Annotated in this window: 92 protein-coding genes, 4 tRNA genes and 1 pseudogene (2 of these 97 only partly in view); 46 read left to right on the top strand and 51 right to left on the bottom strand. The window is 61.3% G+C overall.

Annotated features, from left to right (window positions below):
- On the top strand, positions 1 to 1,403 hold the 3' portion of the coding sequence (locus tag BFQ03_RS19265) for an FGGY-family carbohydrate kinase (RefSeq protein WP_065943743.1). It extends 130 nt beyond the left edge of the window; the window shows 1,403 of its 1,533 coding nt (coding positions 131-1,533); the start codon falls outside the window, past its left edge; its stop codon occupies positions 1,401 to 1,403.
- 76 nt (positions 1,404 to 1,479) lie between these two features.
- On the top strand, positions 1,480 to 2,205 hold the full coding sequence (locus tag BFQ03_RS19260; protein ID WP_032863703.1) for an SDR family oxidoreductase: 726 nt from the start codon (positions 1,480 to 1,482) through the stop codon (positions 2,203 to 2,205).
- On the opposite strand, the gene BFQ03_RS19255 is transcribed toward BFQ03_RS19260, so the two are convergent.
- The 10 genes from BFQ03_RS19255 to BFQ03_RS19210 form a co-directional block, all read right to left on the bottom strand.
- Positions 2,202 to 3,206, bottom strand: a complete 1,005-nt coding sequence (locus BFQ03_RS19255; RefSeq protein ID WP_065943742.1) for a LacI family DNA-binding transcriptional regulator — start codon at positions 3,204 to 3,206, stop codon at positions 2,202 to 2,204. The two genes, BFQ03_RS19260 and BFQ03_RS19255, sit on opposite strands and share 4 nt — an antisense overlap.
- Before the next feature lie 50 nt (positions 3,207 to 3,256).
- Complete coding sequence (locus BFQ03_RS19250) at positions 3,257 to 4,120, bottom strand: LysR family transcriptional regulator (protein ID WP_032863701.1); 864 nt, start codon at positions 4,118 to 4,120, stop codon at positions 3,257 to 3,259.
- A 93-nt stretch (positions 4,121 to 4,213) separates the two neighbouring features.
- The gene (locus tag BFQ03_RS19245) at positions 4,214 to 5,617 is read right to left on the bottom strand and encodes an amidase (RefSeq protein ID WP_065943741.1); all 1,404 of its coding nucleotides are present in this window, start codon (positions 5,615 to 5,617) and stop codon (positions 4,214 to 4,216) included.
- Entirely contained in the window at positions 5,614 to 6,885 is a 1,272-nt protein-coding gene (locus BFQ03_RS19240) for a Zn-dependent hydrolase (RefSeq protein ID WP_065943740.1), read from the bottom strand. The genes BFQ03_RS19245 and BFQ03_RS19240 overlap by 4 nt, the downstream gene beginning before the upstream one ends.
- Positions 6,886 to 6,898: 13 nt before the next feature.
- Positions 6,899 to 7,594, bottom strand: coding sequence for an ABC transporter ATP-binding protein (locus tag BFQ03_RS19235; RefSeq protein ID WP_032863689.1), 696 nt, complete (start codon positions 7,592 to 7,594; stop codon positions 6,899 to 6,901).
- Entirely contained in the window at positions 7,594 to 8,343 is a 750-nt protein-coding gene (locus tag BFQ03_RS19230; RefSeq protein WP_032863687.1) for an ABC transporter ATP-binding protein, read from the bottom strand. Before BFQ03_RS19230 ends, BFQ03_RS19235 begins: the two co-directional genes overlap by 1 nt.
- Entirely contained in the window at positions 8,340 to 9,350 is a 1,011-nt protein-coding gene (locus tag BFQ03_RS19225) for a branched-chain amino acid ABC transporter permease (RefSeq protein WP_032863685.1), read from the bottom strand. Before BFQ03_RS19225 ends, BFQ03_RS19230 begins: the two co-directional genes overlap by 4 nt.
- A gap of 1 nt (position 9,351) precedes the next feature.
- Positions 9,352 to 10,212, bottom strand: coding sequence for a branched-chain amino acid ABC transporter permease (locus BFQ03_RS19220; protein WP_032863683.1), 861 nt, complete (start codon positions 10,210 to 10,212; stop codon positions 9,352 to 9,354).
- A gap of 67 nt (positions 10,213 to 10,279) precedes the next feature.
- Complete coding sequence (locus BFQ03_RS19215) at positions 10,280 to 11,482, bottom strand: ABC transporter substrate-binding protein (RefSeq protein WP_065943739.1); 1,203 nt, start codon at positions 11,480 to 11,482, stop codon at positions 10,280 to 10,282.
- Between the two features lie 218 nt (positions 11,483 to 11,700).
- Positions 11,701 to 12,468 carry a FadR/GntR family transcriptional regulator gene (locus tag BFQ03_RS19210; protein ID WP_029293293.1) on the bottom strand — a complete coding sequence of 256 codons (768 nt, stop codon included), beginning with the start codon at positions 12,466 to 12,468 and terminating at the stop codon, positions 11,701 to 11,703.
- Between the two features lie 215 nt (positions 12,469 to 12,683).
- On the opposite strand from BFQ03_RS19210, the gene BFQ03_RS19205 reads away from it, so the two are divergent.
- Entirely contained in the window at positions 12,684 to 13,589 is a 906-nt protein-coding gene (locus BFQ03_RS19205; RefSeq protein WP_032863678.1) for a LysR family transcriptional regulator, read from the top strand.
- Here the strand turns inward: BFQ03_RS19205 and BFQ03_RS19200 are convergent.
- The 5 genes from BFQ03_RS19200 to BFQ03_RS19180 form a co-directional block, all read right to left on the bottom strand.
- Positions 13,586 to 14,329, bottom strand: a complete 744-nt coding sequence (locus tag BFQ03_RS19200) for a hypothetical protein (protein ID WP_065943738.1) — start codon at positions 14,327 to 14,329, stop codon at positions 13,586 to 13,588. The genes BFQ03_RS19205 and BFQ03_RS19200 overlap by 4 nt on opposite strands.
- Before the next feature lie 138 nt (positions 14,330 to 14,467).
- Positions 14,468 to 15,814 carry an OprD family outer membrane porin gene (locus BFQ03_RS19195; protein WP_032863675.1) on the bottom strand — a complete coding sequence of 449 codons (1,347 nt, stop codon included), beginning with the start codon at positions 15,812 to 15,814 and terminating at the stop codon, positions 14,468 to 14,470.
- A gap of 135 nt (positions 15,815 to 15,949) precedes the next feature.
- Positions 15,950 to 17,293, bottom strand: coding sequence for a citrate-proton symporter (locus BFQ03_RS19190; protein WP_032863674.1), 1,344 nt, complete (start codon positions 17,291 to 17,293; stop codon positions 15,950 to 15,952).
- 95 nt (positions 17,294 to 17,388) lie between these two features.
- Positions 17,389 to 18,777: an amidase gene (locus tag BFQ03_RS19185; protein WP_032863673.1), complete on the bottom strand. Its 1,389-nt coding sequence runs from the start codon at positions 18,775 to 18,777 to the stop codon at positions 17,389 to 17,391.
- 270 nt (positions 18,778 to 19,047) lie between these two features.
- Positions 19,048 to 20,442, bottom strand: a complete 1,395-nt coding sequence (locus BFQ03_RS19180; RefSeq protein ID WP_032863671.1) for an aminotransferase-like domain-containing protein — start codon at positions 20,440 to 20,442, stop codon at positions 19,048 to 19,050.
- A 131-nt stretch (positions 20,443 to 20,573) separates the two neighbouring features.
- Between BFQ03_RS19180 and BFQ03_RS19175 the strand changes: the two genes are divergently transcribed.
- The 3 genes from BFQ03_RS19175 (at position 20,574) to BFQ03_RS19165 (ending at position 23,691) form a co-directional block, all read left to right on the top strand.
- Entirely contained in the window at positions 20,574 to 21,209 is a 636-nt protein-coding gene (locus tag BFQ03_RS19175) for a LysE family translocator (RefSeq protein WP_032863670.1), read from the top strand.
- Between the two features lie 117 nt (positions 21,210 to 21,326).
- Complete coding sequence (locus BFQ03_RS19170) at positions 21,327 to 22,385, top strand: diguanylate cyclase (RefSeq protein ID WP_065943737.1); 1,059 nt, start codon at positions 21,327 to 21,329, stop codon at positions 22,383 to 22,385.
- Positions 22,386 to 22,455: 70 nt separating this feature from the next.
- The gene (locus BFQ03_RS19165; RefSeq protein ID WP_065943736.1) at positions 22,456 to 23,691 is read left to right on the top strand and encodes a M20/M25/M40 family metallo-hydrolase; all 1,236 of its coding nucleotides are present in this window, start codon (positions 22,456 to 22,458) and stop codon (positions 23,689 to 23,691) included.
- A gap of 57 nt (positions 23,692 to 23,748) precedes the next feature.
- Here BFQ03_RS19165 and BFQ03_RS19160 read toward each other — a convergent pair whose 3' ends face one another.
- Both BFQ03_RS19160 and BFQ03_RS19155 read right to left on the bottom strand, forming a co-directional pair.
- Complete coding sequence (locus BFQ03_RS19160; RefSeq protein WP_065943856.1) at positions 23,749 to 26,823, bottom strand: efflux RND transporter permease subunit; 3,075 nt, start codon at positions 26,821 to 26,823, stop codon at positions 23,749 to 23,751.
- Positions 26,824 to 26,825: 2 nt separating this feature from the next.
- The gene (locus BFQ03_RS19155; protein WP_065943735.1) at positions 26,826 to 27,938 is read right to left on the bottom strand and encodes an efflux RND transporter periplasmic adaptor subunit; all 1,113 of its coding nucleotides are present in this window, start codon (positions 27,936 to 27,938) and stop codon (positions 26,826 to 26,828) included.
- Between the two features lie 337 nt (positions 27,939 to 28,275).
- Here BFQ03_RS19155 and BFQ03_RS19150 point away from each other — a divergent pair, with 337 nt between their 5' ends.
- The 3 genes from BFQ03_RS19150 (at position 28,276) to BFQ03_RS19135 (ending at position 31,840) form a co-directional block, all read left to right on the top strand.
- Positions 28,276 to 29,142: a pirin family protein gene (locus BFQ03_RS19150; RefSeq protein ID WP_065943734.1), complete on the top strand. Its 867-nt coding sequence runs from the start codon at positions 28,276 to 28,278 to the stop codon at positions 29,140 to 29,142.
- Between the two features lie 713 nt (positions 29,143 to 29,855).
- A complete protein-coding gene (locus BFQ03_RS19140; RefSeq protein ID WP_065943645.1) occupies positions 29,856 to 31,298 on the top strand; it encodes a mechanosensitive ion channel family protein in 1,443 nt (480 codons plus the stop codon).
- 104 nt (positions 31,299 to 31,402) lie between these two features.
- Positions 31,403 to 31,840, top strand: a complete 438-nt coding sequence (locus BFQ03_RS19135; protein ID WP_032860298.1) for a carboxymuconolactone decarboxylase family protein — start codon at positions 31,403 to 31,405, stop codon at positions 31,838 to 31,840.
- On the opposite strand, the gene BFQ03_RS19130 is transcribed toward BFQ03_RS19135, so the two are convergent.
- Positions 31,841 to 33,991 (bottom strand): TonB-dependent siderophore receptor, encoded by a 2,151-nt coding sequence (locus BFQ03_RS19130; RefSeq protein ID WP_065943646.1) that lies wholly within the window; start codon positions 33,989 to 33,991, stop codon positions 31,841 to 31,843. It lies immediately after the preceding gene.
- Between the two features lie 266 nt (positions 33,992 to 34,257).
- Here BFQ03_RS19130 and BFQ03_RS19125 point away from each other — a divergent pair, with 266 nt between their 5' ends.
- From BFQ03_RS19125 to BFQ03_RS19115, 3 genes are all read left to right on the top strand, one after another.
- On the top strand, positions 34,258 to 35,736 hold the full coding sequence (locus BFQ03_RS19125) for a DASS family sodium-coupled anion symporter (protein ID WP_065943647.1): 1,479 nt from the start codon (positions 34,258 to 34,260) through the stop codon (positions 35,734 to 35,736).
- A gap of 140 nt (positions 35,737 to 35,876) precedes the next feature.
- Positions 35,877 to 37,538, top strand: a complete 1,662-nt coding sequence (locus BFQ03_RS19120) for an MFS transporter (RefSeq protein ID WP_032860294.1) — start codon at positions 35,877 to 35,879, stop codon at positions 37,536 to 37,538.
- Positions 37,535 to 38,686 (top strand): HlyD family secretion protein, encoded by a 1,152-nt coding sequence (locus BFQ03_RS19115; RefSeq protein WP_032860293.1) that lies wholly within the window; start codon positions 37,535 to 37,537, stop codon positions 38,684 to 38,686. The genes BFQ03_RS19120 and BFQ03_RS19115 overlap by 4 nt, the downstream gene beginning before the upstream one ends.
- Positions 38,687 to 38,797: 111 nt before the next feature.
- Here the strand turns inward: BFQ03_RS19115 and copD are convergent, their stop codons facing one another.
- On the bottom strand, positions 38,798 to 39,646 hold the full coding sequence (gene copD, locus BFQ03_RS19110; protein WP_032860292.1) for a copper homeostasis membrane protein CopD: 849 nt from the start codon (positions 39,644 to 39,646) through the stop codon (positions 38,798 to 38,800).
- Between the two features lie 3 nt (positions 39,647 to 39,649).
- A complete protein-coding gene (copC, locus tag BFQ03_RS19105) occupies positions 39,650 to 40,015 on the bottom strand; it encodes a copper homeostasis periplasmic binding protein CopC (protein WP_032860291.1) in 366 nt (121 codons plus the stop codon).
- Between the two features lie 115 nt (positions 40,016 to 40,130).
- On the opposite strand from copC, the gene BFQ03_RS19100 reads away from it, so the two are divergent.
- Positions 40,131 to 40,751 (top strand): TetR/AcrR family transcriptional regulator, encoded by a 621-nt coding sequence (locus BFQ03_RS19100; protein ID WP_029298440.1) that lies wholly within the window; start codon positions 40,131 to 40,133, stop codon positions 40,749 to 40,751.
- A 104-nt stretch (positions 40,752 to 40,855) separates the two neighbouring features.
- On the opposite strand, the gene preA is transcribed toward BFQ03_RS19100, so the two are convergent.
- The 3 genes from preA to hydA all read right to left on the bottom strand — a co-directional run bounded on the left by preA (position 40,856) and on the right by hydA (position 45,084).
- Positions 40,856 to 42,130, bottom strand: coding sequence for an NAD-dependent dihydropyrimidine dehydrogenase subunit PreA (gene preA, locus BFQ03_RS19095; protein WP_032860290.1), 1,275 nt, complete (start codon positions 42,128 to 42,130; stop codon positions 40,856 to 40,858).
- On the bottom strand, positions 42,131 to 43,498 hold the full coding sequence (locus tag BFQ03_RS19090) for an NAD(P)-dependent oxidoreductase (protein WP_032860289.1): 1,368 nt from the start codon (positions 43,496 to 43,498) through the stop codon (positions 42,131 to 42,133). It lies immediately after the preceding gene.
- A gap of 146 nt (positions 43,499 to 43,644) precedes the next feature.
- Positions 43,645 to 45,084 (bottom strand): dihydropyrimidinase, encoded by a 1,440-nt coding sequence (gene hydA / locus BFQ03_RS19085; protein WP_065943648.1) that lies wholly within the window; start codon positions 45,082 to 45,084, stop codon positions 43,645 to 43,647.
- 598 nt (positions 45,085 to 45,682) lie between these two features.
- Between hydA and BFQ03_RS19080 the strand changes: the two genes are divergently transcribed.
- Positions 45,683 to 47,170: an NCS1 family nucleobase:cation symporter-1 gene (locus BFQ03_RS19080; protein WP_065943649.1), complete on the top strand. Its 1,488-nt coding sequence runs from the start codon at positions 45,683 to 45,685 to the stop codon at positions 47,168 to 47,170.
- A 67-nt stretch (positions 47,171 to 47,237) separates the two neighbouring features.
- Positions 47,238 to 48,518 (top strand): Zn-dependent hydrolase, encoded by a 1,281-nt coding sequence (locus tag BFQ03_RS19075; protein WP_065943650.1) that lies wholly within the window; start codon positions 47,238 to 47,240, stop codon positions 48,516 to 48,518.
- A 36-nt stretch (positions 48,519 to 48,554) separates the two neighbouring features.
- Here the strand turns inward: BFQ03_RS19075 and BFQ03_RS30295 are convergent, their stop codons facing one another.
- Positions 48,555 to 48,716 (bottom strand): hypothetical protein, encoded by a 162-nt coding sequence (locus tag BFQ03_RS30295; protein WP_167360818.1) that lies wholly within the window; start codon positions 48,714 to 48,716, stop codon positions 48,555 to 48,557.
- A gap of 212 nt (positions 48,717 to 48,928) precedes the next feature.
- On the opposite strand from BFQ03_RS30295, the gene BFQ03_RS19070 reads away from it, so the two are divergent.
- Positions 48,929 to 49,615, top strand: coding sequence for a peptidase C39 family protein (locus BFQ03_RS19070; RefSeq protein ID WP_032860314.1), 687 nt, complete (start codon positions 48,929 to 48,931; stop codon positions 49,613 to 49,615).
- 41 nt (positions 49,616 to 49,656) lie between these two features.
- On the opposite strand, the gene pbpG is transcribed toward BFQ03_RS19070, so the two are convergent.
- Both pbpG and folD read right to left on the bottom strand, forming a co-directional pair.
- The gene (gene pbpG, locus BFQ03_RS19065) at positions 49,657 to 50,580 is read right to left on the bottom strand and encodes a D-alanyl-D-alanine endopeptidase (protein WP_032860285.1); all 924 of its coding nucleotides are present in this window, start codon (positions 50,578 to 50,580) and stop codon (positions 49,657 to 49,659) included.
- A gap of 717 nt (positions 50,581 to 51,297) precedes the next feature.
- Positions 51,298 to 52,152 carry a bifunctional methylenetetrahydrofolate dehydrogenase/methenyltetrahydrofolate cyclohydrolase FolD gene (gene folD / locus BFQ03_RS19060; protein ID WP_032860284.1) on the bottom strand — a complete coding sequence of 285 codons (855 nt, stop codon included), beginning with the start codon at positions 52,150 to 52,152 and terminating at the stop codon, positions 51,298 to 51,300.
- 280 nt (positions 52,153 to 52,432) lie between these two features.
- Here folD and BFQ03_RS19055 point away from each other — a divergent pair.
- The 11 genes from BFQ03_RS19055 to BFQ03_RS19005 all read left to right on the top strand — a co-directional run bounded on the left by BFQ03_RS19055 (position 52,433) and on the right by BFQ03_RS19005 (position 64,683).
- Positions 52,433 to 52,509: transfer RNA gene (locus BFQ03_RS19055), tRNA-Arg, on the top strand.
- 32 nt (positions 52,510 to 52,541) lie between these two features.
- A tRNA-His gene (locus tag BFQ03_RS19050) sits at positions 52,542 to 52,617 on the top strand.
- A gap of 60 nt (positions 52,618 to 52,677) precedes the next feature.
- Positions 52,678 to 52,762: transfer RNA gene (locus tag BFQ03_RS19045), tRNA-Leu, on the top strand.
- A 76-nt stretch (positions 52,763 to 52,838) separates the two neighbouring features.
- A tRNA-His gene (locus BFQ03_RS19040) sits at positions 52,839 to 52,914 on the top strand.
- Between the two features lie 1,424 nt (positions 52,915 to 54,338).
- Complete coding sequence (gene ltrA, locus BFQ03_RS19035; RefSeq protein ID WP_065943651.1) at positions 54,339 to 56,042, top strand: group II intron reverse transcriptase/maturase; 1,704 nt, start codon at positions 54,339 to 54,341, stop codon at positions 56,040 to 56,042.
- 129 nt (positions 56,043 to 56,171) lie between these two features.
- Complete coding sequence (gene tig, locus BFQ03_RS19030) at positions 56,172 to 57,482, top strand: trigger factor (RefSeq protein WP_032860283.1); 1,311 nt, start codon at positions 56,172 to 56,174, stop codon at positions 57,480 to 57,482.
- 92 nt (positions 57,483 to 57,574) lie between these two features.
- Positions 57,575 to 58,210: an ATP-dependent Clp endopeptidase proteolytic subunit ClpP gene (clpP, locus tag BFQ03_RS19025; RefSeq protein ID WP_029298421.1), complete on the top strand. Its 636-nt coding sequence runs from the start codon at positions 57,575 to 57,577 to the stop codon at positions 58,208 to 58,210.
- A 112-nt stretch (positions 58,211 to 58,322) separates the two neighbouring features.
- The gene (clpX, locus tag BFQ03_RS19020; protein ID WP_032860281.1) at positions 58,323 to 59,606 is read left to right on the top strand and encodes an ATP-dependent Clp protease ATP-binding subunit ClpX; all 1,284 of its coding nucleotides are present in this window, start codon (positions 58,323 to 58,325) and stop codon (positions 59,604 to 59,606) included.
- Between the two features lie 160 nt (positions 59,607 to 59,766).
- Positions 59,767 to 62,163: an endopeptidase La gene (gene lon, locus BFQ03_RS19015; RefSeq protein ID WP_032860280.1), complete on the top strand. Its 2,397-nt coding sequence runs from the start codon at positions 59,767 to 59,769 to the stop codon at positions 62,161 to 62,163.
- 146 nt (positions 62,164 to 62,309) lie between these two features.
- Positions 62,310 to 62,582 (top strand): HU family DNA-binding protein, encoded by a 273-nt coding sequence (locus tag BFQ03_RS19010; protein WP_003174819.1) that lies wholly within the window; start codon positions 62,310 to 62,312, stop codon positions 62,580 to 62,582.
- A 229-nt stretch (positions 62,583 to 62,811) separates the two neighbouring features.
- Positions 62,812 to 64,683, top strand: coding sequence for a SurA N-terminal domain-containing protein (locus tag BFQ03_RS19005; protein WP_065943652.1), 1,872 nt, complete (start codon positions 62,812 to 62,814; stop codon positions 64,681 to 64,683).
- A 172-nt stretch (positions 64,684 to 64,855) separates the two neighbouring features.
- Here the strand turns inward: BFQ03_RS19005 and BFQ03_RS19000 are convergent, their stop codons facing one another.
- Positions 64,856 to 66,034: an MFS transporter gene (locus tag BFQ03_RS19000; RefSeq protein WP_032860278.1), complete on the bottom strand. Its 1,179-nt coding sequence runs from the start codon at positions 66,032 to 66,034 to the stop codon at positions 64,856 to 64,858.
- A 126-nt stretch (positions 66,035 to 66,160) separates the two neighbouring features.
- Between BFQ03_RS19000 and BFQ03_RS18995 the strand changes: the two genes are divergently transcribed.
- Positions 66,161 to 67,105, top strand: a complete 945-nt coding sequence (locus BFQ03_RS18995) for a LysR family transcriptional regulator (RefSeq protein WP_050593350.1) — start codon at positions 66,161 to 66,163, stop codon at positions 67,103 to 67,105.
- A gap of 44 nt (positions 67,106 to 67,149) precedes the next feature.
- The gene (locus BFQ03_RS18990; protein ID WP_032860277.1) at positions 67,150 to 67,947 is read left to right on the top strand and encodes a DUF2242 domain-containing protein; all 798 of its coding nucleotides are present in this window, start codon (positions 67,150 to 67,152) and stop codon (positions 67,945 to 67,947) included.
- On the opposite strand, the gene aceE is transcribed toward BFQ03_RS18990, so the two are convergent.
- Positions 67,948 to 70,608: a pyruvate dehydrogenase (acetyl-transferring), homodimeric type gene (gene aceE, locus BFQ03_RS18985; protein ID WP_065943653.1), complete on the bottom strand. Its 2,661-nt coding sequence runs from the start codon at positions 70,606 to 70,608 to the stop codon at positions 67,948 to 67,950.
- 154 nt (positions 70,609 to 70,762) lie between these two features.
- Between aceE and BFQ03_RS18980 the strand changes: the two genes are divergently transcribed.
- Positions 70,763 to 71,239 carry a MarR family winged helix-turn-helix transcriptional regulator gene (locus BFQ03_RS18980; RefSeq protein ID WP_029298408.1) on the top strand — a complete coding sequence of 159 codons (477 nt, stop codon included), beginning with the start codon at positions 70,763 to 70,765 and terminating at the stop codon, positions 71,237 to 71,239.
- Between the two features lie 18 nt (positions 71,240 to 71,257).
- Here the strand turns inward: BFQ03_RS18980 and BFQ03_RS18975 are convergent, their stop codons facing one another.
- The 3 genes from BFQ03_RS18975 to BFQ03_RS18965 form a co-directional block, all read right to left on the bottom strand.
- Complete coding sequence (locus BFQ03_RS18975; protein WP_065943654.1) at positions 71,258 to 72,310, bottom strand: transketolase-like TK C-terminal-containing protein; 1,053 nt, start codon at positions 72,308 to 72,310, stop codon at positions 71,258 to 71,260.
- Positions 72,311 to 72,610: 300 nt separating this feature from the next.
- Positions 72,611 to 73,651 carry an AraC family transcriptional regulator gene (locus BFQ03_RS18970; protein WP_065943655.1) on the bottom strand — a complete coding sequence of 347 codons (1,041 nt, stop codon included), beginning with the start codon at positions 73,649 to 73,651 and terminating at the stop codon, positions 72,611 to 72,613.
- Positions 73,652 to 73,655: 4 nt separating this feature from the next.
- Positions 73,656 to 74,786, bottom strand: coding sequence for a carbon-nitrogen hydrolase family protein (locus BFQ03_RS18965; protein ID WP_065943656.1), 1,131 nt, complete (start codon positions 74,784 to 74,786; stop codon positions 73,656 to 73,658).
- A 210-nt stretch (positions 74,787 to 74,996) separates the two neighbouring features.
- Between BFQ03_RS18965 and BFQ03_RS18960 the strand changes: the two genes are divergently transcribed.
- Both BFQ03_RS18960 and BFQ03_RS18955 read left to right on the top strand, forming a co-directional pair.
- Positions 74,997 to 77,036 (top strand): NADPH-dependent 2,4-dienoyl-CoA reductase, encoded by a 2,040-nt coding sequence (locus tag BFQ03_RS18960; protein ID WP_065943657.1) that lies wholly within the window; start codon positions 74,997 to 74,999, stop codon positions 77,034 to 77,036.
- A 57-nt stretch (positions 77,037 to 77,093) separates the two neighbouring features.
- Positions 77,094 to 77,984: a 1-aminocyclopropane-1-carboxylate deaminase/D-cysteine desulfhydrase gene (locus tag BFQ03_RS18955; protein ID WP_065943658.1), complete on the top strand. Its 891-nt coding sequence runs from the start codon at positions 77,094 to 77,096 to the stop codon at positions 77,982 to 77,984.
- On the opposite strand, the gene BFQ03_RS18950 is transcribed toward BFQ03_RS18955, so the two are convergent.
- The 3 genes from BFQ03_RS18950 to BFQ03_RS18940 form a co-directional block, all read right to left on the bottom strand.
- Positions 77,981 to 78,526 (bottom strand): cytochrome b, encoded by a 546-nt coding sequence (locus tag BFQ03_RS18950; protein WP_032860270.1) that lies wholly within the window; start codon positions 78,524 to 78,526, stop codon positions 77,981 to 77,983. The two genes, BFQ03_RS18955 and BFQ03_RS18950, sit on opposite strands and share 4 nt — an antisense overlap.
- 114 nt (positions 78,527 to 78,640) lie before the next feature.
- The gene (phnX, locus tag BFQ03_RS18945; protein WP_032860269.1) at positions 78,641 to 79,468 is read right to left on the bottom strand and encodes a phosphonoacetaldehyde hydrolase; all 828 of its coding nucleotides are present in this window, start codon (positions 79,466 to 79,468) and stop codon (positions 78,641 to 78,643) included.
- Between the two features lie 99 nt (positions 79,469 to 79,567).
- Positions 79,568 to 80,692: a 2-aminoethylphosphonate--pyruvate transaminase gene (locus BFQ03_RS18940; RefSeq protein WP_065943659.1), complete on the bottom strand. Its 1,125-nt coding sequence runs from the start codon at positions 80,690 to 80,692 to the stop codon at positions 79,568 to 79,570.
- A 112-nt stretch (positions 80,693 to 80,804) separates the two neighbouring features.
- Between BFQ03_RS18940 and BFQ03_RS18935 the strand changes: the two genes are divergently transcribed.
- Positions 80,805 to 81,665, top strand: a complete 861-nt coding sequence (locus tag BFQ03_RS18935; protein ID WP_065943660.1) for a LysR substrate-binding domain-containing protein — start codon at positions 80,805 to 80,807, stop codon at positions 81,663 to 81,665.
- 115 nt (positions 81,666 to 81,780) lie between these two features.
- Here the strand turns inward: BFQ03_RS18935 and BFQ03_RS18930 are convergent, their stop codons facing one another.
- Positions 81,781 to 82,656, bottom strand: coding sequence for a LysR substrate-binding domain-containing protein (locus BFQ03_RS18930; RefSeq protein ID WP_032860266.1), 876 nt, complete (start codon positions 82,654 to 82,656; stop codon positions 81,781 to 81,783).
- 266 nt (positions 82,657 to 82,922) lie between these two features.
- Between BFQ03_RS18930 and BFQ03_RS18925 the strand changes: the two genes are divergently transcribed.
- Together BFQ03_RS18925 and BFQ03_RS18920 are read left to right on the top strand one after the other, a co-directional pair.
- Positions 82,923 to 84,248 carry an MFS transporter gene (locus BFQ03_RS18925; protein ID WP_032860265.1) on the top strand — a complete coding sequence of 442 codons (1,326 nt, stop codon included), beginning with the start codon at positions 82,923 to 82,925 and terminating at the stop codon, positions 84,246 to 84,248.
- Positions 84,249 to 84,366: 118 nt separating this feature from the next.
- Positions 84,367 to 85,074, top strand: coding sequence for a YebC/PmpR family DNA-binding transcriptional regulator (locus BFQ03_RS18920; RefSeq protein WP_032860264.1), 708 nt, complete (start codon positions 84,367 to 84,369; stop codon positions 85,072 to 85,074).
- Between the two features lie 132 nt (positions 85,075 to 85,206).
- Here BFQ03_RS18920 and BFQ03_RS18915 read toward each other — a convergent pair whose 3' ends face one another.
- The 4 genes from BFQ03_RS18915 to BFQ03_RS18900 are packed head-to-tail and all read right to left on the bottom strand — an operon-like array spanning position 85,207 to position 88,920.
- On the bottom strand, positions 85,207 to 86,511 hold the full coding sequence (locus BFQ03_RS18915; protein ID WP_065943727.1) for a protein kinase: 1,305 nt from the start codon (positions 86,509 to 86,511) through the stop codon (positions 85,207 to 85,209).
- Positions 86,512 to 86,545: 34 nt separating this feature from the next.
- A complete protein-coding gene (gene zapE / locus BFQ03_RS18910; RefSeq protein ID WP_065943661.1) occupies positions 86,546 to 87,658 on the bottom strand; it encodes a cell division protein ZapE in 1,113 nt (370 codons plus the stop codon).
- A gap of 12 nt (positions 87,659 to 87,670) precedes the next feature.
- Entirely contained in the window at positions 87,671 to 88,417 is a 747-nt protein-coding gene (locus tag BFQ03_RS18905) for an anti-sigma factor family protein (RefSeq protein WP_065943662.1), read from the bottom strand.
- Entirely contained in the window at positions 88,414 to 88,920 is a 507-nt protein-coding gene (locus tag BFQ03_RS18900; protein ID WP_032860311.1) for an RNA polymerase sigma factor, read from the bottom strand. Before BFQ03_RS18900 ends, BFQ03_RS18905 begins: the two co-directional genes overlap by 4 nt.
- A 204-nt stretch (positions 88,921 to 89,124) precedes the next feature.
- Here BFQ03_RS18900 and BFQ03_RS18895 point away from each other — a divergent pair.
- The 4 genes and pseudogenes from BFQ03_RS18895 (at position 89,125) to BFQ03_RS29205 (ending at position 93,707) form a co-directional block, all read left to right on the top strand.
- Positions 89,125 to 90,715: pseudogene (locus BFQ03_RS18895) on the top strand (AMP-binding protein).
- A complete protein-coding gene (locus BFQ03_RS18890) occupies positions 90,712 to 91,989 on the top strand; it encodes a membrane protein (protein ID WP_032860261.1) in 1,278 nt (425 codons plus the stop codon). Before BFQ03_RS18895 ends, BFQ03_RS18890 begins: the two are co-directional and overlap by 4 nt.
- Before the next feature lie 102 nt (positions 91,990 to 92,091).
- Positions 92,092 to 93,174 carry a catalase family peroxidase gene (locus BFQ03_RS18885; RefSeq protein WP_065943663.1) on the top strand — a complete coding sequence of 361 codons (1,083 nt, stop codon included), beginning with the start codon at positions 92,092 to 92,094 and terminating at the stop codon, positions 93,172 to 93,174.
- On the top strand, positions 93,171 to 93,707 hold the full coding sequence (locus BFQ03_RS29205) for a cytochrome b (RefSeq protein ID WP_065943664.1): 537 nt from the start codon (positions 93,171 to 93,173) through the stop codon (positions 93,705 to 93,707). Before BFQ03_RS18885 ends, BFQ03_RS29205 begins: the two co-directional genes overlap by 4 nt.
- On the opposite strand, the gene BFQ03_RS18875 is transcribed toward BFQ03_RS29205, so the two are convergent.
- Positions 93,605 to 94,870, bottom strand: coding sequence for an MFS transporter (locus tag BFQ03_RS18875; protein ID WP_083204866.1), 1,266 nt, complete (start codon positions 94,868 to 94,870; stop codon positions 93,605 to 93,607). The genes BFQ03_RS29205 and BFQ03_RS18875 overlap by 103 nt on opposite strands.
- Before the next feature lie 96 nt (positions 94,871 to 94,966).
- Here BFQ03_RS18875 and BFQ03_RS18870 point away from each other — a divergent pair, with 96 nt between their 5' ends.
- Complete coding sequence (locus BFQ03_RS18870; protein WP_032860258.1) at positions 94,967 to 95,422, top strand: winged helix-turn-helix transcriptional regulator; 456 nt, start codon at positions 94,967 to 94,969, stop codon at positions 95,420 to 95,422.
- A 24-nt stretch (positions 95,423 to 95,446) separates the two neighbouring features.
- On the opposite strand, the gene BFQ03_RS18865 is transcribed toward BFQ03_RS18870, so the two are convergent.
- Positions 95,447 to 96,598, bottom strand: coding sequence for a M14 family metallopeptidase (locus BFQ03_RS18865; protein WP_032860257.1), 1,152 nt, complete (start codon positions 96,596 to 96,598; stop codon positions 95,447 to 95,449).
- A 478-nt stretch (positions 96,599 to 97,076) separates the two neighbouring features.
- Complete coding sequence (locus BFQ03_RS18860) at positions 97,077 to 97,421, bottom strand: DUF6124 family protein (protein WP_065943665.1); 345 nt, start codon at positions 97,419 to 97,421, stop codon at positions 97,077 to 97,079.
- Positions 97,422 to 97,550: 129 nt separating this feature from the next.
- On the opposite strand from BFQ03_RS18860, the gene BFQ03_RS18855 reads away from it, so the two are divergent.
- Positions 97,551 to 98,198, top strand: coding sequence for a LexA family protein (locus BFQ03_RS18855; protein WP_032860308.1), 648 nt, complete (start codon positions 97,551 to 97,553; stop codon positions 98,196 to 98,198).
- On the opposite strand, the gene BFQ03_RS18850 is transcribed toward BFQ03_RS18855, so the two are convergent.
- The 4 genes from BFQ03_RS18850 to BFQ03_RS18835 are packed head-to-tail and all read right to left on the bottom strand — an operon-like array spanning position 98,195 to position 103,747.
- The gene (locus tag BFQ03_RS18850) at positions 98,195 to 100,147 is read right to left on the bottom strand and encodes an acetyl/propionyl/methylcrotonyl-CoA carboxylase subunit alpha (protein WP_065943666.1); all 1,953 of its coding nucleotides are present in this window, start codon (positions 100,145 to 100,147) and stop codon (positions 98,195 to 98,197) included. The two genes, BFQ03_RS18855 and BFQ03_RS18850, sit on opposite strands and share 4 nt — an antisense overlap.
- Complete coding sequence (locus tag BFQ03_RS18845; RefSeq protein WP_032860254.1) at positions 100,144 to 100,950, bottom strand: gamma-carboxygeranoyl-CoA hydratase; 807 nt, start codon at positions 100,948 to 100,950, stop codon at positions 100,144 to 100,146. The genes BFQ03_RS18850 and BFQ03_RS18845 overlap by 4 nt, the downstream gene beginning before the upstream one ends.
- Before the next feature lie 14 nt (positions 100,951 to 100,964).
- The gene (locus BFQ03_RS18840) at positions 100,965 to 102,572 is read right to left on the bottom strand and encodes a carboxyl transferase domain-containing protein (RefSeq protein WP_032860253.1); all 1,608 of its coding nucleotides are present in this window, start codon (positions 102,570 to 102,572) and stop codon (positions 100,965 to 100,967) included.
- An 11-nt stretch (positions 102,573 to 102,583) separates the two neighbouring features.
- Entirely contained in the window at positions 102,584 to 103,747 is a 1,164-nt protein-coding gene (locus BFQ03_RS18835) for an isovaleryl-CoA dehydrogenase (protein ID WP_032860252.1), read from the bottom strand.
- A 171-nt stretch (positions 103,748 to 103,918) separates the two neighbouring features.
- Here BFQ03_RS18835 and BFQ03_RS18830 point away from each other — a divergent pair, with 171 nt between their 5' ends.
- Positions 103,919 to 105,601: an AMP-binding protein gene (locus BFQ03_RS18830; RefSeq protein ID WP_065943667.1), complete on the top strand. Its 1,683-nt coding sequence runs from the start codon at positions 103,919 to 103,921 to the stop codon at positions 105,599 to 105,601.
- 696 nt (positions 105,602 to 106,297) lie between these two features.
- Here the strand turns inward: BFQ03_RS18830 and BFQ03_RS18825 are convergent.
- The 3 genes from BFQ03_RS18825 to BFQ03_RS18815 all read right to left on the bottom strand — a co-directional run bounded on the left by BFQ03_RS18825 (position 106,298) and on the right by BFQ03_RS18815 (position 108,613).
- Positions 106,298 to 107,197 (bottom strand): hydroxymethylglutaryl-CoA lyase, encoded by a 900-nt coding sequence (locus tag BFQ03_RS18825; protein WP_065943668.1) that lies wholly within the window; start codon positions 107,195 to 107,197, stop codon positions 106,298 to 106,300.
- A gap of 14 nt (positions 107,198 to 107,211) precedes the next feature.
- Complete coding sequence (locus tag BFQ03_RS18820) at positions 107,212 to 107,613, bottom strand: MerR family transcriptional regulator (protein ID WP_029298346.1); 402 nt, start codon at positions 107,611 to 107,613, stop codon at positions 107,212 to 107,214.
- A gap of 70 nt (positions 107,614 to 107,683) precedes the next feature.
- Complete coding sequence (locus tag BFQ03_RS18815) at positions 107,684 to 108,613, bottom strand: LysR family transcriptional regulator (protein WP_032860249.1); 930 nt, start codon at positions 108,611 to 108,613, stop codon at positions 107,684 to 107,686.
- A gap of 151 nt (positions 108,614 to 108,764) precedes the next feature.
- On the opposite strand from BFQ03_RS18815, the gene BFQ03_RS18810 reads away from it, so the two are divergent.
- Positions 108,765 to 109,994, top strand: coding sequence for an acyl-CoA dehydrogenase (locus tag BFQ03_RS18810; RefSeq protein ID WP_065943669.1), 1,230 nt, complete (start codon positions 108,765 to 108,767; stop codon positions 109,992 to 109,994).
- A 96-nt stretch (positions 109,995 to 110,090) separates the two neighbouring features.
- On the opposite strand, the gene BFQ03_RS18805 is transcribed toward BFQ03_RS18810, so the two are convergent.
- Both BFQ03_RS18805 and xthA read right to left on the bottom strand, forming a co-directional pair.
- On the bottom strand, positions 110,091 to 111,431 hold the full coding sequence (locus BFQ03_RS18805; RefSeq protein ID WP_065943670.1) for a substrate-binding domain-containing protein: 1,341 nt from the start codon (positions 111,429 to 111,431) through the stop codon (positions 110,091 to 110,093).
- Between the two features lie 156 nt (positions 111,432 to 111,587).
- Positions 111,588 to 112,400: an exodeoxyribonuclease III gene (xthA, locus tag BFQ03_RS18800; RefSeq protein WP_032860246.1), complete on the bottom strand. Its 813-nt coding sequence runs from the start codon at positions 112,398 to 112,400 to the stop codon at positions 111,588 to 111,590.
- A 187-nt stretch (positions 112,401 to 112,587) separates the two neighbouring features.
- Here xthA and BFQ03_RS18795 point away from each other — a divergent pair, with 187 nt between their 5' ends.
- The 3 genes from BFQ03_RS18795 to BFQ03_RS18785 all read left to right on the top strand — a co-directional run.
- Complete coding sequence (locus tag BFQ03_RS18795) at positions 112,588 to 113,238, top strand: GNAT family N-acetyltransferase (RefSeq protein ID WP_032860245.1); 651 nt, start codon at positions 112,588 to 112,590, stop codon at positions 113,236 to 113,238.
- 64 nt (positions 113,239 to 113,302) lie between these two features.
- Positions 113,303 to 115,030, top strand: coding sequence for an autotransporter assembly complex protein TamA (locus BFQ03_RS18790; protein WP_032860244.1), 1,728 nt, complete (start codon positions 113,303 to 113,305; stop codon positions 115,028 to 115,030).
- Positions 115,030 to 115,343: the 5' portion of a translocation/assembly module TamB domain-containing protein gene (locus BFQ03_RS18785; RefSeq protein ID WP_083204867.1), read on the top strand. Its footprint extends 3,358 nt past the window's final position; only the first 314 of its 3,672 coding nucleotides appear in the window; its start codon is at positions 115,030 to 115,032; its stop codon lies beyond the right edge, outside the window. Before BFQ03_RS18790 ends, BFQ03_RS18785 begins: the two co-directional genes overlap by 1 nt.

The following is a 115,343-nucleotide window of genomic DNA, read 5'->3' as shown; positions in this document are numbered from 1 at the left end:
AACAGTGGCCGCAGGTCTGGCTGGATGCGGTCGAAAGTTGCGTCAACCAGTGCATGGCCAAGGCCGGTGTGCCCACGGATGCGGTCAAGGCGTTGTGTATCAGCAGCCTTTACGGCGGCTCGGGAATTGCCGTGAATGCCGCTATCAAGCCGCTGCATCCGTGCCTGATCTGGATGGATCGGCGTGCCGGCGAGCAGGTGGCCTGGGTGCGTGAGCATGTCGACCAGCAGCGCCTGTTCGAGGTTACCGGCAATTCGCTGGACAGCTACTACGGCTTTACCAAGATGCTCTGGCTCAAGCAGCACCAACCTGAGGTCTGGGCCAGCACACGCTATTTGCTACCGCCCAACAGTTATATCAACTACTGCCTGACCGGTGAGGTGGCGGTGGATCACAGCAGCGCGGGCAATATCGGTGGCGTCTACGATGTGGCCGCGCGGAGCTGGTCCGCCGAGATGCTGGCGGCGCTGGATATCCCGTTGGCGATGATGCCCGAGCGCTTGCTGTACTCCGGCGAAGTGGTGGGTGGCCTGCTGCCTGAATGGGCCCGGCGCCTGGGCTTGCCGGTGGGCATGCCGATCCTCGCCGGTGGTGTCGACGCGGCCATGGCCACCCTGGCGGCCGGTGTTACCCGGCCGGGCAACCACGTGGCGATGATCGGCACCAGCATGTGCTGGGGCTATCTCAACCAACAGGTCGATGCTCATCACGGTCTGGTGAGCATGCCCCATGTCTACAACGGCCAGCAGGACCTGTACATCTTTGGCGGGACGATTACCGCCGGGGCCTCGGTGAGCTGGTTTCGCGAGCAGTTCTGCCAGGCCGAGGAGCAGCAGGCCCGGGACACCGGCCAGGATAGCCTGTGGTTGCTGGAGCAGAGCGCGGCGAAGATTCCGGCCGGCAGTGAAGGGCTGCTGTTCCTGCCGTACCTGATGGGCGAACGCAGTCCGGTATGGGATGACCGTGCCAGTGGCAGTTTTGTCGGCCTGAACCTGTATCACAGCCGTATTCACCTGTATCGCGCGGTGTTGGAAGGAGTGACGTTTGCCCTGCGGCACAACATCGAGGCGGGCACGCAGGGCGCGCATTCACTGGACCCGCGGTTGATCGTGGTGGGCGGGGCGAGCCATTCGGATTTGTGGATGCAGATTATTGCGGATGTCACCCGCTACCCGGTGTACACGATTGTCCAGGAAGTGGAAGCAGCGCTGGGGGCGGCGTTGCTGGCTGCGCATACGGTGGGGTTGGTGAACACGGCGCAGATGGAAAAGGGCTGGGTACAACTGGAGCTGCGAGCTGAGCCCAAGGCTGAGCATGTGCAGGTCTATGACCGGGCGTTTGCCGACTACTTGCAGCTCTATCCCGCGCTGAAACCCGTCATGCACAGTTTGCAAAGCCACTAAGTGCACACGGACCAAAATGTGGGAGCAGGCAAGCCAGCTCCCACATTGATCTTCATTGTTTTTGGGATATTCATTCATGACCACCACCTTCGACTTCACCGACCAACGCATCCTCGTCACCGGCGCCACCAGTGGCATTGGCCGGGAAATCGCCGTGCAACTGATCGCCAGCGGGGCCCAGGTCTTCGCCATCGGCCGTGACGCCAACGCCCTCGCGCAATTGGGTTGCGAAACCCTGTGCCTGGATATCGCCAATAGCGCGGTCCTGGATTTGGCCCTCAAGGATTTGCCGGCCATGCACGGCCTGGTCAACTGCGCCGGTATCTCGCGCCTGGAACCAGCAGCGGCTATCAGCAGCGCGGCCTTCGATCAGGTGATGAACGTCAATGCGCGCGCCGCTGCGCAAGTGGCCAGTCGGGTCGCGGCGGCAATGATCGCAGCGCAGATTGCCGGCAGCATCGTCAACGTCTCCAGTCAGGCTTCACTGGTGGCGCTGGACGATCACCTCGGCTATTGCGCGTCCAAGGCTGCCCTGGATGCGATCACTCGCGTGCAATGTGCCGAATGGGGGCGCTTCGGGATCCGGGTCAACAGCGTCAACCCCACCGTGACCCTGACGCCTATGGCGCAACAGGCCTGGTCCGATCCGGCCAAGCGCGACCCGGCGCTGGCGGCGATACCCTTGGGACGCTTCGCCCAGCCGCACGAAGTGGCGTTGCCGGTGCTGTTTCTGTTGAGCGCGGCGGCGAGCATGATCAGCGGTGTCAGCCTGCCAATCGATGGTGGCTACACCAGCCGCTAGCCGTTCTCCAGAGTGCCGGCAATCACCACCTTGTCTCGGGGTTTGTACGGGTCTTGCAGGCGGTCGAGCAGCAGGCGCACCGCACTGCTGCCGGCCAGCGAAGCATCGTGGGCCACGCAGGCAATCGGCACGCCGAAGATATCGGCGAAGGGCAGGCGGTCGATGCCGCAGATGGTCAGGCTGTCGTGGGGGATGTTGTGCATGCGCAAGGCGCGCAAGGCGCCGAGGGTGATCAATTGGTTGAAACCCATGATCGCATCCGGTGCGGTGTGCGCGGCCAGGTAGTCGAGGGTGTGCAGGTAGGAGGGCATCAGGGTGTAGTCGCCGGCGCACACTTCGACGTGCACCTGGGGGTGGCTGACCAGCACTTCGCGCAGGCCCTTGAGGCGCTCCACGGTGATCCGTGAATGCTCGGGCCCGGTCAGCACCAACAAGCGCTTGAGCGCCGGGTTCTGGCGCAACAGGTACTGCGCTGCCTCGATTCCACTGTGGTAATTGTCCAGCACCACACGGCTGAACGGGCTGTCGTGGATCGTGCGATCGAGCAGCACTACCGGGGTCTTGCCATTGCCCAGGCGTTCCAGGTAATCGGGCTGGTAGTCGGGCTCGTCGGAGACCGGTGACAAGATAATCCCCGCCACACGGTAGCCCAGCAGCGTATCCACAGCCTTGCTTTCCAGCTCTTCAAGCTCGTCGGTGTCCACCAGCATGATGGTGTAGCCGTGCTTTTTTGCCTCGCGGGAAATCGCCTTGATCATCTCGCTGTAGAACGGGTTGTCCACCGAGGCGGTGATCACCCCGATGATCAGGCTTTCGCTGCGCTTGAGCCCACGGGCGAAGGTGTTGGGCACGTAGTCAAGCTCGCGCGCGACTTCGAGGATCCGCGCCAGGGTGGCGGGTTTGACCAGGTCAGGTTTGCTCAGCGCCCGGGACACCGTGATGGTGGTCATGCCGACCCGTTTGGCGATGTCGCTGATGGTGACGGATTTTTTCTTGTTCATCGACAGGGGAGACCAGGAGAAAACATCAGGAGGCTAACATGGGCACCGGTTCAAAGCACCGGATCCCAGCGCTGAGACCAATCGCTCTCGGCCTTGACGACTGCGCGCAGCAGCACCAGAGCCTGCTGCAGGATCGCCGAATCACGTTCGCGCGAGTACACCAGGTAGGTCGGGAAACTGAATTCCGGGGCCTTGGGCACGCGCTCCATCACACCGCTGGCGAGGTAGCTCTGCACCACCCGTGTGCGGAAATAGCCGCTGCCACCATTCTCCAGTATGTACTGCAGGGCCAGCGGCCCGAGGTTGAAATTCACGGCGGCGCGGGCCTTGTCGGGCAGGGCGGCGTCATGTTGCTGGCGAAAGCCCGGACCCCAGTCGATATACACATAGGGATCGGGGCGGGCGGCCAGGCGTACCAGGATCAGTTTTTCTTCCAGCACCTGCTCTACCTGCAGCCCCGGCCAGTACTGCGGCTGGAACACCAGCGCGGCGTCCAGCACGCCCAGCTCCAGCTGGCGCAACAGGTATTCACCGTCACGCACTTCGGTGCGCAGGGCATGGCTGGGGATGTGCTCGCGCAGGGCCTTGGCCCAACCGAGCATCAGCGGGTTGCACAGGCTGACTTCGCCGCCGATATGCAACACATTGCGATAGCCCTCGGGCAGCGGCAGGTCGCGGCGCGCGGCCTCCCAGGTCTGCACCAGTTGATTGGCATACACCACGAACGCCTCACCATCGGCGGTCAGCCGCGCCCCGGCGCGGTTGCGCACAAACAGCGTGCTGTCGAGCTGGCTTTCGAGCTTCTGCACCCGTGCGGTAATGGCGGTCTGGGTGACGTGCAGTTTCTCGGCGGCTGCGGCCAGGCTGCCGCAGCGGGTGATTTCCAGGAAGGTGCGTGCCAGTTCGATGTCCATGTCGGTCCCGAGGGTGAGTAGGACCGACATTGTAGTGTGACAATCGAAAATCGGTGTGTGAAATGCAAGCCAGTTCCCACATTGGGCTGGGTTTCAACCCAGGTCTTTTGGCGCCTGCAAGTGCTGGGTCGGGAATGCCTGGGCATAGGCCTGGCACACCCGCAGCACCTGCTCATCGGCAAACCGCGCGCCGACCACATGCAACCCCACCGGCAGCCCATTGGCCGCTAGCCCGCACGGTACCGAGGCCGCCGGTTGCTGGGTGAGGTTGAAGGGGTAGCTGAACGGCGTCCACTCCATCCATTCACCCAGACCGGAGCCCGGTGGCACGTTGTGCCCGGCGTCAAATGCGGTGATCGGCAACATCGGCGAGACCAGTATGTCGTAGTGCTCATGGAAGGCGGCCATGCGTGCCACCAGCGCTGCCCGTGCTTCCAGGGCCGCGTTGTAGTCGCCCAGGCTGAGGCGTTCGCCCAGTTGCGCGATACGCAGCAGGCCGGGGTCGAGCAGTGCGCACTGGGCGCCGGTCAGTTGCCCGGTCAGGCGTGCCGCGCCGGCACACCACAAGGTGTTGAACACCTCCAGCGGATCGCTGAAACCCGGGTCGATCTGTTCCACCTGTGCCCCCAGTTGCACCAGGCCGGCGACCGCTTGCGCGACCACTTTGGCCACCTGCGGATCGACCTTCACATAGCCAAAGTCCGGACTGTAGGCGATGCGTAATCCTTTCAGATCACTGCCCGGTGTGAGCCAGGGCGTGGTGCGTGGTGCGCCGATCAGGCCGTCCCTGGCATCCGGTTGCGCCACGGTTTGCAGCATCAGCACGGCATCTTCCACGGTGCGGGTCATCGGCCCCAGGTGCGAGAGGATGGTCATCGAACTGGCCGGCCATTGCGGTACATAACCGAAGGTCGGCTTGATCCCGAAGGTGCCGGTAAACGCGCAGGGAATGCGGATCGAGCCGCCCGCATCGCTGCCCTGGTGCAGCACGCCAAGGTTCAGCGCCGCCGCCGCGCCCGCGCCGCCGGACGAACCACCCGCCGTGGTGCGTGTGTCCCACGGGTTGCGGGTGATGCCGTACAGCGGGTTGTCGGTCACGCCTTTCCAGCCGAATTCCGGGGTGGTGGTCTTGCCCAGCAGCACCGCGCCGGCCTTGCGCATTAACGCCGAAAAAGGCGCGTCCACGTCCCACGGCCCGGCAGCGGATGAGGTGCGCGAGCCCTTGCGGGTGGGCATGCCGACGGTCAGGGTCAAGTCCTTGACCGAGGCCGGCACTCCGTCCAATGCACCGCAGGGTTGGCCCTTGAGCCAGCGCTGCTGCGAGGCCCGTGCTGCGCTCAAGGCACCCTCGGGGTCGACGTGGCAGTACGCGTTGACCACCGGGTTGTAGCGTTCGATGCGCAGCAACGTGTCCTCGGTCACTTCCACCGGCGACAGGCTTTTATCCCGGTAGCGTGCCAGCAGTTCCACGGCCGTCAGGTTGGCGATATCACTCATGCCGCGTGACCTCCCTGGGCTGCATTGACCATGGCCCGCAGCAATACCGCGCAGCCTGCCGCCAGATCGTCCGGTGCGGCGTTTTCGATTTCGTTGTGGCTGATGCCGCCTTCGCACGGCACAAAGATCATCCCGGCCGGGCCCAGTTCGGCGACAAAGATCGCGTCGTGCCCGGCGCCGCTGACAATGTCCATATGGCTCAGGCCCAGCACATTCGCGGCATCGCGCACGGCGTTGACGCAAGAAGGGTGAAAGTCCAGCGGCGGGAAGTCGGCGGTGGGCGTCAGTTCATAGCGCAGGCCATGCTGCTTGGCCGTTGCCTCGATCACCTCGCGCACTTCATCGACCATCGCTTGCAGCTTGTCGGCATGCAGATGGCGCAGGTCGATGGTCATCTGCACCTGGCCGGGAATCACGTTGCGTGAACCCGGGTGCAGGCTCAGGCAGCCGACGGTGCCGCAGGCATGAGGTTGTTGTTCATGGGCAATCCGGTTGACCGCGCTGACCACCTGCGCGGCGCCTACCAGGGCGTCCTTGCGCAGGCGCATCGGTGTCGGGCCGGCGTGGGCTTCGACGCCGGTGAAGGTCAGGTCGAACCACTTCTGGCCCAGGCAGCCCATGACCACGCCGAGGGTGATGGCCTGGTCTTCGAGCACCGGTCCCTGTTCGATATGCGCCTCGAAATAGGCGCCCACCGGATGCCCGAGCACTGCGCGCGGGCCGGCGTAGCCGATGCGTTGCAGTTCGGCGCCCACCGACAGGCCTTGCTCGTCCTGCTTGTCGAGGGTCTCCTGCAAGTCGAATTTGCCGGCAAACACCCCGGAACCCATCATGCACGGCGGGAAGCGCGAGCCTTCCTCGTTGGTCCACACCACCACTTCAATCGGTGCCTGGGTCTCGATCTGCAAGTCATTGAGGGTGCGGATCACTTCCAGGCCGGCCATCACCCCATAGCAGCCATCGAACTTGCCGCCCGTGGGCTGGGTGTCGATATGGCTGCCGGTCATCACCGGTGGCAGGTCAGGGTTACGTCCGGCGCGGCGCGCGAAGATATTGCCGATGGCATCCACGCTGACGCTGCAGCCGGCGGCCTCGCACCATTGCACGAACAGGTCGCGGGCCTGGCGATCCAGGTCGGTCAGGGCCAGGCGGCACACGCCGCCCTTGGCCGTGGCGCCGAGCTGGGCCAGGTCCATCAAGGATTGCCACAGACGGTCGCGGTTGATCAGCGGGGCGTTGCTCTTGAGCGGTTGCGTAAAACTATTCATTTGCAAACTCCGGTCAGGCACTCAGGGCCAGGTAGCGGTTCTTGATGGTCGGGTCGGCGCGAAAGGCCTCGGCGCTGCCTTCGTAGACCACGCGGCCCTGTTCGAGTACGTAGTGGCGGTCGGCGAGCTTGTCGCAGACCAGCAGGTTCTGCTCCACCAGCAGCACCGGCAGGCCGTCGTCCTTGATCTTGCGCAGGATCTTTACCAGTTCGTCGACGATCACCGGGGCCAGGCCTTCGGTGGGTTCGTCGAGGATCAACAGCTTGGGGTCGTTGAGCAGGGCGCGGGCGATGGCGAGCATCTGCTGCTCGCCACCGGACAACGCATGGCCGGCGTTTTTGCGCCGCTCCTTGAGACGCGGGAACATGGCGTACACGTCTTCCATCTGCCAGCGGCTGGTCTTGCGCACGGCGATGCGCAGATTTTCCTCGACCGTCAGCAGGCGGAAGATTCCGCGGTTCTCCGGCACCAGCGCCAGGCCCTGGCGCGCTATCTCAAAGATTTTCTGCCCCACCAGCGGCTGGCCGTTGAAGTGAATCTGCCCCTGGCGCGGGCAGATAATCCCCAGGATGCTGCGCAGGGTGGTGGTCTTGCCGGCGCCGTTACGGCCGAGCAGGGTCACCAGTTCGCCGGGGTTGACGGTCAGGGACACGCCCTCAAGGACGTGGCTCTTGTCGTAGTAGGAGTGAATATTGTCGACGGTCAGCATCAGGCGGCCTCTCCCAGGTAAGCAGTGCGCACGCGCTCGTCGGCGCGTACGAATTCCGGCGTGCCTTCCACCAGGATCTGCCCGTGGCTCATCACGGTGATGCGCTGGCTGATGGACATGACGATGCTCATGTTGTGCTCGATCAACAGCACGGTGTGGTCACGACCGAGGTCGCTGATCAGTTGGGTCATGATCGGGATATCGTCGATGCCCATCCCCGAGGTGGGCTCGTCGAGCATCAACAGCTTGGGTCTGGAGCAGATCGACATGCCCACCTCCAGCACCCGTTGCTGACCGTGGGACAGTTCGCCGGCCAGGGTGTCGGCGCGGGCGGTGAGTTGCAGGCGTTCCAGGACTTGGTCGGCCATCTCCAGGTGTTCGCGCTTACTGTCCACGCGGCGCCAGAAGTTCAGGGCGCGGACGCCGTCGCGGCCCTGTGCGGCCAGGCGCAGGTTCTCGCGCACGCTAAGGTTCTGGAACAGGCTGGTGAGCTGGAACGAACGGGCCATGCCCAGGCCCACGCGGCTGTGGGCCGGTTTGCGCATCAGGTTCTGGCCGTCGAAATGAATCGCGCCTGCAGTCGCTTGGCGCTCGCCGGTCAGGCAGTGAAACAGGCTGGTCTTGCCGGCACCGTTGGGGCCGATGATGGTATGGATGGTGCCGGCTTCGACCTTGAGGTTGACACCGTTGACCGCACGGAATGCACCGTAGGCCAGTTCCAGGTCTTTGGTTTCCAGCAGGATGCTCATAGCAGCTCCTCCTTGGTCACGGCGGTGGCCTTACGGCTGCCACGTACACGTTCGAACAGCGCCGACAGGCCGCCCCACAAACCGCCGCGCATAAAGATCACCACCAGGATCAGGATCACCCCCAGCAGCATCAGCCAGCGCGGCCACAGGTCGGAGAGAAAATCCCCCAGCAGCACAATGGACCCGGCCCCCAGCAACGAGCCGAACAGCGAGCCGGTGCCGCCGACGATGGTCATGATCAGGATGTTCTCCGACATCACCAGGTCGATATTGGACAGCGGCACAAAGTGCAGGAGCATGGCGTACAGCGCCCCGGCAATCCCGGTGACCGCGCCAGACAGTACAAACACGAGGATCTTGAAATGGCGGGTGTCGTAGCCGATGGCCGAGGCGCGGGTTTCGTTTTCGCGGATCGCCATCAGCGTGCTGCCGAACGGCGAGGCAATCACCCGGCGTGCGCCGATGAAGATCAACAGGAACAGCACCGCGACAAAACCGTAGAACACCCGGGCGTCGGCCAGTGACAGCAGTACGGTGTCACCAATACGGATTTCCGGGCGCGGCACGCTGAGCAGGCCGTTGTCGCCACCGGTCCAGTCGCTCAGGGTGTAGGCGATGAAGTAAGCCATCTGGCTGAAGGCCAGGGTCAGCATCACGAAGTAGATACCGGTGCGACGGATCGCCAGGGCGCCCACCAGGAACGCCAGGAACCCACCGGCCAGCGCCGCGCCGAGCAGCGCGCTGAACAGGCCCAGTTGCAGGTGGATCATCAGCAAGGCTGCGCAATAGGCGCCGGCGCCGAAGAAGATGCCTTGGCCAAACGACAACAGCCCGGTGTAGCCCAGCAGCAGGTTGCAGGCCAGGGCGGCGAGGGCAAAGATCAGGATCTCGGTGGCCAGGGTCGCCGAAGGCAATATCAACGGCAGGCCGATCAACACCGCCAGCACCCACAGCAACATGGCTTTGGATTGGGTCTTGGCAAATGGCAGGGGATTTTTCTCGCTCATGTCAGACTCTCCCGAACAAGCCGTAAGGGCGCACCAGAATCACCACGGCCATGGCGCCGTAGATCATCAGGCTCGCGCCTTGGGGCCAGAGTGTGGTCATCAGGCTTTGCACCACGCCCACCAGCAGGCCACCCACCAGGGCGCCGCCGAACGAGCCCATGCCACCGATCACCACTACAACGAAGGCGATACCGAGGATTTCCGGACCGACAAAAGGCTGGGCGCCGCGCAAGGGGGCAAACAGCACCCCAGCGATGCCGGCCAGGGCCACGCCGAGGGCGAAGGTCATGGAAAACAGACGGAAAATATTGGTGCCCAGCAGCGAGACGGTCTCGGTGCTCTCACTGCCGGCCCGCACCAGGGCGCCAAAGCGCGTGCGCTCCAGCAGCAGCCACAGGCCCAGACCCACCAGCGCAGAAAACACAATCAGGAACAGGCGGTAGTAGGGGTACACGAAGTCGCCGACCACCAGCACCCCGCGTAGCAATTCCGGCACGGCGACGCTCTTGCCCACCGGGCCCCAGATCATCACGCTGGCTTCCTGGATGATCAGCGCGATGCCCAGGGTCACCAGGATCTGGAACATGTGCGGCAGGTGATAGATCCGCTGGATCAATAATCGCTCGATCAGCCACGCCAGCGCGGCCACCACCAGCGGTGCGATCAGCAGGGCCAGCCAGAAGCTGTCGGTGAGGCTGACGGCGGTGTAGCAGATGTAAGCGCCCAGCAGGAAAAACGCGCCGTGAGCAAAGTTGACGAAGTTCAACAGGCCGAAAATGATCGTCAGCCCGACCGCGATCAGGAAGTAGATCATCCCCAGGCCCAGGCCGTTGAGAATCTGGAACAGGTAAAGATTGAGCATGCAGGAATCCTCCAACAGACGGCCGCGGTCAACGGCCCTGTCGTGTATTACCGGTGAAAGGGGCGGATCAGCCGAGCGTGCAGCCCGTGGCTTCTACCGGTGGGAATGACTGGCCGGCACTGAGGACCTTGGCCAGGTCATCCTTGTCGGCCATGTCGCCTGCGGCCTTGCCCACCAGCAGGTAGTAATCCTTGATCACCTGGTGGTCGCCGGCACGGATTGTTTCCTTGCCGGTCGGGCCCTCGTAGCTCAGGCCCTGCATGGCCTTGGCCACAGTGGGGCCGTCGAAGCTGCCGGTGGCCTTGATGGTGTCGAGCATGACCTTGGTGCTGATGTAGTCGGCCGCCAACGGATAGGTGGGGTTGATCCCGTATTTGGCCTGGGTCAGCTTGACCAGTTCGCGATTGAGCGGGGTGTCGACCTGGTGCCAGTACTGCGCGCCGAGGTACACGCCTTCGAGCACATCGCTGCCCAGTTCCTGGAACTGGTCGAGGCCGGCGGACCATACCAGCAGCACTTTCATGCGCTCCTTGATGCCGAAGTTCACCGCCTGGCGCAGGGTGTTGGACGACTGGCTGCCGAAGTTGAGCAACACCAGCACATCGGGCTTGGCGGCGATGGCGTTGGTCAGGTAACCGGAGAACTCCTGTTCCTGCAACGAGTGGTAGCTGTTGCCGACATGTTCCAGGCCGTTTTCGGCCAGCACCGTCTTGGCGCCTTCGAGCAGGGCTTCACCAAACACGTACTGCGGCGTGATGGTGTACCAGCGCTTGGCGTCCGGCAGCAGCTTGATCAGCGGCACCAGGGTTTCGCGGATCGCACCATAGGTGGGCACCGACCAGCGGAAGGTCGCGCTGTTGCAGTCCTTGCCGGTGACTTCATCGGCGCCCACCGGGGTCATGAACACGCCACCGACTTTGCCCACTTCCTTGGCCACCGCCAGCGCCGAGGAAGACAGGGTGCAGCCCTGGAAGAACCGCGCACCGTCCTGGCCAATCGCCTCCTGGACCTTGCGTACCGCCTTGCCGGCGTTGCCTTCGGTGTCGATCACCTTGTAGTTCAACGGGCGCCCCAACACGTCTGGGTACTGCGCCACGGCCAGGCGTGAACCCATGTCGGCAAATTTGCCATAACTGGCAAACGCGCCAGACATGGACTTGAGGCCGTAAAAGGTAAACGGTTCGGCGGCGAATGCGTGGCGCACGCTCAGCGGAAGACTGAGCGCGGCGGCGGCGGTGAGGCTGGCTTTCAACAACGTACGACGCTGCATGGGGTGACTCCCTGGTTTAGTTATTGGCAGGAGTGGCAATGGCGATACGGTGGAGCACGGCCTGTGGGCAGGCCTTTTATTGGGTGGCGCGGTCTATCGGGTGTACACGGTCAACTGTAGGAGCGAGCTTGCTCGCGAAGGTATTCCAAGCGAATCGTTGCGTTGGGGGGACGATTTTCGCGAGCAAGCTCGCTCCTACAGAGGGATTTTTGGTATGTTTAAGAGTGATCGAACTCCAGCAGAAAGTGCGGGCTGACCTGGCCTTCCAGCGCGGTCATATGGTGTTCGGCGTCGCACATGTGCTCATGCATCAGGCTGCGCACGGCCGCTTCATCGCCGGCGCGAAAGGCGCTCAGCAGTTGTTTGTGATAGTCCAGGTTGGCCGCGTCGAACTGCTTGCGTTTGGGCTTGTAGGCCTTTTTCAACACCACCAGGTCGCGCAGCAGGTCGTTGAGGAACTGCGCCATGAAACTCAGCAACGGGTTGGGGCAGGCCCTGGCCAGCAGGTTGTGGAACTCCAGTTCCGCCAGGCGCTGCTCACGTTGTCCGGCTTCGCTGTCTTCGGGAGCGCTGCAAAAATCCACGTTGTCTTGCAGGGCACGATAGTCGTCTTCGCTCAAGCGGCCCAGCACCGACACTGCCAGTTCCACCTCGATCACCTTGCGCAGTTGATACACCTGCTCACCGTCCAGATGCTGGAAGTGCAGGTAGTTGCGCAAAGCACGGCTGGCAGGCTCAGTGCCGGCCTGGTTCAGATAGGCGCCACCGGTGGGGCCGGTGCGGGTGCTGACCAGCCCTTCGACTTCCAGGGCCTTGAGCGCCTCGCGGGCCGAGCCCTTGGAGCACTGGAAGCTTTCCATCAACTCGCGTTCGGTGGGCAAGCGGTCGCCGGGCTTCAAGGCATCGGTGACGATCGAGCGCTTGACCGACTCGACAATCACATCGGAAAGCTTCTGGCGTTTGCGTCGCAGGGGGCGGCTGAGCATGGTTTTCAATTTATCGTATTAATGCGGATAAATAGCACTTAATAGGGGTTGGGCAGAGGCGTCAACGGCAGGGGTCGTTTTCAGGTAAAACAGGTCGTAAACCACCTTTTGACTACCAGACCAATTCAAACCCATGTGGGAGCGTTCACAAAATTGAGTCTGGCGCAGTAATTGCCTCCCTTCTGGGTCCAGTCTTTGTGCAGGAGCACCCGACCATGCAATTACGAGCCTTGCGGTATTTTCACGAGGTGGCGCGCTGTGCCTCGTTGCGTAAGGCGGCCGAGCGTTTGTACGTCACGCCCACTGCCGTCAGCCGGCAGATCGAGCACCTGGAACACTTCTTTGGCGCCGCCCTGATTGAGCGCGGCCCGCGTGGCATCCGCCTGACGGTGGAGGGTGAGTGCCTGGCTGAGCAGGTCACCAGCACCCTGCGTGGTCTCGATCAAGTGCGCGATGTGATCGCCAGCCGGCAAAGCCAGGTGGCGGGTAACATCAGTATCCATGTGTCAGAAAGTATCGTTTCCACGGTTCTGGCGCCGGTGCTCGCGGCGTTCTACCGCGCCCATCCCAAGGTCACGTTCAATATTGTGATCGCCAGCGCCTCGGCCACCCTGGATGCCCTGTGCAGCGGTGAGGCCGATCTGGGCCTGGCGTTCTATCTGCAGGAGCGGGCCGATGTTGAAGTCACCGCGCAATGCGAGCTGTGGCACCGGGTGCTGGTCAGTGCCGAACACCCTTTTGCCCAGCGCGACAGCATTGAACTGCGTGAGCTTGAAGGCCAACCCCTGGCCATCCCCGACTCGGCTTACGGTGTGCGCCAGGCCCTGGAGGCTGCGGCGAAAAAGCGTGGGGTGACGATCCAGCCGGTGTTCACCACCAGCTCTCTGGAAGTGCAGAAAAGCCTGGCCCGGCAACGGGCGGCGGTGTTGATCCTGCCCCAGGTGGATGCCGATGCCCGTGACCTGGGCGATGGCCTGGTCGCGGTGCCGATTGCCGATGAACACCTGGGGCGGATTCGCATCGACCTGTGCGGGTACCGCAACCGGCCACGCTCGGTGGCGGTACTCAAGTGCCAGGAAATGCTCGCCAGCGCGATGCAGCGTTGCGCGCTGGTGGACTAGTCGGCCAGGCAACGGGTCGACGATGGCGGCTGCCTGCCCTGGGCCAGGTAGGTGCCGACCCAGCGGTTCACGCACTGGCTGGCATCCGTGGTTGTGCTCTGTAGGTACGGGCCCTTGAGCCGCAGGGTGGCGGGCAGAGCCTCGAATGCCTGGGTGGTGGCTTCGACGGGCTCGATCAGCACCATGCGCTCGACGCGATCGGCAAACAATGCGGCATAACCGGCGCCGAGCAAATTGCCTTGGGCGATGCCCAGGAAGCTGATGCGTTGCTCTCCCAGTTGCAGGCGTACGAACTCCATGTCCCAGGCCGATTGTTCGTCGGCCGCTCCATTGCGTGGGCTTAGCTCGATGACATCGTAGAAACGCGTCAACGTGCGGTACGCCTCAGTGTTGTAGTACTTCCAGACCGTCGCCAGATGCACCGCAAAGACTCCGCGTAAATCTGCTTGAGGCGTGGCGGGGCGGGCGAAGATCACACCTCGGCGCTCCAGGGGCTGCCGGGCACCGACCCGAGTGATGGTCAGGCGATAGGTGCGTGCGTCAGGGGCTTGATGGTCCAGTGGCACGGTGACAATGCCGCACTGGGTGCGCGCGACCACCTCCTGATCCAGGGCCCGCCCGGGCAGGCGCGGGCAATCGACCAGCCATTCGATACCCGGCGGCGCGGCGTGGCTGGGTGAACTCAAGAGCATCATCAAACTACTGATGATGCAAAGCGCTGCTGTTTTCAAAGGATTCATCCGCGTTCCTGGGTAACCGTCCATAGGGGCAGACTTTTTACCAAGTGCGGCGATGAGCCAATGCCGGAGCAATCTTATGCAGGGTGTAAGAATTCTGAATATTTCCCGTCGGCATTGACTGGTGCCGACGGGCGGTTGTCAGAACAGGTTGATGGGAAAGTTGCCAACGATCCTGAATTCGTCATAGCTGCCATCAATCTGCCCGCCGCTGGCGCGGTGGTTGTAGACGATGGTGCGCACCACGGTGTTCTTCAGTTTCCCGGATTGCACCACATAGGCCAGCATCAAGCCGTTTTCGTTGTGCTTGGCGTTGTCCAGCCCGCGCACGTTGTAGCCGGTGTTGTGGCCGTTGCGATCACCCTCGTAGTGCGTGCCGTCGATGCCCCAGCCCTTGGCGTGCCACAGGCTCGCCGTCAGGCCGGGCACGCCGTAGGCGGCCAGGTCAATGTCGTAGCGCAGTTGCCAGGATTTTTCGTTGGGGCCGTTGTAGTCCGAATACAACGAGTTGGCCATGTAGTTGCCGGTGGACTCCCACACATAGTCGAAGTACTCGTTGCCGAACACCTGTTGCCAGGCCAGGGTCAGGCTGTGGGCCTGGTGGTTGGCGGTCACGGCCAGGCTGGCGGCGTCGTTGTCGATGTAGCCCAGGCGCTGCTGGCCGGAATCCTGGGTGTGGTAGTAGTGCAGGGCGGTCTTGAGGGCGAGCGCATTTTTGTCGCCGACGCGATGGGTCAACCCCAGGTAATACTGGTCCCACATGTCCTCGAAACGCGAGCCGTAGAGGCTGGCTTCCAGGCCATGGCCGGGCTTGAACGTGGCCCCCAGATAGCTGATGCGCGCGCCGCTGTAGGCGCGGTTGCCGAAGGTGGTGGTCAGGCGCTCGGCGCCGGTACCGGTACGTGGGATTGCGCGGTCGAAGCTGCCGCCCTGGATCGACAGCCAGTCCAGTTCGTTGCTGTACAGGCCCACGCCCTGGAAGCTTGAGGGCAGGGCGCGGTTGTCCTTGTAGCGCAGGATCGGGTTTTCGGTCATCAAGCGCCCGGCCTTGAGCTCGGTGTTGGACAGGCGAAACCGCACATCGCCCACCCCCAGCCGGCTCCAGGTCGGGATCGCGTCGCCGTCGCTGTCCACCAGCACGCGGTCGCCGCCATTGGCCACCTTGCCATGCCCGCGTTGCAGGTTGACGGCACTGAACACCCCCACATCCACACCCACGCCGATCACACCTTGGGTATAGCCGGAGCTGTACTTGAGCATGGCGGTCTGTACCCAGGTTTCACGCACGCGGGTGCGTTCGATGCCGCCGGGTTTCTTGATGCTCAGGTAGGTACTGCGCTGGGTGTGCTGGTTGGAATAGTAGTGACGCAGGTTCAGGTCCAGGCTGCTGCCCTCGATAAAACCGGGCGCGCTGGCCTGGGCGTTTTCTTGCGCATAAGCCTGGGTGCCGGCCGCCAGGGTGGCGGCCAGGAAAAGACGTGGATACATGGTCAATCCCCACACAAAAAAGGAACTGTAGGCGCGAGCTTGCTCGCGAAAAACCGCAGACCGCCGCGTGCATCCAGAATGCGCGCGTTATCGTTGACGATCTTCGCGAGCAAGCTCGCTCCTACAAAGGAGGGCCTATACGCATTGTTCTGCGAACCGGGGCTTCTGCGAGCCGGGGAGCACGGGCCGGGTTTCCTTGGCGAACCAGGCGGCGGTGAGGCACACCAGGTTGGCGATCAACAGGTACCAGACCGGTGACATCGGGTCGCCCGTGGTGCCGATCAGCCAGGTGATGATGATCTGCGCGGTGCCGCCAAATGCCGCCACACCGAAGGCGTAGACAATCGAGAACCCGGTGGAACGCACGGACTTGGGAAAGCTCTCTACCAGCAACACGATCAACGCCGCGCCACTCATGCCATGCAGGCCGGACAGCACTGCCAGGGTCAGGAGGAAGGTCGAGGGGCTGGGGTGTTCGGTCATCAATTGCAGCGCCGGGAACAGGATCAGCAACAGCACTACCCGTGGCGTCATCAGGATTGCGCGGCGCCCGAAGCGGTCGCACAACATGCCACCGGCAATGGCACACACCGCCATGGCGGCGCCGGCCACCAGGGTCGAGAGCATGGAGATGCTGGTGGGTAACTTCAGCTCGGTGAGGGCAAAGGTGGTCATGTAGTTGAGGAAGTACTGGGTGATGGTGCTACCCGAGAGAATCAGCAAACCCAGGACCAGGGCACGCCGATGCTTGCCGCAGACTTCGCGCACCAGGTCGCCCGTGCTGGTGGTTTCGCCTTGGCCGTGGAAGGTCTCGGCCAGGTTGCGGCGGATATAGATACCAATCGGCAATACCAGCAGGCCGAACACGAACGGCACGCGCCAGCCCCAGCTGTTGAGGTCTTCGGGGGACATCACTTTGGTCAGGGTATAACCCACCAGCCCGGCCGCCATGGCAGCGACGCCCTGGGCTACCACTTGCCAGCAGGCATAGGTGCCACGCTTGTGCGGTGGAGCGGCTTCGAGGATGTAGGTGGTGGCGGGGCCCGCTTCACCGCCCCAGGCCAGGCCCTGAATCATGCGCGTGACCACCAGCAGGATCGGTGCGGCAATCCCGATGGTCTCGTAGCCAGGCAATATCGCAATACTGCCGGTGCCCACCGCCATCATCACCAGGGTCAGCAGCATCGCCGGCTTGCGTCCGACGCGGTCGGCGTAGGCGCCAATCAGCACCGCGCCCAGGGGCCGTACGATAAAACCGATGCCGAAGGCGGTGACTGAAAGCATCAAGCTGACGAAGGCGCTGTCGGACGGGAAAAACGTGTGGCCGATCATCACCGCGAATGTCGCGTAGACCCCAAAGTCGAAAAACTCCACCGCATTGCCCAGCACCACGGCGAAGATGCTCTTGCGGCCGGCGTCCGGCGATGGCGTTTCAGGTGTGTGCTCGGGACCCTCGCGAGTCAATTGTTCAGTGTGCATACCAGCCCCTCGGTTTTAGTTATAGGTCGCCCAGGCCCCGGCCTTGGGGCCTGGGAACGGGCGTGTGGGTGGGCAGTTCAGTTACAGCGTCAAGGTCAGATCGGGTTCGGCCATTGGTGGATTGCGCCACGCCAGCTCTCATAGGTTTTTGCGATTTGCAGCAGCCAGATATCGGCGAAACGGGGTGCGATCATCTGCAGGCCGATGGGCATGCCATCGGCGGCGAAACCACAGTTGATCGACAGCGCCGGTTGCTCGCCCATGTTCCAGGGCACGGTGAACACGATGTGTTCGAACGGCAGTTGCGGATCATTGCTCGGTGATGGCCATTGCGCTGGGAATGCATTGACCTGGTTGGTCGGTGACAGGATCAGGTCGAGGTCGCTGAAGGCCTGGGCAGCACGGCGGCGCATTTCAAAGGTCTGGTTGAAACCCTGCACCGCCTGTACACCGCTGATGTCGGCACCGGGCGCGGCCCAGTCGCGGATGTACGGCAAGACCTTATCGAACTGCTCGCTGCTCAAGGCCGACAAGTCGCCCCATTGCCGGGCGCGCCAGAACTGGTCGAGGCCGTCGAGTTGGGCGCGGTCCATGATCGGCGGGATCAGCGTGACCTTGGCACCATGGGCTTCGAACAGTCGCGCGGCTTGCTCGACTGCTTCACATACGAAGCCTTCCGGTTGCAGGCCTGCACCGGGCTCCAGCATCAGGCCTACGCGCAAGCCCTTGACCGACAGCGGCTGGTTGCTCCACTCGCGGGTGAGCGGCGGCAGGCTGGTGGCGTCGCGGGCATCGGGGCGGGCCAGGTGCTGCATCATCAATACGCAGTCATCGACCGTGCGGGTCATGGGCCCGGCGGTGCGGCCGGTGTAGTACGGATCAATCGGGATACGCCCCAGGGTCGGCTTGAACCCCACCAGGCCGCACCAGGCGGCGGGCAGGCGCACCGAACCGCCGATATCGGTGCCGATATGCAGTGGGCCGTAACCGGCGGCGGCGGCAGCGGCGGCGCCTGAGCTGGAACCGCCGGTATTGTTGGCGGTGTTCCACGGGTTGCGCGTGATGCCATGGAAACTCGACAGGCCGGAGGAGAGCATGCCGAAATCCGGGACAGTGGTCTTGGCCAGCACAATCGCCCCGGCTTCACGCATCCGTGCGGCGGGTGGTGCGTCCCGGAGGGCCGGGGTCAGGCGGGTGGCGGCGCTGCCGAGGGGAATCGGCGTGCCTTCGGTGGCGACCAATTCCTTGATGGTCACGGGCACGCCATCGAGCACACCGTTGGGCTGGCCTTTGTTCCAGCGCTCGGTGGAGGCCTGGGCTTGCTGGCGCACCTGCTCTGGGTCGAAGGCATACAGGGCGCGGATCTTCGGCTCCCAGCGGTCGATGTGGGCCAGCAGATGGTCGTAGTAGTCGATGGGGGAGAGCTGGCGGCTGGAGAATTGCTCCAGCAACTGGGCGGCCGTGAGGTCGTGAAGATCGGTCATTGAGCGCTTCCTGGTGATGGGCCTTGGGGCTCATGGCGGGTGGCTGTTGATCTGGACTATATAAACCTGCCGGGGTATCGACCATCACAATCGAGGCGGTGCAGTGTTGCGTTTTTGTGTGCACTCAACGGCCACGACTGTGGGAGCGGGCTTACCCTAATGCCAGTCAGTTAAGGTTTTTTTGTAGGAACTAGGCGTCCCCCTCGCTCCTACAGAAAGCAGAATCCGTTTAACTGACTGGCATTAGGGCTTGCCCGCTCCCACAATGGATCAGCGCAACAATTGCTCGACCGCCGCCCACACCTGCGGGTCATCACAATGCGCCACGTTAAACCGCATGAAATCCCGTAGCCCTGGCTCATATCCAAACAACGCCCCCGGCGCCAACACCATGCCGCGCTTGAGCCCTGCCTCGGCCAGTTGCTCACCATTGACCCCCGCCGGCAGGCGCGCCCATATAAACATCCCGGCCGTATAGGCGATGGGCAGTTCACAGCCACAACGGCGCAGCCACTGCTCCACCCGTGCGCCGGCTTCGAGCAATCGCTGGGCCATACGCTTGCGGTGCCGGGCATAGCTGCCCTCATTGAGCAAGCGATAGACAATCTGCTCGAACAACTCTGACGTCACACCGCCGCTCATCAGCTTCATATTGGTCAGGTTGGCCGCCAGTTGCGGCGCAGCCACCACATAGCTGACGCGGGTATTGGCGCTGAGGGTTTTCGAGAAGCCTGACAGGTAGGTCACCTGGTCCAGGCCGGCGAGTGCTGCCAGGCGTGGCGGCGGGTTGGGGTGCAGGTCGCCGTAGAGGTCATCCTCGATGATATGGCAGTGGTATTGGCGCATCAGTTGCAACAGCCCAAAGGCCTGGGCGGCGCTGAAGGAATGGCCGGTGGGGTTGTGCAAAATACCGGTGGTCAGATACAGGCTGGGCTGCTCGAAGATCAGCAATTGTTCCAGGGCGGCCAAGTCGAAACCGTCCGGGCCCCGTGGCAGCGTCACCACCTTGACTCCATGCAGTGCCAGGTTGGCGTGGAAGTTGAAGTAACACGGCGCATCCAGCAGCACTGTATCGCCGGGGCGGGCCAGCAAACGCATCAACATATCCAGCCCCTGCAGGGTGCTGGGCGTGGTGATGATCTGTTCCACCGGTACCGCCAGGCCATCGCCCTGCAGTTTTTGCTGCAGGGCCTGGCGCAACGGCAGGAAACCCGCCGGGGTGCCCATGCCGGCTATGCGCAGCGACGGCGCCCGCACCACACTGCGCATGGCCTGGCGCATGGCTTCGCAGTTGAGCCAGTCTTCAGGCAGGTGACCACCACCGGGGCGCAGTTCGCCTTGGCCGATGAGCATGGGCCTGCGCAGGACACTGAGCAGATCCTGGGGCAGCAGGTCGACCCAGTTGCTGGACGACGGCTGTGCCTGGCGCTGGGCAACAAAATGCCCACGGCCCTGGCGCGAGGTCAGCAGGTGCTGGCCGCGCAGACGGTCGAGGGCTTCATTGACCGTGAATTTGCCGACGCCCAGTTGCTCGCCCAATTCACGCACGGAAGGCAGTTTGCTGCCGGCGGCCAGTTCGCCCTGCTCAATGGCACGGGCAAAGGCCTCGACGATTTGCTGGACCTTGGGGCCTTGGTCATGGAAGCGTATCTGCGGAAGGGGCATCGCGACGTCCTGATGTTTGCCGGTTACTTTACCGGTAAAGTCTGCGTGAATAACCGCAGAGTTTACCTGCCCGCCGTCGAGTCCGCGCCCTAGACTGCACAACATTCCCCCCTGTCGTGAAATTACCCACCATGGTCACCGCCCTGACGCTGTCATCCTTCCTGTACTTCCTGCTGCTGTGCAGCACGTTGGCCTTCAGCCCCGGGCCCATGACCTTGCTGCTATTGAGCCTTGGCCTGAAGGACGGCTTGCGCCATTCGCTGCCGGCGCAGTTTGGCGCCAGCGTGTCGTACCTGATTTCGATCCTGATCTTTGCCGTGGGTTTTTCCGAGTTGATCAGGGGCTACCCGCTGATTACCCAAGGCATCCAACTGGTGGGCGTGGCCTACATCCTCTACCTGGCCTACAAGCAGTGGACCAGCAGCGGCGTGCAGATCAGCACTGCCGGGCAAGCACCGCAGACGCGCCGTGGCCTGTTCGGCAAGGGCCTGCTGACCGGGTTGTCCAACCCCAAGGCCATTATTTTGTTCAGCGCGGTGTTCCCGCAATTTGCCGCCGTGGGCCAGGACAGCGCCGTGGGCGACATTGCCATCCTTGGCCTGACATTCCTGATCCTGCAGTTCGCCAGTGGCTGCCTGTATTGCTATTTCGGCCAACGGATCAAGCATGTGCTGGAGTCGCCGCGCAAGCGTGTGCTGTTGCAGAAGGTCACGGCAGTGCTGCTGCTGGCCGTGGCGATGCTGCTGGCGCGTGGGTTCTCCCAGTAGGAAATGGCGCCAAGTCGTTGGCACTGCGGCCTGCACGCGGGATAAGCCTCTGAGCGGTAGTGGCTATTTGCCGTTGCCCTGATAGACTTCCAGCATTCATCCAGGATCAGCCAGATCATGCCAGCCGCAGGAGGGAAAGGACTTCCGCTCGCCAAACGCCTGTACAAATCGCGGGCCCTGGGGCTGACGCTCGGGTTTGTGTGTGTGGTCGCCGGTATGTACCCACTGGACCCGCCAAAATGGGTCTGGGCGTGGATGTTGATCAACGCTTTCGTCTGGCCGCACGTGGCCTACCAATGCTCACGCCGTGCCGCAAACTCCCTGCGCACTGAACGCCGCAATTTATTGTTTGACTCGTTTTGTGGCGGTTTCTGGGTCGGTGCCATGCACTTCAACCCGCTGCCCAGTGTCACCACACTGTCGATGATGACCATGAACAACGTCGCCATCGGCGGGCCGCGGTTTATGCTGCTGGGCTGGGTGGCCCAGGCGTTGGGCGTTGGTGTGGCGATGCTGATATTCGCCCCGGCCTATATCGCCCTGACCACCTCGACCCAACTCTACGCCTGCTTGCCGATCCTGATGCTCTATCCGTTGGCGCTGGGCTGGATCTGCTATCGCCAGGCCATCACCCTGGCCCGGCACAAGCGCGAACTACTGGCCCTGAGCCGCACCGACAGCCTGTCCGGGCTGCTCAACCACGGCGCCTGGAAAGACCATCTGGAGCTCGAATTCCAGCGCTGCCGCGGCGGCCAGCAAGGCGCCGCGATTGCGTTGATCGATATCGACCATTTCAAGATCATCAACGACACCTACGGTCATGTCACCGGCGATATCGTGTTGCGCCAATTGAGCAAAGTCCTGCGCCAGAACCTGCGCGCCACCGACCTGGCGGGGCGTTATGGCGGCGATGAGTTCTGCGTGATCCTGCCGGACATGCCCCTGGGCCGCGCCACGGAGGTGATGGATGCCTTGCGCGATCGCTTCAGCTCCCTGGGTTATGCCCAGGACCCGACCCTGCGCGCCAGCCTGAGCATCGGCCTGGCGCCGTATCAACCGTCCCACGGCGATGCGACCAGTTGGCTCAGTGATGCGGATCAGGCGTTGTATGAGGCCAAGAGCAGTGGGCGCAACCGGGTGAGGTCGGTGCAGGGGAGTTGGGTCAGGTCGGTTTGAGGATGAATAAAGCGATGCTTGTCAGGTAGGGTATGAGATTCCCCCTCCAATAAAAAACAAGGATCCGTTCATGACTTTCAACCTCCACCGCACGATGCTGTCCGCCGCCTTGGCGCTTTCCCTGGGCATCGCCATGCCGGCCTTCAGCGCCGAACCTCACCAGCAGATCCAGGCCGATGCCGAGCAGTACAAGGCGCCGGCCTTGAAGTTGCTGGAGCGTCTGGTGAATATCGACTCGGGCTCTGGCTACGAGCCCGGCCTGACCCAGGTGCGCGACATTGCCGTCGATGAGTTGAAACAATTGGGTTTCAGCATTGAACTGGTGCCGGATGCAGCGGCCAATAACAGTCATGTGATCGCCACCCTCAAAGGTACGGGCAAGGCCAGAATCCTGCTGATGGCGCACATGGATACGGTGTTCAAGGAAGGCTCGGCGGCCGAGCGGCCGTTTCATATCAAGGACGGCCGCGCCTATGGCCCCGGGGTGATGGATGACAAGGGCGGGATCGTCGCCGGAATCTATGCCTTGAAAGTGCTGAAAAACCAGAATTTCACGGACTACGCGCACATCACCTTCCTGCTCGATGCCAGTGAAGAAACCGGTTCTGAGGCCGCCTCCGAACTGATCCGCAAAACCGCCAAGGGCCATGACGTCACCCTGAACCTGGAGCCCGGTCGCCCGGCCGATGGCCTGGTGGTCTGGCGCAAAGGCAGCGCCACGGCGGTGGTCGAGGTCAAAGGCAAGGCCGCTCATGCTGGCGTGGCCCCGGAGTTGGGGCGTAATGCGGCGATGGAGGCGGCCCACCAGATCCTGCAACTGGGCAAACTGGGGGATGAAGAGAAAAAGACCACGATCAACTTCACCGTGCTCAAGGCTGGCGACCGCACTAACGTTATCCCCGATCAAGCCACGGCCAAGGCGGATGTGCGGGCAGCGTTGCCGGAAGAGTTTGATCGGATCGAGAAAGATCTGGCGCGGGTTTCCGCCAACAAGCTGATCCCCGACACGCAGGTCACGACCAGTCTGAAACGGGGTTTGCCACCGATGCCGCAGACACCTGAGTCCGATAAATTGGTGGCTATCGCCCAGGGTATCTATGCAGAACTGGGCCGCAAGCTGACCATTGAAGGCAGCGGTGGGGCGGCGGACGCCAGCTTGTCCGCAGGTGTTGGCACCCCGACGCTGGACGGGTTCGGGATTGTCGGTGGCAATATCCATACAGCGCAGGAATATGCCGAGGTGGAGAGCGTGGCACCGCGGATTTATCTGTTGAGCCGGATGATTATGGAGCTGGCCAAGCGCTGATCTACCTGTAGGAATGGGTTTGTGTGGGAGCGAGCAAGCCCGCTCCCACATTGGGGTTTATGGTGTCTGGGGGATTGCCGCCTGCACCTTGTCCCGCCCCAACACCAGGCTGCACAACGCCGGCAAAAACAGCAGCGTCAATAACGTCCCCACCAGCACCCCGCCAATCAGCACATACGCCAGCGACGACCAGAACACCGACAAGGTCAGCGGAATAAACGCCAACGCCGCCGCCAGCGCGGTCAAGATCACCGGCCGGGCACGGCGCACGGTGGCTTCGACAATCGCCTCGCCGGTCGCCATGCCATGCGCCTGGTTCTGGCGGATCTGGTCGGTAAAGATCAGGGTGTTGCGCATCAGGATCCCGCCAATCCCGATCAGCCCCAAAATGGCATTGAAGCCAAACGGCTGGTTGAACAGCAGCAGGGTCGGCACCGCGCCGATCAACCCCAGCGGGGCGGTGGCGAAGACCATGAACATCACGCCGAACGAGCGCACCTGGAACATGATCACCGTGAGGGTCAGCAGGATCATGATCGGGAACAGCGCGGCCAGGGCGACATTGGCCTTGGCGCTTTCTTCCACCGGGCCGCCGATGTCGATGCGATAGCCGGCCGGCAAGCCTGCGATCAGCGGTTGCAGGTCTTTGTAGACGGCCATTTCCACATCGGGCGGTTGCACGCCGTCGATGATGTCGGCGCGCACTTCGACGGTACTCGCGCGGTTACGCCGCTTGAGAATCGGCTCTTCCATCACCGCCTGGAAATGCCCGACCTGGGCCAAGGGCACCGATACGCCGGCGCTGTTGGTCAGGGTCATGTTGTCGAGGTTGCCGAGGTCTTCGCGCTGGTTGCCCTGGGCGCGGGCCACCACGGACACGGTGCGGTTGCCTTCGCGCACTTCGGTGATGGGGTTGCCGCTGAGCAGGGCGTTGAGTTGGGATTTCACCTCGTTGGGGGTGAAGCCCAGCAGGCGCAGGCGATCCTGGTCCAGCACCAGGCGATAACCGCTGCTGCGCTCGCCCCAGTCGAGGAAGGCGTCCTTGGTCAGTCGGTTGGCGGCGACTACTTGGCGTACGTCTTCGGACACACTGCGCAGCACGTTCAGGTCCGGGCCGGACACGCGAAACACCACCGGGAACGGTACGGGCGGGCCGAACAGCAGTTGCGTGACCCGCACCCGCGCCGCCGGGAATTCGCCGGCGGCGATGCGTTCACGCATGCGCAGCTTCAAGGCGTCCCGCGCATGGGCGTCGGGGGTTTGTACGATCAGTTTGGCGAAGGCCGGGTCCGGCAGTTCGGGGTTCAACGACAGGAAAAAGCGTGGCGCACCGCCGCCCACGTAGGTGTCGACCATCGTGGTTTGCGGCTCTTGCAGCAGCGCCTTTTCCAACTGCGCAGCCACCGCTTCGGTGCTTTTGAAGGCACTGCCTGGCGGCATATACACCTCCAGGATCAGTTCGGAACGGTCGGAGTTGGGGAAGAACTGTTTTTTCACCAGGCCCATGCCCAGCCCGCTCACCACAAAGGCGGTCACCACCAGCCCGGTCACCAGCCAGCGACGGCGTACGCAGGTTTGCACCAGGTTGCGCAGTTTCTGGTACCAGGGCCCGGCATAAATCCCATCGTGGCCGCCGGGCACCGGCTTGATGTCGGGCAGCAGCTTGACCCCCAGGTACGGGGTAAACACCACGGCGACCAACCAGGACGCAATCAGGGCAAAGCCGACGATCCAGAAGATATTGCCGGCATACTCGCCAGCACCGGAGCGGGCAAAGCCCACCGGCAGAAAGCCAATGATCGTCACCAGCGTGCCGGTCAGCATTGGCGCGGCGGTGGAACTCCAGGCAAACGTGGCGGCGTGGATGCGGTCGAAGCCTTCTTCGAGTTTGACCACCATCATCTCGATGGCGATGATCGCGTCGTCCACCAGCAGGCCCAGGGAAATGATCAGCGCGCCGAGGGTGATGCGGTCGAATTCGCGCCCGGTCAACAGCATGATGACAAACACAATCGAGAGCGTCAGCGGCACCGCTGCCGCCACCACCAGCCCGACCCGAAAGCCCAGGGCCAACAGGCTGATGATCATCACCACGGCCAGGGCGACAAAGAACTTGAGCATGAACTCGTTGACCGCCAGGCCGATATTTTTCGCCTGGTCGGCGACTTTTGTGAAGTTGATACCTAACGGCAGGTCAGCCTGGATTTTGGCTTCCAGGGCCTTGAGACTCTTGTCCAGGTCCAGGCCGTTCCAGTGTTTTTCCATGATGATGCCCAGCATCAGCGCCGGGTCGCCCTGGTGGCGGATGCGGTAGCTGGGCGGGTCTTCGTAGCCGCGGCTGACGGTGGCGACATCGGCGATACGCAGCACTTTGCCATCCACTGGCAGCGGCACGTTTTCGATCTGCGCCAGGCTGTCGAAGGCCCCGTCGATACGGATATAGGCGCGGGCGCCAGCGGTTTCGACAAATCCCGACGGGGCCACGGCGTTCTGCGCAGCGAGGGCGGCGAAGATCTGCTCGGGCTTGATGCCCAGGGTGGCCAGGCGCTCATAGGAGAACTCGACAAACACCCGCTGGGCCTGTTCGCCAAGGATGTTGACCTTTTTTACCCCCGCCAGATTGAGAAATTCCTGGCGCAGTGCTTCGGCCATTTGCACCTGCTGGCGATGGGGCAGGTGTTCGGCTTCGAGGGCGTACAGGGCGAAGTACACATCGGAATATTCATCGTTGAAGAACGGCCCGATCACGCCCTTAGGCAGTTTGGCGGCCTCATCGCTGAGTTTTTTGCGGGTCTGGTAGAACAGGTCCTGGATTTCGTTGGGGCGCGTGGATTCGAGGAAGGTCATGCGCATTGATACAAAACCCGGTTGGGCGATGGTTTCGACGCGGTCGTAGTAGTCCAGTTCCTGCAGGCGCTTTTCCAGGCGGTCGGCCACCTGTTCCTGCATCTCCTGGGCCGTGGCGCCGGGCCAGGCGGCGGTGATGGTCATGACCTTGACCGTGAACAGCGGGTCTTCGGCGCGTCCCAGTTTGCCGAAGGAGAAAATCCCCGCCGCCAGGATGGCGAGGATCAGGAATAACGTCACGGCGCGGTGCTTGACCGCCAGTTCAGAGAGGTTGATACCGCGCATGATCATTGGCCCTGCCGACGGCTGAGTGCCAGCGCCTGGGCGGGCAGCAGCCTTATGCTGTCACCGTTGTGCAACAAGTGGGCGCCGAGGGCGACGATGATCTGGCCGGGGCTGACGCCACTGCTGAGTACGGCGTCTTCCTGGCCCAGGTAGGCCACGACCACTGGGGCAAAGCTGACCTTGTCGTCATCGCCGATTAGCCATACGCCAGTGCCGCTACCCGTGTCGTGCAGGGCGCCGATCGGCACGCGGGTCTGTGGCAACGAGCCGCTGCCTTGCAAGCGCAGGGTAATGGTGGAGCCGAGCGCAAAGCGATCAAAGGTGCCGTGCAGCACGTAGCGTGCACGATAGGTGCGGGTGACGGGATCGGCACTCGCGGACAGTTCGCGCAAGGTCGCCGTGACGGCCTGGTCGGGCGCGTCGAAGGGCAGGGCCAGGGCTTTGTGCGAGGCCTGCTCGCGCTGGTTTTCCGGCAGGTTGATGATTGCTTCCCGCGCACCGTCGTGGGCCAGGCGCGCGACAATCTGCCCTTCGGCCACCACTTGCCCGCGCTCGACGCGCACATCGGTGACCACACCGTCGTTATCGGCCCTGAGCACGGAGTAGGTGCGGCGGTTTTCGATCTGGCTGGCGTCTGACTGGGCGGCGGCCAGTTCGGCTTCGGCGACCCGCAGGTTGGTCGCCGACTGGTCGAAAATCTGCCGCGACACTGCGCCAGTGCTGGCCAGGCGTTGGTAGCGGCTTGCGTCATCACGGCGCTGGCGCAGTTGCGCCTGGGCGGCGTTGACGCGGTTTTTCGCCGAACGTAGCGCCAGTTCGAAGTCGCCGATATCCAGTACCAGCAAGGTGTCGCCACGGGACACATGTTGGCCGGGATCGACCTTACGCTCGATCACCTTGCCGCTGACCCTAAAACCCAGGTCGCTTTCGGTACGGGCTGCCACCACGCCGGTATAGGCACTCTGCTGACTGGCGGCGGTTTCAACTTTGGCAGCCAGCACCGGGCGCGGCGCAGGTGTGTGGGCGGCGGTATCGGCCGGGCTGTTGCAGCCGCTGAGGAGGATCAACAGCGCCAGGGGCGGGAAAAGGCTGCGAAGGGGAGGACGTGGGCTCATTTCAGGCTCCTGCTGCTGGACTATTAAAAAATTACGGTCGTAATATTAAGTCGTATATTATGACCGAAATATAATTAAATCCAGCCCTTCATTTTCAAGCTCGACAGTGACTACGGGATACGCGGGGTGGTGGTTGTCACACTTTGTCCAAGTTAAACGGGTGCAGATGATGATTCTCTTTTGAGATCAGTCCTGAAGGTCTACGCCCATGCTTCCTGCTTTTCGTTTTGCGCCGCTGTCATTGGATCGTCCCATATATGGAACGATGCGAGCCATATTCGCCGCCTACCGCCTTATTGGTATTGGATTTAAGGTGTATTCACTTTGGAGGATCATCATGAAAAACATCATTGGTATCTACACCAGCCCGCGTAGCCACTGGGTAGGCGACGGTTTTCCGGTTCGCACGCTGTTTTCCTACGACACTATGGGCAAACATATCAGCCCGTTCCTGCTGCTGGACCACGCTGGCCCGGCGGATTTCACCCCCACCACTCAACGGCGTGGCGTGGGCCAGCATCCGCATCGCGGCTTTGAAACTGTGACCATCGTCTACAAGGGCGAAGTCGAGCACCACGATTCCACTGGTGCCGGCGGCAAAATCGGCCCAGGTGACGTGCAGTGGATGACGGCTGCCAAGGGGATCCTGCACGAGGAGTTCCATTCCGAAGCGTTCGCCAAAAGTGGCGGCGCCCTGGAAATGGTGCAGTTGTGGGTCAACCTGCCGGCCAAGGACAAAATGAGCGACGCCGGCTACCAGACCATCCTCGACGGTGATATTCCGTCGCTGCCCCTGGCCGATGGCGCCGGCAGCCTGCGCCTGATTGCCGGTGAGTTCGCCGGCGAGAAAGGCCCGGCCCGCACCTTCACGCCGATTGACGTGTGGGACCTGCGCCTCAACGGCGGCAAGGCCGTGACCCTGGACCTGCACGCCGGGCGCAATACCGCGCTGGTGGTGCTCAAAGGCACCGTGCAAGTCAATGGCAAGGAACTGGCGCGCGAAGGGCAACTGGTGTTGTTCGAGCGCGAGGGTGAGCAGATCAGCCTGGAGTCGAACAACGACGCCATGGTCTTGCTGCTCAGCGGTGAGCCCATCGACGAGCCCATTGTCGGTCACGGCCCGTTCGTGATGAACACCGAGCAAGAGATTCATCAGGCCTTCGCCGACTTCCAGTCCGGCCAGTTCGGCCAGATGCACGGCTGATACTGAGTGAGGCTGCGATGGCGGCGGCACAGGCGCTAGAGAAGTATTGCCTGATCCACCGCTATCGCAGCCTCGCCGGGGCTCGACAGCTCCCACACTTGATCCATGTCGCGACCAAAATCCCGGACCTGCCACCCATCCCTGTGGGAGCTGTCGAGCTTTAGCGAGGCTGCGATGGCGGCGGTACAGGCGCTAGAGATGTATTGCCTGATCCACCGCCATCGCAGCCTCGCCAGGGCTCGACAGCTCCCACACATGATCCATGTTGCGGCCAAAATCCCGGACCTGCCACCCATCCCTGTGGGAGCTGTCGAGCTTTAGCGAGGCTGCGATGGCGGCGGTACAGGCGCTAGAGATGTATTGCCTGATCCACCGCCATCGCAGCCTCGCCAGGGCTCGACAGCTCCCACATTTGATCCATGTCGCGGCCAAAATCCCGGACCTGCCACCCATCCCTGTGGGAGCTGTCGAGCTTTAGCGAGGCTGCGATGGCGGCGGCACAGGCGCTAGAGAAGTATTGCCTGATCCACCGTCATCGCAGCCTCGCCGGGGCTCGACAGCTCCCACACTTGATTTCTGTCGATGCCAAAACTCGGGCACACCGCCGATCCCCTGTATCTGGACCCACAGGGTTTGCGTTTCGTTTGTCAGGCCCTATACCCGTCAATCCCGTTTCGTGCGATCTTCACGGCATTCGCCCTGGAGTCGCCTGGATGCTGCCTTTTATCTCCGATCACCCGATGTTGTGCGCCCTGGCGCTGATCCTTATCGATATCGTCGTCTGGCGTCTGTTTTCTGCCAGCTCCGGCAATTGGAAACTGGTCGCCCGCCTGGTGATCTTTGCCACCTACAGCGCGGTGCTGTTCAACGACGGCATGAACCCGATGCAAATCGCGCCTTATGCCGACAACACCCCCTTGCACATGGCCGCCACCGCCTTGCAGATTGGCTGGTGGTTGTTTGCCGCCCGCACCCTGACGGTGTTGCTCGGTGCGTTGATGATGCAGCGAGTCGGCCACACCGGACGGTTGCTGCAAGACCTGATGGGCGCGGTGATTTTCCTGATCGCGATCATCGCCGCCATGGCTTACGTGCTGGACCTGCCGGTCAAGGGCGTGCTGGCGACTTCCGGCGCGGTGGCGATCATCGTCGGCCTGGCGCTGCAAAGTACCTTGAGCGATGTGTTTTCCGGGATCGTGCTCAACACCACCAAGCCCTATCAACTCGATGACTGGATTTCCATCGACGGCACCGAAGGCCGGGTCACCGACATCGACTGGCGCGCCACGCGCCTGCAAACCTCCCAGGGCAGCATGGCGGTCATCCCCAATTCGCTGGCGGCCAAGGCCAAGATCATCAACTTTTCGCGCCCGGCGGACATGTTCGGCCTGGCAGTGAGCCTGCAAGTCAGCCCGCATGCGCGCCCGCAAACGGTGCTCGAAGCCCTGGAGCGCGCCATGCAAGGTTGCCGGCAATTGCTGGCCAAACCGGCGCCGAGCGTGGCTTTCAAGACGTCCACTGGCGGTGGCGTGGAGTATGAAATCAGCGGCTTTGTGCCGGCCATGGGCCTCAAACGCGAGGTGCGCAACCAGCTTTACGACCTGGCCTACCGGCATTTGCAGGCGGCTGGCGTGAGTTTGCTATCGAGTGCCGAAAGCCCGACCTCGCCGACCACGTCGCCAGCGCGGGCATTGCTGGAAAGCTCAAATATCTTCTCCACCCTGCGCCAGGAAGAGAAGGAAACCTTCAGTCAGAACATGACGGCGCAAACCTTCCGTGCAGGCGACATGATCCTGCCGGCAGGGGAGGCCAGCGATCACCTGTTCATCATCGAGTCCGGGGTGGTTTCGGTGATGCTGGCCAAGGCCGGGCACACGTTCGAAGCCGGGCGCATGGGGCCGGGGGAAGTGATCGGCGAGGCCGGGATCCTCGGTGAGCAGGGCGTACCGGCGGATTTTGTGGCCAAGACCTATTGCACCCTCTACCGCATCGAAAAGGAATACCTCAAGCCGTGCCTGGACGCGCGCCACGATATCAGTGAAGCCATGCAGAACCTCCTGGATTTCCGCCTGCACGCCGCTCAGCACCTGACCCAGGACGCGCCGATCGTGCCGGTGAAAAAGGGCTTCTTGCATTGGCTGCGCAACCGGGTCTGAACGGTCTGGCATTGGCTACCTGTTCTTCGCCCGGATTGGCTATTTGTCCGCCGCAGTGGGGTGATTAAGCTAGGCACCAATCCCCACTGTCCTGGAGTTACACCATGTCTGCCCGTATCGATTTCTACACCGCTTCCCCAGACGCGATGAAAGCCATGCTCGCCCTGGAAGCGGCCGTCGGTAAACTGTCCATCGAACTGCCCCTGCTGGAACTGGTACGCCTGCGCGTGTCGCAGATCAACGGCTGCGCGTTCTGCCTGGATATGCACACCGCCGATGCACGCAAGGGCGGCGAGACTGAGCGTCGTCTGTACACCGTGTCGGCCTGGCGCGAAACGCCATTTTTCACCCCGCGCGAACGTGCCGCCCTGGCCTGGGCCGAAAGCCTGACCCTGATCAGCCAGACCCACGCTTCGGATGAAGATTATGCGTTGCTCAATGCCGAGTTCAGCCCGGCTGAGCAGGTGGACCTGAGCGTGGCCATCGCCACCATCAACAGCTGGAACCGCCTGGCGGTGGGCTTTCGCAAGATGCCCAAGTAATCAGAAATTCACTGATGCACTCAAGCGCGCCGTCAACGGCGCGCCCTGGAATAGGTAGTCATCGCCCATATACTCGCCCGCGTCGCGCCAGTAGCGCTTGTCGAACAGGTTGTCGACGCTCAGGCGAAACACTGTTTCGTAGCCGTCGACCTTGGTGCTGTAGCGGCTGCCGATATTGACCACCGCATAATCCCCGACCTCCACATTGCCGGTGCGATTGGCGTTCTTGCTGGCGCTGTATTGCACGCCACCGAGAACGGCGAGGCCGTTGACCCACGGTAGGGCATAGTCGGCGTACACGCTGGCGCGCAGCTTGGGCACGTTGATCGTCTGGTGATCTTCGTATTGCGGCGTACCGCTGCCGTTCACCCGCGCGCGAATGGCTGCCACGCTGGTAGCGATCTGCAGGCGCTCGGTGGCCCAGCCGTTGGCCGACAGTTCCAGGCCGGTGTTTTTCTGCTGGCCTTGCTGCACATAGGTGAAGTCACCGGCGCTATCGGGCTTGGCGTATTGATAAGCCTGGCGGGTCTGGAACACGGCGGCGGCGAAGCTGATGCGGCGCCAGTCGTATTTGACCCCGGCTTCGAGTTGGCGCGAGACGGTCGGTGCGAGAGTTACATCAGGGTTTTTCGCGAACCAGGGAGCGGTTCCCCCCAGGGAAAGGCCCTTGCTGTAGCTGGTGTACAGCGAGATGTTTTCTATTGGTTTGTAGATTAATGACGCCTGGGGTAGGAACACATATTGTTGGGTGTGCCGCTCCTGGGCCCCATATTGATCGAAGGCTTTTTCATCCAGGCGTACTTCGCGACCGCCGAGAACGGTTTGCCACTGTTCGTTGAAGCGGATCCGGTCGGTGACGAACAGTGCGTATTGGCGGCTGTCGAGGTTGCGATGCCGGTCATTGAGCGGCACGTCGGTGGGCTTGAACGTCGGTGTGTCCGCATTGATATTGCCACTGCCGATGTATTCGTTGACCGACTTGCGCTTGTCGATCACCCGGCGAAAGGCGCTGGTGCCGAAGGTCAGCTCATGGCCTATGCCTGCGGTTGTGAACAGGCCGGTCATAGCCGCCTGAATTTCATCATTGCGCCGGGTGTCGTCGGGGCTGCGATAGTCGTAGACGTCGTAGTCACCCTCAGGGCTGAAAGTGTTCGCGTTGCACGTGCCGACGTAGTAGCACCCCCAGGCAAACGAGCTGTAATCATCAATCACCACCTTGCTACGCGCTGCGCTGATATTGCCTTTCCACTGGTCACTGAAGCGGTATTCGAACTTGCCGTTGAGGTTCAGCGAGTCGATGCCCACCTGCTTGGAACCACTCTGGTGGCCGAGCAGTTTTTTCGGTGATGCGTCATGGGGCACTTCGGTGCCGCCGAGCAACTGGTAACCGGGCACCGAGCGCTGTTGCTTGTCCTGGTATTCGGCATCCAGTTGCAGCACAGCGTCGGGGCTGATGTTCCAGTCGAACGCCAGGGACAGGAAATCGCGCTGGCCATTGGCATGTTCGACATAGGAGTTGAGGTCTTCATGGGCGACGTTGGCGCGCAGGCCGAACTGCTGCTCGCTGCCAAACCAGCCGCCGACATCGGTGGCGATATAGCCGCTGCCGCGATCATCGGTGGACACGGTGACCGAGCGCACGTCTTCCGGGCGCTTGGTCACGTAGTTGATCACGCCGCTGGGCTCGGAGATCCCGCTTTGCAGGCCCGCCAGGCCCTTGAGCAATTCCACCCGTTGCTTGTTTTCCAGGGCCACGTTCTGCTCGCCGGTGATGGTGCGCCCGTTGATCTTGTAGCTGCTGGCGGCATTCAGGGAAAACCCCCGCACCACGAAATTTTCGTAGTAGCCGATCGGCGCGTAGCTTTCACCCACCGAGGCGTCGTTGCGCAGCACTTCGCTGAGCAGGCGGGCTTGCTGGTCCTTGATCAGCGCGGCGTTGATCACGGTAATCGAAGCCGGGGTGTCGAGCAGCGGCGCGTCTTCGAAGCCGCCGACCGATGCGCTTTCACTGCGATAACCGGACTCATCCTGGCCCAGGATCTTCAGCGCCGGCAGTTCCAGCTCAGCCGCCAGGCTGTTGCCGATGCCGCCGCTGAGCAACAGGCCGAGGGCGAAACGTGAGGTGACGACGGGACGAAAACGCAAAACCATGGGGCAAGGCCTTAAAGCGCGGGCGGGGGCGCATAAGCTAGGCATAAGTGCGCGCCTTTACAAGCACTCGCCTTGGCCGAGAACATCGTTAACGATAACGCAGCGCTAAAAAGTAACCCGAGGTGCCTGTGGGATTTTCGTCGGACCGCCGCCCGCAGATAAGCTCGCTCCTTGATTTATCGGCCGTGCCTTGATACCTGTCAAAACCCGCCGTGACGCTTTGCCTCATGCTGCACGCCTGATTGTCATGGCTCACGGAGTTCCCCATGAACGCCCCCGCAACACCCGCTGTTTCCTTCAAATTGCCCATGGGCCTGGTCATTGCCGTGCTGGTGATGGTCGGCGTCTTGCTATTGCCGCTGCCGGCTGATTTACCGGTAGCCGGCCACCGGATGCTGGCGATCCTCGCGTTTGCGGTGGTGGTGTGGATCACCGAAGCGGTGTCCTATGAAGCCAGTGCGATCATGATCACTTCGCTGATGGCTTTTCTGCTGGGCACCGCACCGTCATTGCAGGACCCGACGCACCTGATCGGTTCCAGCCCGGCCATCAGCATGGCGCTCACCGGGTTTGCCAACCCGGCCCTGGCCCTGGTGGCCGGTGCGTTGTTTATTGCCGCCGCCATGACCCACACCGGCCTGGACCGGCGTATCGCTCTGGTGACCCTGACTCGGGTCGGTACCAGCACCCGCGGGATTCTGCTGGGGGCGATTGCAGTGACTATCCTGCTCAGCCTGGTGGTGCCCAGCGCCACCGCGCGCAGCGCCTGTGTGGTGCCGATCATGATGGGGGTGATTGCCGCGTTTGGCGTGGATAAACGCTCCAATATCGCCGCCGGGATCATGATTGTCGTCGCCCAGGGCACCAGCATCTGGAACGTCGGGATCCAGACCGCCGCCGCGCAGAACCTGTTGACCGTGGGTTTTATGGACAAAATGCTCGGCCAGCGTGTGTCATGGATCGACTGGCTGATCGCCGGGGCGCCGTGGGCCGTGATCATGTCGGCGGTGCTGCTGTTTCTGGTGCTCAAGTTGCTGCCACCGGAAAGCAATAGCATCCCGGGCGGCAAGGAAGCCGTTGCGCAATCTTTGGCCGATATCGGCCCGATGACCGGCCCGCAGAAGCGTTTGCTGACGGTCTCGATCCTGCTGTTGCTGGCCTGGGCCACTGAAGGGCGCCTGCACAGCTTCGACACCACCTCCACCACGTATGCCGGCCTGGTGCTCCTGCTGATGCCGGGGATCGGGGTGATGACCTGGAAGGATGTGCAGTCGCGCATTCCGTGGGGCACGGTGATTGTGTTCGGGGTGGGCATCAGCCTTGGCACGGCCCTGCTGACCACCCAGGCCGGGCAATGGCTGGGCGCGCAGGTGGTGGGGCATACCGGCCTGGATCAACTGGGCCCGCTGGGGGTGTTTGCGATCCTTGGTGCGTTCCTGATCGTGATCCACCTGGGCTTTGCCAGCGCCACTGCGCTGACCTCGGCCTTGCTGCCGATCCTGATTGCCGTACTGCAAACCCTGCCGGGGGATTTCAGCCGGTTGGGCATGACCATGCTGCTGGGGTTTGTGGTCAGCTATGGCTTTATCCTGCCAATCAACGCGCCGCAGAACATGGTGTGCCTGGGCACCGGCACCTTTACCGCCCGCCAGTTTGCCAAGGTGGGCCTGCTGGTGACCTTGATCGGTTACCTGCTGATGCTGGTCTTTGCAGCCACCTACTGGAGCTGGCTGGGCTGGATCTGATGATCCTTGTGTAGGAGCCGGCTTGCCGGCTCCTACACAAGGATTGTGCTTTCGACATGACAAGATGAACTTAGCTCAGGTCTACTACGCTCTGAGTCATGGTTTTACCGGCCTTGTGCGTCGGTCATCAAGGTCAGGCAATGGATAAATACACCCCGCACACCTGGCAACCCCACGAGCGCCCGAGCTTGCCGGGGTCGCCGTCGACACCCCATCACCCTACGCTCAAACGCTGGGCCTTTGCCCTGGTCGGCATACTGGTGGCGATCACCGGCGGCCTGGGTAATGCGCTGGTGATCGCCAACCTGCCGTATCTGCAAGGCGCGTTGGGCGCGACCACCGCTGAAATGGCCTGGCTGCCTGCGGCCTATGTGATGACCAACGTTTCGATGAACCTGCTGCTGGTGAAGTTTCGCCAACAGTTCGGCTTGCGCGCGTTTACCGAAGTGTTCCTGGTGCTGTATGCGCTGGTGACCTTTGGCCACTTGTTCGTCAACGACCTCAGCTCGGCGATTGCCGTGCGGGCCGCCCACGGCATGGTCGGTGCGGCGCTCAGTTCCCTGGGCTTGTACTACATGGTGCAGGCGTTCCCCGCGAAGTGGCGGCTCAAGGCCCTGGTGCTGGGCCTGGGCACGGCGCAACTGGCCTTGCCGCTGGCGCGGCTGTTCTCCGAAGACTTGCTGCAAATTGCCGAATGGCGTGGCCTGTATCTGTTTGAATTGGGCATGGCACTGACCTGCCTGGGCTGCGTATTCATGCTCAAGTTGCCGCCGGGCGACCGTTTCAAAACCTTTGAAAAGCTCGACTTCCTGACCTTCGGCCTGCTCGCCTCGGGCGTGGCGTTGCTCTGCGCGGTGCTGTCACTGGGGCGCATCGACTGGTGGCTGGAAGCGCCGTGGATCGGGGTCGCCTCGGCCTGTTCGCTGGTGCTGATCATGGCCGGATTGGCCATCGAACATAACCGCGCCAACCCGTTGCTGATGACCCGTTGGCTGGGCGGCGGGGTGATGATTCGCCTGGCCCTGGCGGTGATCCTGATCCGTATGGTGCTGTCCGAACAGTCCACCGGCGCAGTGGGCTTCTTGCAGGCGCTGAACATGAGCAGCGAGCAGATGCGCACCTTGTACCTGGTGATGCTGCTGGGAGCGATCAGCGGCCTGGTGATCAGCGCCTTGACCATCAACCCGGCCCACTTGCTGATGCCGCTGGTGATTTCCCTGGCCCTGATGGCCACAGGCTCCGTGATGGACAGCTTTTCCAGCAACCTGACCCGGCCGCAGAACATGTACTTGAGTCAGTTCCTGCTGGGGTTTGGCGGCACGTTTTTCCTCGGGCCGACCATGGTGCTGGGCATGCGCAATGTGCTGACCAATCCGCGCAACCTGGTGAGTTTTTCGGTGCTGTTCGGTATTTGCCAGAACCTTGGCGGGCTGCTGGGGGCAGCGTTGCTCGGCACGTTCCAGATCGTGCGCGAGAAGTTTCACTCCAGCATGATTGTCGAACACCTGACGCTGCTGGATCCGCGCGTGGCCGCCCGCGTGCAGAGCGGCGGCTCGGCCTATGGCTCGGTGATTGCCGACCCTGAACTGCGCAACCTGATGGGCATCCGCAGCCTGGCCACGGCGGCCACCCGCGAAGCCAATGTGATGGCCTATAACGACGTGTTCATGCTGATCGCGATCATCGCGATCCTGACCATGTTGTGGATCTTTACCCGCAGCCTGTGGCTGATGAGCACCACCCAGAAAGCTGCCGCCAGTGCAGCGCCTTCCGTTCAACCTAGCGGCGCACTTCCTTCATGACCGAACCTACGGCTACCACCACGACCACCAACGCCATTGCTTCCACCCCGGAAGGCACCACGCCACCCGGTGCCACGGTCACCGAACCGCGCTCGTTGGGTGTGCGCATCATCTCGTCCCTGGGCTTTGCCGCGATTGCTATCGTTGGCGTGTTGATCGTGTTGTACGCCTGGCAACTGCCACCGTTCAGCAGCGCGGTAGAAACCACGGAAAACGCCCTGGTGCGTGGCCAGGTGACGATCATCGGCCCGCAACTGAGTGGTTATGTATTCGAAGTGCCGGTGCAGGACTTCCAGCACGTCAAGACCGGGGATTTGCTGGTGCGCCTCGATGATCGCATCTACAAGCAGCGCCTGGACCAGGCCCTGGCGCAACTGGCGGTGCAGCAGGCGTCCCTGGCCAACGTGGTGCAGCAGCGTAATAGCGCCGAGGCGACCATCAAGCTACGCCAGGCCGCCTTGGCCGACAGCCAGGCCCAGGCGCGCAAAAGCACCGCCGACTTGCGGCGCAATGAAGAACTGATCAGCGATGGCTCGGTGTCGCGCCGTGAGTTGGACGTGACCCGCGCGGCCAACGCGCAGACGATTGCAGCCGTGGCCCAGGCCCAGGCCAGCCTGGAAATCGCTCGCCAGGATTTGCAGACGGTGATTGTCAATCGCGGCTCACTGGAAGCTGCTGTTGCCAGCGCTGATGCGGCCGTGGAGCTGGCGCGCATTGACCTGTCCAACACCCGCGTGCTGGCGCCACGGGATGGTCAATTGGGGCAGATCGGCGTGCGCCTGGGCGCCTACGTCAACTCCGGTGCGCAGTTGATGGCGCTGGTGCCGAACCAACTGTGGGTGATCGCCAATATGAAAGAAACCCAGATGGATCACGTGCAGGTGGGCCAACCGGTGACGTTTACCGTCGATGCCCTGAACCACCGCAAGTTTCATGGCACGGTCCAGCGCATCTCGCCGGCCACGGGCGCCGAGTTCAGCCTGTTGCAGGCGGACAACGCCACCGGCAACTTCGTCAAGATCGCACAGCGGGTGCCGGTGCGGATTACGGTGGACCCGGATCAGGAACAGAGCGAGCGCCTGCGACCGGGGTTGTCGGTGGTGGTCAGTATCGACACGGCGGGCCGCCTGAAAAACAGCCCGCCCTGATATTCAACGCACCCCTTGTAGGAGCGAGCTTGCTCGCGAAAAACTTAACGACAACGCGGTTACCCAGGCAACCCGCGTTATCGTTGACGACTTTCGCGAGCAAGCTCGCTCCTACAGCATCGGGGGCAGGGTGCCCAGCAGGGACACCGCCGCCACCGCGGCCACGCCCAGCAACCATTCGAGCTTCACACTGGCCTGCAATGGGCCCACTCGCTGCTGGCAATCCTTGATCCGCAGCCGGTTCAGCAACGCCAACCCCAACATCCCCGCGACCAGCAGCACCTTGATCAGCAGGATCAAGGCAAACCCACTGAACAGTGGGGTCGGCCATAATTCTCCGGTGAGTACGCGGATGTTGATCAGCCCGCTGATCAGCAGGCCGGCCACCAACACGTAACCGACACCGCTGAAGCGCCGAAGGATTGTCTCCAGCGGGTACAGCGCCGCGTGCCGCAGGATCAACACCAAGAGCAACAAACCACCGAGCCAGGCACCGACGCAAAGCAGGTGCACGATCTGGTTGAGGATCAGCAATTGCCCGCTGAGGCCACTGAGCATGGCGCCGTGCCCCACTGGGGCCAGGGTTGCAAGTAGCAGCGCGCTGAGAGGCAGGCGCAGGTGATTCCAGGGTGTCAACAGGCTCAGGACCAGCAACCCATTGAGCAGCAGGTGGACGCTCCAGACCTGGCCGAAGAAGGTCTTGCCCAGCACCAACTGCACCGTCGCCAGATCCAGCGTCGCCAGTTCACTGCCGGCCATGCTGGCACTGATCAACAGCAGCCAGCTCACGCCAGAGCCCAGGGCCAGCCAGGCCAGTAGCCTAGTGATGCGGGACAGTTGCCGGTCCAGGGCCGGCCTGGGGCTTGCGCCCAATAACCAGGGCCTGAAGGCACAGGCCCCGAACATCAGCAAAACCACCATAAAGTGCAGGAAACGACACAGCACCAGCAGGGTTGCCATGGGTTACTGGCCGACCTTGAAGCTGTAGCTGCCTGCGCTCTTGTGGGTATCGACGGAGATCGCGTGCCACTCCACTTTATAGGTGCCGGCGGCCAGCGGTGCGGCTGGGGTCACAACCAGGGTTTTCTTGTCGGCGTCTGGGGTTTCCAGGCCCTTGACCGCGACTTCGGTGCCGTCCTTGCTCAGGGAAACCTTGGTGAACGTGGCTTCGACGCCTTCGGAGAACACCAGGCGCAGGTCGGCGGGCGCGGCGACGGTACTGTTGGCGGCCGGCGTGGCGCTTTTCAGGTGGGCGTGGGCCAGGGCTGCCTGGGCGCCGAGCAGAGAGGCCAGCAGGGCGGCGATTGTCAGGGTGTTTTTGATCAACATTGTGCAATCCCAATCAATGAACAGGACGGGCAGTGTACGAAGTTTCAGCTCAGGCTGTCGCCCCGATCTAGAGCGGATGGTAGTCTTCGGGACATGTCGTGGTCAGGGAGCCCCCATGGGCAATCACAAGATCGGTATTCGTCGGGTCAACGTCGAAAAGATTCTGCTGGCGGCAGAAAAGGTTTTCGCTGAAAAAGGCTATGGCAGCACCGCCATGGCTGACATCGCCGAACAGGCGCAACTGCCACGCTCCAACCTGCATTACTACTTCAGCACCAAGAGCGAGCTATACAGCGCGGTGTTGTTCGACCTGCTGGAGGTGTGGAAGCAGGATGCGTTGTGCTTCGAGATGTTCGATGATCCGCGCGTGGTGCTCAGCAGTTACATTCGGGCGAAGATGCAGCATTCGCGCAGCCGTCCCTATGGTTCGAAAGTCTGGGCCAACGAAATCATCCACGGCGCACCAACCCTTGGCGAAGCGCTGGACGCGAGCCTGTATGACTGGGCCAAGATGAAGGAAGCGAAAATCCGCCAGTGGGTGGAAGACAAACGCATCCTGGCGGTGGAGCCGTCGAGCCTGCTGTACATGATCTGGGCTTCGACCCAGCACTATGCCGATTTTGACCATCAGGTGATGATCCTCAATGACCATCAGGCGCTGTCGGATATGCAATTCGAGCGGGCGGTGCAGACGGTGACCAGTGTGATTTTGCGGGGGATCGGGTTGGAGCCTTGACCTGTGTGGTGAGATTGATGGCCTCATCGCTGGCAAGCCAGCTCCTACAGGGGAATGCATTCCAAATGTAGGAGCCGGCTTACCGGCGATAGCGGTCTAAAGGTTTACACCGCCTCCCGGTAAGGATTTCGCGGATCCTGGGTCCAGTTCAAAAACGGCTTGCCCGTGTCCATCGGCACCATTTCGATGCAGTCCGCCACCGGGCAGGTGATCTGGCACAGGTTGCAGCCCACGCATTCATCATCGATCACTTCATATTTATGCGTGCCATCGGCCTGTTTCAAACTGGCAATTGCCTGGTGCGAAGTGTCCTCGCAGGCAATATGGCAGCGTCCGCAACCGATGCACGCCGCTTGGTCGATCTTGGCGATGACCTGGTAGTTGATGTCCAGGTATTTCCAGTCTGTGGTGTTGCCCACCGCGCGCCCGGAAAAATCCTGCAAGCTGCTGTAGCCCTGGCTGTCCATCCACCGCGACAAGCCATCCTTCATTTCCTCGACAATCCTAAAACCATGCAGCATCGCCGCCGTACACACCTGCACGGCACCGCAACCCAGGGCAACGAATTCTGCCGCGTCGCGCCAGTTGCCGATGCCGCCAATCCCGCAGATCGGCAGGCCCTGTGTCTGGGGATCGCGGGCAATTTCAGCGACCATGTTCAAGGCGATTGGCTTGACTGCTGAACCACAGTAACCGCCATGGGTGCTCTGGGTGCCGACCACCGGCAGGGCGACCATGCGCTCCAGGTCGACACTGGTGATGGAGTTGATGGTGTTGATCAGCGACACCGCATCGGCACCGCCGCGATAGGCCGCCCGGGCCGCCACGCGGATATCGGTGATATTGGGCGTGAGCTTGACGATCACCGGCAGCGAGCAATAGGTCTTGCACCAGCGTGTGACCTGTTCCACATATTCCGGCACCTGGCCCACCGCCGCCCCCATGCCTCGTTCCGGCATGCCATGGGGGCAGCCGAAGTTCAGCTCGATACCATCGCAACCGGTGGCTTCCACCAGCGGCAGGATGTTTTTCCATGATTCTTCGACGCACGGCACCATCAGCGACACGATCAGGGCGCGGTCCGGCCAGTCCTTTTTCACCTGGGTGATTTCCCGCAGGTTGATCTCCAGGGAACGGTCGGTGATCAGCTCGATATTGTTGATGCCCAAGACTTCACGGTTGGCGCCAAAGTGCGCCGAATAACGGGACGAGACGTTGACCGCCGCCGGGTCCTCGCCGAGGGTTTTCCAGACCACGCCGCCCCAGCCGGCTTCAAAGGCTCGGACCACGTTGTAGGCCTTGTCGGTGGGTGGCGCGGAGGCCAGCCAGAATGGATTGGGGGCTTTGATACCGGCGAACACAATCGATAGATCGGCCATTTACGCAGCCTCCACATTGAGCATGAGTTGAGCGTGCATGGCTTCGGCAGCCAGCTTGCCGTGTTGTACGGCCTGGACGGTGAGGTCCTGCCCGAGGCTGACGCAGTCGCCACCGGCATACACCCCGGGGATGCTGGTTTGCAGTTGTGCATCGACAAAGATCCGTTCGCCCTGGCGTTGCAACTGCTGGGCCAGTGGGTCGTGCAGGGCGTGGTCGTCGAAGCCTTGGCCGATGGCCTTGAAGATCGCATCTGCTGCCAGTTCGAAGGTGTCGCCGGTGGCTTGCAGGCGGCCGTTTTCCAGGCGTGTGCGAGCAAAACGCATGCCGCGCACCTGGCCTTGGTCATCGAGTAGCACTGCTTCGGGTTGGGCCCAGGTCAGCAGGCGTACCTGATTGGCCTTGGCGATGTCCTGTTCATGGCCGGTGGCGCCCATGTCGGCAAAGCCACGGCGGTACACCAGGTTGACATCGCGCGCGCCCAGGCGGGCCATTTGCACGGCCATGTCGATGGCGGTGTTGCCGGCACCGAGCACGATGCAGCGGTCGGCCAGGGGCAGTTGGCTGAGATCGTCGGCCTGGCGCAGTTCGCGGATGTAGTCGGTGGCGGCGAGCAGGCCGGGCGCATCCTCGTGGGGCAGGCCCAGGTGCTTGCTGGCGGCCAGGCCGAGGCCGAGGAAGACCGCGTCGAAGTGCTGGTGCAGGTCGCTCAGGCTCAGGTTATCGCCCAGGCGCTGGCCGTGACGGATTTCGATCCCGCCGATTTGCAGCAGGAAATCCAGCTCCTTCTGGGCGAAGTCATCCACCAGTTTGTATTTGGCGATCCCGTACTCATTGAGGCCACCGGCCTTTTCACGGGCTTCGAAAATCACCACGTCATGCCCATGCAAGGCGCTGCGATGGGCGCAGGACAAGCCCGCAGGCCCGGCACCGACCACGGCGATGCGCTTGCCGGTCGACGCGGCGCGCTGGAACGGGTGTTGATCAAAGTGCGCGTTGTCGATGGCGTAGCGCTGCAACAGGCCAATCAGCACCGGGGCGCATTCTTCGCTGTTGTTGCGCACACAGGCCTGCTGGCAGAGGATCTCGGTCGGGCAGACCCTGGCACAACTGCCGCCGAGGATGTTGGCCGAGAGAATCTTCTGCGCCGCGCCCTGCACGTTGTCGGTGTGGATATTGCGGATGAACGATGGGATATCTATTTCGCTGGGGCACGCGTTGACGCACGGTGCGTCGTAGCAATACAGGCAGCGCGAGGCTTCCAGGTGGGCTTGCCGGGCATTGAGGGGCGGTGCCAGGTCGGTGAAGTGGCTGGCGAGGGTCGCCCCGTCTTCGTCGGGGTGGGGGAGGTGGTTCAGGGTCTGGATCACGGTAATGGCCTCACGGTTTTTTTGCCTCTGGCGGGCATTGGTTTTTTGTGGTTTGCACTGGCCTCATCGCGGGCAAGCCCGCTCCCACATTTGAACTGTGTGAACCCGATCAAGTGTGGGAGCTGGCTTGCCTGCGATCGGCGATGTCAGCGTTTCACCGCGGCGGGCTTGGAACGCTCCGCGCGCTTGCGCAACTGCTCGAACACCGCCGGATACGCCGGCCGCTCGACATAGCGCCCGGCACCGCGCTCGGCGCGCAAATCGCCGTCGACCCACACCAGCTTGCCCTGGCTGATGGTGTGGCTGGGCACGCCGCGCACGGTCTTGCCTTCGAAGATGTTGAAGTCCACCTGCTGATGGTGGGTCTTGGCCGAAATGGTCCGTGTGCCCTGGGGATCCCACAACACCAGGTCGGCATCGGCACCGACCCGGATCGCGCCCTTGCGTGGGTAGAGGTTGAAGATCTTCGCGGTGTTGGTGGAGGTCAGTGCAACAAACTCCTGCATCGACAGGCGCCCGGTGTTGACCCCTTCGTCCCACAGCAACGCCATGCGGTCTTCGATGCCGGCGGTGCCATTGGGGATCTTGCTGAAGTCGTCACGCCCGGCAGCCTTTTGTTCGGCGCAGAAGCAGCAGTGATCGGTGGCGGTGGTGTGCAAGTTGCCTGATTGCAGGCCACGCCAGAGTGCCTCTTGATGCCCGCGCGGGCGGAAGGGCGGGCTCATCACGTAGCCTGCGGCGGTCTGCCAGTCGGGGTGTTGGTAGACGCTGTCGTCCAGCAGCAGGTGCCCGGCCAGGACTTCGCCATAGACCGCCTGGCCCTTGGCGCGGGCGTAGGTGATTTCGTCGAGGGCTTCCTGGGTTGAAACGTGTACCAGGTACAGCGGCGTGCCGATGGTTTCGGCAATGCGGATCGCGCGGCTGGCGGCTTCGCCTTCCACTTGCGAGGGGCGGGACAGTGGATGGGCCTCGGGCCCGGTGATGCCCTGGGCCAGCAGCTTGCGTTGCAGGTGATACACCAACTCGCCGTTCTCTGCGTGCACGGTGGGCACCGCGCCCAGTTCCAGGCAGCGCTCGAAGCTGGCGACCAGGGTGTCGTCAGCGGCCATGATCGCGTTCTTGTAGGCCATGAAGTGCTTGAAGCTGTTGATGCCGTGATGGGTCACCAGCTCGGCCATTTCCTCGCGGACCTGTTCGCTCCACCAGGTAATCGCCACATGAAACCCGTAGTCGGCCGCCGACTTCTCGGCCCAGCCGCGCCACTGGTGGAAGGCTTCCATCAACGACTGCTGCGGGTTGGGAATCACGAAGTCGATGATCGATGTGGTTCCGCCTGCCAGGCCCGCTGCCGTGCCGCTGAAAAAGTCTTCGCTGGCCACGGTGCCCATGAAGGGCAGTTGCATATGGGTATGGGGATCGATACCGCCGGGCATCAGGTACTGGCCATTGCCATCGAGTATCTCGGTGCCGGCGGGAATATCCAGATCAGTGCCAATGGCGCGGATTAGACCGTCTGCGCACAAGACATCGGCTTTATAACTTTCATCATGGGTAACAACGGTGGCGCCACGGATCAACAGAGACATGCCGAGTTCCTCAGAGGCTTGACCGGCTTATGCCAGTTCTAAGTGTTGTAGTGCTGCACACTGTGCAAGGTTTATTCTTGTCAGTGGTGACAGGAATAGAAGCTAGCCCGAGTTTTTCGAATGATCAAGATTATTTTTTATAAGCATATATCTGTATTAAGTTATTGATATCTAAGAATAAAAACTTAAATTCACCAAAATGTAGCGCCCTCTCACCATTTTGACGCACTTGACAGGTTCGTAATATGAGCAACATTTCCTATTGCAAATCAGACGCTTGAGAGTTGCCTCTTGACGGCGGGCAGCAATAAAAATAATTGTGTTGCACCAGATTGAGTCCTGATTGTTCGGACAACTTCTGCGTTATTTGGCCTGAGTAACGTTGCAAGTGGCGTGGGACTTTTCGGTTAAGACAATAAAGCTGATAAACATCAGCCAGTTATATAAGCGGTACGGATGGGGCGATGGCTTGCGGCACGGTAATTGAGTGCGCTGCCGGTTGGCCGGGTCCGTGATGTCATGTTCATGCGGGACTACGGCCATCCAGCGTTGAGCGCCGGATGAGCAACAATAATTTTAAAAAAACCGTGGAGCGGCCATGCAACAGAACAGATCGCAAGTCATAGAACGCGACGGCCTGTATGAACTCGACGCCGGCAGCGACGTCCTCGACAGCCCCCGTTACAACCACGACATGGCACCGACCAAGGTGCACGAACGAACCTGGAACAAGTGGCACATCACGGCATTGTGGGTCGGCATGTCGATCTGCGTGCCGACCTACACTTTGGGCGGCGTGCTCACCGCGTACTTCGGCTTGTCGGTAGGCGAGGCGCTGGTGGCAATCCTGCTGGCCAATATCGTGGTGCTGGTGCCCCTGACGCTCAATGCCTTTCCCGGTACCAAATATGGCATTCCGTTCCCGGTGCTGCTGCGCTCATCCTTTGGCATTCTCGGTTCCAATGTGCCGTGCCTGATCCGCGCGCTGGTGGCCTGTGGCTGGTTCGGCATCCAGACGATGTTCGGCGGGCTGGCGATCCACTTGTTCCTCGGCTCGATCTTCGAGGGCTGGAAGAGCCTGGGCGGCACCGGCGAGGTGATCGGTTTCATGATCTTCTGGGTGTTGAACCTGTGGGTGGTGCTGCGCGGCGCCGAGTCGATCAAATGGCTGGAAACCCTGTCGGCACCGCTGCTGGTGGCGGTGGGTATCGGCTTGCTGGTGTGGGCGTTGCCCAATGTGTCGATCAGCGAATTGATGGCCATCCCACCCAAGCGCCCCGAAGGCGCGAGCCTGACGGGTTACTTTATGGCCGGACTGACCGCGATGGTCGGTTTCTGGGCCACCCTGTCCCTGAATATTCCTGACTTCAGCCGTTATGCCAAAAGCCAGAAGGACCAGATCCTGGGGCAGATTTTCGGCCTGCCGCTGACCATGTTCCTGTTCGCCGCACTGGGCGTGATCATGACGGCGGCCTCGGTGAAACTGGTGGGCGTCAGCGTCTCCGACCCGGTGACCCTGATCGGACATATCCAGAGCCCGGTGTGGGTAGCGGTGGCGATGGCGTTGATCATCATTGCCACACTGTCGACCAACACGGCGGCGAATATTGTCTCGCCCACCAATGATTTCCAGAACATCGCGCCCAAGTTGATCAACCGCACCACCGCGGTGGTGCTCACCGGTCTGGTGGGGTTGGCGCTGATGGCCCATGAACTGCTGAAAAAGCTCGGGCTGATCGTTTCCGATGTCAGCCTGGAAACGGTCTATTCCAACTGGCTGCTCGGCTATTCGAGCCTGTTGGGGCCGATTGCCGGGATCATGGTAGTGGACTATTTCCTGATTCGCCGCCAGCGACTGGATCTGGCGGGTTTGTATCGCGATGACGTGTACCCGGCGTGGAATGTCGCGGGATTTATCGCTTTTGGCGTGCCGGTGGTGCTGACCCTGCTGTCACTGGGCAGCGATGCGTTCAGTTGGTTCTACAGCTACGGCTGGTTCACGGGATCGGCGCTGGGCGGGTTGTTGTATTACGGCCTGTGCAGCAAGCGTAAAACAAACCCTGTCGCTGCCAAGACATCCCTGTAAGTGATGTGGAATGCAATCAAATGTGGGACCGCGTCAATCATAAGAAATATTGCCTGAGGAGATCACCATGAACGCTGCCATCGACGTTCTGCAATCCACCCATCAGCACATCAACCGTGACCGCCTGTGGCAGTCGTTGATGGACCTCGCCAGGCTCGGCGCCACGCCCAAGGGCGGCGTGTGTCGCCTGGCCCTGACCGACCTCGACCGCCAGGCTCGCGATCTGTTTGTGCAGTCGTGCGAGGCGGCGGGCTGCACGGTGACCATCGATGGCGTGGGCAATATCTTTGCCCGTCGCGCGGGGCGCAATCCGGCATTGCCACCGGTGATGACCGGCAGCCATATCGACACCCAGCCAACGGGCGGCAAGTTCGATGGCTGCTTCGGTGTACTGGCGGGCGTGGAGGTGTTGCGCACGCTCAATGACCTGAAGATCGAAACCGAAGCGCCGCTGGAAGTGGTGGTATGGACCAACGAAGAAGGCTCGCGCTTCCCTCCCTGCATGATGGGCTCCGGGGTGTTCGCCGAAAAATTCAGCCTTGAAGACACGCTGGCCAAAACCGACGCAGAGGGCATCACGGTGGGTGATGCGCTGAACGCGATTGGCTACGCGGGCTCCCGGCCAGTCAGCGGGCACAAGGTTGGGGCTTACTTCGAAGCCCATATCGAGCAGGGCCCGATCCTGGAAGATGAACGCAAAACCATCGGCGTGGTGCTGGGAGCGCTCGGCCAGAAATGGTTCGACCTGACTCTGCGCGGTGTCGAGGCGCATGCCGGTCCGACGCCGATGCACCTGCGCAAGGACGCCCTGGTCGGTGCGTCGGCAGTGGTGGCGGCGGTCAACGCTGCCGCACTCGGCCATCAGCCCCATGCCTGTGGCACGGTGGGGTGCCTGCAAGCCTATCCCGGCTCGCGCAATGTGATCCCTGGCGAAGTACGCATGACTCTGGACTTCCGTCACCTGGAACCGGCACGCCTGGATTCGATGATTGCCCAGGTGCGTAAGGTGATCGACGACACTTGCGCCAAGCACGGCCTGAGCTTCGAGATGGTGCCGACCGCTGACTTCCCGCCGCTGTATTTCGACAAGGGGTGTGTCGATGCGGTGCGTGAGGCGGCCAATGGCCTGGGCCTGTCGAATATGGATATCGTCAGTGGCGCTGGGCATGACGCGATCTTCGTCGCTGAGTTGGGGCCGGCCGGGATGATATTCGTGCCATGTGAAGGCGGGATCAGCCATAACGAAATCGAAAACGCCGCACCCGATGACCTGGCGGCGGGGTGCGCGGTGTTGCTGCGGGCGATGGTGGCGGCTTCGGCTGCGGTGGCCCGCAAGCAGGTGGCGTAGATCTGCAGGAGCCGGCTTGCCGGCTCCTGGATTCGGTCAGGCGTGATGCGCGACTGGCTTGTGGGTCTTGGCGCGTGCCTCGGCCTTGGGCTGTGGATGAGGGTGCCGGCGGGTCACGCGCAACACGCCCCACAGCATGGCGCCGGCGACGGCCAGCCAGCCAAGCACCAACAGGAAAATCGTGGTTGTCAGGCTCATGAGTGCCTCCTTTTGCCCTGTGCAGGGCACACACTGTCTTTGCAATGGACAGTCTAGCTGCCTCCCGGTTGCGTGCTATTGACCAATGGTCGTGTGCGTCCAACTTGTTTGCTCTATCCCGGGCTTTTTACTGCTGCCCAAGGCTATACCCGGGCCCAAGAGCGTCCTATGATCAACGCCCCAGCCCGCAGATGATCAAGAGAGTGAAGAAGTTGCGTTTACGGTCGAACCTCAAAGCCTCCTTGCTGGTGGCTGCCTGCGTCCTTGGCTTGGCCGCGTGTGCCGGGCATCCCACACCTTCAAAAATCAAGGGCCTGCCCGAACGTGTAGAGCTCAACGGCGTGCCGGCGTTTCGTGGCGACACGTACCAGGGCGGTCCGGCTGCCCTGGCCAGCATGCTGTCGCAACAAGGCATTGTGATTACACCGGGCTTACTGGATAAGCCATTGCATCTACCCGGTGGGGAAGCCGACCTTGAGCGCAACATGCAAGTGCTGGCGCGCGAATACGGGATGTTGGTGTATCCGCTGGATACCAGGCTGACGGCGCTGTTGGCGCAGGTGGCGGCGGGGTATCCGGTGATGGTGCGGATTACCGAAGGCTCGACACTCTGGGCCGAGCCGCGTTATGCGGTACTGGTGGGCTTTAACCAGCAAAACAGTACGGTGTTGTTGCGCGTCGCCAGGGATCGGCGACGCCCGGTGGCGTTCAGCGACTTCGAGTCCGCCTGGAAAAGCGCCGGGCAGTGGGCGGTGCTGGTGCAGCGTCCGAGCCAGTTGCCGGTCAACCTGGATACGGCGAGGTGGCAGCAGGCCGCCAACGCCACCGCCCAGGCCGGCCAGGAACAGGCGGCGGCACAGGCACTCAAGGTCATGGCTGAAAGGCCAAAGCAGCCATAACGCAAACGGCGCTCGAGAGCGCCGTTTTTGTCAGTCGTACATCAGTGCGATTGGGCGACCCCGGTCTGGCGGCCCTTGAGGTTCTTGTCGGCCTTGTATTGCAGGGCCACATCTGGCACCGAGCCGCTCTTGCCCGTTTCAATCCACTTGCGAATACGGCTGGCATCGGCAAAGTGTGTGAATTTGCCGAAGGCGTCGAGGATCACCAGCGACACTGGGCGGTTGCCCATGCTCGTCACCAGCACCAGGCAGTGACCGGCCTGGTTGGTGAAACCGGTCTTGGTCAGCTTGATATCCCAGTTGGCGCGGTTGACCAAGTGATCGGTGTTGGAAAAACCCAGGGTGTAACTGGGCTTGCGGAACGACACGGTCTTTTCCTTGGTGGTGCTCAATTGCGTGAGCAGCGGATATTTGTGCGCGGCCTGCACCAGCTTGCTCAAGTCGCGGGCGGTGGACACATTATGGATCGACAGACCGGTGGGCTCGACATAGCGGGTGCTGGTCATGCCCAGGGCCTTGGCCTTGGCGTTCATTGCGGCAATAAACGCCGCATAGCCACCCGGATAATGGTGGGCCAGGCTGGCAGCTGCACGGTTTTCCGAGGACATCAGGGTAATCAGCAGCATTTCCTTGCGCGGCATTTCGCTGTTGAGCTTGACTCGCGAGAACACGCCTTTCATTTCCGGGGTGTCGCTGATGTTGATGGAGATGTACTCATCCATATTCTGCTTGGCATCCAGCACCACCATGCCGGTCATCAGCTTGGTGACGGAGGCGATCGGTACGACCACGTCGGGGTTGCTGGAATAGATGACTTTGTTGGTTTGCAAGTCCACCAGCATCGCGCTGCCTGAGGCGATGTGCAGTTGCGAGGTGTCCCGTGGGGCCAGGGTGGTTTCACTGGCGTTGGCGACAGTGCCTGCGAATGCGAAGAACAGGCTGATGAGAGAAAGATGAATTTTCACGCGGATGAACTCGCTAAAAGGTAGAAAAATACCGGATGCAGCCGGTTTTATGAAAAATGACGTTACATATTATTAGTATGGATCACAAACTGATAGAGAGCCTTTAAATAAAGGCTGTAAGCCGATGATTGGTTAGGTTTGTAGCGCAAGCGCGTTGGCGATAAGGCTCCGTAAAAACGGTCCTGTCGGTCCTGGGTGTGTAGGACTGATACAAAAACCTCAGAGCCTTTGATATGGGCTTTTTGTTAACGTTGAATTGAGGAGGCGTTGTTGAAAACAGGGACGTAGATGAACGGCAAAACGATCCGATGGGCGACCAATTTATTACTGTGTGTGGGCACAGGCTTCATGGTGACGGGTACTACAACGTTGTTGATCGCTGGAGCCGCTGATGCCAATACGCTGAGAGCCAGTGCGACAATGGCGATTGTCAGTTTTTTTTGTAATCGTCGTGTCGTACGTGGTGGCAATACTTGAGGAGGATGTATGGCACTGACCATCATAGGGTTATGGAGTTTGGGGGTTGCGCTCCTTATAGGTGTGGCCTTTAAGCGCGCAGGCATCATTTTCAGGAAACCGCGGCGTGCTGTTCTTGTTGACAGGGAGCAAGTCAAATCTCTCGGGCAGGAATAAAAAAATCCGCTGCCAGATATCTGATAGCGGATTTTTCAGGAAGCCCGGCGTGACCTAACAGCGTTGCGTCAAGGCGGGGTCCTTTTAGCTGTGCAACGTTTCGGCTGCGTACAGCGTGTTTTCCAGCAGGCATGCACGAGTCATCGGGCCAACACCACCAGGTACCGGGGTGATCCATCCGGCGCGGGGCAGGGCGGTTTCGTACACCACGTCGCCCACCAGCTTGCCGTCATCCTGACGGTTGATACCCACGTCGATCACGATGGCGCCTTCCTTGATCCACTCGCCCTTGACCAGGCCTGGCTTGCCCGCGGCGACCACGACCAGGTCGGCACGCCCGACGTGGCCTGCCAGGTCCTTGGTGAAGCGGTGGGTGACGGTCACAGTGCAGCCGGCCAGCAGCAACTCCATGGCCATCGGGCGACCTACAATGTTGGACGCGCCAACCACCACTGCATCCAGGCCGTACAGGTCGACGCCGGTGCTTTCCAGCAGGGTCATGATGCCCTTCGGTGTGCAGGGGCGCAGCAGGGGAATGCGCTGGGCCAGGCGACCGACGTTATAAGGGTGGAAGCCGTCCACGTCTTTGTCGGGGCGGATGCGCTCCAGCAGCAGGGAGGCGTCCAGGTGCTCTGGCAGCGGCAATTGCAGCAGGATGCCGTCGATGTTCGGATCGTCGTTGAGACCGTCGATCAGGTCGGTGAGGGCCTGTTGGGTGGTGTCGGAAGGCAAGTCGTAGGCCTTGGAAATAAAGCCGACCTCTTCACAGTCTTTACGCTTGTGCGAGACATAAACCTGGGAGGCAGGATCGCTGCCGACCAGGATCACCGCGAGCCCCGGCGTGCGCAGGCCAAGCTGGCGACGCTCGGTGACACGTTTGGCGATCTGCTGGCGCAGGCTGGCGGCGATTGATTTGCCGTCGATAAGTTGTGCAGTCATTACGCGTGATTAACCATCGAGAGGGGGAGGAAAAGTGCGCGCATTCTCGCACGCCAGGACGTGAGGGCAAAGGCGCTTGGTCTGCAAATTCCCCTAACCCCTTAAATAAAATGAATTTTTTTCAAAAAAGATTTGACGGCCCCTAGGGGCGTCTATACTATTCGTCGCACTTGTCGGGCACAGCCTAGCACTGGTTAAGAAGGTCGAGCGCAATAGCCGTTTTATTGTGTAAGGCTGGAAGCATTTAGTTTGTAGTCCTCCAAGAGTACAGATTAATCAGGCGCCCGTAGCTCAGCTGGATAGAGCATCCGCCTTCTAAGCGGATGGTCGCAGGTTCGAGTCCTGCCGGGTGCGCCATTAGGCAGCTTTGGCACAAGTAGCGCAAGATGGTGGGCGTAGCTCAGTTGGTAGAGCACGGGATTGTGACTCCCGTTGTCGAGGGTTCGATCCCCTTCGTCCACCCCATATTTGAAAAGGCGCCAGATTTAACGGTCTGGCGCCTTTGTTTTAAAAAAGCTTCAAGCCGCGGATGTGGTGGAATTGGTAGACACACTGGATTTAGGTTCCAGCGCCGCGAGGCGTAAGAGTTCGAGTCTCTTCATCCGCACCAAATAAAGCGTCACCCCTGCATTGGCTGGGTTGGTGCTCAACAGAGAAGGCAGTTGGCTTCTTTGTCACGCAATATGGTGGGCGTAGCTCAGTTGGTAGAGCACGGGATTGTGACTCCCGTTGTCGAGGGTTCGATCCCCTTCGTCCACCCCATATTCCGAAAGGCGCCAGATTTAACAGTCTGGCGCCTTTTTTGTTTTAGCGGTTTGCGTATTCGGCGACTGCAGGTTTTGGGTCGCAGGGGTGGGGCGTTTCGTCGTATTTTTGTTTCTCGATGATGCCGTTCTGCCCGTCGGCCTTGTGTGCAAGGTCGGCAGCCGGGGAGATGGTTGGCAGCTTCTTCTATATATAGAAGGGTTGGCACAGAGCCCTGGCGTGATTGGCTGTATTTGTCACTGGGGCGAGGAGCATTCGTGCATTCGTACCTGTAAAATGCCTGCTGTTTTTTAACCCGTTTTCAGTAGGGTGACTTCTTGAGTTTGACCCACTAGAATGCATGCCCTTGGTGCGACACGCGTGGCGTGTCTCCTAAACTTCGAGGTGTAGAGTCATCTTGAAGGGTTTTCGAAAGAGAGCCGAGAGCTTGGGTGCCCAATCCCAAGAAACAAAACCCTCCCAGAAGTCCAATGCCTTCAAGGACTTGCCGCAGCGGCGGTGGCAAACCCAAGGTCGATTAGCGCTCGGAGGCTCGACCACAATACCGGTTCTTCCGGTATTGGAGTGCCCACTACACATCAGCCCTATTCAGGGCTAAACCCATGCGGGAGAGAATCCCCGCTGGGGTTCCCTCCTGCTTTGAAACAGGAGGTAACAATTCTTTGAGCATGCTGCCTCGGCAGTCCCTGTTCACATCAAACCGGAGACATGAGCGAAAGCTCTGTCTGTCATTGTCCAACCATTGCCTGTTTGGAGTGGCAGCGGACTCGTTGTGCGACCAACGATAGCCTAGGAAGACATGCGTCACTGGTAACGGTGGGGTGTGAAGCTCTTCCAACAATGTAGCCCCCTTATGGGTGTGTCTTCGCCGTGAGGCGGAGCGCAGATGCTCGGAGCAGTACCGGGTTGAGGCGCTAGGCTGGCTGGTATGGGTAACACAAGTGAACTGCTAATAAACGTCGTCAGCATTACGGTGCCTAATCTGCTGATAGGCATTAACCAAAAAGGTGATGCGACCGGTTGTTCTGGTCAAGGGTCGGAACACGTCGTCACATAAGGTCGCCGGCGAATAGGCAGACTCTAACCCAGTCGTGTGACAGGCAGGGAACGTGGTAAGCCCGTATAGCTGCCTTCGGGCAGGTGAGCCGCAAGGTGATCCGTTGGCTGTGCGGGTATGGGATCGCAGAGAAAGCGAAAGCCGGGCTGTAATGGCCCGGATAGGGGCTGGAACATTGCTCCACGGGAAACCGAGCAGACTTCTGCGTGGTCTTTCGTCGCATGAACTCTGAGTGAACCTGTCTCAATAAACCTAGAGATCCAGCTGTAACGGATCTTCTATTAATCCAACCCTGGCGGGAGCGTCCATTCCCGTCAGGGGGTGTGTGCGTCTTTCGCTTGGGGCAACTTGAGAGGAAGGCAGCATGTTAGAACATAGCCAATTGGCCGTGTCTGCGCCTTCCGGCGCTCCGCAGCACTGGCATGACATCGATTGGTGGCGTGTTCAGCGGAATGTCCGGGCGATGCAGATACGGATTGCGAAGGCTTGTCGGGAAGGCAACTGGCGCAGGGTGAAAGCCCTGCAACGGATGCTGACCCGCTCTCGCTCGGCCAGATACTTGGCCGTACGGCGAGTCACTGAAAACCAGGGTAAGCGCACGGCGGGAGTCGACCGCGTGCTCTGGGATACACCCGATGCCAAATGGAAGGCGGCAAATGGGTTGAAGCGCCATGGATATAAGCCGCGGCCTTTACGGCGTGTGTTTATTCCGAAGTCAAATGGAAAGGAGCGTCCTCTGGGCATTCCGACCATGACGGACAGGGCAATGCAGGCGTTGTATTTGCTTGCTCTGGCACCCATTGCAGAAACCACCGGCGATCCAAACAGCTACGGCTTTAGGGTCGAGCGATCTACGGCGGATGCAATGGGGCAGTTGTTCGTATGCCTATCCAAGAAGGTTTCGGCCCAATGGGTTTTGGAGGCGGACATCAAAGGCTGCTTTGACCATATCAATCATGACTGGCTTATCACCAACGTCCCAACGGATAAGGTGGTTCTCCGAAAATGGTTGAAAGCTGGCGTGATTCATAAGGGCCAGCTACAGGCAACGGATGCCGGTACGCCACAGGGCGGGATTGTCTCGCCCAGCTTGGCGAATCTGGTGCTGGATGGGCTGGAGTCACTACTTAAGCAACATCTGGGTGTGACCAAGGCCAAGAAGCTGAAAATCAATGTGGTGCGTTACGCGGATGACTTTGTGATAACTGGAACCTCGCGAGAGGTGCTGGAAACTGAAGTCAGACCTTGGGTGGAGCAGTTCCTAGCAGTGCGGGGGCTGCAGTTGTCACTCGAGAAGACGCGTATCGTCCATATAAAGGAAGGCTTTGACTTTCTAGGTTGGAATTTCCGCAAGTACGATGGGAAGCTTCTGATCAAGCCAAGCAAGAAAAACGTGAAAGCGTTCTATAGCAAGGTAAGGGAGGTCATCAGTACCAGCAAAGCGGTAAGGCAGGAGGATCTGATCCGACAGCTTAATCCGATACTGCGTGGCTGGGCGTTCTATCACCAGCCTGTGGTAGCCAAGAAAGCGTATAGCCGCATGGATTACATGATCTTTCTGGCTCTATGGCGTTGGGCAAAACGGCGACACCCTAAGAAAACACTCCAGTGGATCGGAGCGAAATACTTTAAACCCATGAAGGGGCGGAAAGGGGTGTTTGCTACCGCGACGATGAATGACAAGGGAGAGATGCGGACGATCGAGTTGTACTCGCTAGCGAGCACTCCGATCGAACGACACAAGAAGGTGAGTGGGGAGTACAACCCCTTCGATCCTTCTATGGAGGAAATGGGTGAGAAAAGGCGTATGGAACAGATGCTCAAAAGGCTGGCGTACCGTAAGCAAATCTTGAGCCTATTCCAGAGTCAGAAAGGATTGTGTCCAATATGTAAGTTACCGATTACGAAGGAGACGGGGTGGCATGATCACCACATTCTGTACCGCACAAAAGGCGGTGGAGACTCCCTAAATAACCGGGTACTATTGCACCCCCTTTGTCACCAGCGGCTACACGCTCGCGGATTGACAGTGAACAAACCGGCTCCCCTTACCGGGGGTTTTGATTAGGCCCGAGCCGTATGCGGGGAAACTCGCACGTACGGTTCTTAGGGGGAGGTGGGCCAGTAATGGCCCATCTCTACCCGACATTCTTGGGTCGGAAACGGCCGGCTAACGTCTGTGCAACGAGGAATATCCATGCAAGTTTCTGTTGAAAATACTACTGCTATCGAGCGCCGCATGAGCATCACCGTGCCGGCAGAGCGCATCGAGACTGCGGTCAACAAGCGTCTGCAGCAGACTGCCCAGAAGGCCAAGATCGCTGGTTTCCGTCCAGGCAAAGTGCCGATGAGCGAAATCAAGCGCCGTTTTGGTGCTGATGCGCGTCAAGATGCCGTAGGCGACGTGATCCAGGCTTCCTTCTACGAAGCTGTTGTCGAGCAAAAGCTGAACCCGGCTGGTTCGCCTTCCATCGAGCCTAAGTCCCTGGAAGCTGGCAAGGACCTGGAATACGTTGCCGTATTCGAAGTGTTCCCAGAGTTCGAAGTGGCTGGTTTCGAAGGTATCGAAATCGAGCGCCTGAGCGCCGAAGTGGCTGATGCCGACCTGGACAACATGCTGGAAATCCTGCGCAAGCAGAACACCCGTTTTGAAGTGGCCGATCGTGCCGCCCAGAACGAAGACCAGTTGAACATCGATTTCGTGGGCAAGGTTGACGGCGAAGTATTCGCTGGCGGCTCGGCCAAGGGCACCCAGTTGGTTCTGGGTTCCAACCGCATGATCCCGGGTTTCGAAGACGGCCTGGTTGGCGCTAAAGCCGGCGAAGAGCGCGTCCTGAACCTGACTTTCCCTGCTGACTACCAAAACCTGGACCTGGCTGGCAAAGCTGCCGAGTTCACCGTGACGGTCAACAGCGTTTCCGAGCCTAAGCTGCCAGAGCTGAACGAAGAGTTCTTCGCCCAGTTCGGTATCAAGGAAACCGGTATCGAAGGTTTCCGCGCCGAAGTTCGCAAGAACATGGAGCGTGAGCTGCGCCAGGCCATCAAGTCCAAGGTCAAGAACCAGGTAATGGACGGTCTGCTGGCCGCCAACCCGATCGAAGTGCCTAAGGCCCTGCTGTCCAATGAAGTGGATCGCCTGCGCGTACAAGCTGTTCAGCAGTTTGGTGGCAACATCAAGCCTGACCAACTGCCGGCCGAGCTGTTCGAAGAACAAGCCAAGCGCCGTGTCGTGTTGGGCCTGATCGTGGCTGAAGTGGTCAAGCAGTTCGACCTCAAGCCTGACGAAGACCGCGTTCGCGAAATGATCCAGGAAATGGCTTCGGCCTACCAGGAGCCTGAGCAGGTCGTGGCTTGGTACTACAAGAATGACCAGCAACTGAACGAAGTCCGTTCGGTTGTGCTGGAAGAACAAGTTGTGGATACTGTTCTGCAGAAGGCTAAGGTGACCGACAAAGCGGTCTCTTACGAAGAAGCAGTCAAGCCGGCTGAAGCAGCACAAGCCGACTGATTGTCCAACTCGTTTGAAAATACACCCATAAGCCAGCCTCGCGCTGGCTTATGCGTATTCAAGACATGACTATTTGGGAGTAACTGCAGAGCATGTTCCGTAATTCGTATATTCAGCAGAACTCTGATATCCAGGCCGCAGGCGGCCTGGTCCCGATGGTTGTCGAGCAATCTGCTCGTGGCGAACGCGCCTATGACATCTACTCGCGCCTGCTCAAGGAGCGAGTGATCTTTCTGGTTGGTCCGGTAGAGGACTACATGGCCAACCTGATCTGTGCGCAACTGCTGTTCCTTGAAGCGGAAAACCCGGACAAGGACATCCATCTCTACATCAACTCCCCAGGCGGTTCGGTAACGGCGGGCATGTCGATCTACGACACCATGCAGTTCATCAAGCCGAATGTATCCACCACGTGCATTGGCCAGGCCTGCAGCATGGGTGCATTCCTGCTGACAGCCGGTGCCGAAGGCAAGCGTTTCTGCCTGCCCAACTCGCGCGTGATGATTCACCAGCCACTGGGCGGTTTCCAGGGGCAGGCATCGGACATCGAGATCCACGCCAAGGAAATCCTGTTTATCCGCGAGCGTCTCAACACGCTGATGGCCAAGCACAGCGGGCACACCCTGGAAGAAATCGAGCGCGATACCAACCGCGACAACTTCATGAGTGCCGAGGCCGCGCGTGAATACGGGCTGATCGACGCCGTGATCGACAAGCGCCCCGCTTAATATAAGCAGCTCAAAATAGGGCTGGTCGGCATGTCCGACCACTGGCGGGCTTGAAAAAGCCCGCATAAGCCTTCATCTTGTGTTGCAAGCCTATCGGATTTGGATCGAACGAATGACTGACACCCGCAACGGCGAGGACAACGGCAAGCTGCTCTATTGCTCCTTCTGTGGCAAAAGCCAGCATGAAGTGCGCAAATTGATTGCCGGCCCCTCGGTCTTTATCTGCGACGAGTGCGTCGACCTGTGCAATGACATCATCCGTGAGGAGGTGCAGGAGGCACAGGCCGAAAGCAGCGCGCATAAATTGCCTTCGCCTAAAGAAATCAGCGGCATCCTTGACCAGTACGTGATTGGTCAAGAGCGTGCAAAGAAGGTTCTGGCCGTAGCGGTGTACAACCACTACAAGCGCTTGAACCAGCGTGACAAGAAAGGCGACGAAGTCGAACTCGGCAAGAGCAACATCTTGCTGATCGGTCCTACAGGCTCGGGTAAGACCCTGCTTGCAGAAACCCTCGCTCGCCTGCTGAACGTTCCGTTCACCATCGCCGACGCCACCACCCTCACCGAGGCTGGCTACGTGGGTGAAGATGTCGAGAACATCATTCAGAAACTGCTGCAGAAGTGCGACTACGACGTAGAGAAAGCCCAGATGGGTATTGTCTATATCGATGAAATCGACAAGATTTCGCGCAAGTCCGACAACCCGTCGATCACTCGGGATGTTTCCGGTGAAGGCGTGCAGCAAGCCCTGCTGAAGCTGATTGAAGGCACGGTCGCTTCCGTACCGCCCCAAGGCGGCCGCAAGCACCCGCAGCAGGAATTCCTGCAGGTTGATACGCGCAACATCCTGTTTATCTGTGGCGGCGCGTTCTCCGGTCTGGAAAAGGTCATCCAGCAGCGTTCCACTCGGGGTGGCATTGGTTTCAGTGCAGAAGTGCGCAGCAAGGAAGAAGGCAAGAAGGTGGGCGAGTCCCTGCGTGAAGTCGAGCCTGACGATTTGGTCAAGTTTGGTCTGATCCCGGAATTCGTTGGTCGTCTGCCGGTCCTGGCCACGTTGGACGAGCTGGATGAGGCTGCTCTGATTCAGATCCTCACCGAGCCGAAAAACGCCCTGACCAAGCAATACGCCAAGCTGTTCGAAATGGAAGGCGTGGACCTTGAGTTCCGTTCTGACGCGCTCAAGTCGGTGGCCAAGCGGGCACTGGAGCGCAAGACCGGCGCACGCGGTTTGCGTTCGATTCTCGAAGGCGTACTGCTCGACACCATGTACGAAATCCCCTCGCAGTCCGAGGTGAGTAAAGTGGTGATCGACGAAAGCGTTATAGAAGGTAAGTCCAAGCCACTGTATATCTACGAAAACAGTGAGCCGACTGCCAAGGCTGCGCCAGACGCATAAGCGTTGCGCAGTTTCGGTACAAACAAGGGGCCTCTAGGGGCCCCTTTGTTTTTCATGAGAATTTTTACTGTGTGTAACTGCCAGCATTGAGCTTGTTTTTTTTACACGCAGCCCCCATCTTGGTTTCAAGCTTACTTTCATCTGTCATAGAGGCGAAATCATGAAGACAACCATTGAATTGCCTCTCCTGCCATTGCGTGATGTGGTTGTGTATCCGCACATGGTTATCCCGCTGTTCGTGGGGCGCGAGAAGTCTATCGAAGCCCTTGAGGCAGCGATGACGGGCGACAAGCAGATCCTGCTGTTGGCCCAGAGAAACCCGGCTGACGACGATCCTGGCGAAGACGCCCTGTATCGCGTTGGTACTATTGCAACCGTTCTGCAATTGCTCAAGCTGCCGGATGGCACCGTCAAGGTGCTGGTCGAAGGTGAGCAGCGCGGGGCGGTCGAGCGCTTCATGGAGGTGGATGGCCACCTGCGTGCGGAAGTGGCATTGATCGACGAAGTCGATGCACCTGAGCGCGAATCCGAAGTCTTTGTGCGTAGCCTGCTGTCCCAGTTCGAGCAATACGTGCAACTGGGCAAGAAAGTCCCGGCTGAAGTCCTGTCCTCCCTCAACAGCATCGATGAGCCAAGCCGCCTGGTCGACACCATGGCCGCGCACATGGCGCTGAAAATCGAGCAGAAGCAGGACATCCTCGAAATCATCGACCTGTCGACCCGGGTCGAGCACGTCCTGGCGCTGCTGGATGCCGAGATTGACCTGTTGCAGGTCGAGAAGCGCATTCGTGGCCGCGTAAAGAAACAGATGGAGCGCAGCCAGCGCGAGTACTACCTGAATGAGCAGATGAAGGCCATTCAGAAGGAACTCGGCGATAGCGAGGAAGGCCACAACGAAATCGAAGAGCTGAAAAAGCGCATCGACGCCGCTGGCCTGCCGAAAGACGCCCTGACCAAAGCCACCGCCGAGCTGAACAAGCTCAAGCAAATGTCGCCGATGTCGGCCGAAGCCACCGTGGTTCGTTCCTACATCGACTGGCTGGTGCAGGTACCGTGGAAAGCCCAGACCAAGGTACGCCTGGACCTGGCGCGTGCCGAAGACATCCTCGATGCCGATCACTACGGCCTTGAAGAGGTCAAGGAGCGCATCCTCGAATACCTCGCCGTGCAGAAGCGGGTGAAGAAGATTCGCGGCCCGGTGTTGTGCCTGGTGGGTCCTCCTGGCGTGGGTAAAACCTCGTTGGCTGAGTCGATCGCCAGTGCAACAAACCGTAAATTCGTGCGTATGGCCCTCGGTGGCGTGCGTGACGAGGCGGAAATTCGCGGCCATCGCCGGACTTACATCGGTTCGATGCCGGGAAGATTGATTCAAAAGATGACAAAGGTCGGGGTGCGCAACCCGCTGTTCCTGCTCGATGAAATCGACAAAATGGGCAGCGACATGCGTGGCGATCCAGCATCGGCCCTGCTGGAAGTACTCGACCCCGAGCAGAACCACAATTTCAACGATCATTACCTGGAAGTCGATTACGACTTGTCTGACGTAATGTTCCTGTGCACCTCCAACTCCATGAACATTCCGCCAGCCTTGCTGGACCGGATGGAGGTGATTCGTCTGCCGGGTTACACCGAAGACGAGAAGATCAATATCGCGGTCAAATACCTTGCGCCCAAGCAGATTTCGGCCAATGGCCTGAAGAAGGGCGAGATCGAATTCGATGTCGAGGCGATCCGCGATATCGTGCGCTACTACACTCGCGAGGCCGGTGTGCGGGGGCTTGAACGCCAGATTGCGAAAATTTGCCGCAAGGCGGTCAAGGAGCATGCACTGGAAAAACGCTTCTCCGTGAAGGCTACGGCCGACTCGTTGGAGCATTACCTGGGTGTGCGTAAATTCCGCTACGGTTTGGCCGAGCAGCAGGATCAGGTAGGGCAGGTCACTGGCCTGGCGTGGACCCAGGTAGGCGGCGAATTGTTGACTATCGAAGCCGCAGTGATTCCTGGCAAAGGGCAATTGATCAAGACCGGTTCTTTGGGTGACGTGATGGTCGAGTCCATCACCGCCGCGCAGACCGTGGTGCGCAGTCGCGCCCGTAGCCTGGGAATCCCCCTGGACTTCCACGAGAAGCACGACACTCACATCCACATGCCTGAGGGGGCTACACCCAAAGACGGCCCTAGCGCTGGCGTAGGCATGTGCACGGCCCTGGTCTCGGCCCTGACCGGCATCCCGGTACGCGCTGATGTGGCCATGACCGGGGAAATTACCCTGCGTGGTCAGGTATTGGCCATCGGTGGCTTGAAAGAGAAATTGCTTGCTGCACACCGCGGTGGTATCAAGACCGTGATCATTCCGGAAGAGAATGTTCGCGATTTGAAGGAAATTCCTGACAACATTAAGCAGGATCTGCAGATTAAACCGGTTAAATGGATTGACGAGGTCCTGCAAATTGCGCTGCAATACGCGCCGGAGCCCTTGCCGGATGTGGCTCCCGAGATAGTCGCGAAGGACGAAAAGCGCGAGACTGACTCTAAGGAAAGAATTAGCACGCATTAATACGTTTAAGCCTGGGGGCTTCCTTGACAGATTTTTAGAGCCCTTGTTATAAAGCGGCTCTTAAGTGTCTGTAGGCCATTCAGCACTGGTTTTTGCTTTCACCAAAAAACTTAGAATCATACTCAATAGATATAAGGGGACTTAGAGTGAACAAGTCGGAACTGATTGATGCTATCGCCGCATCTGCTGATATCCCGAAAGCCGCTGCTGGCCGTGCGCTGGACGCAGTAATCGAATCCGTCACTGGCGCTCTCAAGGCCGGCGACTCCGTGGTACTGGTAGGCTTCGGCACTTTCTCTGTGACCGATCGTCCAGCTCGCACTGGCCGTAACCCACAGACTGGCAAAGCACTGCAAATCGCTGCTGCCAAGAAACCAGGTTTCAAAGCCGGTAAAGCCCTGAAAGAAGCCGTTAACTAAGCTTCGTTCAAGCCTTTGCCTATCCGGGCCGGACGCAGGTCTGGCCTGGCAGCGGAGCGGCAACTGACCCAAGTATCCATTGGGTCGCTACGCCGGGGGGCGGGTTCAACACCCGTCCGTTCCGCCAGTTACGAGAAGGCGCATCCTCGGATGCGCCTTTCTTCTATCCGGATTCTACCCACGCTCCACGGTTGCCTAATTTTGAAGTTCAACCGTTTCTGGGGGACGCATGCTGCAGAATATCAGGGACAATTCACAAGGCTGGATTGCCAAGACCATTATCGGGCTCATCGTTGTACTGATGGCCTTCACCGGTATCGAGGCCATTTTCCAGGCTACGACCAACAGCCAGGACGCGGCCAAGGTCAATGGTGAAGAAATCAGTCAGAACGAGCTGAGCCAGGCCGTCGACATGCAACGTCGGCAGTTGATGCAACAATTGGGCAAGGACTTCGACGCGTCCTTGCTGGATGAAAAAATGCTGCGCGAAGCGGCCCTCAAGGGCCTGATCGATCGTAAGCTGCTGCTGCAAGGCGCGGCCGATTCGAAGTTCTCCTTCTCGGAAGCTGCACTGGACCAAGTGATCCTGCAGACGCCGGAATTCCAGGAAGACGGCAAGTTCAGCGCTGAACGCTTCGACCAGGTGATCCGTCAACTGGGTTACAGCCGTATGCAGTTCCGTCAGATGCTGACCCAGGAAATGCTCATCGGCCAACTGCGCGCAGGCATTGCCGGCAGCGGTTTTGTCACCGACCAGGAAGTCCTGAACTTCGCGCGTCTGGAAAAACAGACCCGTGATTTCGCCACCGTCAGCGTCAAGGCCGACCCGGGTGCCGTGAAACTCACCGACGACGAGGTCAAGGCTTACTACGACCAGCACGCCAAGGAGTTCATGACCCCGGACCAGGTCGTCATCGACTACCTGGAGCTGAAGAAGGCTTCGTTCTTTGACCAGGTAACGGTCAAGGACGATGAGCTGCAGGCCCTGTACGAGAAAGAAACCGCCAACCTCGCTGAACAGCGTCGTGCCGCGCACATCCTGATCGAAGTCAACGACAAGATGACCGAGGCGCAAGCCAAGGCCAAGATCGAAGAGGTCCAGGCGCGCCTGGCCAAGGGCGAAAGCTTCGAGGCCCTGGCCAAGGAGTTCTCCCAGGATCCAGGTTCGGCCAACAATGGCGGCGACCTGGGTTTTGCAGGTCCTGGTGTCTACGATCCCGACTTCGAAACCGCCCTGTACGCCTTGAACAAGGACCAGGTTTCGGCGCCGGTACGTTCCAGCTTCGGCTGGCACCTGATCAAGCTGTTGGGCGTTGAAGCACCTGAAGTGCCATCGTTCGCCAGCCTGAAAGACAAACTGACCCGCGAGCTGAAGACCCAGCAAGTGGAGCAGCGCTTCGTCGAGGCGACCAAGCAACTGGAAGACGCGGCATTTGAAGCCTCCGACCTGGCCCAGCCGGCCTCGGACCTGAAGCTGACCGTACACACCTCGGCGCCGTTTGGCCGTGAAGGTGGTGAAGGCATCGCGGCCAACCGTGCCGTGATCCAGGCTGCTTTCAGTCCTGAAGTGCTGGATGAAGGTGCCAACAGCACCGCCATCGAGCTGGATCCGGAAACCATCGTGGTCCTGCGCGCCAAAGAGCACCGCAAGCCTGAGCAACTGCCACTGGCAAGCGTGGAAACGGCCATCCGTGCACAGTTGACCAAGGAGCGTGCAAGCGCTGCGGCGAAGACTCACGCTGACGAACTGATCGCCAGCCTGCGTGATGGCAAGTTGCCGTTGGATAAGCCGGTTGATGGCCAGGCCTGGAAAGTCACTGAAGCAGCCACCCGTGGCCAGGAAGGCGTTGAGCCTGCCGTGCTGCAGGCTCTGTTCCGCATGGCCAAGCCGGCGGCGAAGGACAAACCGACCTTTGCCGACGTGACCCTGCCTGACGGCAGCTTGATGATCGTACGCTTGAACAGCGTCAACGAAGGGGCTGCACCTACCGATGAAGAGAAGGAGCAGTATCGTCGCTTCCTCGCTTCGCGGGTCGGTCAGCAAGACTTCGCTGCGTTCCGTAAGGAACTGGAAGCCAAGGCTGACATCAAGCGGTTCTGATGTCGTGAGATAGCCTTAAAAAAGACCCCGGCCTGAAAGCTGGGGTCTTTTTTTGCCTGCGCACCGAGGTTTTGTAGGCGCGAGCGTGCTCGCGAAGAACCTGAGAGCGCCGCGTATACCCAGCAAGCCCCCTTTATCGTTAACGTCTTTCGCGAGCAAGCTCGCTCCTACCTTACTGGGGGCTCCGGGTCTTTAAGGTTGCGATCAATGCCAGCATGGCCAAGCCAGCGACCGCCCAGGGAAAGGACATCACGCCCCATCCTTGCAGCAGCACACCACCTACCAGCCCGCCGCCGGCAATTCCCAGGTTCCACACCGTCACCAGCATTGATTGGGCAGCATCCGCAGAGTTGCCGGCAGACTTGGCCAATGCCGTTTGCAGCAGGGCAGGCAAACCACCAAAGGCCAATCCCCAGAGGGCGATGGATGCATAGACGATATCGGCATCCGTCATCCACAACCCCAACCCCAACGCCGCCGCGCCAAACATCACACAACTGACCAGCAGCAGGGTGTGGAGGCGCCGATCAATCAACAGGCCGACGATCCAGATCCCCATCAGTGCAGCCAGGCCAAACACCAGCAGCACCTGGTCAATGTCAGCGGCGATCCCGGCGGGCACCAGGAACGGCGCGATGTAGGTGTACAGAATGTTATGCGCCAGCACGTAGGTAAAGGTCACCCACAGCACCGGACGTACCCCCGGCAAGCACAGGACCTGGCGTAAGCCCAGACGCTGTTGCGCCCCTTGCCCGGCAAAATCGGGCACCTGCCAGCGTACCCACGCCAACAGCACCACGGTCAGCCCGGTCATGATCGCAAAGCTCAAGCGCCAGCCTACCGCCGTGCCGAGAAAGGTCCCGGCCGGCACCCCGAGGGACAGCGCCAGGGGGGCACCAAGCATCGCCACGGCAATCGCCCGGCCTTGCAGGTGTGGCGCCACCATGCGGCTGGCATATCCCGCCAGCAGCGCCCAGAGCAAGCCCGCAAAGACCCCGGCCAGCAAGCGCGCAACCAGCGTCAGCCAATAGACACTGGAAAGCGCCGTGACACTGTTGACCAGCGCAAAGCCGCCAATGGCGATCAGCAGCAAGGGCCGGCGCCGCCAGCCACGGGTGGCGATGGTCAAGGGAATGGCGGCCAGCAACGAACCAAGGGCATACAGCGTCACGAGTTGGCCGACCAGCGCCTCGCTAACCCCCAGGCCGGCGCTCATCTGGGGCAGCAGGCCGGCGGGCATCGCTTCGGTGAGGATGGTGATGAAACCGGCGGTGGCCAGCGCCAGCAAACCCATCATGGGCAGGCGTTCGCGGGGGCTGGACAGGCATTGGGTTGTACTGCTGTCGTTCATGTGGCTCGGCTCCGTATTCAAGGCATCAGGACATTGGGGCAGAGTAGGGGGCTGAAGCGTTGGGAAAAATAGGCTAAGGTTCCGAACTTATCGGATGTTTATATCCGTAATCAGCAGGAAGGGACAATGGACAGCCTGGGCAGTATTTCGGTGTTTGTGCAGGTCGCGGAAACCCGCAGCTTTACCCAGGCCGGTCGCGTGCTGGGGGTGTCTTCCTCGGCCGTCGGCAAAAGCATTGCGCGTATGGAGCAACGCCTGGGTGTGCGCCTGTTTCATCGCAGCACCCGCAGTATCACCCTGACTGCCGAGGGCGCGCTGTTCCTCGAACGATCGCGGCGGATCCTGGCTGAAGTGGACGCGGCGGAGCAGGAGTTGATCGAAGCGACGGCCATCCCCCGTGGCAAATTGCGTATCAGCTTGCCCCAGGTCCGGGGCTTGTTGATGCCGGTGCTGACCGAGTTCATGCGGGCTTATCCGGATATCGAGTTGGACGTGGATTTTTCCGACCGTATGGTGGATGTGATCGAAGAAGGATTCGACGCCGTGGTGCGCACCGGTAAACCTGAGGATTCGCGGCTGACGGCCCGACTGCTGGGGCACTATCGGTTGGTGTTGGTGGGATCGGCACAGTACTTCGCCCTACATGGCACACCGGTTTGTCCTACGGATCTGAATCGCCACGCCTGCCTGCGCCACAAATTCTGCGCCACGGGCAAGCTGGAAGCCTGGCCATTGCGCCATCTACCGGGTGAGCCCGAGCCCGTGTTGCGCGCGCCGTTGATCAGCACCACTATCGAGTCGTTGAACCATGTGGTGCATGAGGGCCTGGGGATCGCCTGCCTGCCGGACTTCATGGTTCGTGAATCCGTGGAGCAGGGCCGCCTGCAACGGGTACTGGACGATTACCTTGAGCACCACGGCAGCTTCTGGATGCTATGGCCGTCAAGTCGGCATGCCTCGGCCAAACTGCGGGTGTTTATCGATCATATGAGTGCCAGGCTTTTTCCTACGCCTGGCGTCGCGTCAGCCGCTGGCGTCTTACCCACAGGAATCCGCGCGCAGACCACATGATCTGTTGCACAATACCGCCCTGACCGTTTTCCTCAGGATCATCAATGTCGACTTCATTTCACTTGCGTGGCCTTGCGCTTGCGCTGGTGCTGGCAGGCGCCACGGGCTGCTCGTCGCCCAAGACCGCTATCTACGAACATGAGAATTTCGACGACTCCGGTACGTTTTCACGCAATTACCCGGTCAGCGATGTCGCGGCCTGTGAAGCGGCACGCCGGGCGTTGCTCAGCCAGGGCTATATCATCACCAGCAGCGACCCCAAGCTGGTGAGCGGCAACAAGAGTTTCCAGCAGACCGGTGAGACCCATCTGCAGATCAGTTTCAACGTGGTCTGTGCCGAAGATGGCAGCAGCGAGCATCATGCGACCATGTTTGCCAACGCCCTGCAGGATCGCTATGCGCTGAAGAAGGTCAATAACTCCGCCAGCCTGGGGGTGGGTGTACTCGGTTCGGTATCGATGCCGATCGGCTCCACCGACGACTCTATGGTCAAGGTGGCCAGCGAGACGGTCACTTCGCCCAAGTTCTATGACCGCTACTTTGCCTTGGTGGACGTATTCCTGCCTCAGGAAGTGAAGGCTGCCGAACACATTCAAGAGGCGCCCAAGGCTGACCTTGGCGTGCCGGAGCCCAAGCCCGCGCCGCTGATCGAGAAGGTTGAGACACCCGATGAAGCGCCGGCTGCGCCTGTTGCTCCAGCAGTCTCGGAACCGCTGTCGCCGCCACCGGAGACAGCGCCGATCATGCCCCAGCAAACGCCAGCGCAACCGACGGAACCGGCGCCAGCCACGCCTTTGCTGCCGGCACCGACGGAAGCGATCCCGCCGCTGCCGGCCCAGTGACTACACGTTGACGGGGTCGGTCTTGTCGACGTCGATCCCGTAGCGGCTGATTGCCTCGCTGACCTTGGCGCGGTTGATCAGGCAATCGTCCGCCAGGCCCTTCAATGCGGCCAGGACGATGAAGTGGCGATCTACCTCGAAGAATTCGCGCAGCGCTTCACGAGTATCGGACTGGCCAAAGCCATCGGTACCCAGGGCGACCAGGCGCCGGCCCGCCATGAATGGGCGAATCTGATCGGCGAAGATTTTCATGTAGTCGGTGGCAATCACCACTGGCCCTGCGCGGTCCGTCAGGCATTGCTCCACGTAGCTAGTACGTGGCGTTTCCTGCGGATGCAGGAGGTTCCAGCGCTCCACGGCGTGACCATCGCGGCGCAGTTCGGTGAGGCTGGTGACACTCCAGACGTCAGAGTCCACGTCAAAGTCCTTGCGTAACAAGTCCGCGGCGGCGATCACCTCGCGCAGGATCGAGCCACTGCCCATCAGCTGCACCTGGGGCTGCTGGCCGGCTTTCAGGCAATACATCCCCTTGAGAATTCCGTCTTCGACGTCGTCGGGCATGGCCGGGTGCGGGTAGTTTTCGTTGAGCAGGGTGATGTAGTAGTAAATGTCCTGCTGCTCGACAAACATGCGCCGTATGCCCTCACGGATGATTACGGCAAGCTCGTAGGCAAAGGTCGGGTCGTAGGACACACAGCAAGGGATCACCGAGGCCATTACGTGGCTATGCCCGTCATCGTGTTGCAACCCTTCGCCCATCAGGGTGGTGCGCCCGGCAGTGGCGCCCAGCAGGAACCCGCGGGCCCGCGCATCGCCTGCGGCCCAGGCCAGGTCGCCAATGCGCTGGAAGCCGAACATCGAATAGAAGATGTAGAAGGGCACCATCATCACGCCGTGGTTGGCGTAGGACGTACTGGCGGCGATCCAAGAAGAAAATGCACCGGACTCATTCAGGCCTTCCTGCAGGATCTGGCCGTCCTTGCTCTCTTTGTAGTAGCTCAGTTGGCCCGCGTCCTGGGGGGTATAGAGTTGGCCCACGGCAGAATGAATACCGATCTGGCGGAACAGGCTCTCCATGCCGAACGTGCGGGACTCGTCCGGCACGATAGGTACGATCAGCTTGCCCAGGTTAGGGTCTTTGAGCAGGGTGCCGAGGATGCGGACGAAGGCCATGGTGGTGGAAATGGCGCGCTCGCCGGTGTCTTTGAGTTGCGTGGCAAAGGCCTCGAGCGGGGGGGCTTGCAGCGCTGGCACCGAACTGTGCCGGGCTGGAACGTAGCCGCCGAGCGCTTGGCGTCGAGCGGCAAAGTAGCGCGCTTCTTCGCTGTCTGGCGCCGGCTTGAGATAGGGGATTTGTGCCAGTTGGTCGTCGGCCACTTCGAGGCCGAACCGGTCACGGAAGGCCTTGACCGCCTCGGCGCCCATTTTCTTCAGTTGGTGGTTGATGTTCTGGCCTTCGCCCGCTTCACCCATGCCAAAACCCTTGACGGTTTTCGCCAGGATCACTGTAGGTTGGCCGGTATGGCGAACGGCGGCGGCATAGGCGTTATAGACCTTGTCGGGGTCATGGCCGCCCCGTGAGAGCTTCCAGATTTCATCGTCGGAAAGATCCGCCACCAGCGCCAGCAACTCCGGGTATTTGCCGAAGAAATGTTCGCGCACATAGGCGCCGTTTTGCGACTTGTAGTTCTGATAGTCGCCGTCTACGCACTCCATCATGCGCTGACGCAGCAGGCCGCTGGTGTCCTTGTCCAGCAGGGCGTCCCAGCCACCGCCCCAGATGACTTTGATCACGTTCCAGCCGGCAGCGCGGTACAGGCTCTCGAACTCCTGGATCACCTTGGCGTTGCCGCGTACCGGGCCATCGAGGCGCTGAAGGTTGCAATTGACCACGAAAATCAGGTTGTCCAGCTTCTCGCGCCCGGCCAGAGAGATCGCCGCGAGGGATTCCGGCTGGTCCATTTCGCCATCCCCCAGGAAGGCCCAGACCTTGCGCCCCTCCTGCGGCTTGAGGGCGCGCAGGTCCAGGTAGCGCATGAACCGCGCCTGGTAGGCCGCAGTGATGGGCCCCAGGCCCATCGACACCGTAGGAAACTGCCAGAAGTCCGGCATCAACCGGGGATGGGGATAGGAGGACAGGCCCTGACCACCGGCCTCGCGGCGGAAGTTGTCGAGTTGTGCTTCGTTGATACGCCCTTCAAGGTAGGCGCGACCGTAAATGCCTGGCGAGGAGTGACCCTGGATGTACACCAGGTCGCCGGCGAAGGTCTCGGTACGGCCACGAAAGAAATGGTCAAAGCCTACGTCGTACAACACTGCAGCCGACGCATACGTGGCGATATGTCCACCCACGCCCGAGTGCTTGCCGGCGCGCAATACCATGGCCATGGCATTCCAGCGGATAAACGCATTGAGCCTGCGTTCTACCGCCAGGTTGCCGGGGTAGGGCAGTTGGCGGTCCACCGCGATGGTGTTGACGTAAGGGGTGGTGACCCGTCCGTGGAAGTCGCCATGGCGCGCTACGTCGAAATCCAGCAACTGATCGATCAGGTAATGGGCGCGCGGGCGGCCTTCGGTGGACAGCACCGATTCGATGGACTCCAGCCATTCGCGCGTTTCCTGTGGATCGTCGTCGAGTCTTACTGCGTTGTTCGCGTTCATGTGAGGCTCCAGGGTGTGCGGTTATCAACGTGCGGGCTTCTTGTGGAAGGTGATTGGGCACGCTGTAAAATGATTGCAATTGCAACTACATGACTGAATTTAGCGCGGGATGAGCTACCATTGCAACCTTCTCGAATTCCCCGGATGGTGTTGCATGGCATCGAAAGAGCCTGATGTATGGTTTCGGTTTGTCAGGGCCCACAGGGCGGTCATCCGTGAAATTGAACGGCGCCTGACCCAGGCCGGCTTGCCGCCATACGCCTGGTACGACGCCTTGTGGGGCCTGGAAAGCGGTCCTGATGGCACTCGGCGCATGCATGAGTTGGCCGATGTACTGGCCATCGAGCGCTACAACCTGACGCGGTTGGTGGACCGCTTGGAAAAGGACGGCCTGGTGGTGCGCTCGCGCTGCGAGGGTGATGGGCGCGCCGCGTTTGCCTCGATCACCGATGAGGGCCGGGTGTTGCGTAAAAAGATGTGGGGCATCTACGAAAGTACCGTGGATGAATTGTTCCTTTCGCAACTCAACGCCGAGCAGCGTCAGGGCTTTTCCGATGCGCTGGAGCGCACGGCGGGGCTGGCGATGGCCAGTGCGCAAACACGGGGACGGCGCAGGTCTGAAACGCCATAGGCAAGGGCGTCTTCCCGCTCATCTGAGGCGGTACTGCTGCAATGCCCGTTCCACCTGTTGTGGTCCGATCAGCCCATCCTCTGCCAGTGCTTTTAAAGCCAGTGCGGTAATCCAATAGCGGTCAGGTGCCGCTGGCCGGACTGAGCCGGCACCCAGGGCGACAAAGCGTGCACGCACATGGGCCGCCAGCGGGTCGACGACGGACTGCGGATAGCCGGTGACCGCGATCACTGGGCTGTCGTTGCCCGCCAGGCAATCGCGTAAGTGACTGCTGCGTTTTTCTGCCAGTGGATGCAGGCGGTTCCAGCGCTCGGCGGCATTTGCTTCGCGCACCAATCGGGTGTAGCTGGGGCAGCTCCATAGCTGCGCCGATACGTTCCAGTCCTCCTCCAGCAACCTTGCGGCATGCACGACTTCTGCAAACACGTAGCCTGCACCCAGCAGGCGCACGTGCAGAGGTGCCGGTGGTTCGCGCCCGATCCGATACATCCCCTTGATTGCATCCGCGCGGTCTTGTTGCGCCAATCCCGGCCCGTCGTGCTGGTCATGCAGGGCCAGGTAATAGAAACCCGGCCTGCCCTCGATATACAGCGCATGCAAGGCTGCCAGGACTATCGCCCGGGTTTCTTCGCCGGAGGCCGGATCATAGGGGGTGCAATGTGGATTGCTGGCCAGCCACAGCGGGAGTGAGGGGTGTGCGCCTCTGGTCCACCTGGCGGGACGGGTCTGGATGTCGTTGCACAGAATCCCCCGTTGCTCGGTGCCGCGAGAGAGGGAACACAGCTGCGCCGATGAGGTGGCGCTATGCAGGTACAACAGCGGTTTTTCCCCACGGTTACGGGCAAACCAGGTGGGCCAGGCGGCAATGCGCCTGGAGTGGGACTGGCCGCGAATGACCCAGGCTTGCCTGCACGTCGCGGGGTTGAACTCTAGGGTGTTGGCCATAGCCATCACCGTATACAGCGGCGAGCTGCGGGGCGGCTGCTGATTGTTCAAGGTGTCGATGCAGATTTGTGCGGATTGCGCAGTGCTAGCAGTCAAGAGTCGCGTCCCATTGGCGGTGCAGAGCATCACCCTAATGGAAGTTGCGCAATGATTGCAACTGCAATGATTGCAGTTGCATTTACTTTGCCTGTTTAAATCCGTGCCTGGCTGCTACGTTTAATCTTCAAGCTCAGGAACGTCATGACCCTGTCTTTTTTTCGTCACGACGGCACTTTAGGCTGGTGATGTGGGTCACTTAAGCCACCTGCTTTGATTACACAAGGAGTCGACGATGGACGATTATCAAGAAGAGCTGTTGGAGTATCAGGCATTCGAACTCGATCCCCTGGATCCGGCCGACGATGCCACCGAGCTGTAGGACAGACGTCAGGCGGAATGCCGCTGACTGCGGCGAAATTCCCCTGGGGTCTGGCTGTTCCAGCGCTTGAAGGCCCGTTGAAAAGCTTCCGCTGAGGCAAAACCGAGCAAATAGGCAATTTCCCCAAACGCCAGTTCCGTGTCGCGAATGTAGGTCATGGCCAGGTCGCGGCGGGTGTCGTTGAGAATCGCGCGAAACTGTGTGCCTTCCTCGGCCAGTTTGCGCCGTAAGGTCCAGGTTGGCAGCTTCAGGCGCGCGGCCACTTCTTCCAGGTCGGGTTCCCGGCCGCCATTGAGCATCGGCCCCAGCAAGCGGGTGATGCGCTCGCGCAGGCTGCGGGTGCGCGTCAGTTGTTCCAATTCCCTTTCACACAGTTGCAACAACAAGTGCCAGGTGCTCGGGCAGTGCTGCGGGTTGCGCAAGCCCAGGCTGTGCTGGCTCAGGCGCAGTTGATTGAGTTCTGCGCCGAACTGCACCGGGCAATCGCCCAGCACGTTGTAGCTGGCGCTGTAGTCTGGCGCGGCGAATTCGATTTCGATCCGCTCGGCCAGCACCGGCTGCTGGCACAAGGTCGCCATCTGATGCAGCCAGCCGGCGAGAATCGAATCCACCACGAAGCGGTTATAAGCGTTGTACGGGCTGATGGAATAGAAGCGCAACCAGGCGCCTTGGGCGTCCTCATGAAAGCTGGATTGGCCACGGTAATTGGCACCGTACAGCGCCTCGAAGCGCGTCAGGGTGCGCGCGGCTTCGCGCACGGTGGGGGCCTGGGCGGCGGTGACACCGGCCAGGCCGAGCTGATTCATGCGACTGAATTGGCCCATGCGCAGGCCCAGGCCGGGATCGTTGGTCAACTGGATAGCCGCGTGGCCCAGGCGCATGTAGCGGGGGATCGACAGGCGCGCACCGGGTTCGCTCAGGCGTGCCGGGTCGAGGCCGTATTGCAACAGCAGCGGCTGCGGGTCCAGGCCATGGCTGAGGATGGCATCGGCCACGGTATGCACGATGCCCACCGATAAATCCCCGAGGCGCATCGGTGCCGGTTTCATGGGCTTATAGCCACACGTTCAGCAAGCGCGCACCACGCGCGTTGCCATCGGCGAAGACCTGGCCCTGGGCGCTGAGAAAGCTCTGGCCGCTGGTGCCCTGGTCCCAGAATTGGCCGCGCATGAACACGCTGATGCCCGCGCCGGCCAGGCTGATCGGCGCCTGGCTGATCAGGCTCAGGCGATGCCAGGCTTGGCCTTCGCTGAGTTCTTCGGGCTTGAGGCTGACTTCCGGTGGCGTGGATACGCTCTTGAAACCGCGCCACGGCTTGTCCCAGGTATCCCGGCCAATCACCAACGCCGGCACCGCGACCAATTGCGCGCCTTGTTCGTTGAGCTTGCGGTAGTTGTCCGGGTACCAGCTGTCGCTGCCGATCAGGATGCCCAGGCGCCCGGCCGGGGTGTCGATGACATTGACCACGCCTTCGTCACCCGGCGCGATAAAGCCGCGCTCATCAAAGATCGGGTAGAGCTGGCGTTGGGGCTGGCCCAGGGGCAGGCCATCGCGGTCGAATACCAGGCTGGTGTTGTATAGCGCACCATGGCCAACCTGCAATTGGCCCTGGCTGACGCTCGGGTTGGGCAGGGCGATGGAGCCGGCCACCAGCGTCACCCCGAACTCCTTGGCCAGGCCGCCAAACAGCACCTGGTAATCGCGGGCCATGGCCGGGGCCTTCATGCGCAGGTAGGCGTCGTCCAGGCGGTTGTCGCCCTGGGCACTGATCAGTGCGCGCAGGAACAGCAATGGGTTGCTTGCTGATAGCCAGTTCATCGCCTCTTTAAGACTGGTGGCTTGGTACAGCTCGTTTTTTTCGCCACTGACCATCAACCAGGTGCCGACATGTTCCGGCAGGACCACGATGGTTTTGTCGTTGAGCAGGCCCATGTCCCGGGCGTTGCGCAGGTACGCCGAGAGCTTGAGGTGCAAGCGCTCCAGGCTCTGGTAGTCAGCGGGGAACAGTTCTGGCTGGATGCCCAGCAGGTTGCCGTGATCGGCGGGCATACCCTGGTTGACGGCCAGGTTGATCCGCAGGTCCGACAGGTAATGCCCCACGGGGCGCTCCTGGGTCCAGACCAGATAGGCGGAAACGGCGGCGACCAGGGCCATGGTGAGGGTCAAGGCAAGTAATTTACGCATGGAGAACAGACAACAGGCCGTGTGCAGGGTTCGCCCCTAGGGTAGGGCGCGTTGTCACGCTTGCCAAGGGGCGCTGCACATTTGGATCAATAACTTGTCAGTTTCAGTCATTGAGCGCCAAGGGTATGGCTCTTAGTCTGTGGGTCATAAACCGATGGCCTGCCATTCGAGCCTGCCACGTCCCGTGATGATCCGTTGTGGAGCTGTACCATGACCGCTGCTGCCTACCCGCACCTGCTGGCCCCGTTGGACCTGGGTTTTACTACCTTGCGCAATCGCACCTTGATGGGTTCGATGCACACCGGCCTTGAAGAAAAGCCCGGCGGCTTCGAACGCATGGCTGCTTATTTCGCCGAGCGTGCCCGTGGCGGTGTGGGCCTGATGGTCACCGGCGGCATTGGCCCGAACGATGAGGGCGGGGTGTATTCCGGGGCCGCCAAGCTGACCACCGAAGCCGAGGCGCTCAAGCACAAGATCGTCACCCAGGCGGTGCACGAGGCGGGTGGCAAGATTTGCATGCAGATCCTCCATGCCGGGCGTTATGCCTACAGCCCCAAACAAGTCGCGCCAAGCGCGATCCAGGCGCCGATCAACCCGTTCAAGCCCAAGGAGCTGGACGAGGAAGGCATCGAAAAGCAGATCAGCGACTTTGTGACGTGCTCGGTACTGGCCCAGGTCGCCGAGTACGACGGTGTGGAAATCATGGGCTCGGAAGGTTATTTCATTAACCAGTTCCTCGCCGCCCACACCAACCATCGTACCGATCGCTGGGGCGGTGCCTACGAAAACCGCATGCGCCTGCCGGTGGAAATCGTGCGTCGGGTGCGCGAAGCCGTGGGGCCGAACTTCATCATTATCTTCCGCCTGTCGATGCTCGACCTGGTGGAAGGCGGCAGCACCTGGGAAGAAATCGTGCAACTGGCCAAGGCCATCGAGCAGGCGGGCGCGACGATTATCAACACCGGCATCGGCTGGCATGAAGCGCGTATTCCGACCATCGCCACCAAAGTACCGCGCGGAGCATTCAGCAAAGTCACGGCCAAGCTGCGTGGCGCGGTGCAGATCCCGTTGATCACCACCAACCGTATCAACACCCCGGAAGTGGCCGAGCAGATCCTCGCCGAGGGCGATGCCGACATGGTGTCCATGGCCCGTCCTTTCCTCGCCGACCCGGAGTTCGTCAACAAGGCCGCCGCTGGCCGTGCCGACGAAATCAACACCTGCATCGGCTGCAACCAGGCCTGCCTGGACCACACCTTCGGTGGCAAATTGACCACCTGCCTGGTCAACCCGCGCGCCTGCTACGAGACCGAGCTCAACTATGTGCCGGTCACCCAGGTCAAGAAGATCGCCGTGGTGGGTGCCGGCCCTGCCGGTCTGGCAGCCGCTACCGTCGCCGCCGAGCGTGGCCATCAAGTGACGCTGTTTGATTCGGCCAGCGAGATCGGCGGCCAGTTCAACGTGGCCAAGCGCGTGCCGGGCAAGGAAGAGTTTTTCGAAACCCTGCGTTACTTCAAGCGCAAGTTGCAGACCACTCATGTCGAACTGTGCCTCAACACCCGTGTGGATGTGGCGCAACTGGCGGCCGGTGGTTACGACGAGATCATTCTCGCCACGGGTATCGCGCCCCGTACCCCAGCAATCCCCGGCGTGGAAAACGCCAAGGTGCTCAGTTACCTGGACGTGCTCCTGCAGCGCAAACCGGTCGGCCAGCGCGTGGCGGTGATCGGTGCCGGCGGTATCGGCTTTGACGTTTCGGAGTTCCTCGTGCATCAGGGCGTGTCCACCAGCCTGGACCGCGAAGCGTTCTGGAAAGAGTGGGGCATCGACACCCACCTTGAAGCACGCGGCGGTGTGGCCGGCATCAAGCCCCAGCCCCATGCCCCGGCCCGTGAAGTATTCCTGTTGCAGCGCAAGGCTTCCAAGGTCGGCGATGGCCTGGGCAAGACCACTGGCTGGATCCACCGTACGGGCCTGAAGAACAAGCAGGTGCAGATGCTCAATAGCGTCGAGTACCTGAAGATCGACGATCAGGGCCTGCATGTCCGTATCGGCGCCGAGGGCGAACCCCAGGTGCTGGCGGTGGACAACATCGTCATCTGCGCCGGCCAAGACCCGCTGCGCGAACTGCAGGACGGCCTGGTCGCCGCAGGCCAGAACGTGCACCTGATCGGCGGTGCCGATGTGGCCGCCGAGCTGGACGCCAAGCGCGCCATCAACCAGGGCTCGCGTCTCGCCGCCGAGCTGTAAGACCCGGGAAGGGGCGGTGTTAGACTACCGCCCCTTTTTTCATGCAGACATGCCCTGATGGGTCCTTTCGATTGGCTTCCCCAGGCTCCCCTTGAACCCTTGCAGCTGGATTGGCTGAACGGGGTCGAGGTGGCCGTGCTGCGCCTGGACCGCATCGACCCGCTGATCAGCGGCAACAAGTGGTTCAAGCTCACCGAGCACCTGGCCCAGGCGCAACAGGCTGGCGCCACGGGCATCATCAGCCTGGGCGGGGCCTACTCCAATCACTTGCACGCCCTGGCGGCAGCCGGCAAACGCTTCGGTTTTGCCACTGTCGGCCTGTTGCGCGGGCATCCCCAAGACACTCCGACGGTCCTCGATCTGCAAGCTTTGGGCATGCAACTGCACTGGCTGGGTTACGGCGGCTACCGCGCGCGCCATGCACCGGACTTTTGGTTGCCTTGGTGCGAGCGCTACCCGCGTCTGCATCCCGTGCCTGAAGGCGGCGGCGCATTGGCTGGGGCGCTGGGCTGCGGAGTGTTGGTCGAGCAAGCCCGACGACAGTTGCACACCTTGGGTTGGGCCGATTACGACGCCTGGTGGTTGGCGGCTGGCACGGGCACCACACTGGCTGGGTTGGTGCTGGCGGAGGCGGGTGCCCATCCTGTGTATGGGGCACTGGCGGTGCCGGATGATCATGGCGTCGCGCAGAACGTGCAGGCCATCGTGCAGGGCGGGTATGAACTGCTGGATGCCAGCCGTGGCGGCTTTGCCAAGGTCGATCAGCCATTGCTTGAGTTTATCGCCACTACCGAACAGGCCAGCGGCATGCTGCTGGAACCGCTGTACACCGGCAAGGCACTGCTGGCGCTCAAGCAGCAGATCGAAGCCGGGCGCTTTGCCCCCGGCATTCGCTTGATCTTTGTGCACACCGGCGGCCTGCAAGGCCGCCGGGGTTTTGCGGACTAACGCTTGGGCAACATGCGCAACACGGTGTTATCGCGCATGAAGTAGTGGTGATACAGGCCAGCAGCTGCGTGCAGGCCGATCAACCAGTAACCGATGGTGCCGCCCAGCACGTGCCAGCCTTCGATCTGCTTGGCCAGGTCTTTGTTCTCGCCGATCAACGGTGGCAACTCAAGCCCGTAGAACCACACCGAATGCCCTTCGGCACTGACGATCAGCCAGCCGAAGATCGGCATGCCGATCATGAACACATACAACGCCACGTGCATCAGGGTCGCCAGCAAGGTTTGCCATTGCGGCGGTGCCGGCAAAATCTTCGGCGCCACGCCAAGGCTGCGGGCAAACAGGCGCAGCCAGACCAGTACGAACACGGTCAGGCCGAACATGAAGTGCAGTTCCTTGATTAACGTGCGTCCGCCACTGCCTTTGGGGAAAATCCCGCGAAATTCAATGGTGGCGTAGACCGCGACCAGCAGCACCAGCATCAGCCAGTGCAGGGCGATGGACATCGTACTGTAACGGGACTCACTGTTTTTCCACGGCATCGCGTCTTTCCTCACTCATCAGGGGCAAACCTCCGTTCTTTGGCGACGAAGTCCCTTCAGCCTAACCCTGTTATGCAAGGTTTGCCCGAGTGAGGGGCGATGTATTGACCTCTATCAGATGCCTTGCGGCATTTCACCGCGGGCCAGGCGCTGATTGATGTCGGCGATCACGCCGGGCAGGTCGGTGATGGTGTCGATCAGGTAGTGCGGGCGCGAGCCGGCAAACAGCGTTTCGATACGCTTGCGTTCGCTGGCCAGCGTTGCAGGGTCGAGGGCGCGGAACTGCTCGTAGGTCAGGCCCAGGGCGTTGCCCGAGCAGGTCAGCGCCACGGTCCACATCCCGGCGCGGCGGCCTTCGAGGATGCCCGGCACGGTGTCGTCGATCTTCACGCAGGCGGCCACGTCATCGATACCCAGGGCAATCACATTGGCCAGGGCCTGGGCCGGCCAAGGGCGGCCATTGGGCACTTCGTCGGTGGCCACCACGTGGTCGGCGATATAGCCGTTGGTGGCGGCCAGTTCGACCACCTTGTCCATCACTTGCTTGGGGTAGCCGGAGCAGGAGCCAATCTTGATCCCTTGCGCACGCAGTGCGGCGATGGTCTCCAGGGCACCGGGAATCAGCGCCGAGTGTTCGGCGATCTTCTCGATCTGCAGCGGCATGAAGCGCTCGTAGATGGCGGTCACGTCAGCGTCGGTCGGCGTGCGGCCGAAGGCCTTGCGATAGCGCTCGGCCACTTGCGGCTGATCACACAGGGTGCGGATGTGGTCCCACTTGCCCATGCCCATCGGGCCACGGGCTTCTTCGATGGACACCTGCACGTCGAATTCGGCGAAGGCCTCGACAAAAATCTGCGTGGGGGCGAACGAGCCGAAGTCGACCACGGTGCCGGCCCAGTCAAGGATGGCGGCTTGCAGGGTGTTGGGGTTCTGATAGTTCATGGTGCAAATCCTATGGCTAATGTGGCGTTTTTTGTAGGAGCGAGCTTGCTCGCGAAAAACCTGAGGGCGCCGCTGTGAACCAGGCTGCCCGCGTTATCGTTAACCCACTTCGCGAGCAAGCTCGCTCCCACACATCTCTTGCAGCGCCTGGGCAATCGCCGCCACCGCTGCTTGCATCTCGGCCTGGTTGACGTGACCGATGCAGCCGACGCGGAAGGTTTCGACCTGGGTCAATTTGCCCGGATACAAAATGAACCCCTTGGCCTTGACCCGCTCGTAGAAGTCCTTGAACTGGTAGCGCGGATCGTTCGGCGCGTGGAACGTAACGATGATCGGCGCCTGGATCGCGGCGGGCAGGAAGCTGCGCAGGCCCAGTTCGGCCATGCCGTCCAACAGCGTCTGGCAGTTGTCTGCATAGCGCTGGTGGCGGGCCGGCAAACCGCCTTCTTCGTTGTATTGCAGGAGTGCTTCATGCAGCGCCGCCACCACGTGGGTCGGCGGGGTAAAGCGCCATTGGCCGGTCTTGGCCATGTAGGCGTGTTGGTCGAACAGATCCATGGCCAGGGAATGGCAGTTGCCCTGGGCGGCGGCCAACGCTTGTTTTTTGGCAAAGACAAAGCCCATGCCCGGCACGCCTTCCAGGCACTTGCCTGATGCCGCGATCAGGGCGTCAAACGGCACTTGGGCCGCGTCGATGGGCAGCGCGCCAAAGGAACTCATGGCGTCGATGATCAGGCGTTTGCCGTGGCGCTGGATGACTTGGGCGATCTCCGGCAGCGGGTTGAGAATACCGGTGCTGGTTTCGCAGTGGATCAGCGCGACATGGGTGATGCTGCTGTCAGCCTGCAACAGCCGATCCACATCAGCGGCGGTGGTGGGCTGGTCTTCAGCGGTTTCGAAGGTGCTGAACGGGCGGCCGAGCACTTCGCAGATCTTCGCCAGGCGCTTGCCGTAGGCACCGTTGATCAGCACCAGCACCTTGCCATCCCGTGGCACCAGGGTGCCGATCGCGGCTTCGACGGCAAAGGTGCCGCTGCCCTGCAAGGGCACGCAGTGATGGCTGTCGCCACCGTTGATGATCGCCAGCAGTTGCTCGCAGAGGCTGGCGGTCAGTTGGTTGAAGCGGTCATCCCACGAACCCCAGTCAACCATCATCGCCTGGCGGGTGCGGGCGGACGTGGTCAGGGGCCCAGGTGTGAGCAGGATCGGCGCGGCAGTACTCATTCTCATGTCCTCGCAAAGCAGTGGGATGAAGCTACGGGACATAAATTGCAGTTTGGCTTGTCATCAATCAAATTGTTTGTTGTTATGCCAGCCATCAGTGAGGCCGATAGCTATGAATCTTTTCCAACTCCGTGCGTTTGACGCCGTGGCCCGGGACGGCAGTTTTACCCGGGCCGCCGCGCGCCTGTTTATCAGCCAGCCCGCCGTGACCGGGCATATCAAGGCGCTGGAAGAGCACTACCAGATCACTCTGCTGCGGCGTACCGCGCGGCGGGTCGAGTTGACGGAAGAGGGGATCAAGCTCGCGGCCATCACCCGCAGTATCTTCGGCCAGGTGGATGAAGCGCAGACGCTGCTTGAAGCCAACCGGCAACTGCTGACTGGGCGCCTGGAAGTGGCGGCGGATGGGCCACACATGGTCATGCCGATGCTGGCGCGCCTGCGTGCGCGCTACCCGGGGATTACCGTCAACCTGCGTTTGGGCAATGCCCAGGAAACCCTGGCCGCGCTGCTGTCCGAGCATGCGGATGTGGCGGTGTTGACTGAGGTTGAACCGCGCAAGGGTTTGCATTTGCAGCCGTTGAGCGAGTCACGGATCTGCGCGCTGGTGCCCGCCGGCCACCTATGGCTGGCAGACCCGGCCGGTATCCGCCTGGAGCAACTGAACCAGGTGATCATGGTGCTGCGTGAGCCCAGTTCCATTACGCGCCGGACTTTCGACGACGCCTGTGGCGAGGCTGGCGTCAATCCCCGGGTGCTGCTGGAACTGGACAGCCGTGAGGCGGTGACGGAAGCGGTGGCCGCCGAGTTGGGGGTGGGCGTGGTGTCGTCGGTAGAAGTCAGCCGCGACCCGCGGGTGCACGCGATTCCAATCCAGGGCGAGGGCTTGCTGAACCAGCATATGCTCGGCTGCATGGAGCGGCGCCGGGAGTTGCGCTTGATTCAGGCGTTTTTCGAACTGGCCTCCAGTTGATGGGTGTTGATCAGACTCTGTGGCGAGGGGGGGCCATCAATTAAGCGCAGATCCCCTGTGGGAGCGGGCTTGCTCGCCCACATTTGATCTTTGCTGCTTTGAGTATTGCGTTCGCTCAGGTATCGAGGCTCTCGCGGACAATCTCCAGAAAGGTCGCCACCACCCGTCGCGAGCTCTGTTCTTTGAGGCACACCAGCGTTTCCTTCATGCGCTGGGTGCAATCGCGAATCGGCATGGCATACACCCGTGAGTCCGCACCGAATTCCGACGCCGAGACCACGCCCACGCCAATCCCCACCACCACCGCTTCACGGGCGGCCTCGCGGCCTTCTACCTGGATCGCCGGGCGAATCCGCAGCCCGGCCTGGTGCATCTCCCGCTCCAGGGTCTGACGGGTTACCGAGCCGGTTTCCCGCAGGACCAGAGGTGTGTCGTCGAGGTCCGCCAGGTCGATGAATTCACGCCCGGCCCACGGGTGGTTGCGTGCAACAAAGGCCAGCATCGGGTCATCGCGCAGCGGGATCGAGAGCAGGCGCTCATCGTCAACGTCGCGCCCCACCAGCGCCAGGTCAGCCTGATAGTTGTACAGGCGATACAGCGCATCATCGGTGTTGCCGGTCTCGATCTTTACCGTGATTCCCGGATAACGTTCGCAAAACTGCGCGATCTGCGGCAGTACATGCACCGGCGCATCCACGGCCAGGGTCAGGCTGCCGGTCTGCAAGGCCTTGGAGTCTTGCAGCAGTTCCTCGGCCTCGGCGGCGATCACAAACAGGCGCTGGGTGATACTCAGCAGGCGCTCGCCCAGGTCGGTCAGGCGCACGGAGCGTTTGTTACGATGGAACAACAGCACACCGAAGCGCTCTTCGAGCTTGCGCACCTGGTCGGAAATGGCCGGCTGGGTGAGGAACAGCCGCTCGGCTGCCAGGGTAAAGCTGCCGTGGACGGCAACGGCATGGAAGGCTTTGAGTTGCGCGTGGGAAACCGACATGGCACGACCTCTTACAAGCTGAGCTTATATTTGAAATACGATAAATCGATTTTACCTATTAGTCAGCCATTGCTTTGATAGCCCTCAGTCGCCGTAGGTTGAGTCCTACAACTTCGGCGATCATGGGTCGTTGCGTGCAACCTTGCAGGACTCATCTGACCAGTACCTGGCGCCCTGCGACCCGGTACTGCAGTGCAAAACAATAAAAACACAGGCAATTGCTTCTCGATTCTGCCGGCACACTCACACCTGAGGTCAGAACCACCATGAATATCCCTATGGGTAGCATCAAGCGTTGGCGCGTGCAGATTTTCGCCATCACCTGGCTGGCCTATGCCGCCTTCTATTTCACCCGCAAAGCGTTTTCCGTGGCCAAGCTCGGCATTGTCGACGACCCGAACTTCCCGCTGGACAAGATGATGATGGCCAACCTCGATGGCCTGTACCTGGCGGCGTACGCCGTCGGCCAGTTCACCTGGGGCATGCTGGCCGACCGTTTCGGGCCACGGGTGGTAGTGCTCGGTGGCCTGGTGATTTCCGCGCTGGCCGCGTTGGTGATGGGCACCTTTGCCACGTTGCCGATCTTTATCAGTTGCATGCTGATCCAGGGGCTGGCGCAGTCCACCGGCTGGTCGGGCCTGTGCAAGAACCTTGGCAGTTTCTTCCCGGCGCAGCAGCGTGGGCGGGTGCTGGGGCTGTGGAGTTCCTGCTATGCCTTTGGCGGCCTGGTGGCGTCACCGTTTGCCGGGTGGTGGGCCTATACCCTGATCGGTAGCTGGCACGCAGCGTTTATTTCCAGCGCGGCGGTGGTGGCAGTGGTTGCGGTGCTGTTCTTCATCTTCCAGCGCAACACCCCGCAGGATGTCGGTTTGCCCGCCGTGGAGCCGGAGCCCGCCTTGAGTGCAGAAGAGGCGGCAGCAGCCAGGAAGATCAGCATTCTTGAACCGTTGCGCGAGATCTTGCGCAACCGCACGGTACTGACCCTGGGCCTGGCGTATTTCCTGTTGAAACCGGCGCGTTACGCGATCCTGTTGTGGGGCCCGGTAATCGTCTACGAGCAGATGCCGTCGGTGGGCAAGGTCGGCGCAGCCATTGTGCCCACCGCGTTCGAGCTGGCGGGGCTGCTGGGGCCGATCATGATTGGCCTGGCGTCCGACAAGCTGTTCGGTGCGCGGCGCATGCCGGCCTGTGTCCTCAGCCTGCTGGCGCTGACGGTGTCACTGGCGTTGTTCATGGGCGCGTTGCACACCGGCAGTGTGTTGCTGGTGATGGCCTTGCTGTTTGTCATGGGCCTGACCCTGTATGGGCCGGACTCGATGATCAGCAGCACCGCCGCGATCGATTTCGGCACCGCCAAGGCCGGCGCCACGGCGGCCGGGTTCGTCAACGGCTGCGGTTCGGTGGGGGCGATCCTCGGTGGCCTGCTGCCGGGTTACTTCGACACGGTGACGGTGTTTATCGTATTTGCCGGTTGCGCGTTGTTCTCTTCGCTGGTGCTGATGCCTTACTGGAACGCTCGGCCTGCGGTATTGGCGCAAGTCGGGGACTTTGTGCCGGATCGCGCCATGGCGATCAAACCCCTGCGCACCTGAGCCACCTGTGTCGCTGGCCGGTTTTTTGGTGGAAGAGAGTGTTTTTGCCCTATAAACTCTGCCGCCAAAGCGCCGGCCAGTAGACGTCTCGGCGCCACGGATATCAAGAGAGTGAGTCATGGGCGCACAGTGGAAGGTTAAACATAAAGAAGCGGCATCCAATGCCAAGGGCAAGATCTTCGGCAAGCTGGTGAAAGAGATCACCATTGCCGCCCGCAACGGTGCAGACACCGCGACCAACGCCCACCTGCGTCTGGTGGTCGAGCAGGCCAAGAAAGCCTCGATGCCCAAGGAAACCCTGGAACGTGCGATCAAGAAAGGCGCGGGCCTGCTGGGCGAAACCGTGCAGTACCATCGCGTGACCTATGAAGGGTTCGCCCCGCACCAGGTGCCGTTGATCGTTGAATGCGTGACCGACAACATCAACCGCACCGTGGCGGAAATCCGCGTGGCGTTCCGCAAGGGGCAATTGGGGGCTTCGGGCTCCGTGGCCTGGGACTTCAACCATGTGGGGCTGATCGAGGCCTCGCCGGATACTCCGGATGCCGATCCGGAAATGGCCGCCATCGAAGCCGGCGCCCAGGACTTTGAAGAAGGCGAAGAAGAGGGTTCGACCCTGTTCATCACCGAGACCACTGACCTGGACGCGGTACAGAAAGCCTTGCCGGAGCAGGGTTTCACCGTGTTGTCGGCCAAGTTGGGCTACATCTCGAAAAACCCGGTCACTGGTTTGAGCGACGAGCAGATGGCTGAAGTCGAAGCCTTCCTGGAAGGCCTGGACAACCATGACGACGTGCAGGATATGTTCGTCGGCCTGGCGGGCTAAACCCAGTCTAGAACGGTGATGGCGGGCTTGTGTGGGAGCGGGCTTGCTCGCGATAGCGGTGGTTCAGTCAATATTTCTGCGACTGACACACCGCTATCGCGAGCAAGCCCGCTCCCACATTTGCATGGCATTTCAGAATGAGGACAGTTGCGCCTCGATCTCTGCGAACGCCGGTCGTGCCAGCACCTGCGGCTGGCAGCAATGGTCACACAGTGCTTCCAGCGCCAGGCGCTGTTGATCACTCAAGCCGCTGTCAATCCGCTCCAGCAACTCCCCCAGCAACACCCCGAACGCGCGCACTTCAATGCGTTGCAGCGCCCTGGTTTGCAAGGTGTCTACCGTGGTGTGGAACGATGCCGCGCCAAAGTCCCCGAGCAGGCAATCACCCTCGGCATTGCACAGGATATTGTGGCCATACAGGTCGCCATGGGTAATGCCGTGCCGGTGCAGGTGGGCGGCCACCGAGGCGATGCCCCGCGCTATGCGCAATGCCACCTCGGCGCTGAAACGTTTGGCGGGGTCGTAGATGTCCCGGGTGCAGGACGCCAGGCTTGGCAGGCCGGCGAGGTTGCGGTAGCTCGGTTCGATCAGGTTCATCACCAGTGCGGCCTGGTCATCGGGGTGGCCAACCACGCGGCCTTGCACCCTGATCAGGTTGGGGTGCAGCCCGGCGGCAATACAGGCCTGCATTTCGTGCAGCGGCGAACCGTCGCTGGTGATGGTGCCCTTATAGAGTTTGACGGCGACAGGCGCGTTCGAAGGTTTGCAGAGCGCCTTGCGGATCACACCTGAGGCGCCTTCGCCCAGCACTTCGGCCAGCGCCAGTTCGGCCCAGGGAATATTCGGCGTGTCGTCGTCATTGGCCACATCCACCGCCATTTCCACCGGGTTGCCGGCATAGGCCAGCCAGGTCAGGCGCGGTAGCGTCAGCAGCCAGTGCGGCAATTGCGCCAGGCGGTTGGAGGCGATGCGCAGCAGTTCGAGGTTATGGCACTGGGCCAGGCTCGCCGGCAGTTGCTCCAGGCGGTTGCCGGCCAGCATGAGTTTTTGCAAGCGCGGCCGCTCGCCGAGCTCGTCCGGCAACTGGCTGATGTGGTTGTCGGTAAGGATCAGCCAGCGCAGCTGCGGCGGCAGCGCGGCAGCGGGCACATGCTCGATCTGGTTGGCTTTGAAGCCAACCATGCTCAATTGCGGGCATTGGCCCAGGCACGCCGGCAGTTCGGTAAAGGCGTTGTCCGAGCAAAACAGCACGCGCAGGTGGGGCAGGCGGTGCAGATCGTCGGGCAGGCTGCTCAGGGCATTGCCACTGAGGTTGAGGATTTCCAGGGAGTCGGCCAGGTCGAAGATTTCCCGGGGGAACTGCGTCAGGCCACAGGACAGGTCCAGGCGCTTGATGCCAGCCAGTTGGCCAGCCTTGAGTTGGGCAAGGGTATCCATGAACAGCAGCGTCACTCGACAAAGGCAAAGGCGCTCATGATAACGGCTTGGGCGCGATCGAGCTGGTTTGTTGCAACTGGCCCAGGCGGCTGCGGGTGCGCGCCAAGTCGATCGCCTGGCCCTCCAGGGCATCGTCCAGTGGCTGTTGGCCCAGCAGTGTCAGGTGCTTGTCCTGGTCGTACAGCACGTCGATCAGGTTGATAAACCGTTGTTGCACGGCAATCGGGCAGTCGTCCAGCCGGGGCAGGCCGTCGATGATCCAGTGGTCGAAGTCCTCGCACAGCAGCAGGTAATCCATCACGGCAGTGGGTTGTTCACACAGGTCGTTGAAGGTGGCGCCCAGGGTGCGCGCCTGATGCCAGCGGACCTGCAGTTGCCGTGCTCCCACTGCCAGGGCCAGGGGTGGGCCATCGGTGTCGGGCAGCCCCCGCTCACTGCGTTGGGCCGGGGTGCCGGGCCAAACGTACAGGCCATGGGTGAAGCGCTGTTGCCGATGGTTCTGTGCCAAGCCTCGATAGTCGTGGGGCGCGCTGACTTGCATGACGTCCATGCGTGCGCCGATCAAGTCGATCACCGGCTTGAAGCGCTGGTGATACAGCGGGTTGGGCAGCAAGCCCTGTGGCGGGTAATTGGAGGTGAGCAGCACCAGGATGCCCCGTTGGAACAACGCCTTGAACAGGCGGGTGATCAACATCGCATCGCCGATGTCATGCACATGGAATTCGTCGAAACACAGCACCCGGCAACCGTCGAGCAATTGATCCAGGGTGGCGGCCAGGGCGTCGGCCTGCTGGCGGTGAGCAAACATGCCTCGGTGCAGGCGGGCGAAAAAGTCGTGGAAATGCACCCGCTGTTTGTCCGGGCACGGCAAGGCCTGGAAAAACCCGTCGAGCAACCAGCTTTTGCCCCGGCCGACGGCCCCGTGCAGGTACAAGCTGCGGGTCGGACGCCGGGCCTGCAAGTGCGCGGTTTGCCGGGTCATGGCCGCGATCACCTGCCATTGGCTGGGGCTGAGGGTGTAGCCCTGTTGCCGGGCCTTGTCTTCAAAGAACCGCTGAATGGCTGGGGCATTATCGGTGGTGGTTGTTTTGCCCAGCAGCCGTTTGAACAAGGGCAGGCGACGGGGGCGGCTATCTCGAAAAGGCATGGCGTTGGTGTCCTAGAACCTTGTGGTCTGCTTGAGCAATGGGGTGGTCGGCTCGTCCTCTTGGCTGACCATCGCATAGTTGTAGCCGGGGCTGGACCAGTACTGGGCCTGGAGCCCGTCGGCATTGCGACTGCCCGGTGGCAGCAAGGTGTTCTGCGGGCCCGGCGGGCGAATGTAGAAACTGATGCGCCGGCCCTGCGGGTTCTCGTAGAGCACCATCGCCGCTGCGCCTTGATCAGTGGTGAGCAGGCGCCCGCTGACCGGGTTGAAACCGGCCTGGCTCAGGTCTGGCAGGCGATGGGCCTGGGTGAAGTAACGGTCGAGCCAGGCTTGCATATCGCCGCTGCCTTGCACCTGGTAATCGGCGGGCATGATCCGCTCCTGGGCGAACAGGCGATAGGCCTGCATGGCGTCGGTCATCGGCAGTGCCGTGGCCACAAGGGTTGCCTGCCGTGCTTGCCAGCCACCCAGGCCGCCCAGGCTGGCGGCGAGCACCAGCATGGCGGCAGTGGCCAGTTGGCGGCGCGACTGGTGCTTGAGACGCTGGCGAATCAGTGCCGGATCCAACTGCGGATTAGCCGCTGGCGCAGCGCCGAGGGCCGCGCGCAGGTGCTGGGCATCCTGTTGCCAGGCGTGGACCTGGGCCGCGACCTCGGGGTGGGCGGCGAGCCAGATCTCCAATTGGCGTCGCTCCACCTCCGAGAGTTGGTGGTCGACGTAAGCGTGCAGGTCGCGTTCGTTGGGGGGCAGGCTGATCATTTGAGTATCCGCAGGGAGGGGCGGTTGATGTCGCCGTCGCTGAGCTGGCGCAAGGCCTGGCGGGCGCGGGACAGGCGTGACATCACGGTGCCGATGGGCACGTCGAGGATATGGGCGACTTCCTTGTAGCTCAAGCCTTCCACCGAGACCCACAGCAGCAGGGCGCGCTGCTCGCCGGTCAACTGGTCGAAAGCTTGCAGGGTCGATTGGGCGATCACCTCGCGTTCGACCGAGGGTTGCGTGTCATCGCGCCCGGTAAAGAACTCCAGCATCCGTGCATAGCGTCGCGAACGCCGGTGCGCGTCGAGAAACTGCCGGTAGAGGATCGAGAACAACCAGGCGCGTAAATCACCGTCGACGCGCCTGTCACGCCAACTGACGATGGCGCGCTCCAGGCTGGCCTGCACCAGATCATCGGCGCTGCTGGGGTTGCGCGTCAGGGACAGGGCAAAGCGCCGCAGCCTGGGAAGGAGTTCACGCAACTGTTCGTCGAGTTCGTGCATGGGGGCCTGCGTGTCGTGGGCGGTGTTGAGGGAGACGCCTACCGGCAAAGGTTGTTCCATTTGTAGGAAAAATAAACGCTACAGATGGCCTTGGTCTTTATCGTTTGTAGGCTCCCGTAGCCCTGTAATGTCGTGAATCGTCCTCAGTCCAGCTCCCAGCCTGCCCGATCACTGTGAGGCAGGCGCCAGATGAGGAGTTGACACATGATATCGGCGACAGCAGCAGATAGCGGATTTGCTTGCACCAAGGCACTGGGCCATTTGCCCATCATCCAACGTAATACCCTTGAAAGTTGGGGATGCGGGCCGGCAGGGCCACTGCCGTACGCGTGTATACACCTGGCCTTCGAGGCGCAAGCCGCAGCAGCTCCCCAGCAGATAGCCGCGCTCTGTCTGGAGCAGAGCATCAGCTATGAGCAGTTGAACCGCCAGGCCAATCGGCTGGCCCGGCACCTGATCGAGCAGGGCGTGGTGGCGGGAGACACGGTAGCGCTGTTTGTCGAGCGGTCGATCCCCATGCTGGTGGGCCTGCTGGCCGTGTTGAAAATCGGCGCGGCGTACGTGCCGCAGGATGCCAGGATCACTCCGCCGGCCCAGTTGACGATGATCCTTGAGACATTTGACCCTATCCGGGCTCAAGGACCGATTGCCGCTGGCGGCGGGCCAGCCGTGCGTGTGCCTGGATGAGTTCCTGGCGCAACAGCCCTGGGTGGCCGAGGAATGCCTGCTGGACGTCGCCGCGCCAGACCCTGCCAGCCTGTGTTTTGTGCTGTTTACCTCCGGGACCACAGGCCGGCCAAACGGGGTGCGGGTGACCCACCGTAATGTCTGCAATATCTTGCTGACGGCCCCGGGAAACCTCGGCATCAAGCCAGGCATGAGCGTTGGGCAGATACTCAACATCGCCTTTGACATGGCGGCCTGGGAGATCCTCGGTTGTCTGGCCCATGGGGCGACGTTGCTTATCCGCCAGCAAGACATCGGGGAAACGGCACGCCATTGCCAGGTGCTGATCGCCACGCCGTCGATTCTCGCGACCCTGGATCCCCGGCAATGCCCCACGCTTGAGGTGGTCGCGGTGGCGGGCGAGCCATGCCCCCAGGCCCTGGCGGACCGCTGGGCGGCCCATTGCACGTTCTACAACGGTTGCGGGCCGACTGAAACGACCATCGTCAATACCCTGCATCGGCATGTGCCAGGGGCGCGATTGACCATCGGCAAGCCGACACCCAATAACACCGTGTATGTGCTCGATGAACATGGCCAGGCCTGCGCGCCAGGGGCAGTGGGGGAGATGTGGGCCGGGGGCGATGGGGTGACGGCCGGTTATCTGCACAACCCGTTGTTGACTGCGCAACGCTACCGACCTGATCCATTCCTGGGGGCGGGCCGGATGATGTTCCATACCCGCGACCTGGGCCGCTGGACGGACGAAGGGGCGTTGGAGCATCTGGGGCGGGTTGACGATCAGGTCAAGGTCCGCGGTTTTCGCGTGGAGTTGGATGCGCTTGCCACCACGCTTGAGGCCTGCGGTGCCTGTAGCCGGGCGGTGGCGTTGAAGTTCGACAGCCAGCACCTGGTGGCATTCGTGACCCCCGCCACGGTGGATATCCCGGCAGCCAGGCAGTACTGCGCGCAACGGCTGGCCTACTACTGTGTGCCCGCGGTGATTTTCGCCGTGGACCTCCTGCCGCTCACAGCGCGTGGCAAGGTCGACAAGGCTTTGCTGCTGCAATGGGCCCGTGACAGCGAGGAGGGGCGCCAGTTGCTCCTGAGCACAGGTGGCCGAGCATGATTGAACGGTGGATGGCCACGGTGCTGCCCGCCCGGCCTGGCGGGTGGCGGCGCTGGCGTGGCAGGCCGATATTTTCCCATTACAACTGTCTGGTGGCAGGGGTGCTGATGGGCAACGGCTGGTTTGCGCTGGCGGGCTTGACCCTGCCCTTGATCGACGTGCAACAGGTGTCGCTGCTGGTGATGATTAACCTGTCCCTGGCGATCCTGGTGCGCCAGCAGTATGTAATCAACGGGCTGTTCTGGTTGGCGACGCGTATTCCCGTGAGCTGGCCGCTGTATATACGCCGCCGCGCCGCCAAGGTCTATCACTTGGGCGGGCTGCACAGCGGCGGTGCGCTGGCTGCCACGGTGTGGTTCGCGGTGCTGGTCGGCAGCCAGGGCTGGCGCTATCTGCAACAGCCTTCGAGTGTGTCGGTGCCGTGGTTGCTGGTCAGTGCGGCGCTGCTGGGTGTGTTGCTGTTGATGGTGGTGATGGCGCAGCCGGGGATTCGCCGCCGCTTTCACAATGGCTTTGAGCGCGTGCACCGGTTTGCGGGGTGGGCGGCCTTGCTGTTGTTCTGGGTGCAGACACTGCTGGCCGAGGCTCCCGCGGGGGCGGTTTGGGTATTGCTGGTGCTGACCCTGAGTATTGCGCTGCCTTGGTTACGCTTGCGCAAAGTGGTAGTCAGTCATCAGCGGCCTAGTGGCCATGCCGTGATCAGCACATTGCGCCACACCACGCCCTTTGCGGGGTCGTCCACCGCGATCAGCCTGCAACCGCTGCTGGAGTGGCACTCGTTTGCCAATATCCCGACACCGGGCCAGCCGGGTTTTCGCCTGATTATTTCCCGGGCCGGGGATTGGACGGGGCGCTTTATCGAGCAGATGCCGTCCCATGTGTGGGTCAAGGGTATTACCACGGCGGGGGTGGCCAACGTCGAGACCTTGTTCAAGTCGGTGGTGTACATCGCCACTGGCAGCGGCATTGGCCCGGTGATGCCGCATTTGCTGGCCAAGCAGGTGCCGATCCAGTTGGTGTGGTCGACCCGCAGCCCGGCCAAGACCTATGGCGAGGAACTGGTTGCAGAAATCCTTCGCGCACAACCCGGTGCAGTGATCTGGGACACCGATGTACGGGGCAAACCTGACCTGGTGCAACTGGCCTACGCGGCGGTGCAGGACTTCGCTGCCGAAGCGGTGATCTGTATCGCCAACCAGGCGGTGACGCAGCGGGTGGTCGAGGAAATGGAGGCTCGGGGGATACCCGCCTATGGGGCGATCTGGGACTCCTGAACAAGGCTCTGATGAAAATGCCTACGGCCCTGGGGGAATAAGCCCGTGCGAGCGGCGTCCTATTGCACCTATCCCCTGTGGCCATAGGCCTCGGAGCATTTCATGCCAGATCATCCATCCCCACCACGCCCGCCGTTGGGGCGTGCCAGCCTGATGCTGCGCCTGGCGGCTATTGGCGCGGTTGTTGGTGTCGTGGCGGGGGCTTTTGCCTACGTCAACGGCACACTTGACCCACAGCGTTTGCGCCCCAAGACGTTGGTCAATGCCCTGGAAACCAATAATGGCGTACACCAAGGCTACCGACGCAATCACGCTAAAGGTGTGTGCGTGGCCGGCTATTTCGAGAGCAGTCCTGCGGCTCGGGCGTATTCCAGCGCACAGGTATTCAGTGAGGCCCGCACCCAGGTGATCGGGCGTTTCGCCCTGCCCAGCGGCAACCCCTATGCCCCGGACAACAGCGTGCCGATCCGCAGCCTGGCCGTGCAGTTCAGCCAGGCCAACGGCCAGCAATGGCGCACCGGGATGAACAGCATGCCGGTGTTCCCGGTGGGCACGCCTGAGGCGTTCTACCAGATGCTCAAGGCCGGTGCCCCAGACCCTGCGACCGGCAAGCCGAACCCGGCCAGTATGCCGGCGTTTTTTGCCAGCCATCCCGAGGCCGCGCCGTTTCTGGCGTGGGTCAAGACCGCCAAGCCCTCTGCCAGCTATGCCACCGAGACCTATAACGCGATTAACGCTTTTTACCTGATCAATGCCACCGGGCAACGCCAGGCCGTGCGCTGGGGCGTGGTACCGCTGAGCCAGGATGCCAGCGGCGCCATCACGCCTGAAGGGGCGGATTCCCTGCAGGCAGATTTGATACAACGCTTGAAGGCCGGGCCGCTGCGCTGGCAATTGCAGATCACCCTGGCCAACCCCTCGGACCTGGTAGATGACGCCAGCAAGGCCTGGGTCGGCGCGCACACGGTGCTGAACGCCGGCACCTTGGTGCTTGAAAGCAGCCAGCCGCAACTGGACGGCGATTGCCGTGATATCAACTTTGACCCCTTGATCCTGCCCAGCGGTATCGAAGCCTCCAATGACCCGCTGCTGGCCGCACGTTCTGCCGCCTATGCCAGTTCATATTTGCGTCGCACCGGCGAAGTCAGCCAGTTGCACAGCGCCCCTCAGGAGTCCCGGCCATGAATGCCCAACCGCGTTTTTTTGCGCCGCTGGCGCGCCTGCTGCACTGGCTGATGGCGCTGATGGTGATCGCCATGCTGTTTATCGGCGCTGGCATGGTGGCGTCGGTTTCCGAGCGCCATGAGTGGTTGTTGCACCTGCACAAGCCGCTGGGCATTGCGATTCTGCTGTTGGTGATCGTGCGGCTGGGGGTGCGCTTTTCTACCCGTCAGCCGCCGTTGCCTGTCGACTTGCCGGCGTGGCAGGTGATGGCGGCCAAGGCTTCGCATGTGCTGCTGTATGGCTTGATGCTGATCCTGCCGTTGCTGGGGTGGGCGATGATTTCGGCGGCCGGTGATCCGGTGATGCTGTCCAGCGCCTTGCAGTTGCCCGGATGGGTGCCGGCCAATGCGCAGTTGTTTGCGGTGCTGCGCAAAGCCCACGGTTACCTCGCCTATTTGCTGTTTCTGACGGTGTTGCTGCATTTGGCGGCGGCGTTGTTCCATGGCTGGGTTCGTCGCGATGGCGTGCTGCAAAGCATGCTCGGCAAGGACTGAGGTGCAAGGGTCGCCCGCCAGTAAACCAGGGCCAGCAGGTTGATGGCGGCGCCCAGGCCACACACGCCGAGCCAGCCGGCCCAGGCATACATCATCGTCGCCGCGACCGAGCCCAGGGCGCTGCCTGCCGAATAGAACAGCATGTAGCCGGCCACCAACCTGCTCTGGGCGGCGGGGCGCACGCTGTAGATCAGGCTTTGGCTGGTGACATGCACGGCTTGCAGGCCGAGGTCGAAGGTAATCACCCCGAGCAGCAGCGCCCACAGCGAGGACTGGGTGAAGGCGATGGCCAGCCACGACACCAACATCAGCCCCAGGGCTGCGCCGCTGGTCCACTGGGCCAGGCCCCGGTCGGCCAGGCGTCCGGCATGAGCCGCGCCCAGCGCGCCAGCAGCACCGGCGAGGCCGAACAGGCCGATCTGGGTGTGGGACAGCGACAATGGCGGGGCGCTCAAGGGCAGTACCAGCGGGGTCCAGAGCACGGTGCCAGCGGCAAAAATCAGAAACGCCAGGACCGCGCGGTCGCGCAGCACTTTTTCTTCACGCAACAGGCTGAACACCGAGCCGAGCAGCTGTAGATACGAACCTGGTGCCCGGGGCTGCTCGGTGGCCGGCAAGACGCGCCAGAGCAACAGTGTCATCAGCAGCGTCAGGCCAGCCGACAACAGGTACACCGAACGCCAGCCGGCCAGGTCTGCCATGACCCCGGACACCGTGCGTGCCAGCAGCAGGCCGACCACGATGCCGCTGGTCACCAGGCCCACCACATGGCCCCGTTGCTCGGGCCGCGCCAGGTTTGCGGCGTAGGCCACCAATACTTGTGCCACCACCGCGAGCAAGCCGGTCAGCAGCAGGCCAGCCAGAAACCACAGGCTGCTGCTGGACAGGCCGAGCAGCAAAACCGCGGCGGTGGACAGCAGTAACTGGCCGACGATCAAGTGCCGGCGATTGAGCAGGTCGCCCAACGGCACCAGCAGCAACAGACCCATGCCATAACCGACCTGAGTCAGGCTGATCACCATGCCGATGGTGGCGGGGTCCATGGCGAACGTGGTGGCCATGGCATCAAGCAGGGGTTGGGCGTAATAGACATTGGCCACCGACAAACCACAGGCAATGGCGAACAGCAGCACCACGGCGCCGCTCAAAGGGGGAGTTGGCATGCTGGATTCCTTTGTGGTTTTAAAATGAAACTAGTTGTACGGTAGATAGGCCGGTTTTATATTGCAACTACATTTTTCATCAGGCAGGTGTTGCGCATGGTCAAACTCACTCGCTTTGAAAGTGCCGAATGCCCGGTGGCACGCTCACTGGAGGCCATTGGTGATGGTTGGGCGCTATTGATCATTCGGGATGCATTCGATGGCATCCGCCGCTTCGGCGAGTTCCAGCGCAGCCTGGGGATGGCCAAGAACATTCTGTCGACGCGCCTGCGCAATCTGGTGGCCCACGGGATTTTCGAGATTGTCCCGGCTTCGGATGGCAGCGCTTACCAGGAGTATGTGTTGACGCAAAAGGGCAGGGGACTGTTCGCCGTGATCATTGGGCTGCGGCAATGGGGCGAGGGTTTTTTTTACGACGAGGGCGAGGCTCGTTCGGTGATGTTGGACCGTGAGCACGGGCAGCCGCTGCAGGCCTTGGCGGTGCGTGCAGCGGATGGCCGGGTGCTCGGGCCGCAGGATTGCCTGCGGGTGGCGGCGCAATCCGGGGGCTGAACCTGGCCCCCGGGGTAAGCAGGATCAGCGCAGCACGCTGACCATATCCGCCACGGTGCTCAGCACGTCCTTGCCCAGTTGCAGCGAGCGTTTGCCGGACCAGCCGGTATGCGGATCGGGTGCATCGTCGTTGTCCTTGAACGGCATTTCCAGGGTCAGGGACAGGCAATCGAATTTCTCGCCCACGCTGTTGCACGCCAGGGTCATATTGGCCTGGCCCGGCAAGTCACGCGTGTAGCCATGGGTGGTCTGGAAGTCGCGGGTCAGGGCGCTCAAGTGGCTGCGGAAGTGTTTTTCCAGGCCTTCGATACGCGGTGTGTAACCGGGGTTGCCTTCACAACCGGCGGTGAACACGTAGGGGATTTCCTCGTCACCGTGGATGTCCAGGAACAGGTCGACGCCGTATTGCTCCATTTGCTGCTGGACGAACAGCACTTCCGGGCTTTGTTCCTGGCTTGCGCTTTGCCAGGCGCGATTGAGGTCCTGGCCCATGGCGTTGGTGCGCAGATGACCGTGAAACGCGCCATCCGGGTTCATATTCGGCACCAGGTAGAGGTCGGCAGCGGCCAGGAGTCTGTTCAGTTCGTCGTCACCGTGCTGTTGCAGGCGCTCGATGATGCCTTCCATAAACCACTCGGCCATGTGCTCGCCCGGGTGTTGTTGGGCGATGATCCAGACTTTGCGCTGCCCTGCGCCACCCTTGCCACGGCGCAGGAGCGGGATATCACGGCCTTCGACGCTCTTGCCGGTGGCCAGCAATTGCGTGCCGGCGCGGTTCAGTGCCTGGTCGATCAACCAGGCGTGACGCTCGCGGCTGTAGGGTTCGAAGTAGGCGAACCAGGCGTGTTTTTGCTCGGTCTGGAATTCGATGTGCAAGGTTTCGCCGTCAAAGCGCGTTGGCACCCGGAACCAGTTGATGTGGTCGTAGGACGCCACGGCGTTGTAGCCGCTCCAGGCATGTTTGTAGGAGGACTGGCCGGCGTTGCTCAGGCGGAAGGTATGGGTATGGCCAATGTGCATCCCTTCGGCCTTGAAGTGGAACCATTGGAAGTGCTGGCTGCGGGTATCGGGTTTGATTGCGAGCAACAATTGATGGGCATCGCTGGTGTCGAGCACCTGGATATTGCCGCTGTCGAAATCGGTGCTGATCTTAATGGAGGTCAAGGCCACGGTCATAGTCTGGTTGCCTGAATATGAGGGGTGTGGCGGGTAGTTTACACAGGCGCGGGGTAAAGTCTGGACGCAAACTTTTGCGAAAAAGAAGGGGGCGTCGTCCATGACGCAGCCGCAGCTTAGAGTCTGTGAGATTGATTCTCAAGTGCTAATTTGGAAAGATCCGGGCCAGAGCGCTTTATCGACTTTCTTTTCGCGATAGTCTTTTGCTACCATGCGCGCCATCAAGCAACACACAGTCTTCATTAGCCTGAAGCCACGCCAGAATAACTGGCAAAAAAAGACCCGGCCAAAGAGCCGGGTCAAAAACCGTGATTAGCCTGATGAGGAGATATTCCAAGAGTCCGACCTAAGGTCTCTTGGTCTATCGACTGATCTCGCGACCAGCTGCTTGCAATAATAATCATTATCATTTGCAAGTCAAATGTTTTTATCAGCCAGATAGAAATATTTTTCCTTTTGTTCCTGCATGCCTACCTGGCTATGGGGTTTTCCCGCCTGCCAGTTGCAGTGGACGCTCCAGCATGGCCTTGGCCATATCAATCAGGTACACCACCGAAAACGCCAGGTCCCGGGTGCCTCCCAGCTTGTTGTCGGCCAGTTCATAGGCGATGGCGGCAGCGCTGCGCAGCAGGTCCGACGCGTGGATCAGGGCTTCTTCACTGCTGACAGCGGGGTTGGCCTCGAACCATGTCACATCGTCCGATGCCAGGCCTGGATCTTCTTTCAAGTAGTAGTCCAGCGCGCGCTGGGCAGCGGCGCTGTCCTGCAAGAGCTTTATTTCATCATCAGGTGTACCAGGCAGGTGATCCGGGGTTGTGTTCATGAGGTCGGTGCTCTGGGTGGGAAGGTGAACAGGTGGAGCTGATAATAATACGATCTGTATTTATGTCATTTGATTGATTACTACAAACTGTTTATTGTCGCGCTGAATACACCCGGTATCGTCTGCCCCATGGATAAATGGATAGCGTTGGTCAAAGCCAACATGAAAGACCGCAAGGTCACGCAAGAGCAATTGGCCACGCGGCTGGGCATGTCCCAGGGCGGCATCGGCCACTGGCTGGGCAAGCGCCGTGTCCCCAGCCTCGCCGACATGAACCGGGTGCTCGAAGAACTGGGCCTGGGTTATCTGGAAGCGGCGCTGGTGATCCGCGAGAAGGGCGACGCCCCGGCAGACGACGAAGCCGCGTCGGCCGTTCAATACAACCCGTATTTTCGCTATCCCGTGAAAGACTGGAAACAGCCCATCCAGGTGCACGAGCAGCGGCCAGCCTATGGCCAGGCGCGTTTTCAGGCGAGCGACTACGATGCCGACGGCGAAGCGTTCTGGCTCCAGGTCTACGGCGATGCAATGACCGCACCCAGCGGGCCGAGTATCGCCGATGGGATGATGATCCTGGTGGACCCGGCCCTCGACGCCGAGCCCGGCAAGTTGGTGGTGGCCCAATGGGCCGGCAGCAGCCAGGCGACCTTTCGCAAATTGATCGAGGAAAGCGGCCAGCGTTATCTGGTGCCGCTCAACCCGACCTATCCAAAGGCGCTGCTGACCGATGCCTGCCAGATCATCGGCGTGGTGGTACAGGCCACGGTGAAGTTCTAGGCCAAGGCCTCCAGCTCCACCAAGGCGCTGCCTTCGCCGACCATTTCGCCTTCCTGGCAATACAGCGCCTTGATCACACCGGCATGGGGTGCGCGAATGCTGTGCTCCATCTTCATCGCTTCGAGCACCACCAGTTGCGTGCCAGCCTCGACCGTCTGCCCGACGTCCACCAGCACCCGCACGATGCTGCCGTTCATCGGCGCAGTGAGGCCGCCCTGATGCGCCTGCCCGGCATCGACGGCGGCGATCGGATCAAACAGCGTCACACTGCGCATCTCACCTTGCCAGCGCAGGAACAGCGTCTGTCCATGGCGTACAGCCAGGTGCGAACGGCGTAGGCCGGCATCCTCGATCAGCAGGTGCTCGTTACGCAGTTGTGGCGCGGCGTTGGTTTGCAGGGTCACCAGGCGGTCCTGGCCGTCGCAGCTCAAATGCAGTGACGTCTCGGCGGGCAGGCCCGCGCGAAAGCCCAATGCCGCAGCCCACGGCGAGGCGAGGTCATCTTCGCGCAGCCGGGCTGGCTGGCTCTGCATGAAACCATGGCCAGCCGCCTGCCAGAACTCATCGCTCAACTCACTGGCGGCAGGCAGCAGTTGCTCCTGGTACCGCGGGATAAACCCGGTATCTAACTGCGCCGCAGCGAACGCAGGGTGGCCGATGATGCGTCGCAAAAAGCCCAGGTTAGTCTTCAAACCACCGACCGCAAACTCATCCAGCATGCTCAGCAGGCGCAGGCGCGCCTGTTCGCGATCCTCGCCCCAGGCAATCAGTTTGCCGAGCATCGGGTCGTAGAACGGGGAGACGTCGTCACCTTGCTCGACGCCGCTGTCCACCCGGCGTCCCGGGCCTGGCGCCGACTCGCGGTACAGCGCCAGGCGCCCGGTGGCCGGCAAGAAATCATTGGCAGGGTCTTCGGCATACAGCCGCACTTCGATGGCGTGACCGCGCAACGGCACCTGATCCTGGGTCATCGGCAGCGGTTCGCCCTGAGCGACACGGATTTGCCAGGCCACCAGATCCAGGCCGGTAATGGCCTCCGTCACCGGGTGTTCCACCTGCAAGCGGGTGTTCATCTCCATGAAGAAGAACTCACCACGCGCATCCAGCAGGAACTCCACCGTGCCAGCACCGACATAGCCAATCGCCTGGGCCGCACGCACTGCCGCCTCACCCATGGCCTGGCGCAGGGCAGGGCTGAGACCGGGTGCCGGCGCTTCTTCGACGACTTTCTGATGCCGACGCTGGATCGAGCAGTCGCGTTCATTGAGGTACAGGCAATGACCGTGTTGGTCGGCAAATACCTGGATCTCCACGTGGCGTGGCTGGATCAGGTATTTCTCCACCAGCATCTGCGCGTTGCCAAACGACGACTGTGCTTCACGCTGGGCCGAGGCCAGGGCTTCGGCCAATTGGCTTTCGTCCTCGACCACTTTCATGCCCTTGCCGCCACCGCCAGCAGTGGCCTTGAGCAGCACCGGGTAGCCAATGCGCGCAGCAGCCTGGCGGAAGGTTTCCAGATCCTGGGCGGCACCGTGATAACCCGGCACCAGCGGTACGCCAGCGGTTTCCATCAAGGCCTTGGCGGCGGACTTGCTGCCCATGGCATCAATGGCCGAGGCGGGCGGGCCGAGGAAAATCAGCCCGGCGTCAGCAATCGCCCGCGCAAAGCCCGGGTTTTCGGAAAGAAAGCCATACCCCGGATGAATCGCCTGGGCGCCGCTGGCCTTGGCGGCGGCGATCAACTTGTCGATCTGCAGGTAGCTGTCGGCAGCCTTGCTGCCGCCCAGGTCCACGCGGATATCGGCTTCGCGGCTATGGCGCGCATCGCGATCAGTAGCGCTGTGCACGGCGACGGTGGTCATCCCCAGTGCCTTGGCCGTGCGCATGACCCGGCAGGCGATTTCGCCACGGTTGGCCACCAGCACGCAGGTAATCAACGGTGAACTCATGAACGAGGCTCCTGGGACTGCCAACTGGGTGCACGTTTTTGCAAAAACGCGCGCAATCCTTCCTGGCCTTCGGCGCTGACGCGGATGCGCGAGATGGCGTTTTCGCAGTAACGGCGCAACGCTGGAGTGAGCGCGCCGTTGCCGACTTCGCGCAGCAAGTCTTTGCTGGCACGCATGGCCGCCGGGCTGTTGAGCAGCAGGTTGGCGGTCCATTGCTCGACCTGTTGATTCAGCTCGGCGAGGGGGTAGCTTTGCGCCAGGAGCCCGATGGCCTGGGCCTGGTGGCCGTCGAAGCGCTCTGCGGTCAAGGCATAACGCCGTGCCGCGCGTTCGCCAATCGCCTGCACCACAAATGGGCTGATCACCGCCGGGGCGAGGCCGATGCGCACTTCCGACAGGCAGAACTGCGCGTCATCGGCGCCAATGGCCATGTCGCAGCAACTGATCAGGCCCAGGGCGCCGCCATAGGCCGCACCCTGGACCACCGCGAGTGTCGGGATCTTCAGCTTGGCCAGGTTGTACATCAACTCCGCCAGCTCGCGGGCGTCGTCGAGGTTGGTGTGGTAGTCCAGCTCAGCCGACTGTTGCATCCAGGCCAGATCCGCGCCGGCGCTGAAATGCTTGCCGCGCCCGCGTACCAGCAAAAAACGTAGCGAGGCATCGGCCTGGACCTGGTCCAGGGCAATGATCAGCTCACGGATCATTTCGGCGTTGAAGGCGTTGTTCTTCTGTTCCCGGCTCAACCACAGCGTGGCAAAGCCACGGGGGTCGTTCACCAGTTCCACGGTGTTGAAATCGCTCATGGGTGCAGCTCCAATTACATGCGGAACACGCCGAAGCGGCTCGGCTCGATGGGGGCATTCAGCGCGGCGGACAGGGCTAGGGCCAGCACGTCACGGGTCTGCAAGGGGTCGATGACGCCGTCATCCCACAGGCGGGCGCTGGAGTAATAGGGGTGGCCCTGGGTTTCATACTGGTCGAGGATCGGTTGCTTGATCTGCGCCTCTTCCTCGGCGCTGAACCCCTGGCCACTACGTTCGGCCTGTTCGCGCTTGACTTGCACCAGCACACCGGCGGCCTGTTCGGCGCCCATCACGCCAATACGTGCGTTGGGCCACATCCACAAAAATCGCGGATCGTAGGCGCGCCCACACATCCCATAGTTACCGGCACCAAAGCTGCCGCCGATGATCACCGTGAATTTCGGCACCTTGGCGCAGGCTACCGCCGTGACCAGCTTGGCGCCGTGCTTGGCGATGCCGCCGGCCTCGTACTTCTGGCCGACCATGAAGCCGGTGATGTTCTGCAAGAACAGCAGGGGAATCCCGCGCTGGCAGGCCAGTTCGATAAAGTGCGCGCCTTTTTGCGCCGCTTCAGCGAAGAGGATCCCGTTGTTGGCGAGGATCGCGACAGGATAGCCATGCAAATGGGCAAAACCGCAGACCAGCGTGGTGCCGAACAGCGCCTTGAATTCATCGAATACCGAGCCGTCCACCAGCCGCGCAATCACTTCGCGCACATCGAACGGCTGCTTGGCATCGGCCGGGATCACGCCGTACAGCTCGTCGCTGGCATACAGCGGCGCGACGGGTGTGCGCTGTTGCAACTGCCCCTGTTTGCGCCAGTTGAGGTTGGCGATGCTGCGGCGGGCCAGGGCCAGGGCGTGTTCGTCGCTGTCGGCGTAATGGTCGGCTACCCCGGAGATCTTGCAGTGCACATCGGCACCGCCAAGGTCTTCGGCGCTGACCACTTCGCCCGTGGCGGCCTTCACCAGCGGCGGCCCGGCGAGGAAGATGGTCGCCTGCTGGCGCACCATGATCGCTTCGTCCGCCATCGCCGGCACATAGGCACCACCGGCAGTGCAGGAGCCCATGACCACGGCAATCTGCGGGATGCCCTGGGCGCTCATGTTGGCCTGGTTGAAGAAGATCCGCCCAAAGTGCTCGCGGTCGGGAAACACTTCGTCCTGGCGCGGCAGGTTAGCGCCGCCGGAATCCACCAGGTAGATGCACGGCAGGCGATTCTGTTCGGCGATGGTTTGCGCGCGCAGGTGTTTTTTCACGGTCAGCGGGTAATAGGAGCCACCTTTTACCGTGGCGTCGTTGGCGACGATCATGCACTCGACGCCTTCGACCCGACCGATTCCGGCGATCACGCCAGCGGCGGGTACGTCTTCACCGTAGACCTGATACGCCGCCAGTTGGCTGAGCTCAAGGAACGCCGAACCCGGGTCGAGCAGGCGGTTGATGCGTTCGCGCGGCAACAGCTTGCCACGGGAAGTGTGGCGCTCCTGGGCCTTGCTGCCGCCGCCTTGCTGGACCTGGGCAAGCAGGGTGTGCAGGGCATCGACTTGTTTGAGCATTGCCGCGCTGTTGGCGGCAAACTCTGCCGAGCGTGGATTGAGTTGGGTGTGCAGGGTGGCCATGGTGCACTCCCTCAGCGGGTTTCGTTGAACAGTTCGCGGCCAATCAACATGCGCCTGATTTCACTGGTACCTGCGCCGATTTCATACAGCTTGGCATCGCGCAGCAGGCGGCCGGCCGGGAATTCATTGATATAGCCATTGCCGCCGAGAATCTGGATCGCATCGAGGGCCATCTGCGTCGCGCGTTCGGCGCTGTACAAGATCACCCCGGCGGCGTCCTTGCGTGTGGTTTCGCCACGCTCGCAGGCCTGGGCCACCGCATAGAGGTAGGCGCGGCTGGCGTTGAGCTGGGTGTACATGTCGGCGACCTTGCCCTGGATCAGTTGGAACTCGCCGATGCTCTGGCCGAACTGCTTGCGGTCGTGGATGTACGGCACGATCAGGTCCATGCAGGCTTGCATGATCCCGGTCGGGCCACCGGAGAGCACCACGCGCTCGTAGTCCAGGCCACTCATCAGCACTTTGACGCCGCCATTGAGCGCGCCGAGGATGTTTTCTTCAGGCACCTCGACGTCGTCGAAAAACAGCTCGCAGGTGTTGGAGCCGCGCATGCCCAGCTTGTCGAACTTGTTGCTGCGGCTGAAGCCTTTCGAGTCGCGCTCGACGATAAACGCGGTAATGCCGTGGGCGCCTTTTTCCAGGTCGGTCTTGGCGTAGATCACGTAGGTGTGGGCATCGGGGCCGTTGGTGATCCAGGTCTTGCTGCCGTTGAGCACATACACGCTGCCGCGTTTGTCGGCGCGCAGCTTCATCGAGACCACGTCGGAGCCGGCATTCGGCTCGCTCATGGCCAGGGCGCCGATGTGCTCGCCGCTGATCAGCTTGGGCAGGTACTTGAGTTTTTGCGCGTGGCTACCGTTGCGGTTGATCTGGTTGACGCACAGGTTGGAGTGCGCACCGTAGGACAGCGCCACCGAGGCCGAGCCGCGGCTGATTTCTTCCATGGCCACCACGTGGGCCAGGTAACCCAGGCCGGCACCACCGTATTCTTCCGGCACGGTGATGCCCAACAGGCCCATGTCACCGAACTTGCGCCACATATCCACGGGGAACAGGTTGTCGATGTCGATCTGCGCCGCCCGTGGCGCCAGCTCCTTGGCCACGAAGGCCTGCACCTGGTCGCGCAGCATGTCGATGGTTTCACCGAGGGCGAAGTTCAGGGTCGGGTAACTCATGGGAGGGCACCTATAAACATTATTGTTGTGGGGCTGGCGATGCCATTGGGCGATCACCTTTACGTTAACGTAAACTTGCGTTGCATGACTGTCAATCGTAGCTTACGTTAACGTCAAGCTCGCGCCTGATCGGCGCACCGTCCACCTACAAAAAAGACAATAGGGGTCGTCATGGATCAACCGAATCAGAGCTACAGCCGTGGCCCACAGGACAAGGCCCTGCTGGCCATGACCATTGGCCAGGCATTTGACCGCACAGTGGCGCAGTACCCGCAGGGCGAGGCCCTGGTGGTGCGCCACCAGCACCTGCGCTACACCTGGCGACAACTGGCCGCAGCCGTGGACCTGCATGCACGCGCTCTGCTGGCCCTGGGTTTGCAAGCCGGGGATCGCCTCGGCATCTGGGCGCCGAATTGTGCCGAGTGGTGCATCAGCCAAGTGGCCAGCGCCAAGCTCGGGGTGATCCTGGTCAATATCAACCCGGCCTACCGCAGCAGCGAGCTGGAATACGTGCTCAAGCAGTCGGGTTGCCAGTGGTTGATCTGCGCCGGTTCGTTCAAGTCCTCCGACTATCACGGGATGTTGCAGGCGCTGGTGCCCAAGCTGACGGAGCAGGGCGCTGGCCAATTGCGCTGTGATCGGTTACCCGAACTGCGCGGGGTGATCAGCCTGGATGCACGACCGCCCTCGGGGCTCCTGCCCTGGTCGCACTTGTCGACCCTCGGTGCAGGAGTCCCCGTGCAGCAGTTACACCAGCGCGAGGCCAGCCTGCACTTCGACCAAGCCGTCAACATCCAGTACACCTCCGGCACCACGGGCTTTCCCAAGGGTGCCACCCTCAGCCATCACAACATCCTCAACAACGGCTACATGGTCGGCGAAAGCCTGGGCCTGACCGCCCAGGACCGCCTGGTGATCCCGGTGCCGCTCTATCATTGCTTCGGCATGGTCATGGGTAATCTGGGCTGCATTACCCATGGCACCACCATGATCTATCCCAATGACGGTTTCGACCCGCTGCTGACCCTGACGGCCGTGGCCGAAGAACGCGCCACTGGCCTGTACGGCGTGCCCACGATGTTCATCGCCATGCTCGATCATCCGCAGCGCGACGAGTTCGACCTGTCGACCCTGCGCACCGGGATCATGGCCGGCTCTACCTGCCCGATCGAGGTGATGCGCCGGGTGATCAGCGACCTGCATATGAGCGAAGTACAGATTGCCTACGGCATGACCGAGACCAGCCCGGTGTCGCTGCAGACCGGTGCGGATGACGACCTGGAGCGTCGCGTGACCACGGTCGGGCGCACCCAGCCACAATTGGAAAGCAAGATCATCGACGAGGCCGGCAACACCGTGCCACGCGGGCAGATCGGCGAGTTGTGTACCCGTGGCTACAGCGTGATGCTCGGCTACTGGAACAACCCCGAGGGCACCCGCGAAGCCATCGACGACGCCGGCTGGATGCACACCGGCGACCTGGCGAGCATGGATGAGCAGGGCTATGTGTGCATCGCCGGGCGCAACAAGGACATGATCATTCGCGGTGGCGAGAACGTGTACCCGCGGGAACTGGAGGAGTTCTTCTTCACCCACCCGGCGGTGGCCGATGTGCAGATCATCGGCATTCCCGATGAGCGCTACGGTGAAGAGATCGTGGCCTGGATCAAGTTCCATCCGGGGCATGTGGCCAACGAGCTGGAACTGCAAACCTGGTGCAAGGGGCGCATTGCGCACTTCAAGACGCCGAAGCACTTTCGGTTTGTCGAAGCGTTTCCGATGACCGTGACGGGCAAGATCCAGAAGTTTCGTATGCGTGAGATCACGATCGAGGAACTGGGGCGCGAACCCTGAGGCCTGGCCCAAACCTGATGTGGGGTTGGGCTTGTGTGGGAGCGGGCTTGCTCGCGATAGCGGAGTATCAGTCAAGTATTCATCAATTGACCCACCGCCTTCGCGAGCAAGCCCGCTCCCACAGGGGATTGAGGGGGCACAAAATGCATTTCACCCAGACAGCACAAAGGGGAGCCGAAGCTCCCCTTTAATTTGTTGTTACGTGCTCTTTTTTTATTATTGAGGGGCGGTCTATTGTTGTTTTTGGCAACCGTGGCCCTTTACCGCTGTTTTTGGCGACCCCCATCCGGGGTCAAGAGCAAACGTATTTTTTTGAGCGCTGATCTGCTTCTTCGCACGCGATCCAACCAGTGGGTAGCTACCTTGAGGTAGTTTTATTGTTCTCTGCCCGGTTGCGAGTGGCGGCTTGCGCCGTACCCTGCGAAGCACATCTTCTCCAAAAAAATCTGTTAGCTGCGTCTCTGCCGTGTTGTTTTTGTTATGTCAGAGTCGTTACGTCTTATTTTTATTAGGTTTGGTGCTTTTTATTCTTGTTATGCCATAGAGATAGCAGAAGCCGTGCCAACTTTTTAAAACCCTTTAAAATCAATGGTTTGATTTTTTCGTGGGAAATTTACTTCAGGAAATGCGACAAAATATGTTCCCGTGTTACCCGATGTGTAGCCGCGAGGTAACACATCGTCACGGGTGCGCTACTCAATGGGCACTGCGGGCCTTGGCCACGCGTGAGCCGGTGGGGCGACCCAGGACCGTACAGATCTGTTGGCCCGCCACGATCAACGTGTCCATGTCGATGCCGGTCTCGATGCCCAGGCCGTTGAGCAGGTACAGCACGTCCTCGGTCGCCACGTTGCCGCTGGCGCCCTTGGCATAGGGGCAGCCGCCGAGGCCGGCGATAGAGCTGTCGAACACCTCGATACCCTCCAGCAGGCTGGCGTAGACATTGGCGATGGCCTGGCCATAGGTGTCATGGAAGTGCCCGGCGAGTTTTGCCCGTGGCACGTCCTTGCCCACCACCTCGAACATCCGCCGAGTGGCGCCTGCGGTGCCGGTGCCGATGGTGTCGCCCAAAGACACCTCGTAGCAGCCCATGGCATACAACTCACGGGCCACTGCGGCCACTTGTTCTGGGGCGACCTGGCCTTCATACGGGCAGCCCAGCACGCAGGACACATACCCGCGCACACTGACGCCATGCTGCTGCGCTGCCGCCATGATGGGCGCAAAGCGCTCCAGGCTTTCGCTGATGGAGCAGTTGATATTGCGCTGGGAAAACGCCTCGGACGCCGCCGCAAACACCGCGACCTCCTTGACCCCGGCCGCCAGCGCGTCCTCGAACCCGCGCAGGTTCGGTGCCAGGGCGCCGTAGATCACCCCCGGCTTGCGCTGGATCTGCGCAAACACCTCGGCCGATCCGGCCATTTGCGGCACCCATTTAGGCGAGACAAAACTGCCGACTTCGATATAGCCCAGGCCCGCCGCACTGAGGGCGTCGACCAGACGTACCTTGTCGGCCACGCTGATCGGTTGCGCTTCGTTTTGCAGGCCGTCGCGCGGGCCGACTTCGACCAGGCGCACATGGGAGGGGAGAGACATGGGATCTACCTTTTTTATTGGGGTTGGCCGACCTGGCTCTGGATTGTCTGTTCCAGGGCCTGGGTGCAACGTTCTTCGGCGGTGTCCAGCTCCAGCTTCATCTGTTCGATGTCGAGCAACTGTTGTTCCAACTGCTCGCGACGTTCGCTGATTTTCGCCAGCATGCTGTGCAGCTGTTTTTGATTGCCGCTGGTGGGGTCGTAGAGCTCGATCAACTCGCGGCACTCGGCCAAGGAAAAACCGATGCGCTTGCCGCGCAGGATCAGCTTCAGGCTGACTTTGTCCCGTGGCGAATAGATACGCTCCTGGCCCCGGCGTTCGGGGCTCAAGAGACCTTGTTCTTCATAGAAGCGAATGGCCCGGGTGGTGATGTCCAACTCGCGGGCCAGGTCGGAGATGCTGTAGGTCGTGCTCATGGTGGCGCTCAAGGAGGGTCTTGGCGCTACGCTAATGGCTGCTTGACGTAAACGTCAAGCAAATCACCGCCTACGGGTTATCCAACTTCTTCTCGCGCGCCGTGACCTGCTGGCACAACTCGATCATCTGCTCACGCATCCAGCGGTTGGCCGGGTCCTGGTCGGTGCTTTCATGCCAGTACAAGTGGGTTTCCACCGGCGGCACATCATTGACCGGCAGGTTGAACGAGTGCAGGTCGTTACGCCTTGCAAAGCGCTCGGGTACGGTCATCACCATATCGGTCTGCTGCAATACCTGGGAAGCCATCAGGTAATGCTGCGAACGCAGGGCGATCTTGCGCTGGATGCCCATCTTGCCCAGTGCCAGGTCGACGTGGCCCAAGCCATTGCGGCGGCTGGAAATATGAATATGGGTCAGTCCCAGGTAGTCATCCAGGCTGAATTTTTCCTTGCCCGCCAGCGGATGCCCCTTGCGCATGGCGCACACGTAGCGGTCTTCCATCAGCTTGACGTGACGCACTTGCGGGTCGGTGTTCAGGGGCGCGTCCACCGCAAAATCCAGGCGCCCGGCGGCCAGTTCCTTGGTGGTTTCCCGGCGCTTGGACAAAAAGCTTTCGATGATCACCGTGGGCGCCAGGCGGCGCAGGCGCTGGAACAGCGGCGGCAGGATCACGGCCTCCGTGAGGTCGGTCATGCTGATGCGGTAGGTCTTGGCCGCTTGCAACGGGTTGAAGATCCGGCTTTCCTGCACCGATACCCGCAACAGCGACAAGGCGTTGCGCACCGGGCCAATGATGTTCTGGGCCATGGGCGTCGGCACCATGCCTTGGGCGGTGCGCACGAACAGCGGGTCGTTGAAGGTCTCGCGCAGGCGTGCCAGGGCGTTGGATACGGCCGGCTGGGTAATGCCGACGATCTGCCCGGCGCGGGTCAGGTTGGCTTCGGTGTAGATCGCGTCAAAGACGATGAAAAGATTGAGGTCGACCTTGCTCAGATTCATTTCGCTGCGCTCTTCTTGTTAGGTTTTCATGCGCCGATCATATATCGGTGATGAATGTTAATACACGCCGAGAATAGGCTAGGTAAATTATCAACGCTGTTCTAGCATCGATTGCATGACCTAAACAACCTCTCAAAGAAGGGAGCTGCTCATGGATTTTGCCTATTCGCCCAAGGTTCAGGAACTGCGTGAACGCGTCACCGCGTTTATGGATGCTTACGTTTACCCCGCCGAGCCGGTGTTTGAACGCCAGGTCAGCGAAGGTGACCGTTGGCAGCCCACCGCGATCATGGAAGAGCTCAAGGCCCGCGCCAAGGCTGAAGGCCTGTGGAACCTGTTCCTGCCGGAGTCCGAGCTGGGCGCTGGTCTGACTAACCTGGAATACGCGCCGCTCGCAGAAATCATGGGCCGTTCCTTGCTCGGGCCGGAGCCCTTCAACTGCTCGGCGCCCGACACCGGCAATATGGAAGTGCTGGTGCGCTACGCCAACGAAGAGCAGAAACAGCGCTGGCTGGAGCCGCTGCTGCGCGGGGAGATCCGCTCGGCGTTCGCCATGACCGAACCGGACGTGGCTTCTTCCGACGCCACCAACATGGCCGCCCGCGCTGAACGCCAGGGTGACGAATGGGTGATCAACGGTAAAAAGTGGTGGACCTCCGGCGCCTGTGACCCGCGCTGCAAGATCCTGATCTTCATGGGGTTGAGCAACCCGGATGCGCCGCGCCACCAGCAGCACTCGATGATTCTGGTACCGGTGGATGCGCCCGGTGTGAAAATCGTCCGCCCGCTGCCGGTGTTCGGCTACGACGACGCACCCCATGGGCATGCCGAGGTACTGTTCGACAACGTGCGGGTGCCGTACGAAAACGTCTTGCTGGGTGAAGGCCGAGGCTTTGAAATTGCCCAGGGTCGCCTTGGCCCCGGGCGTATCCATCACTGCATGCGCTCCATCGGCATGGCCGAGCGCGCCCTGGAATTGATGTGCAAACGCTCGATCAGTCGCACTGCCTTTGGCAAGCCGCTGGCGCGCCTGGGTGGCAACATCGACAAGATTGCCGACTCGCGGATGGAAATCGACATGGCACGCCTGCTGACCTTGAAGGCCGCTTATATGATGGACACGGTCGGCAACAAGGTGGCGAAAAGTGAAATCGCCCAGATCAAGGTCGTGGCACCGAACGTGGCCTTGAAGGTGATTGACCGGGCGATCCAGATCCACGGCGGTGCCGGGGTCTCCAATGACTTCCCGCTGGCCTATATGTATGCCATGCAGCGCACCCTGCGCCTGGCCGACGGCCCGGATGAAGTGCACCGGGCGGCGATTGGCAAGTTTGAAATTGGCAAATATGTGCCTAAAGAGCTGATGCGCAGCGGCCAGTAAGGCCGCGTCGCCTGTATCGCGAGCAAGCCCGCTTCCACACTGTGGGAACGGGCTTGTCCGCGATAGCGGGGGGCAATCAACCCCCGTCTTCAGGCTTCAATAAACCCAGACCTCCACCCGACGATTCTTGATCCGCCCCTCATCCACGCTATTGGTCGCCACCGGCATCTCGGCGCCAAAGCCGCGAATATCGCGCAACACCACACCACTCTTGAGCAGTTCCCGGCGTACCGCCATCGCGCGCAATTTCGAGAGCAATGCCGCGCGCTGCGGATCACTTTTGGCATCGCCAAACCCCACCAGCGTCACCCGTTTGTCGAGCTTGTCGTGGCTGCTGAGATAAGCCACCACCCGCGCCAGGTCCTGGCGTGCCTTGTTGTCCAGGCTGGCACTGCCTTCTTCGAAGCGGAAGTTCACAGTCAGGCGCTGCGCCTCGCGGGCGATGGCCTGATAGGTCGCGGGCATCGGCGCCCGTGGCTGCACGGTGATGGCCTGGACCTGTTGGGCAATAAACCCATTGGCGGCAACGATGGCCTGGCCTTGGGCGCCTTGGGCAAAGTCCACCAGCGCTGCGGCCCAGGGGTTCGTATTATTGGGTGGCAGGTAGAAGAACAAGCGGCGCGACAGTGGGTAATCCTCGGTGGCGATCAGGCTGTTCTGCGGCAACATGGCCTGGGAGTCGCCGTCACTGATGGCCGCCGCCTTGGCCTGGCGTACGTAGGGCAGGCCAATAAAACCAATGCCTTGTGGGTCGCGACTGACCGCGTCGGACAATTGCTCGCTCGATTCGAAGCGCTTTGCCGTGCTGTCGAGGGTTTTGCCGTGACGGTTGAGCACCAGTTCCTTGAAGGTGTCGTAGGTGCCGGATTGATCATCGCGGGCGTATAGCTGGATCTTGCCACCGCTGCCGCCCAAGGCTTCCCAGGTACTGATTTCACCGCTGAAAACCTGCGCCAGTTGCCCGCTGCTCAAGGTGTGCAGTGGGTTGCGTGGATGCAGGATGATTGCCAGGCCATCAATGGCGATCACCTGTTCGGCGCCGGGGCTTTTCAGGTCGCCCAGGGGTTCGAGCTCGACCAGTTCACGGTCCTTGATCGGGCGCGAAGCGGCGGCCAGGTCCGCCTCGGCATTTTTCAGCGCGACAAAGCCGGTGCTGGAACCATGGGCGGCGATTTCCACTGACACACGCTGGCCTTGGGCCGTACTGCCGACGATGCGTTGCTCATTGGGGCGGGGCGCCGGCTCGCGGTGTATGGCCTTGAGCCCCTGTTGTTCCATCAAGCCTTTGACCAGTGCCGGCCCCAGCGCCGCGCCAATGGTGTTGGAGCCCTGGATGCGCAGGGCCGGACCGTGTTCGGGAAAGTGAAGAGGGGTTGCAAGGACCACAAGAGGAAAAGTGCTGCAGAGTGCCAGCAGGTACAGAGCGCGCAGCATCATGCCGCCACCTTCTCAAGCCATAGGAAGTGCGGGCAGATTAAGTCAGTAAGGTTTCCATAATATGACTGGCGCCCAACAGAGCCAAATGTATTCACAGATCTAAATGTGGGAGCGGGCAAGCCCGCTCCCATATTTTTGACTGCGTTGTCGCAAGAATCAGCTCAGTTCAAGCCAGATCGGCGCGTGATCCGAGGGCTTTTCCAGGCCGCGCAGTTCATAGTCCACGCCGGCATCCTTGATTCGTGGCAACAGGCCATTGGAGGCCATGATCAGGTCGATGCGCAGGCCGCGCTTGGGTTCGTCTTCAAACCCACGGCTGCGGTAATCGAACCAACTGAAGCGATCTGCCACGTCCGGGTTCAAGTGCCGGAAGCTGTCGGTCAGGCCCCAGTTCTTCAGGCGGGCCATCCACTCGCGCTCTTCCGGCAAGAAGCTGCATTTGCCGGTCTTGAGCCAGCGCTTGGCGTTGTCGGCACCGATACCGATGTCGCAATCCTCGGGGGAAATGTTGACGTCGCCCATCACTACCAAGGCCTGGTCATTGCTGAACTGGCTTTCTAGCAACTGTTGCAGGTCTTCGTAGAAGCGCTGCTTGGCCGGGAACTTGGTCGGGTGATCGCGGCTTTCGCCCTGTGGGAAATAGCCGTTCATGATGGTGATCGGGTTGCCATGCTCATCGGCAAAGGTGCCCCAGATAAACCGGCGCTGGGCATCCTCTTCGTCGCTGGCAAAACCCTTGTGCAAGGCCAGCGGTTCCTGGCGCGAAAGCAGGGCGACACCGTAGTGGCCTTTCTGCCCGTGGTAGTACACGTGATAGCCCAGGGCCTGGACTTCGGCCAGCGGGAATTGGTCGTCGTGGACCTTGGTTTCCTGCAGGCCGATCACGTCCGGTTGATGTTTCTCGATCAGGGCCGCCAGCTGATGAGGCCGGGCGCGCAGCCCGTTGATGTTGAAGGAGACGATTTTCATGGTCGGCAGTCCAGTCTGGCAAAAGGGCGATGCTAGCCGACAAGTCGGACGGGGGCCAGCGTGGCGATAGGACAGATGCACTGCTAATGTCTCTCAGGGAGCCAATGGCAGGGAACGACTCAGTTGCCCCGGGCTCGTAACAATAAGAGCGCGACCTGTTGAGTTGCGTCCAGGGGAGAGACGACTGATGCCCGACACCTCGACCGCTATTGCCCAGGTCCACCTGCTCGACAGCGGCTATTCGCGCGAAGCGCGTTCGCTGCTGTATCACGCCTATCGCCATGAGCCGACCTTTGCCTACCTGTTCGAAGCCGAGCGTTCCGGCTACGAGCAGCGGGTACGCGCCACCGTGCGCGAGTTGGTCAAGCAGCACTTTCTCCAGGAATTACCGGCCATTGGCCTGCTGGTCAATGACCGCCTGATCGGCATTGCCCTGATTGCACCGCCGCAGCGGCGCCTGGGCATCACTGAAAGCTGGGCCTGGCAATTGCGCATGTGGCTGGGCACCGGTTTCAGATGCACCCGGCGCTACCTCGACTACCATCAGGCGGTGTTGGCCTGCCTGCCGTCCGCGTCAGTGCATGTCTTGCCGTTGCTGGGGATTCACCCGCAATTTCAGGGCAAACATTACGGTGAGCAACTGCTTGAGGCCGTGCATAACTGGTGTGCCGAAGACCCGCACTCCCAGGGCGTGGTGCTGGACACCGGCAACCCGCTGTACCTGGAATTCTACAAGCGACAGGGTTATGAAGAAGTGGGCGAGGTGGCCGTAGGACCGATCCTGGAGCATGTGTTTTTTCACCCGAATCCACAGGTGTTACAACCTGCAACGCCTTAACACAGAATTATTCAGATGATTCCCGGTTCTAAGGTGCTCCCTTGCTCGTGTAGCATCCGCGCCTATGAAGTTTCCCAATAGAGTTACCAGCGGCTTGATTCTGCTGTTCACAAGCTGCGGCGCATTGGCGCAAAGCGAGTTGGACGTGCGCATCAAACCTTCAAACGACGCGCTGAAAGCCAATATCGAAGGCTATATCGGCGGGGTTGGCGAGCGTGACGAGGAAGCCTTGCAGCGCTTCAGTCGTGGTGCCGAGGAGCAGGCCCGCAAGGCCGCCCAGGCACTGGGCTTTTACCAGCCGCAGATTGCCAGTGAGGTAAAGGGCGGCAAGAACCCGCGCCTGATCCTCAGCATCGACCCCGGCGAGCCCGTGCATCTGCGTAATGTCACGATTCGGGTCGACGGCCCGGCGGCCGAGCTCAAGTCCTTTCGTGTCCCCGACAGTAAAGACCTCAAGTCCGGCGCCGTTCTCAACCATGGCCATTACGAAGATGCCAAGCGCCTGATTCAGAATCAGGCCTCGCGGTTCGGTTTTTTCAGTGGTCGTTTCAGCAGCCAGAAGCTATCCGTCGATCCCCAGGCCGGTGTGGCCGATATCGAGTTGGTCTACGACAGCGGCCCGCGCTACACCCTTGGCAAGGTCAGTTTTGCCGGTGATACACCCTTTGACGAAGAACTGCTGCAACGCATGGTGCCGTTCAAAAGTGGCACGCCTTACGACTCCGAATTGATTGCCGAACTGAACCAGGCGCTGCAATCGAGCGGCTTTTTCGAGAGCTTGCGGGTGGATGCCGCCCCGGCTGCGGCAGCCAATGATGTGATCCCGGTGGCCGTCCAACTGCAAACCCGCAAACCACGGACCATGGGCCTCGGCCTGGGGTACTCGACCGACGTCGGCCCGCGCGGCAAGGCCAACTGGACCCGTCACTGGGTCAACCCCCAAGGCCACAGCTATGGCTGGGAGGCCGAGTTGTCGGCGCCGCGGCAGAACGTCGGCCTGTGGTATGACATCCCCCTCGATCCGCCGCTGACCGACAAGCTGCGCTTCGCCGGTGGTTACCAGAACGAAGAAATGGCCAATACCGACACCGTGAGCAAGCTGCTCACCCTCGGCCCGGAATGGCACAGCAAGTTGCCCAGCGGCTGGACACGGGTGATCTCGCTGAAATGGCAGCGCGAAGAATACCGCCTGGGCGATGACTCCGGCCTGAGCAATTTGCTGATGCCGGGCCTGAGCTATTCCTACCTGCGCAGTGATAACCGCATCGACCCGCATAACGGCTACCGCCTGCAATTCGACACCAAGGTGGCCAAGGAGGGGGTGGGCTCGGACACCAACCTGCTTTATGGCACCGCCATGATCAAGGGCTTGACCACCGTGTGGGACAAGCACCGTTTCCTCGGCCGTGCGCAGTTTGGCGGCAGTGCCACCAATGGCTACAAGTCCGTGCCGCCATCCCTGCGCTTTTTTGCCGGTGGCGACCAGAGCGTGCGCGGCTACGAGTACCAGACCCTGTCCCCGGAAAACAACAAGGGCGACCGCATCGGTGGCCGCTACATGGTGGCCTTGAGCGCCGAATATCAGTATTCCATCGCCGAAAAGTGGCGGATCGCGACGTTTGTCGACCAGGGCAACTCCTTTAACAACCTGGATTTGCCGAGCCTGAAAACCGGTGTCGGTGTGGGGGTGCGCTGGGTTTCGCCGGTCGGCCCGATTCGTCTCGACCTGGCCCATGCCCTGGAAGATCCGGGCGGTATTCGTTTGCACTTTTCCATGGGGCCTGAGTTGTGATGCGTGCTTTGAAAATAACGGGCTTGAGCGTGGTGGCGCTGATCGCCCTGGTGTTGCTGGCCGTGTGGACCGTATTGGGCACACAAGTCGGCAGCCGCTGGACCCTGGGCCAGGTGCCGGGGTTGGCCGTGGACAATTTCCAGGGCCGCCTCGGCGGGCAATGGAGCGCCGACCGCCTGCTGTGGCAACAAGACAGCAGCCGCGTGGAACTCAATGCGCCGAAGTTCGACTGGTCGCCGGCGTGCCTGCTGCGCATGACCTTGTGTATCCAGCAACTGGACGTCGAGCAGATCAGCCTGCAATTCCCGCCCAG

Source organism: Pseudomonas sp. 25 R 14, from assembly GCF_900004755.1.
In the GTDB taxonomy this organism is placed as follows: domain Bacteria; phylum Pseudomonadota; class Gammaproteobacteria; order Pseudomonadales; family Pseudomonadaceae; genus Aquipseudomonas; species Aquipseudomonas brenneri.
The sequence above is the reverse complement of the archived record's forward strand: the minus strand, read 5'-3'. Positions and strand labels throughout refer to the sequence as shown.

Coding starts and splice junctions, on each gene's coding strand:
- ltrA (WP_065943651.1), top strand. CDS start 54,339: ATGTTAGAACATAGCCAATTGGCCGTGTCTGCGCCTTCCGGCGCTCCG.
- BFQ03_RS19255 (WP_065943742.1), bottom strand. CDS start 3,206: ATGAACAAGAAAAAATCCGTCACCATCAGCGACATCGCCAAACGGGTC.
- BFQ03_RS19190 (WP_032863674.1), bottom strand. CDS start 17,293: ATGCACACTGAACAATTGACTCGCGAGGGTCCCGAGCACACACCTGAA.
- BFQ03_RS18790 (WP_032860244.1), top strand. CDS start 113,303: ATGAAGTTTCCCAATAGAGTTACCAGCGGCTTGATTCTGCTGTTCACA.
- BFQ03_RS19155 (WP_065943735.1), bottom strand. CDS start 27,938: ATGAGCCCACGTCCTCCCCTTCGCAGCCTTTTCCCGCCCCTGGCGCTG.
- BFQ03_RS19195 (WP_032863675.1), bottom strand. CDS start 15,814: ATGTATCCACGTCTTTTCCTGGCCGCCACCCTGGCGGCCGGCACCCAG.
- BFQ03_RS19205 (WP_032863678.1), top strand. CDS start 12,684: ATGCAATTACGAGCCTTGCGGTATTTTCACGAGGTGGCGCGCTGTGCC.
- BFQ03_RS18825 (WP_065943668.1), bottom strand. CDS start 107,197: ATGTCTCTCCCCTCCCATGTGCGCCTGGTCGAAGTCGGCCCGCGCGAC.
- folD (WP_032860284.1), bottom strand. CDS start 52,152: ATGACTGCACAACTTATCGACGGCAAATCAATCGCCGCCAGCCTGCGC.
- BFQ03_RS19215 (WP_065943739.1), bottom strand. CDS start 11,482: ATGCAGCGTCGTACGTTGTTGAAAGCCAGCCTCACCGCCGCCGCCGCG.
- preA (WP_032860290.1), bottom strand. CDS start 42,130: ATGGCCGATCTATCGATTGTGTTCGCCGGTATCAAAGCCCCCAATCCA.
- BFQ03_RS18905 (WP_065943662.1), bottom strand. CDS start 88,417: ATGATCAGCCTGCCCCCCAACGAACGCGACCTGCACGCTTACGTCGAC.
- BFQ03_RS18835 (WP_032860252.1), bottom strand. CDS start 103,747: ATGAGTTACCCGACCCTGAACTTCGCCCTCGGTGAAACCATCGACATG.
- aceE (WP_065943653.1), bottom strand. CDS start 70,608: ATGAACGCGAACAACGCAGTAAGACTCGACGACGATCCACAGGAAACG.
- BFQ03_RS18820 (WP_029298346.1), bottom strand. CDS start 107,613: ATGAGCACGACCTACAGCATCTCCGACCTGGCCCGCGAGTTGGACATC.
- BFQ03_RS18850 (WP_065943666.1), bottom strand. CDS start 100,147: ATGAGTTCACCGTTGATTACCTGCGTGCTGGTGGCCAACCGTGGCGAA.
- BFQ03_RS18845 (WP_032860254.1), bottom strand. CDS start 100,950: ATGAGCGATTTCAACACCGTGGAACTGGTGAACGACCCCCGTGGCTTT.
- BFQ03_RS19120 (WP_032860294.1), top strand. CDS start 35,877: ATGGATAAATACACCCCGCACACCTGGCAACCCCACGAGCGCCCGAGC.
- BFQ03_RS18875 (WP_083204866.1), bottom strand. CDS start 94,870: ATGCCAACTCCCCCTTTGAGCGGCGCCGTGGTGCTGCTGTTCGCCATT.
- BFQ03_RS19200 (WP_065943738.1), bottom strand. CDS start 14,329: ATGAATCCTTTGAAAACAGCAGCGCTTTGCATCATCAGTAGTTTGATG.
- BFQ03_RS18995 (WP_050593350.1), top strand. CDS start 66,161: ATGGACAGCCTGGGCAGTATTTCGGTGTTTGTGCAGGTCGCGGAAACC.
- copC (WP_032860291.1), bottom strand. CDS start 40,015: ATGTTGATCAAAAACACCCTGACAATCGCCGCCCTGCTGGCCTCTCTG.
- BFQ03_RS19005 (WP_065943652.1), top strand. CDS start 62,812: ATGCTGCAGAATATCAGGGACAATTCACAAGGCTGGATTGCCAAGACC.
- copD (WP_032860292.1), bottom strand. CDS start 39,646: ATGGCAACCCTGCTGGTGCTGTGTCGTTTCCTGCACTTTATGGTGGTT.
- BFQ03_RS18860 (WP_065943665.1), bottom strand. CDS start 97,421: ATGAACACAACCCCGGATCACCTGCCTGGTACACCTGATGATGAAATA.
- clpX (WP_032860281.1), top strand. CDS start 58,323: ATGACTGACACCCGCAACGGCGAGGACAACGGCAAGCTGCTCTATTGC.
- BFQ03_RS19115 (WP_032860293.1), top strand. CDS start 37,535: ATGACCGAACCTACGGCTACCACCACGACCACCAACGCCATTGCTTCC.
- BFQ03_RS18840 (WP_032860253.1), bottom strand. CDS start 102,572: ATGGCCACCCTGCACACCCAACTCAATCCACGCTCGGCAGAGTTTGCC.
- clpP (WP_029298421.1), top strand. CDS start 57,575: ATGTTCCGTAATTCGTATATTCAGCAGAACTCTGATATCCAGGCCGCA.
- BFQ03_RS18870 (WP_032860258.1), top strand. CDS start 94,967: ATGGTCAAACTCACTCGCTTTGAAAGTGCCGAATGCCCGGTGGCACGC.
- zapE (WP_065943661.1), bottom strand. CDS start 87,658: ATGCCTTTTCGAGATAGCCGCCCCCGTCGCCTGCCCTTGTTCAAACGG.
- BFQ03_RS18950 (WP_032860270.1), bottom strand. CDS start 78,526: ATGCCGTGGAAAAACAGTGAGTCCCGTTACAGTACGATGTCCATCGCC.
- BFQ03_RS18935 (WP_065943660.1), top strand. CDS start 80,805: ATGAATCTTTTCCAACTCCGTGCGTTTGACGCCGTGGCCCGGGACGGC.
- BFQ03_RS18805 (WP_065943670.1), bottom strand. CDS start 111,431: ATGATGCTGCGCGCTCTGTACCTGCTGGCACTCTGCAGCACTTTTCCT.
- BFQ03_RS18915 (WP_065943727.1), bottom strand. CDS start 86,511: ATGGATACCCTTGCCCAACTCAAGGCTGGCCAACTGGCTGGCATCAAG.
- BFQ03_RS18965 (WP_065943656.1), bottom strand. CDS start 74,786: ATGCGTAAATTACTTGCCTTGACCCTCACCATGGCCCTGGTCGCCGCC.
- BFQ03_RS19175 (WP_032863670.1), top strand. CDS start 20,574: ATGGTCACCGCCCTGACGCTGTCATCCTTCCTGTACTTCCTGCTGCTG.
- BFQ03_RS19165 (WP_065943736.1), top strand. CDS start 22,456: ATGACTTTCAACCTCCACCGCACGATGCTGTCCGCCGCCTTGGCGCTT.
- BFQ03_RS19135 (WP_032860298.1), top strand. CDS start 31,403: ATGTCTGCCCGTATCGATTTCTACACCGCTTCCCCAGACGCGATGAAA.
- BFQ03_RS19075 (WP_065943650.1), top strand. CDS start 47,238: ATGAACGCTGCCATCGACGTTCTGCAATCCACCCATCAGCACATCAAC.
- BFQ03_RS19180 (WP_032863671.1), bottom strand. CDS start 20,442: ATGCCCCTTCCGCAGATACGCTTCCATGACCAAGGCCCCAAGGTCCAG.
- BFQ03_RS18990 (WP_032860277.1), top strand. CDS start 67,150: ATGTCGACTTCATTTCACTTGCGTGGCCTTGCGCTTGCGCTGGTGCTG.
- BFQ03_RS19235 (WP_032863689.1), bottom strand. CDS start 7,594: ATGCTGACCGTCGACAATATTCACTCCTACTACGACAAGAGCCACGTC.
- BFQ03_RS19240 (WP_065943740.1), bottom strand. CDS start 6,885: ATGAATAGTTTTACGCAACCGCTCAAGAGCAACGCCCCGCTGATCAAC.
- BFQ03_RS18960 (WP_065943657.1), top strand. CDS start 74,997: ATGACCGCTGCTGCCTACCCGCACCTGCTGGCCCCGTTGGACCTGGGT.
- BFQ03_RS18815 (WP_032860249.1), bottom strand. CDS start 108,613: ATGAATCTGAGCAAGGTCGACCTCAATCTTTTCATCGTCTTTGACGCG.
- phnX (WP_032860269.1), bottom strand. CDS start 79,468: ATGAACTATCAGAACCCCAACACCCTGCAAGCCGCCATCCTTGACTGG.
- BFQ03_RS19150 (WP_065943734.1), top strand. CDS start 28,276: ATGAAAAACATCATTGGTATCTACACCAGCCCGCGTAGCCACTGGGTA.
- BFQ03_RS19170 (WP_065943737.1), top strand. CDS start 21,327: ATGCCAGCCGCAGGAGGGAAAGGACTTCCGCTCGCCAAACGCCTGTAC.
- BFQ03_RS19125 (WP_065943647.1), top strand. CDS start 34,258: ATGAACGCCCCCGCAACACCCGCTGTTTCCTTCAAATTGCCCATGGGC.
- BFQ03_RS18810 (WP_065943669.1), top strand. CDS start 108,765: ATGGATTTTGCCTATTCGCCCAAGGTTCAGGAACTGCGTGAACGCGTC.
- BFQ03_RS19130 (WP_065943646.1), bottom strand. CDS start 33,991: ATGGTTTTGCGTTTTCGTCCCGTCGTCACCTCACGTTTCGCCCTCGGC.
- BFQ03_RS19000 (WP_032860278.1), bottom strand. CDS start 66,034: ATGAACGACAGCAGTACAACCCAATGCCTGTCCAGCCCCCGCGAACGC.
- BFQ03_RS19260 (WP_032863703.1), top strand. CDS start 1,480: ATGACCACCACCTTCGACTTCACCGACCAACGCATCCTCGTCACCGGC.
- BFQ03_RS18970 (WP_065943655.1), bottom strand. CDS start 73,651: ATGAAACCGGCACCGATGCGCCTCGGGGATTTATCGGTGGGCATCGTG.
- BFQ03_RS19230 (WP_032863687.1), bottom strand. CDS start 8,343: ATGAGCATCCTGCTGGAAACCAAAGACCTGGAACTGGCCTACGGTGCA.
- BFQ03_RS19245 (WP_065943741.1), bottom strand. CDS start 5,617: ATGAGTGATATCGCCAACCTGACGGCCGTGGAACTGCTGGCACGCTAC.
- BFQ03_RS18955 (WP_065943658.1), top strand. CDS start 77,094: ATGGGTCCTTTCGATTGGCTTCCCCAGGCTCCCCTTGAACCCTTGCAG.
- BFQ03_RS18940 (WP_065943659.1), bottom strand. CDS start 80,692: ATGAGTACTGCCGCGCCGATCCTGCTCACACCTGGGCCCCTGACCACG.
- BFQ03_RS18795 (WP_032860245.1), top strand. CDS start 112,588: ATGCCCGACACCTCGACCGCTATTGCCCAGGTCCACCTGCTCGACAGC.
- BFQ03_RS19250 (WP_032863701.1), bottom strand. CDS start 4,120: ATGGACATCGAACTGGCACGCACCTTCCTGGAAATCACCCGCTGCGGC.
- BFQ03_RS18920 (WP_032860264.1), top strand. CDS start 84,367: ATGGGCGCACAGTGGAAGGTTAAACATAAAGAAGCGGCATCCAATGCC.
- BFQ03_RS18855 (WP_032860308.1), top strand. CDS start 97,551: ATGGATAAATGGATAGCGTTGGTCAAAGCCAACATGAAAGACCGCAAG.
- BFQ03_RS19080 (WP_065943649.1), top strand. CDS start 45,683: ATGCAACAGAACAGATCGCAAGTCATAGAACGCGACGGCCTGTATGAA.
- BFQ03_RS29205 (WP_065943664.1), top strand. CDS start 93,171: ATGAATGCCCAACCGCGTTTTTTTGCGCCGCTGGCGCGCCTGCTGCAC.
- BFQ03_RS19100 (WP_029298440.1), top strand. CDS start 40,131: ATGGGCAATCACAAGATCGGTATTCGTCGGGTCAACGTCGAAAAGATT.
- hydA (WP_065943648.1), bottom strand. CDS start 45,084: ATGTCTCTGTTGATCCGTGGCGCCACCGTTGTTACCCATGATGAAAGT.
- BFQ03_RS19210 (WP_029293293.1), bottom strand. CDS start 12,468: ATGCTCAGCCGCCCCCTGCGACGCAAACGCCAGAAGCTTTCCGATGTG.
- BFQ03_RS18830 (WP_065943667.1), top strand. CDS start 103,919: ATGGATCAACCGAATCAGAGCTACAGCCGTGGCCCACAGGACAAGGCC.
- lon (WP_032860280.1), top strand. CDS start 59,767: ATGAAGACAACCATTGAATTGCCTCTCCTGCCATTGCGTGATGTGGTT.
- BFQ03_RS19220 (WP_032863683.1), bottom strand. CDS start 10,212: ATGCTCAATCTTTACCTGTTCCAGATTCTCAACGGCCTGGGCCTGGGG.
- BFQ03_RS18885 (WP_065943663.1), top strand. CDS start 92,092: ATGCCAGATCATCCATCCCCACCACGCCCGCCGTTGGGGCGTGCCAGC.
- BFQ03_RS19140 (WP_065943645.1), top strand. CDS start 29,856: ATGCTGCCTTTTATCTCCGATCACCCGATGTTGTGCGCCCTGGCGCTG.
- BFQ03_RS18980 (WP_029298408.1), top strand. CDS start 70,763: ATGGCATCGAAAGAGCCTGATGTATGGTTTCGGTTTGTCAGGGCCCAC.
- BFQ03_RS30295 (WP_167360818.1), bottom strand. CDS start 48,716: ATGAGCCTGACAACCACGATTTTCCTGTTGGTGCTTGGCTGGCTGGCC.
- xthA (WP_032860246.1), bottom strand. CDS start 112,400: ATGAAAATCGTCTCCTTCAACATCAACGGGCTGCGCGCCCGGCCTCAT.
- BFQ03_RS19225 (WP_032863685.1), bottom strand. CDS start 9,350: ATGAGCGAGAAAAATCCCCTGCCATTTGCCAAGACCCAATCCAAAGCC.
- BFQ03_RS18900 (WP_032860311.1), bottom strand. CDS start 88,920: ATGCACGAACTCGACGAACAGTTGCGTGAACTCCTTCCCAGGCTGCGG.
- BFQ03_RS18930 (WP_032860266.1), bottom strand. CDS start 82,656: ATGTCGGTTTCCCACGCGCAACTCAAAGCCTTCCATGCCGTTGCCGTC.
- BFQ03_RS18975 (WP_065943654.1), bottom strand. CDS start 72,310: ATGCTCTGCACCGCCAATGGGACGCGACTCTTGACTGCTAGCACTGCG.
- BFQ03_RS18925 (WP_032860265.1), top strand. CDS start 82,923: ATGAATATCCCTATGGGTAGCATCAAGCGTTGGCGCGTGCAGATTTTC.
- BFQ03_RS18890 (WP_032860261.1), top strand. CDS start 90,712: ATGATTGAACGGTGGATGGCCACGGTGCTGCCCGCCCGGCCTGGCGGG.
- BFQ03_RS19185 (WP_032863673.1), bottom strand. CDS start 18,777: ATGACCGATCTTCACGACCTCACGGCCGCCCAGTTGCTGGAGCAATTC.
- BFQ03_RS19160 (WP_065943856.1), bottom strand. CDS start 26,823: ATGCGCGGTATCAACCTCTCTGAACTGGCGGTCAAGCACCGCGCCGTG.
- BFQ03_RS18865 (WP_032860257.1), bottom strand. CDS start 96,598: ATGACCGTGGCCTTGACCTCCATTAAGATCAGCACCGATTTCGACAGC.
- tig (WP_032860283.1), top strand. CDS start 56,172: ATGCAAGTTTCTGTTGAAAATACTACTGCTATCGAGCGCCGCATGAGC.